The organism is Microbacterium sp. APC 3901 (assembly GCF_030407765.1).
GTDB lineage: Bacteria > Actinomycetota > Actinomycetes > Actinomycetales > Microbacteriaceae > Microbacterium.
On record NZ_JASDCU010000006.1, the window covers coordinates 57,672 to 173,014 of the forward strand.

The following is a 115,343-nucleotide window of genomic DNA, read 5'->3' on the forward strand; positions in this document are numbered from 1 at the left end:
TGACCCCGTTCACCGCTGACGGCACGATCGACCACGTCCTGCTCTCGGCGCACGTCTCCACCGGCGTCGATGCCGGCGCCGGCGGTGTCTTCCCGGCCTGCGGCACCGGAGAGTTCCATGCACTGTCGGCGAGCGAGGCCGCCGCCGTGACCCGCACCGCCGTCGCGGCGGTCGCCGGTCGAGTGCCGGTGATCGCCGGAGCCGGCGGCCCGCTGGGCCACGCGGTCGAGGTGGCGAAGGCGGCGGCGGATGCCGGAGCCGACGGTCTGCTCGTGCTGCCCCCGTACCTCGTCGGCGGCACGCAGGCGGGACTCGCGGCGTACGTCGAGCAGATCGCCGAGGCCGCGGGTCTGCCGGTGATCGTCTACCACCGCGGCAGCGCGCAGTACTCGGTCGAGACCGTCCGTCGTCTCGTCGCGAATCCGCGGATCGTCGGATTCAAAGACGGCACCGGCGACATCGGCGCGATGCAGTTGATCGTGCGAGCGGTCGCCGAGGAGGGTCGCGAGGACTTCGCCTTCTTCAACGGTCTGCTGACCGCCGAGCTCACGCAGGGCGCCTACCGCGGCATCGGCGTCCCCCTCTACTCGTCGGCGGCGTTCGCGATGGCTCCGGACATCGCCGACGCCTACTACCGCGCCTACGTCGGCGGCGATGAGGCTCGACGTCTGGCACTGCTCGACGGCTTCTACCGCCCTCTCGTCGAACTGCGCGACGAGACCCCTGGTTTCGGCGTCTCCCTCATCAAGGCAGGGCTGCGCCTCTCCGGTCTCGCCGTCGGATCCGTCCGCGCCCCGCTCGTCGACCCGACGCCCGCCCAGGAGGCGCGCCTCGCCGGCATCCTCGCGGCAGGACGCGCACTGCTGTGACCATCATCCGGAGTCTGACGACGCGTCTGCAGCGAGTGCCGCTGACGCGTCCGTGGGCTGTCGACGTGACCTCCGTCGGCGTGATCGCGACCCATGTCGTGCGCTCCGACGGAGCCGAGGGATGGGGCTTCTCGTGGAGCCCGCAGATCGGCGCACCCGCGGTGCATTCCCTTCTCGAGCACGACATCGCCCTCGCAGCCGTGGGCCGCTCCGCCGTTCCAGGCGAGGCCTGGCAGGGCTTGTGGGAGCACCTGCACGAAGCGGGCGGCGGCGGCATCACGACGATCGCGCTGGCAGGACTCGACCTCGCCCTGTGGGATGCCGAGGCGCGTGCGGCGGCCACCTCGGTGTCGCGCCTGATCGGCCGCCGCCGCGAGCACGTGCGCGCCTACGGATCGGGCGTGAATCTGCACTACCCGCTCGACGAGCTGCTCGCCCAGGTGCAACGCTGGATCGACGCGGGGTTCGACGCCGTCAAGATCAAGGTGGGCAAGTCCGATCTCGCGGAGGACGTCGAGCGCGTGTCCGCTGTGCGCGAGCTGCTCGGGCCCGGACGCGGTCTGATGATCGACGCCAACCAGCGCTGGGATCTCGATCGCGCGACGACGTCGATCGACGCACTCACGCGCTTCGACCTCGCCTGGATAGAAGAGCCGCTGCGGGCCGACGACCTCGCCGGCCACGCCGAGCTCGCCCGGCGCATCGATGTGCCGATCGCGGTCGGCGAGAACCTGCACACTGCGCATCGGTTCGAAGACTTCCTCCGGGCAGGTGCCGCTCAGATCGTACAGCCCAACGTCGTGCGCGTCGGCGGCATCACCCCGTTCCTCCGCATCGCCGAGCTCGCGGCCGCCTATGACGCGCCCCTGCATCCTCACCTGCTGCCCGAGCTCTCCGGGCAGCTCGCCCTGACGCTGCCCGGTGCTGCGGCCGAACCCCTGGTCGAGGACGTGGAGGATGCCGGGTTCGGCGCGCTCGGCGCTCTGGCCGATCCCTCGCCCGTGGCCGTCTCCGACAGCTTCCTCACCGAGAACGAGCACCAGGGTCTCGGCATCCGCTTCTCCCCCGTTCTCGGGGCCGCCTCCTCCCTCCCCGCTGGAAAGGATCACTCGTGACCACCTCCCCCGAAGATCTCGACGCGATCGTCCGCGCCGCCGCCGCTGCGGCCCCGGTTTGGCGTCGCTCCTCCTCCTCAGACCGTGCGGGCTGGCTGCGCGCCGCGGCCGATGTGCTCGACTCCCACGTCGGCGAACTCGTCGCGATCGCCGACGAGGAGACGAGGCTGGGCGCGGCCCGTCTCACGGGCGAGGTCGCCCGCACCAGCGGCCAGCTGCGGCTCTTCGCGACGGTCGTCGAGGAGGGCTCGTACCTCGAACTCACGATCGACGATGCCGATGCGACGGCCGCTCCCCCTCGCCCCGAGCTGCGACGCATGCTCACCGCTCTCGGCCCCGTCGCCGTCTTCTCCGCCTCGAACTTCCCGTTCGCGTTCTCGGTCGCCGGCGGCGACACGGCGTCGGCGCTGGCCGCCGGCAATCCCGTCGTCGTGAAGGCGCATTCGGGGCACCCTCGTCTGTCGATCCGCACGGCCGAGCTGGTCGCCGCGGCGCTCGAGGAGGCGGGTGCCCCCGCAGGATCCCTCGCGCTCGTCACGGGCAGAGAGGCGGGCAACGCGCTCGTGCAGCATCCGCTGATCCGTGCCGCCGGATTCACCGGGTCGGTGTCGGGTGGGCGCGCGCTGTTCGATCTCGCCTCGGGCCGCCCCGACCCGATTCCGTTCTACGGCGAACTCGGCAGCATCAACCCGGTCGTGATCACCGCAGCCGCTGCCGCCGCTCGCACCGAGTCGCTCGCCCAGGGGCTGGTCGGGTCCTTCACCCTCGGGGTCGGCCAGTTCTGCACCAAGCCGGGCGTCGTCTTCGTGCCCGGAGGCACGGGCTTCGAGGATGCCGTGGCAGCCGCCGTTCCCTCGGCATCGGGCGGGCCGCTGCTCACCGATCGCATCACCGAGGCCTTCCCGTCGGGTCTCGCCCACCTCGAGAACGACCCGTCCGTCTCGGTCATCGCTGAGGGCATCGAGGTCGACGGCGTGCGACCGGTCGCGCTGCTCACGGATGCCCGCGCGGTCGCCCGACGGCCCGACGTCCTCCTCGAGGAGTGCTTCGGACCCGTGACGCTCATCGTCAGGTACGACTCGGAGTCCGATCTGCACGCGGCGCTCGAGACCGTGCCCGGCAGCCTCACCGCGACCCTGCATGCCGAGCCCGGCGAGGATCCGATCGAGACGCTGGAGCTGCTGCAGGAACGCGCCGGGCGAGTGCTGTTCGGCGGGTGGCCGACGGGCGTCGCTGTGACGTGGTCGCAGCAGCACGGCGGCCCGTGGCCGGCGACGACCTCGCTGCACACCTCGGTCGGCGCATCCGCGATCCGTCGCTTCCTGCGCCCGTTGACGTTTCAGGATGCCCCGGAGGCCCTGCTGCCGGAGGTCCTCCGCGATGCGGCGCTCGCGGGCCTGCCCCACCGGCGCAACGGCGGGCTCGTGCTTCCGGCCTGAGAGCCTGCAGCACGCGGCACGATCGATCGCCGCAGACGAAGCGCCCTCCCCGTCGCACGACGGAGAGGGCGCTTTCGGCGTTCAGACGGCCTGCGATCAGGCCTGCGTCAGCACTCCCGCGTTCGCGCCCTCGAGCAGCTGCTCGACCTGCTCGTGCGTGACGTCGACCCCGGGGAAGCCGATCAGCCGACCGATCGGGAATGACGCCATCATCTTCTGCATCGCCTCGTCGTTCGGCATCATCGAGGCGGCCGACGAGTCGGCCCCGCTCAGCTCTCCCAGGAATCCGCCGAGGGCACCCATGACGATCGGGCCCGCCACGGGGTGGGCGAGGACATCGCCGATCGAGGAGTTCATGGTGAGAGGCAGCGAGACGACGTCTCCCTCGACCTGAACCGTCGCGGAAGAGCGGACGTCGCGGCTCGATGCCGCGACATCGACCGTGTACTCGCCGCTCTCGACGATCCAGCGGTCGACGCGCACGTCCCAGTAGGCGAGGTCCTCACGGCGGACGACGAGCTCGACGGTGCGGATCTCGCCAGCAGCGAGAGCAACCGAGGCGAAGGCCTTGAGCTCACGAGGTGCGCGCTGCACGACGGAGACGACCGGGGCCGCGTAGACCTGCACGATCTCGCGGCCGTCGCGGGCTCCGGTGTTGGTCACATCGACCCGCACGACGATGTCGCCGTTCGCGCGCGCCTCGACCGCGGCCTCGCCGTACGCGAACGTCGTGTACGAGAGACCGTGCCCGAAGGGGAAGGTGACGTCGAGACCCTTCGCGTCGTACCAGCGGTACCCGACCAGCACGCCCTCGCCGTAGCGGACGTGACCGAACTCGCCGGGGAAGCTGCCGAACGACGGGTTGTCCTCCAGCCGCACCGGCACCGTCTCGGTGAGCTTTCCCGACGGGTTCACCACGCCGTAGAGCACGTCGGCGACCGCGCCGCCGCCGGCCTGCCCGAGCAGCCAGGTCTCGACGACAGCGGGCACTCGGTCGGCGAACGGCAGCGCGACGACGCCGCCGTTCGAGAGCACGACCACGGTGGCGGGGTTGGCCGCGATCACGGCGTCGAGCACCGCCAGCTGCGCAGCGGGCAGATCGATGTGCTCACGGTCGAAGCCCTCGGACTCCTCTGCGGCGGGGAGGCCGAGGAACACGACGGCGACATCCGCTGCGGATGCGGCCTCGACGGCCTCGGCGCGCAGGTCGTCGGCCGAGCGGCCGGATGTCGCGATCTCTCCCCCCTCGACCGCGAAGCCTGCGGCGTAGGTGACGTTGTCTCCGCCGACCGCACGCAGCTCGTCCAGCGCCTTGTCGACGCGGGTGGGGTTGATGAGCGAGGATCCGGCTCCCTGGAAGCGCGGCTCGGTTGCGAAGGCTCCGATCACGGCGATCCGCTGCTCCGCGGCGAGCGGCAGCAGGTCGCCGTCGTTCTTCAGCAGCACGATCGAGCGTCCGGCAGCCTCTCTCGCGAGCGCATGGTGCGCGTCGACATCGAGGGGCCCTGCGACGGCCGGGCGCTGCTGCGCCTTGTGCACGAGGTCGATCGCCCGGTCAGCCGCGGTGTCGAGCACGCTCTCGTCGAGCTCTCCTGCGCGCACAGCGGCAACGAGTTGAGCATCGGTCCGCCCTCCTGACGACGGCATCTCCAGGTCGAGACCGGCGGCGACGCCGGCCACGCGGTCGTTCACTGCACCCCAGTCCGAGACGACCAGGCCGCCGAAGCCCCAGTCATCGCGCAGCACCTGCGTGAGCAGCCACGGGTCTTCCGAGGCGTAGACCCCGTTGATGCGGTTGTACGAGCACATGACGGTCCACGGCTCGGCATCCTTGACCACGCGCTCGAAGCCACGCAGGTAGATCTCGTGCAGCGGACGCGGGTCGACGTCGGAGCTCGCTCGCATGCGATCGAACTCCTGGTTGTTGGCGGCGAAGTGCTTGAGCGAGGTGCCGACGCCCTGCGACTGCACGCCACGCACCGAGGCCGCGCCGAGCACCCCCGAGACGATCGGGTCTTCGGAGAAGTACTCGAAGTTGCGTCCGCACAGCGGGGATCTCTTGATGTTGATGCCGGGCCCCAGCACGATGGCGACGTCTTCGATGGCAGCCTCGACGCCGATCGCCGCGCCGACCCGCTCGATGATCTCGGGGTCGAATGATGAGCCGATGCCGACAGCGGGTGGGAAGCAGGTCGCCGGCACGCTGCTCGACAGGCCGAGGTGATCGGTGCCGCCCGCCTGCTTGCGCAGCCCGTGCGGACCATCGGTCATCATGATCGACGGCAGACCCACACGATCGATGGGCTTCGTCGTCCAGAAGTCAGCACCGCTGGTGAGCGATGCCTTCTCCTCGAGGGTGAGATCGGATGCCGATGTATCGGTCATGGTGTTCCTTTCGCGGCGACGGCGGTGTCTTGCGAAAACTATATGACAGTAGGTATTGGATCTCAAACGTTGTTCAGGATTACTCTCGAGGAATGGCACGACGAGGTTCATACGCGAAGGGCGTCGCCAGACGCGAGGAGATCCTCGAGAGCGCTCTCGACGTGATCGGCCGACAGGGCTACCAGAACGCGTCGCTCAAGCAGATCGCCGAAAGAGTCGGCGTCACCCCCGCCGCGCTCCTGCACTACTTCGGCAGCAAGGAGGAGCTCTTCACCGAGGTGCTGCGCAAGCGCGACGAACACGACGGCATGATGCCGCAGGCGCCGAATCCGACTGACGGCAAGTCGGCGTTCCTCGATGTCATCCGCCACAACACCGAGGTCCCCGGCGTCGTCGAGTTGTTCTCGCGCCTCTCGGTCGACGCCGTCGACCCGGCACATCCGGCTCATCAGTACTTCCTCGAACGCAGTGAACGACTTCGCGAGAGCATCACCCACTCCTTCGCCCAGGACGCAGCCGATCGAGCGACGCTCGATGCGGACACCATGGCGAGGGTGATCCAGGCGGTCGCCGACGGGCTGCAGCTGCAGTGGATGATCGACCGCTCCGTCGACATGCCGGGCATCATCGGCGCCCTCATGGACGTGCTCTACCCGACGACGGATCACCCGGAGACGCCTTCGCGCTGAATGCGAAGAACCGCCCTCATCCTGACTGACAGGAGGGGCGGTCCTTCGGGATCGGTCGTGCCGTCGGCACGAGACCGTCAGCGCACGTTGCCGTTCGAGCAGGTCTGCTGCGCGGCCGAGTTCCCCTTGATCGTGTCCGGCAGCGCCACCACGTTCTCGGGGGTCGCCGCGGGGTCCGGTGTCGCAGCCTCCCCGCCCGCTTCCGCGGGTGCCTGCGTGGCGGGATCCGTCACGACGACGCCGTCGTTCTCGGTGTTCTGATGCGTGACCTGCAGCTGGGCGTTCTCGTTGATCGCGGTCCACATGGCCTCGGCGGACTCCTTGTCCGGCACGACGCGGTTGGGGTCGGCCGGGTCGGCGAACGTCGGGTACTGCAGGAAGACGATGTCCTCGAACGGCACGGACTTCACGGCGAGCGCGATCTGGACGATCTTCATCGGGTCGGCGAGGGAGGTGCTCGCCTCGACGTTGTCGAGACCGGTTGTCGCGAGCTTCAGCATCATCGGGACGTTGCCGAGGGTCTCGCCGCTGATCAGCGTGCGGGCGAGACTCGACATGTACTGCTGCTGGTTGCCGATCCGTCCGAGGTCGCTGCCGTCGCCGACACCGTGTCTGGTGCGCAGGAACTGCAGAGCCGTGATGCCCTCGATCACGTGGTTCCCCGCCGCGAGGTCGAGGCCCGTGTAGCGGTCCTTGATCGGAGAGGCGAGGCACACCTCGACGCCACCGATCGCGTTCGTGATCTCGATCACGCCGCCGAAGGTGACGGACGCCGCGAACTGGATCTCCTGACCGGTGAGGTCCGAGACGGTCTTCGCGACGCAGTTGAGTCCGCCGTCGGTGTACGCGGTGTTGATCTGCTGCTTGCTCATCGCGGAGTGCACGTCGCCCTCGGCGTCCTCGCACTCGGGAATCGGGACCATCATGTCGCGGGGCAGGCTGACGACGGTGATCCGGCGAGGCTCCTCCGACACATGCAGGAGGAGGTTGACGTCGTTGAGCGTGCCTTCGGAGTCCGCGCCGGTGCAGCGTTCTCCGAAGTACTGCGCATACGCCTCTTCGCACGTGTCGACGCCGGTGAGGAGCATGTTGAAACCGCCCTCGTACTCGCTGATGTCGGGTGGCAGCTGCTCAGTGCTGTCCAGCTCGACCGCGTTGGCCGAGACCGTGCTCGAGAGGTCGTAGACGATGTACGAGGCGACACCGAAGCCGCTCACCAGGACGACGGCGAGGCCGATCGCGATGAACGTCAGAAGCTGGCTGACGGGGCCCGGCGAGTGGAGCTGCCCGTGTCGTGCGATGGTACGACGGCGTCGGGTGTGAGGACTCACTCGGGGCCTTTCGGTTCAGCGTGCGGTGCGGGGGACACCGTTCCCTGGAATGCGGAGGGTGTGGGATTCGAACCCACGAGACATCTCTGCCCACTGGTTTTCAAGACCAGCTCCATCGGCCACTCGGACAACCCTCCCGACAGACGAATCTGCCGACAAGCCGTGAGTCTAGCCGAGTTCTATTCTCTCGCGCTGACCTGGGCGGCTGCTGGAAGCGTGTCGAGGGCCATCGCCAGACCGCCGTCCTCGACGTCGCCGGTCACTTCGCCCGCGGCATCCTTGACCTCTGAGGGTGCCTGCCCCATGGCTACGGCGCGGCCGTCGAGCCCCAGCGCCCACCCGAACATGCCGATGTCGTTGCGCCCGTCTCCGGCCACGAAGACCTGACCGCGCTCGAAGCCCAGCTCGGTGCGCACGCGTTCCAGCGCGGTGCCCTTGTCGACACCCTGCGGCGCGATGTCGAGCCACGCGGTCCAGCCGATCGCATAGGAGACCTCGTTGAGCCCTGCATCGGCGACGAGGCGGTGGAAGTCCTCCTCGTCGTGCCCCGGCGACACGACGACGACACGAGAGACCGGCTCGGCGACCAGCTCATCGAAGCCGACCTGCCGTCCGCCGTCGAGCGTCCAGTCGTCCAGATGCTCGGTGTAGAGACGCAGTCCCGAGCCGAGCTCGACCATGTAGCGGGCCTCGGGAAGGCGCTCACGCAGGAGAGCGAGCACGGGAGACGGATCGAACGTCTCGATGTGCCACCGCTCCCACTCGTCGCCCACCCGACGCATGGTCACAGCCCCGTTGGAGCACACCACGAACTGCGGAGTCAGCTCGAGCTGCTCGACCCAGCGACGCGTGGCCATCCAGCTGCGTCCGGTCGCGATCGTCACCTCATGACCGGCATCCCGCAGCCGTGCGACGGCCTCGGGCACGCCGGGGCTCATCGTCTCGTCCTGCAGGATGATCGTGCCGTCGACGTCGAGTCCGACGAGCCAGGGAGCCGTCACGCGGTCGGCTCCAGAACCTCGAGCCCGCCGAGATACGGTCGCAGCACCTCGGGCACGCGCACAGAACCGTCGGCCTGCTGATGCGTCTCGAGCAGCGCGACGATCCATCGGGTCGTGGCGAGTGTGCCGTTGAGCGTCGCCACGGGCTGCGTCTTCGCCGTCTGGCCCTCGTGAGCCTCTGGCCGGTGTCGGATGTCGAGGCGGCGCGCCTGATACGTCGTGCAGTTCGAGGTGGAGGTGAGCTCGCGGAAGGCACCCTGCGTCGGCACCCACGCCTCGATGTCGTACTTGCGCGCTGCGCTCGATCCGAGATCACCCGCGGCGACGTCGATCACGCGATAGGCGAGGCCGAGGGAGGTCAGCATCTCCTCCTGCAGCGCGACGAGGCGCAGGTGCTCCGCCTCGGCATCCTCCGGTTTCGTGTAGACGAACATCTCGAGCTTGTTGAACTGGTGCACCCGGATGATGCCGCGGGTGTCCTTGCCATGAGAGCCCGCCTCGCGGCGATAGCAGGTCGACCAGCCGGCGTACCGCAGCGCGCCCTCCCCCAGGTCGAGGATCTCGTCCTTGTGGTATCCGGCGAGCGCGACCTCGCTGGTGCCCACGAGGTACAGATCGTCGTCCTTGTCGAGGTGGTAGACCTCGTCTGCGTGCTCGCCGAGGAATCCGGTGCCCTGCATGATCTCCGGCCGCACCAGCGTGGGCGTGATCAGCGGGATGAAATCGTTCTGCAGCGCCTTGTCGAGCGCCAGGTTCATGAGCGCGATCTCGAGTCGCGCCCCGATGCCGCGGAGGAAGTAGAAGCGAGCACCGGAGACCTTCGCGCCTCGCTCCATGTCGATCGCGCCGAGGATCTCGCCGAGTTCGAGGTGGTCGCGAGGTTCGAAGTCGAACGTGGGCACCTCGCCGACTCGGCGCAGCTCGACGAAGTCGGCCTCGCCACCGGCGGGGACGCCGTCGACGACGACGTTCTCGATGCGTCCGAGAGCAGCAGCCAGGGTCTCGGCGGATTCGTTCGCCGCCTGCTGCGCCTGCTTGACGCGCTCGGCGAGGTCCTTGACCTGCGCGACGAGCGCCGCCTTCTCCTCCTTGGGGGCCTTCGCGACCTGCTTCCCGAACGCGTTCTGCTCGGCCCTCAGCTCTTCGAACGCGGCGAGCGCCGCCCGGCGCGATCGGTCTGCCTCGAGTGCGATGTCGACGGTGCCCTGGTCGTTGCCACGGGCGGCCTGAGAACGGCGGACGATCTCCGGATTGTCGCGGAGGAGTGCGAGGTCGATCATCCACCAAGTCTATGGTGCGTCCCGGGCGCGTCAGCCGCGGTCAAGCGCCGCCGACGCCCGCGTTAGAGTAGCGCCATGACCACGAGCGCCCCCGCCCGGCGACAGGCGGCGCTCGTGTACAACCCGATCAAGGTCGACGAGAAGCATCTGCGGGCCAGGGTCCGAGCTCTGTCTCGCGAGGCCGGGTGGGAGCATCCGGCCTTCTATCCGACCACGATCGAAGACCCCGGTCAGGGTGCGACGACCCAGGCCCTCGCCCGGGCTGTGGACGTCGTGCTCGTCGCCGGTGGAGACGGCACGGTGCGCGCGGTCTCCGAAGCCATCGCGAACACCGGGGTGCCACTCGCGATCCTGCCGAGCGGCACCGGAAATCTGCTGGCGCGCAACCTGGGGCTCCCGCTCGCCGACCCCGACGAGATGATCCGCGCGGCGCTCGGCGACTTCCGTCACGCGATCGACATCGGCTGGGCACGGCTGACGAGAGAGAACGGCGAGCACGAGGAGCACGCGTACGTCGTTCTCGCGGGCGTCGGTCTGGATGCCGACATGATCGCGAACACCCGCGCTGACCTGAAGAGATCGGTCGGGTGGATCGCCTACGTCGACGGAGCCGCCAGGTCGCTCGTGGGCGCCGAACCGTTCCGCTCCGTGTTCCAGATCGACGACGGACGCCTGCACTCGACCAAAGTGCACAGCATCCTGTTCGCGAACTGCGGCACTCTGCCGGCGGGCATCTCCCTGATCCCCGACGCGTCGATCACGGACGGCGTCCTCGATGTCGCCGTGATCCAGCCCACCGGCATGTGGGGCTGGCTCGGTGTCTGGCGCAAGATCTGGTGGGACAACTCGGTGCTGCGCCGCTCGCGCGCCGGCCGCCGGGTGCTCGAACGACGGGGCCGGGATGCATCCGTGCACTACTTCCGTGGAGTCGCCGCCGAGGCCGCCGTGACGTCGCCCACCTCGATCGAGCTCGACGGCGATGAGTTCGGGACCGCCGTGCGCGTCACCTGCCGCGTGGACCCCGGAGCGCTCCTGCTGGCCCTTCCTGCCGACCACCCGGTCGCATCGCTCTGATCCCACCGGTCGGGCCTGCGCGGCCCGTCGCGTCAGCCGCGCACGTCGACCGTGCCGTCGAGACCTCCGCCGACGAGCGTGAGCGTGAAGGCGTCGTCATCGACGGCGTCTTCACCGAACTCGAGGATCGTCGCACGCGGCGCCATGTCCATGGTGCACACCTGATCGTCGTCCGTCGCGAAGGACGCCGTGCCGGAGGCACCCGACCCTTCGAGGTCCTCGACCACAGGGGCGCAGCTCGACGACCCCCAGGTGAGCAGCACCAGCGAGCCGTCGTCGAACCAGCCGGCGCTCGGGGCGTACTCGGTCGATGAGCCGGGGGTGCCGGTGAACGACGGGTCGCCGTCGAGGTCGACGTCGTCGACGAGATCGCCGTAGGTCACCTGCAGCGTGATCTCCTTCGTCGGATCGACCCCCTCCGGCAGCGCACCGACGCTCGCTCGGGACGCCAGGTCGGCCGTGCAGGCCTTCTCACCGTCTCCCTCGGATTCCGGCTCGACGAGTGTCACCGACACGGTCTGCCCCTCAGCCGTCACCGTGTCGACCTGCGGAACACAGGTGGAGGATCCCCAGGTCACGACCGCGAACATGCGGCCGTCGTCGAGCAGCGTGCCTTCGACGTCATCCGAGTCGTCGGTGCTCTGACCGGGCCCACTCGAAGGGTTCGAGGTCGACTCCGGTGCGGTGGCGCCAGGGCCGGTCGTGCACCCGGCGATCAGCAGCACGGCGGCGAGGGACGAGAGTGCTGCGACGACACGCGATGGCGATTCCATGCACACAGGGTACCGGCCACGATCTCTCGAAGACACCCCGTCGTGCCGCTCTATTGCAGCGCAGAGGTGAGGCGCGCGAGGTTGTCGAGCACCGTCGATCGCAGGGGCTGCTGCATCCACTCCTCGAGCGTCAGTTCTCTGCTGAGCGAGCGGTAGACGTCTTCGACCTCGCGCATCTCGGCGACGAACTCCTCGCCCCGCACCAGCATCGACACCTCGAGGTTCAGACCGAACGAGCGCATATCCATGTTGCTCGACCCGATCACGGCGACCTGGTCGTCTATCGTGAGGCTCTTGGTGTGCAGGATGTACGGCCGACGGTACATCCAGATCCGCACTCCGGCCCTGAGCAGCGCCTCGTAATAGCTGCGCTGCGCGTGATAGACCATCGCCTGGTCGCCCTCTTCCGAGACGAACAGCTCCACGGCGACGCCGCGGTCGACCGCGGCGGTGACGGCGAGCAGCAGCGCTTCGTCCGGGACGAAGTACGGGCTGACGATCATGATCTTCTCTTTGGCCGCATAGAGCAGTCCGAGGAAGAGACGCAGGTTGTTCTCGACCTCGAAACCGGGCCCTGACGGCACGACCTGGCAGTCGAGGTCTCCCGACCCCGTCTGGGCGTGCGAGATGTCGATCTCCTGCAGCACCTCGTCGGTCTCGCTGTACCAGTCGCTGAGGAAGATCGCGTTCACGCTGAGGACGACGGGTCCGTCGATGCGGACCATGAGGTCGACCCAGTGCAGCCCGCGCTTGATGTTCTTGGGAAGGTTGTAGGTCGAGTCCGTGACGTTCTGCGACCCGAGGAACGCCACCTTGCCGTCGACGACGACGAGCTTGCGGTGGTTGCGCAGATCGGGCCGCTGCATGCGTCCCTTCAGGGGCTGCACCGGGAGCATCAGATGCCAGTTCGCTCCCATGTCGTTGAGCCGCTTGATGGTCTGCCGATACTTCGGCTTCCATCTGTTCGCCCAGTGGTCGAGCAGCACGCGCACGTGCACGCCGCGCGCCGCGACCTCTTCCATCGCGCGGAAGAAGTTGTCCGTCGAGGCATCCGCCTGGAGGATGTAGAACTCGACGTGGACGTAGTCCTCGGCCTTGCGGATCTCGTCGGCCATGGCGTCGAGTGAATCCTGATAATCCGCGATCAGGTGCGCGCCGTTGTCTCCCGAGATCGGCAGGGCTCCCAGCCTGTGGTTCATCTCGACGAGCGGAGGGAACCAGCTCGGCGCATCCGGTCGCAGGGTGCCGAAATGCAGGTGTTCGCTCGTCTCGGCGATGTACTCGTTGATCTGATCCTGCTTGCGCCGCCGAGCGCGGGGCAGTCGCGGGTTTCCGATGAGGAGGAACAGGAAGACCCCGATGAACGGGATGAAGAAGACCGCGAGCAGCCACGCCATCGCCGCGGTCGGTCGTCGGTTGCGCGGGATCACGATGATCGCCGTGATGCGGATCGTCAGGTCGAGGGCGATCAGGAACGCCGCGGTCCACCAGGCCCAGATCTCGGGCGTCATCCCTCGTCCTCTCGGCCGGTCGGCACTGCGACGCCGGTCGCGTCAGTGGGCACCGACGAAGGTGCGCTGGCTACACAGTATCCGATGGTGCCGACGTTGCTCAGGAGCGCGGCGGCAGACCGCGGGCGGCCCGCTCCTCAGCCTCGATCCGTGCGTGCACCTTGCGTTCGGTGCGATCGAATCGCAGGATCCCGCGGAGAACGAAGAAGAACACGACGCTCACCCCGATGGTCGGAATGATCGACCATGCGGCTGCGAGCCAGAAGTTCTCCATGACTCCATGGTACGCGACCCACTACTCCTCCACACTCGAGGGCCCCCACCGGATCGACCATCGACGCTGTGGAATCGAACCGCGACCACGGCCGCGCGATGAGACTCGCCCGATGACAACACTGCTCCGTGCTTCCGGCTCCGCTGAGTTCCTCAGCATCGTCCCCTCCCTCGCAGGCTTCACCCCGACCGAGAGCCTCGTCCTGCTTCCGTTCCGCGGCACACGCACCTACGGTGCGATGAGACTCGACCTCCCCCGTGACGACGTCGAACTCGGAGACTACGCGGATGCCGCGGTCGGCCTGGTCGCGCGGGTCGAGCGAACGGATGCGGTGGCGCTCGTCGTCTACACGGATGACGCGGTGCAGCAGACGCGAGACGGGCTGGTCCTGCCTTTCGCCGTCGAGGTCGACGAGATCCTCGGGCGGGCTGAGGACGCCGGTCTGCGCATCGTCGACGCGCTCTGCGTGACCTCGGACGGCTGGTCGAGCTACCTCGACGGCGATCCGCAGCTCCGCGTTCTCGATCGCGCGGCCCCCGAGGTTCCGGGCGTCGGCGACGTGTCGGGCGATCAGCTCTCCGGTGCCGCTCTGCCGGCGGCGGGTTTCGCAGACAAGGAGAGGGTGGGCCGAGCGCTGCGCGACGTGACCGACCTCCTCGCGCGGGGCGGCAGGCCTGGGCCGACGGGCGCCGAGAACCCCCAGGCGGTCGCTGCTCTCGTGCTCCTCGAAGACATCCCGGCGTTCTTCGAAGCCGTACTCGCGTCTCCCGAAGAGCTGCCGCCCTTCGCCACCGCTGCGCTCCTCTGGTGCCTCGAGCGACCGCTCTTCAGAGATGTGGCGCTGACGCAGTGGGCCTCGGACCTCCGTGGTGGCGAGCGCACTCTCGAGGCGCAGCTCACCTTCGCCGATACAGGGTCGACCGTGCCCGACGATCTCGGTGAGGTGTTCCTCGGGCGGGGGCCCACGCCGGATCCGGAGCGGCTCGGGGTCGCCCTCTCACTCGTGCGCACCGCTGCAGCGCTCGCGCCTCGGGCGACGAGACCCGCACCGCTCACTGCTGCGGCGTGGCTCTCGTGGGCGCTCGGTCGCTCGAGTCACGCCGCACAGTACCTCGATCTCGTGCGCGCGATCGATGCCGAGTACGGGCTCGCCGCCCTGCTCGAGACGATGATCAACGCGGCGATGCTGCCGGAGTGGGCGTTCAGACGCGGCGAGACACCCGCTACTTGACGAGCGGGAACAGGATGGTCTCGCGAATGCCGAGCCCCGTGATCGCCATCAGCAGGCGATCGATCCCCATGCCCATCCCGCCGGACGGCGGCATGCCGTGCTCGAGTGCGCGCAGGAACTCCTCGTCGACCGGCATCGCCTCGACGTCGCCTCGAGCGGCGAGCTTCGCCTGTTCGACGAACCGCTCGCGCTGGATGACGGGGTCGACCAGCTCGGAGTATCCGGTCGCCAGTTCGAAGCCGCGGATGTACAGATCCCACTTCTCGACCACGCCCTCGATCGAGCGGTGCTCGCGCACGAGGGGCGAGGTGTCTACGGGGAAGTCCATCACGAAGGTGGGGCGCACGAGGTCGCCCTTCACGAAGTGCTCCCACAGTTCTTCGACGAGCTTGCCGTGCGTCGCCTGAGCCGGCAGGTCGACGCCGTTCGCCTCGGCGAAGGCGATCAGGTCCTCGACCGAATTGCTCGGGGTGATCGTGCGACCCGAGGCCGCCGACAGCGACTCGTACATCGAGATGCGATCCCATTCGCCGCCGAGGTCGTACTCGGTGCCGTCGGCCCAGGTCACGGTGGTCGACCCCGCGACGGCGATCGCCGCCTGCTGCACGAGCTCCTGCGTCAGAGCGGCCATCTGGTTGTAGTCGCCGTAGGCCTGGTAGGCCTCGAGCATCGCGAACTCCGGGCTGTGCGTCGAGTCGGCACCCTCATTGCGGAAGTTGCGGTTGATCTCGTACACCCGCTCGATGCCGCCGACGACCGCGCGCTTGAGATACAACTCGGGTGCGATGCGCAGGTAGAGCTCGGTGTCGAAGGCGTTGGAGTGCGTCACGAACGGGCGAGCGGATGCTCCGCCGTGCTGCACCTGCAGCATGGGCGTCTCGACCTCGAGGTAGTCGTGGCTGCCGAACGTCGCTCGGAGGCTCGCGTTGACCGCGGCACGGGCGCGCACGGTGGTGCGGGCCTGCTCACGGACGATCAGATCGAGGTAGCGGCTGCGCACACGCCCCTCCTCGCTGAGCTCGGAGTAGGCGTTCGGCAGCGGCAGGATCGCCTTGGACGCGATCGCCCACGCGTCGGCCATGATCGACAGCTCGCCTCGGCGACTCGAGATCACCTCGCCGTGCACGAACACGTGATCGCCGAGGTCGACGTATTCCTTCCAGTCTGCGAGCGACTCCTCGCCGACGTTCGCGAGCGAGATCATCGCCTGGATGCGCGAGCCATCGCCGGCCTGCAGCGTCGCGAAGCAGAGCTTCCCGGTGTTGCGACTGAAGACCACGCGACCCGCGACACCGACGACGACGCCCGTCTCGGCGCCGGCTTCGAGCTCGCCGTACTCGGCGCGCAGCGCGGGGATCTGGTGAGTCACGGGCACGCTGACCGGGAAGGCTCCCCCACCGGCATCCGCTCGGTTCGCGACCAGACGCTCGCGCTTGGCCAGGCGCACCGCCTTCTGCTCGTGCACGTCTTCTTCGGTGGCGGCGGTGGTCGTGTCGGGCGCGGCAGACGCGTCAGTCATTCGGGGCTCCTTGAAAAGTCGTGTCCAGTTTACCGAGGTCGCGTCCCTCCTCCCGCGGCCGAGTCTGGGTAGCCTCGAAGCATGGCAGCCACCAGACTCGCCCGCTCTCTCGTCACTATCAGCCTCGCCGCCGCCGCGCTGCTCGCATCAGCGGCTCCGGCCACGGCAGCAGCAAGACCGGCCGCAGCCCCTGCGTCCGGAGCGACGGTGGTCCGGACGGATGTCGACGACTTCAGCTACGCGTCGTGGGACGCGCGCTACGAGGTGGGGCTCGACGACGACGGTCGCGCCCGCATGCGCGTCACGGAGACCGTCACGGCGCGATTCCCCGATGTCGACCAGAACAAGGGGATCGTCCGCGGGCTGCCGACCAGCTACGAGAATGCCTGGCTCGATACGCGGGTGCTGTCCGTGACCGACGAGACCGGGGCCGATGTGCCTTACGAGACCGACGACGAGGATGGTCTGCTGCTGATCCTCACCGGCGACGACGACTACGTGCGCGGACTCACGACCTACGTCATCGAGTACGAGATGCGCGACGTGATCCTCGCGGCCGACTCCGGCGTCGACGAGTTCTATTGGGATCTGCTCCCGCTCGACAGCACGCAGCGCATCGACGGCTTCACCGCCGAGGTGGCGTTCGACGAGACGATGGCGAATCGCATGACCGGCGACGCGCGCTGCTATGCCGGCTACGAGGGGTCGACGGACGAGTGCGAGCTGATCGCCTCCGCCGACGGCTCGCAGCTCGACATCGAGGCGAACGAGCTGTCGCCCGGTGAGGGCATCACGATCGCGGTCGGATTCGAATCGGGCACGGCCGTGCAGCCCTCGGCCCGACAGCCCGACCCGGTGACCGACACCGTGCCCGCGATCGCGGCGCTCGGCGGGCTCGGACTCTCGATCGCCGGGTGGTTCGCCGTCTCGAGTTTCAAGAAGAGACGGCGCACGGCCAGCGGCATCATCGTCGCCCAGTACGAGGTTCCGGACTCCCTGCCGCCGCTGTTGGCCGCCGTGATCGTGCCGGGAGCAAAAGACCCGATCCCCGCGGAGATCATCCACCTGGCTGTGCGGGGCACGCTCCGCATCGAAGAGGGAACCGACGCCGAACAACCACGGTTGCGACGCCTTCCCGGCGGCCGGATCCCCGACCCGCTCGATGGCGAGGCCCTCGACGCGCTGTTCGCGGGCGCCGACTCCGACGGTGTCGCTGAGCTCCCCAGCGCGAGCGAGGACTTCGCTGCCCGCATGAAGACCCTGTCGCAGCGCGGCACCGAGGTGGCGGTCTCGCGCGGGCTCACCACGAAGGCGCGCAGCAGGGGTGCGATGATCCTGCAGTGGTGCGCGATCGCGATCGTGCTGGCCGGCTTCGCGCTGGGCTTGTGGGGGATCATCGCAGGGAGGGTGACAGCGCTCCCCGCGTTCGTGGCGATCGCCTTCGGCGCGTTCCTCGTGCTGCTGTCCTCCTTCTACAGCTTCTCGAAGCACACGGTCCTCTCGGCCGAGGGCGCTCAGCAGTACGAGCACCTCATGGGCGTGCGGGAGTTCATCCGCGTCGCCGAAGCCGACCGGCTGCAGATGCTGCAGTCGTACTCCGGTGCCGAGCGGCGGCAGGACGGCAGCGCGAACGTGATCGTCGTCTATGAGCGCCTGCTCCCCTACGCGATGCTGTTCGGCATGGAGAACGAATGGGGAGCCCTGCTCGAGGGCGTGTACGCCTCCGAGAACCGCGGGGCGACGTGGATCGGCGACCCGAGCTCGCCGTTCGTCCATGGTCAGCTCGTGGCGTTCGCCGCCTCCTCGCACGCGTCCGCGACGTACTCGGCGCCGAGCGCGAGCAGCTCGTCGAGTGCCGGAGGATCGTTCGGCGGCGGCTTCTCGGGCGGCGGCGGGGGCGGCGGCTTCTCCGGCGGCCGCTGACCTCAGAGGAGCGGCTGGGGACCGGATGCGTCTCGGAGCGCCCGCTCGACCGTCGACTGCACCAGGGCCGAGAGATATCCGCCCGGATTCTCGACGCCGAGCGCGCCGAGGCGCGAGGTGGACTGGGCGATGAGCGAGCGCGAGAATTCGGTGACCGTCTGGATCGCGTCGGCATAGGCCTCACGATCCGCCTCGGAGATCACCACCGGCTCGCACCCCATCTCGACGGCGAGAGCCTGCGCGATGGGCAGCACCGCCGCAGGAGCGGTGACCGCCGCATAGCTCGCCTGCAGCTGGCGCAGATCGACAGAGGTGCCCGTGAAGGTGATCGCCGGATGCACCGCGAGCGGGATGGCGCCGCTCGCAGCCGCCGGGAGCAACACCCCGATGCCGTGACCGGGGTCGGTGTGCAGCACGAGCTGGCCGAGCTGCCAGCCTCCGACCTCGGCGATGCCCGTGATCAGAGCGGGGAGCTGGTCGTGCGGCACGGCGACCACGACGAGCTCGCTGCGACGCACCACTTCGAGCGCATCGAGGATCGGCACATCAGGCAGCACTGCCGACGCCCGGTCGTCGTCCGAGCCGCTCGTGATCCCCGTGATCGCGTGTCCCGCTCCGGCGAGGGCAGCACCGATGACCGGCCCCACCCGCCCGGCACCGATGATGCCGACCCCGAGTCGCCCGTCACGGCGCGAAGGATCACTCACGGTTCGGAGCCGGCGGCGCGGGAGGCGGCGGAGACACCGGAGGCGCGGGCGGCGCGGGAGGCGGCGGAGACACCGGAGGCGCGGGAGGCGGCACTGGCGGAGCTGCCGGCGGCGCAGCCGGAGAATCGAGCGGGGGTGCCGGCGCCGCGAGAGGCGGCGCAGGCGGAAGCACGGAAGCTCCGAGCTCGGTCGCTGCGGATTCCGCCCCGGCACCCGGGTACCCGGGCACCTGCGCACCCTCGGCATCCGTCACGTACTCGCCCCATCTGTGGGTGTGATCGCGCGCTGCGGCGGCGACCGCTGCCGAGCTCACGCCGTCGAGAAGATACAGAGCGTCATCGCGCTCGAGACCCGAGAGATACCCCGTGATGAGGCCCTGCACGGAATGGACCTGCGCACCCGACACACGCTGCGCGCGGTCGATGGGTCCCTGCGAGAGCGACACGCCCTGCAGGCGTGCGAGGGGGAAGACGGCCAGCTTGCGCCAGACGACTCCTCGTCTGAGCAGCAGTCCGAACTCGGTGAGCGCGAAGCCGTGGCGCTTCCACGACACAGGCCTGCGCCACCATGCGCGTCGCGGCATCGTCCGATACGGATCGCCTTCGATCGGACCGAGGATGCCGTGCTCCCAGACGAGCGGGATGTCGGCGACCGGAGCATCAGGCAGGATCAGCGCGAGCACGCGTTCGACATCGGCGCGCTTGCCCACCGGCAGGACGACGTTGAACTGCTGCGCCGAACCCGATGACTGCTGTGCGGCGCTCTTGCCGCTCATGCGGTTGATCCTGATGGTCCACCAGCCGAACGGACGCCACAGCAGAGACTGCGTGACCTCGACGGCGAAGATGCGCCCAGGGGGCAGCGTCTCGGTCACGGTCGTCAGCAGACCGTAGGTGATACGCACTCCGTCAGGCGTCGGAGCGATCGAGTAGCGCAGCGACTTCGAGATCTGCGCCCAGGTGATACCGACGACCGCGATGACCATGGGGATCCCGATGCCCAGGGTGATGCCGAGGCCCAGGAACCCGCCGATCGGATCGCCGTCGATCAGCGAGCCGATCGCGATGCCGCCGACCGCCACACCGAAGATGATGCCGAAGAAGACGAACCACAGCACGCTCGAGATGAGCTGCGATCCGACCAGGCGGCCCGTGGGGATCTTGACCACGCTCTCCGGCTCGACATCTGCCAGGTCGACACCGCTGATCAGATCGTTGACCCCGGCGTTCACCGACCCGACGAGCTGCGCGCGCGCCGAACCCGGCCCGCCGGCGACAGAACCCGCGGCGTCCGGCGGTCGTACCCCGGCCGCTGACTCCGCCGCGGTCAGTCTCGCCGCGCGGGCACCCGAGGCGAGGCGCAGGATGTCGGTCCGCACCGCCTCTGCGCGCGGTGTCGCGAGGTACTCGAGCTCGACGTTGGAGTCGGTGCCCGCGCCGACGACCTCGAGCTTCGCGAGGCCGATGATGCGCGCGGGGAACGGACGAGTGAGATTGACGCCCTGCACCCGATCGAGAGGCGCGCGCCGATGCGAGCGGAAGATGATGCCCTTGCGCACCTCGACGTGATCGCCGGTGATCCGGAACTGCTGGAAACGCCACACGAACCAGAAGATGAGCACGAGTACGGCGACGAGCGCCAGCACGCCGAGCAGCACGATGATGAGCAGGTTGTTCTCGAAGACCCAGTCGACGGGATCGCCACCCGAGTAGTCGTCGTAGTTCACCTCTTCGGGCGTGAAGAACTCGACGAACCAGGCGATTAGGCGATCGCGCAGGTTGGCGATCGCGATGCCCGCGATGATGATGAGCGCCAGCCCGCCCTTGAAGAGCGGGGTGAGCGGATGCATCCGGTGCCACTCGCCGTCGGCGAGGGTCGCGGCCCGCGCCGGGGATTCGGCCGCCGCCGGGGGCGACGGGAAAGACTGCTCGCTCACAGGCCCGTCCGGCGGGTCTCGGCGACGGCGATGAGGGTGTCACGCAGCGCCTCGGCGGAGCCCTGTGCGAGTCCGGGTATCTGCACGCCCGTGGTCGCGGCAGCGGTGACCATCTTGAGCTGGGAGACGCCGAAGGCACGGTCGAGGGGCCCCTGGGTGATGTCGACGAGTTGCATGCGACCGTACGGCACGGCGATCATGCGCTGCCAGAGGATGCCCTTGCGGAAGACGATGTCGTCGTCGCGCAGCATGTACCCGATGGCCTTGGCCTGTCGGGGAAGGATCACCAGGGTGATGAGTGTGATGAGCACGATGACGCCCGCCGGGATCCACACCCAGGTCTGGTCGAGGACCAGCGCCAGCACCAGGGCCGCGGCCAGCACGACCGCGACGAAGATCAGATTCTGCAGGATCTGCGAGACCACGTAGCGCGGCGAGATCTGGTGCCAGGTGCCGTCGAGCTCCAGCCTCGCCTCGTTGCGCACGGTGCGCAGCTGCGAATACGTGCCCTCGTCGAGGGCCGCGAGGTCGCTGACCTCCGCCGAACTAAGCGGTGCCGGGGTCCCCGGCTCGATCTCTGGGTTCTGAGTCATCAGGATCCTTCGGCAGGGTGCAGAACTGTTCGGCGATGAGCGCGACGACGGCGAGCACGATCGCGCTTCCGATCAGAGCCACCATCGCCACAGTCGACCCTACCGGGGGATCGATGGGCCTGGAGAGAAGGAACGCCAGAAGGCCCGCGCCGAACCCGGCCATGATCGCCCCGACCAGGCTGGACGCCCGGGCGAGTGTGACGGCACGGGTCGCGCGGAACGGATCGATGCGGATGCCGTTGCGAACGCTCGCACGCACGGGCCAGGCGACCGCCAGCGAAGCCGCGGCGATGAGCAGAAGCAGCACGGGGAGCAGAAGCGACGGCGTGAACGTCGTGCGGCCCATCACGGTCAGCACGTGGTCGAGGACGAAGCCCCCGGCCGCGGCGAGCACCGCGAGGACCGCGAGAAGTCCGAGCGAGGTGCGCTTCATGAGCGCTCCCGGCGGCGCAGGTCGGCGACGAGCTCGTCGACACGGCCCCTACCCGGCAGCACGGCGTCACCGTCGAGCTCGAGCCAGGGTTCGAGCACGAACAGCCGCTCGAAGGCGCGGGGATGCGGCAGCTGCAGGCCGTCGCCGGTGCCGCCGTCGGCTGATTCCTCGCCGTAGGCGATCAGGTCGAGGTCGAGGGTCCGATCGCCCCAGCGCTCATGGCGCTCGCGTCCGTGTTCGTCCTCGATCGCATGCAGCATGCCGAGCAGGATCGACGGGGCGAGGCGGGTGGTGATCAGCGCGACCGCGTTCACGTATCCGGGGGCCGCCGGATCCGGCCCGTCGAGCCGCAGCGCCACCGTCTCGAACAGCGAAGACAGACGCACGTCGCTGACCAGCGGCAGTCGCGAGATGCGCTCGGCTGCGGCGCGGATCGTGTCTTCGCGCTCACCGAGGTTCGCGCCGAAGGCGATGACGGCCACGGCTTCCTCGCGCCCGGGTCGGGGGCCGGGAAGGCTCGGCGGGTTCGCCAGGTTGCGACTCATCGCGATGCCTCGTCCCCGGATCGCTGCCGAGCCCGGTGCACGGTGACGGAGACGTCCGAGAACGTGAGCGAGATCGGGGCGTGCGGCTTGTGCACCGTGACCGAGACGGCGTGCACCCGAGTGTCGGCGAGCGCGACATCGGCGATGCGCTCTGCGAGCGTCTCGATGAGATTCACCGGCTCGCCCGCGACGACCTCTGCGACCTTCTCGGCGAGCTCTCCGTAGTGCACGGTGTCGGCGACGTCGTCGGATGCCGCAGCCTCGCGCAACGGCATCATGAGGCGGAGATCGATCGTGAACTCCTGACCGTTCTCACGCTCATGGTCGTAGACGCCGTGCCGGCCGAACACGGTCAGCCCCGTCAGGACGATCTCGTCGAGGACATCCATGGTCTCATCCCTCCCAGGCGTGAACGATGGCCAGGGCATCGCGTGTGGCGCCGACATCGTGCACCCGCACGGCCCACACCCCCGCCCGCGCGGCCAGCGCGCTCGTGACCGCGGTCGCGAGATCGCGCCGCGCTTCCGAGACCTCCTCCGGGTTCGCTCCGAGTGCCTCCGCGAGGAACCTCTTGCGTGACGTGCCGATGAGCACGCGCGGCCCGAGAGCGACGATCTCGTCGAGTCCGCGCAGGACGCCCCAGTTCTGGTCGCCCCGCTTCGAGAACCCGATGCCCGGATCGACGATCAGCCGCGACGGCGCGATGCCCGATGCCGCGGCTTCGCCCATCCGCTCGTGCAACTCCCCCGCCACCTCGCGAGAGGTACGACGGTAGACGGCGTTCGCGTACATGTCGTCCGGGGCGTCGCGCCAGTGACCGATCGCGTAGTCGGCGCCGGACTCGGCGACCGCCGCGCGCATCTCGGGGTCGGCCAGACCGCCGGACACGTCGTTGACGATCCGCGCCCCCGCGCGCACGGCGGCTGCGGCGGTCGACGCATTGAGTGTGTCGATGCTCACCGGTGCGTTCTCGGCGACCAGCCGCTCGATCACCGGGAGCACGCGCCGCTGCTCCTCCTCGGCCCCCACGCGCTCGGCCCCTGGTCTGGTCGACTCGCCCCCGATGTCGAGCACGGTGGCTCCCTCGGCGCGCAGCCGCAGCCCGTGCGCGACGGCTCGATCCACGTCGAGATAGCGACCGCCGTCGCTGAACGAGTCGGGCGTGACGTTCACGATGCCCCAGATGCCCGTCATGCGTGCGCCACCCCAGAGCCTGACGACCCGATCAGCGCGATGAGCTCGGCCCGGGCGATCGGCTCGGTGTACTCTCCACGGGCGGCGATCGTGAGCGTCGAGGCCTCCGGCTGTCGTCCACCGCGCATGGTCACGCAGCCGTGGCTCGCATCGAGCACCACGAGCACTCCACGGGTGTCGAGGTGCTCGGCGATCGTGTCCGCGATCTGCTCACCGAGGCGCTCCTGCACCTGGGGGCGACCGGCGAGGATCTCGACCACGCGCACGAGCGCTCCGAGCCCGACCACCTGCTCGCCCGGCAGGTAGGCGATGTGCGCGCGCCCCGCGAACGGCAGCAGATGGTGCTCGCACACCGACCGGAAGCGGATGTCCCTCAACAGCACGGCACCCGACGGAAGCGTGTCGGGGGCAGGGCCTCGTGAGACGCTGATCGTGTGCGCGAGAGGAGCAGCAGCATCCTCGCCGACACCCGCGAAGAACTCCGCGTAGAGATCGCCCATGCGCGCCGGCGTCTGCTTCAGACCCGGGCGATCAGGGTCTTCTCCGATCGCCTCGAGCAGTTCCCTGGTGAGCCGCTCGACACGCGCGCGGTCGACAGACACCGGTCAGGCCGTCGCAGGTCGAGCCTGGCCGGCTCCCGCCGATCCGGGCTGGGTGCGCGGAGCCGATGCGGGAGCTTCGACCGATGCCACCAGCGAGACGTCCTTCTTCGGCACCTCGATCGGGGGACGCTCCGACACGGGGCGGTCCTCGCTCGACAGCCACAGCGGGCGCTCGGGGAGCTTCTTCACCTCGGTGAAGATCTCGGCGATCTGGTTGTGATCGAGGGTCTCCTCCTCGAGCAGCGACAGGGCGAGGCGATCGAGGATGTCACGGTTGGTGCTGATGACCTCGTAGGCCTCGTTGTGAGCCTGCTCGATGAGCGCCCGCACCTCGGCATCCACGCGCTCGGCGACCCTCTCGGAGTACTCGCGGCCACGGCCCATGTCGCGACCGGCGAAGGGCTCGCCGCCCTCGCTGCCGAGCTTGACCGGACCGACCTGTGTGGTCATGCCGTACTCGAGCACCATCTTGCGGGCGATCGAGGTCGCCTTCTCGATGTCGTTCGAGGCGCCGGTGGTCGGGTCGTGGAACACGATCTCCTCAGCGACGCGTCCGCCCATGGCGTAGGTCAGCTGATCCTGCAGCTCATTGCGGGTGATGGAGTACTTGTCGTCGAGCGGCAGCACCATCGTGTAGCCGAGAGCCTTGCCTCGGGGCAGGATCGTGATCTTCGTGACGGGGTCGGTGTAGTTCATCGCCGCCGCAGCGAGAGCGTGACCGCCCTCGTGGTACGCGGTGATGAGCTTCTCCTTGTCCTTCATCACACGGGTGCGACGCTGAGGACCGGCGATGACACGGTCGATGGCCTCGTCGAGCGCACGGTTGTCGACCAGCTGCGCGTTCGACCGAGCGGTCAGCAGCGCGGCCTCGTTGAGGACGTTCGCGAGATCCGCTCCGGTGAAGCCGGGGGTCTTGCGGGCGACGACCTCGAGGTCGACGCTCTTGGCCAACGGCTTGCCCTTGCTGTGCACCTCGAGGATCTTCTGGCGCCCGCGCAGGTCGGGGGCGTCGACGCCGATCTGGCGGTCGAAGCGGCCGGGGCGCAGGAGTGCCGGGTCGAGGATGTCGGGACGGTTGGTCGCCGCGATCACGATGACGTTCGCGTTGGGGTCGAAGCCGTCCATCTCGACGAGCATCTGGTTGAGCGTCTGCTCGCGCTCGTCGTTTCCGCCGCCCATACCGGCGCCGCGGTGGCGACCGACGGCGTCGATCTCATCGATGAAGATGATCGCTGGCGCGTTCTCCTTGGCCTGGTTGAACAGGTCGCGGACGCGCGATGCGCCGACGCCGACGAACATCTCGACGAAGTCAGAACCCGAGATCGAGTAGAACGGGGCTCCCGCCTCGCCGGCGACGGCGCGGGCGAGAAGCGTCTTTCCGGTTCCTGGAGGGCCGTACAGCAGCACGCCCTTCGGGATGCGGGCGCCGATGGCCTGGAACTTGGCCGGGTCCTGCAGGAACTCCTTGATCTCGTGGAGCTCCTCGATCGCCTCATCGGCGCCGGCGACATCGGCGAAGGTGACCGTCGGGGTCTCCTTGTTGACGAGCTTCGCCTTGGACTTGCCGAACTGCATGACCTTGCTGCCGCCACCCTGCATCGACGAGAGCAGCCACCAGAACAGCAGACCGAGAAGCACGAGGGGAAGAAGAAGAGAGAGGATGCCGTCGAACCAGGTCGCACGAGGCACGGCGTCGTTGAAGCCGTCCTTCAGATCGGCGCCGTTGATCGCCGTGACGACCTCTTCGGCGCGTGCGTCGACATAGTAGAACTGCACGTTCTCAGAGCCCTCGAACGCCTTCGACAGGGTCATGTCGACGCGCTGGTCTCCGTCGGTGTTCACGACCTCGGTGACCGTCTTGCCCGAGAGCAGCTCCAGACCCTCCTGGGTCGTGATCTGCTTGGGCGCGCCGAGGTTCGAGATCAGCAGGAAGCCGCCGAACAGCAGCAGACCGATCAGAGCGACGTAGATCAGCGGATTCCGAGTGAGCTTCTTGACATCCATGGTCGGATCAGCGTATCGCGCGCGCCCTAGGTGGCCGCTGTGCGTTCACCCACGGCGTACCGTTCGACGGGATCAGGGACCCGGATGACGGTCGTGGGGACCGAGGCGACGGTCGGTCAGCTGTAGACGTGCGGAGCGAGCACCGCGACATCGCGCAGGTTGCGGTAGCGCTCGTCGTAGTCGAGGCCGTAGCCGACGACGAAGTCGGTCGGGATGTCGAAGCCGACGTACTTGCAGTCGATGACGACCTTCGCGGCCTCCGGCTTGCGCAGAAGTGCGAGCACCTCGATCGATTCCGCACCGCGCGACTCGAAGTTCTCGAGCAGCCAGCTGAGGGTGAGGCCCGAGTCGATGATGTCCTCGACGATCAGCACGTGCTTGCCGTTCAGATCGGTGTCGAGGTCCTTGCGGATCTGCACGACACCGCTCGACTTGGTGCTCGCGCCGTAGCTCGAGACCGCCATCCAGTCCATCGGGGCGTGGAAGGGCAGAGCGCGCGCGAAGTCGGCCATGACCATGACCGCGCCTTTGAGCACGCCGACGAGGATGATCTCCTTGCCCTCGTAGTCGGCCGCGACCCGGGTCGCGAGTTCATCGAGCTTGGCGATGATCTCCTCCTCTGTGACGAGGATCTGAGCAAGGTCGTCCTGGATCTCCGCGGCGCGCATGGATCGATTTTAGGCGACGCGCACCGATGCTCCCGCCCAGGATCCGCAGATCGGCGACCAGAATTCTGGATGCACGTCCGGCATCGGCACTACTCTGGCGCTGGAACGGGCGTGCGCCCGTAGACGGAAGGATTCACCCATGGCACTCGACGACATCCTCACGCAGGTCCCGATCGACGACATCGCCGCGAAGCTCGGAGTCTCCCCCGATGTCGCCAAGGAGGCTGTCGAGCAGGGCGGCGCCGTGCTGCTCGGCGGCCTCGCGAAGAACGCGTCCACCAGCGAGGGCTCTGCGGCGATCGAGAACGCACTCAAGCGCCACGAGGGCAAGACCGGGGCCGCGAAGAAGGTCGACGACATCGATCAGGCCGATGGCGGCAAGATCGTCTCGCACATCCTCGGCGACGACGAGCAGAAGGTCACCCAGACGCTCACCGAGTCGAAGGAGACAGCCGGCATCGACTTCGGCAAGCTCCTCCCGATCCTCGCTCCCATCGTGATGGGTCTGATCGCCAACGCCACGAAAGACAAGTCCGCCAAGCCCGGTGCTGCAGAGGCGCAGTCGGGCGGCGGCGGTATCGGCGACGTGATCGGCGGCATCCTCGGGGGCGGCGGCTCCTCGGGCGGCGGCGGCATCGGCGACGTCATCGGAGGACTGCTCGGGGGTGGGAAGTCGTCGGGCGGCGGCGGCCTCGGCGATCTGCTCGGTGGGCTCCTCGGCGGCAAGAAGTAGGACGCGCGTCTCGCCTCGATCAGCGTGCGGTGAACACGATGCGTCCGCCCGCCCTGGTCGCCGAGCACGCGGGCAGGTCGATGGGTCCCTGACCCGACCAGTCGGTGGCGAGCCGCGCGACCTCGAGAGTCTGCAGCCGCGTCAGGCTCACCCCGAACTCGCTGTCGACCACGAGTCGGATGATCCGGTTGCGCAGTGCCGCCGGGTTGGCGGCGAGCGCGGCGACGCTCACCGATATCCCCGCCTCGGCATGCTCGACGATGTCCTCGATCGTCTCGTGGATCATCTCGTCGAACGCCTCGGCGTCCTCCCGAAGCTGCTCGGCCGTGCGTGCCAGCGCCTCGGCGATGCCCGGGCCGAGCTCGGCTTCGAGCACGGGAAGCACGCGGTCGCGCACACGCACCCTGGCGAATCGCTGCTCTGCGTTGTGCGGGTCGTCCCACACGTCGAGGCCGGATGCCGCGCAGAACGCTCGCGTGCTCTCTCGCCGCACCGCGAGCAGCGGCCTCACCCAGCGCAGTCCGTCATCGTCTTCGCGCACCGGAGCCATCCCCTGCAGGCTCGCCGCCCCGGATCCGCGGGCGAGGCCGAGCAGCACCGTCTCGGCCTGGTCGTCGAGCGTGTGTCCGAGCAGCACGGCTGAGGCGCCGGCATCGGCTGCGGCATCCTTCAGCACCCGGTACCGCGCGGCGCGGGCCGCGGCCTCCGGGCCGCCCTCCTCGCCCACCTCGACCCGGACGATGAGAGCGTCGAGCCCGAGAGCCGCCGCCGTCTTCGCCGCACGCGCGGCGACAGCATCCGATCCGCTCTGAAGACCGTGGTCGACCGTGAGCGCGCCCACTCGGACTCCGAGCTTGGGGGCTTCGAACGCGGTCGCAGCGGCGAGCGCGAGTGAGTCCGCTCCCCCGGAGAGAGCGACGACGACCGTCGATCCCTCGGGCAGATCGGCGAGCGCGGTGCGCACGGCGAGGCGGATCTCGGCGATGGCGGGTGAGAGCGACGGCACAGACCAACGGTAGATCACGAGTCGGGATCGTCGCGCATGGGTCGCGCGTGAACGGGTGATGGCCCTAACCTGGCGCCGTGGCAGATCGATTGGGCGGGCAGCAGTACAGCACCGAGCGGTTCACGACCTTCGTCGACGCGGTCGTCGCGATCGCGATGACTCTTCTCATCCTGCCGTTGCTCGAATCGGTGTCGGACGCAGGTGCCGGCGACCTGAGCACGGCTGAATTCCTCGAGGAGCACCACGGACAGCTCCTGAGCTTCGCCTTGAGCTTCGTGCTGATCGCATCGTTCTGGCTCGAGCATCATCGGCTGTACAACGGGGTGAAGGGCATGACGGGCGGGCTGTTGTGGATCAACATCGCCTGGATGGTCACGATCGTGTGGCTCCCTGTGCCCACCGCCATGCTCGGCCAGATGGATGAGGACCCCCTGCAGACGGCGGTCTACATCGGGACGTTGATCCTCACCCAGGTGACGACGCTCGCCGCGAAGGTCTACCTCCGAAGGCATCCTGCTCTCACCGATCTCCCCTCCGATGTGCTGCGGCGTGGTGTCCTCGGAGACGTCGCGGCGATCGTGCTGTTCCTGATCGCTCTGCCGATTGCGGCGTGGGTGCATCCGATCGGCTATGCGGCGCTGCTGCTCGTCATCCTGTCCGGCCCTCTCGAACGTCTGCTGAATCACGCCACCGCCCGAGGCCGGCGAGGGCATGGCGGAGATCGTGCGCGCGACGGCTCAGATCGCTGAAAGGTAGGCTGGTCGGCGGCATCCAACCGAACTTTTCCTGAGGAGCACACGCATGGGCGCACACGACGCCGTCATCGAGATCCCGCGCGGCAGCCGCGTGAAGTACGAGGTCGACCACGAGACCGGACGAGTGCACCTCGACCGCGTGCTCTACACGACCTTCGGGTACCCCGCCGACTACGGCTACTTCGACAACACCCTCGGCGAGGACGGCGACCCGCTCGACGTGCTCGTGCTGCTCGACCACGCCATCTACCCGGGCGTCGTCGTCGAGGTTCGCCCCGTCGCCGTGCTCAAGATGAGCGACGAGGCCGGCGGAGACGACAAGCTCGTCGCCGTGCTGTCGAAGGACCCCCGTTGGGCGCACATCCAGGACATCGGCGATGTCGCCGAGTTCACCAAGAAGGAGATCGAGCACTTCTTCGAGCACTACAAGGACCTCGAGCCCAACAAGTGGGTCAAGGTCGACGCGTGGGGCGACGCCGCAGAGGCGCAGCGCATTCTCGACGAGGCGATCGTCCGCTTCGGCGAGCAGGGTCACTGACTCCTCGTTTCACAGACGAAGACCCCCGGATCCGCACAGCGGCCGGGGGTCTTCGTCGTCGCCGACGCGGATCTCAGACCGAGACGCCGCGATCCGCGAGGAAGGTGATGGGGTTGGTGTACGCGCCGTTGATGTACACCTCGAAGTGCAGGTGGCAGCCGACGGATGCTCCGGTGTTGCCCGCGTAGGCGATGACCTGACCGGAGTTCACCCACGAACCGCTGCGGACCGCGAACCCGCCGTCCCTGATGTGCGCATATCCGGACGCGACTCCGCCGCCGTGCTGGATGCGGATGTAGTTGCCGTAGTTGCCCCGGGGGCCGGCGTAGTCGACGGTGCCCGACTGCGCCGCGTAGATCGCCGCACCGCAGCCGTTCGCGAGGTCGACGCCGTAGTGGTAGCCCGAGCAGGCCGCGCAGGGCTTGGGTCGAGAGCCGAATCCGGCGCTCCGGTAGCCGCCGTGCGGTCGCACCCAGCCACCCGATCCGGGTGATCCGCCGACACCTCCACCGCCGCCTCCGCCGCCGCCACCGCCGTTGCCTGCGGCAGCAGCAGCTGCCTCGGCCGCTTCGCGGCGCTTGCGCTCCTCCTCCGCGACGCGCACGCCCTCCTGGTACCCGGCAACGGTGGTCGCCGTCGCATCCTTGAGTGCTGCGAGCTGTGCCTGCATCGTCGCGAGATTGGCCGACTGCTCGTCGAGCGCTGCCTGGGCGGCATCGGCTGCGGCCTGGGCCTCGATCATCTTCTGCTCGGCGATCTGCTGCAGGCGGTCGCGCTCGGTGCGGGCGACGACGGCCTGATCGGTGAGCGCCTGGGCCGAGTTGCGCGCGGCGACGGCGTTGTCGTGCACCGTCTGGTTGTACTGGTAGACCTTGTCCATCGTCCCGAGACGGGACAGCAGCTGGTCGGCGTTGTCGGCCGACCCGGCGAAGAAGAGCTCGAGGGCGGTGTCATCGCCGCCGTTGCGGTACAGCTGTGCGGCGAGCTGGGCGGCCTTCTTCGTCGCATCGTCTGCGAGGAGGGCCTGCTCATCGGCCTTCGACTGCAGCTCGTCCGCGACGGCGATGGCGTCGAAGTACGCCAGCTGGGCAGCGTTGTACTCCTCGCCGGCGAGGACGGCCTTGGCCTGCGCGTCTGCCACTCGCTGCTTGAGCGACTGGATGAGCCCCTCGATGCGGGTGACCTCCGCAGCCTTGGAGGACTCGTTGTTCATGGCGTTCTGCACGTCGTCCCAGCTGGGATACGTCGCCGCATATGCCGCGTTCACACCGTTGGAGACGCCGAAGGCGCTGAGGGCGACGACGCTGAGGGCACCGAGAGTGAGGGCTCCGCGACGGGTGACCGAGCGGTCCTTCCAGAACGCACGGCTCTCCGCGGGCGTCGGCGCGCAGCCGCAGTCGTCGGATGCGGCCGCAGCAGCAGCCGACATCGAGTCCTTGTCGTTCACGCGGCCCCTTCCGCCGGATTCACAAATGCCACACTAACAACTTCTTTCACATCCGCACCAGGCGGCGGACAGCGCGAGAGGACACAGTGATACGACTCCATCGTCCTCCCGAACACGCCCGGGGTACAGCAGGCTCGCCCTCGATTCGCGTTTTGCTCAGATCTTCCCTTATGCTTGAGCGTCGGCAAGGAAGTCCTCCGGGACAGACTTCGGCCCCATCGTTTAGCGGCCTAGGACGCCGCCCTTTCACGGCGGTAGCACGGGTTCGAATCCCGTTGGGGTCACTCCTTCCGGTACAATTGAAAACAAGTATGGCCCTGTAGCGCAGTTGGTTAGCGTGCCGCCCTGTCACGGCGGAGGTCGCGGGTTCAAGTCCCGTCAGGGTCGCTCTAAGCGACGGGCCTTTCTCTTCGAGAAAGGCCTTTCGTCTAGATGCGGCAGGTCTTGCCAGTCGCATGGCTCTGTAGCTCAGTTGGTAGAGCGCACGACTGAAAATCGTGAGGTCACGGGATCGACGCCCGTCGGAGCCACAAGGACCGTCGTTACAACGGTCCCAGAAACCCTCGCCTAGCTTCTACATGGCGGGGGTTTTGCTTTGCGCCGACACGGGCGTGCCCTGCCCCGGAGAGGGTCTAACAGTCGGACACCCCGCAAAAACCCCGCACTTTCAAAACAGGCCCTTGAGCTGCTCCTCGAGGATTCGCGCCGGCTTGGGGTCGTTGCGCAGCGTGTGGAGATAGGTCTCCATCGTCAAGCTGGGGTTCTCATGACCGAGGTAGTCAGCAACCTCGTTAACGGCTCATCCCAATCGGGGGTGTAGGAGTTGGGGTCTGAAGCCGCCGGTCTCGAGCAGGCTTCGGGCGATGTAGTTGGTCAGGTTGCGGAACCCGAGTGCGGAGCCGCGCAGGTGTTCGAGCCGTCCGTTGAGTGCCTCGGTCGGCCCGTTGCTGGTGCCGGGTCGTTCGAAGTAGGCGAGCACGTCGGTGGCTCGCTTCTTCAGGGTCCGGCCCAGGGTGGCGAGCTCGGTGAGCACCTTGGGGACGCCGGCGCTGAGGTCGGTGATCAGCTTCTCCATGAGCTCGCGGCCACGTTGCCGGTCCTCGTGGCGATAGGCGGCGATCATCCGCTGGTAGACACCCAGGTCGCCTCGACCTCGACGTGAGCGTCATCAACGAACAGCGCGCGTAGCCTGTCGCTCTGCTTGTCGGTGAGCAGGTCCGAGCCGGTGTGCAGCGTGCGCCGCGACTTGTAGAGCGGATCGTCCCTGAACCCACGGTGCCCGTGGATCGCGAGTTGGACCCGGCGCCGGCACCTGTCGAGGGCGTCACCGGCCAGGCGCACGACGTGGAAGGGATCCATCACCCTGACCGCGTCCGGGATCTCCTCCGCAGCGGCGGTCTTGAACCCGGTGAAGCCGTCCATCGCGACCACCTCGACCGCGTCACGGAAGGCGTCGTCGCGGTCGGCGAGCCAGGTCTTGCACGCCGCCTTCGACCGGCCCTCGACCATGTCCAGCAGCCTTGCTGGGCCGGCGCCATCGCGGACCGGGGTGAGGTCGATGATCACGGTGACGTACTTGTCGCCACGCCTGGTGTGGCGCCAGACGTGCTCATCGACGCCAATCACCTTCACGCCCTCGAACCGCGTGGGGTCGTTGATCAGCAGCCGCTTGCCTTCGGCCAGGACCGCGTTGTTGGCGGTGTCCCACGCGACCCCGAGTCCCTCGGCGACACGGGCGACGGTGAGGTGTGCGACCACGATCCCTTCCAGCGCCCACCGCAGCCCGGTGCGCGAGAGCTTCGCGCGTGGCTCCGCCGCGGCGCTGGTGTCTTGGCGCCACACGTGTCCGCAGTCTGCACAGCGGTAGCGGCGCACTACAACTTCCAGCACGGTCGGTCGCCAGCCCAGCGGCTCGTGGGCCAACCGCCGGATCACGGTGTCACGAGCGGCGCCTTCGCTGCCGCACCGTCGGCACCACTGATCTGGTTCCACCACGCGGCACGCGAGGACCGCACGATCCGGTTCAAGTCGTTGCCCGATCACGCTCAGACCGAGGCCGTCGAGTCGAGCGAAGGCGGTCAGGTCAGGGCGGCCGAAGCCGGGCGGCGGGGTAGCGTCGGGCACGTCGAGGTCTTTCCGATGGATGGCGTAGGAACCTCCATCGTCGGGAGACCTCGACGTCTATCTGCGGACCGACTCGGCAGGGCGCGATCGTCTCGTGCGTTGGCGGACTACGGGAGCTTGGACGCGAGGACGTCGGCCGCCAGGATCTCGGGTGCTGCGCCGAGGAGGTGCTGGTTGGCCATCAGGGCTGCGACGATGGCGCCGTTGGCGTGGGCGTCGCGAGCGGCTTCGTCGGGGAATGCATCGAAGATCCAGAAGGTGTCGGCGTGGGTCCTGACCGCGAACCAGACAATCGTTCCTACTTCTTCGTTGGCGAGTGCGACAGCGCCGGCGAGCAGATCGGCGACCGCGTCGTGCTGTCCATCGGCCGCGACGATCTTGGCGACGAAGGCATACGGAAGTGATGCGGGTGTGGACATGAGGGACTCTCCTTGACGTCGGGGTTCTTCGTGGGACGAGTTCAGCGTATGACGAGCGAGGGCCGGTGGGGAGTGGCGTATACGGCAGTATTGCTATTGTTTACGTCATGCGTATCGGACTGATCGCGATCGACGGCTGCTTCGGTTCGGCTATCGCGTCGATCATCGACATCGTGCGGGTGGCCGACGGAGCCCGCGGCGATGTCGACCCGCGGATCGACCCGATCGAACTCGCCATCCTCGGACCGAAACGGCGAGTGACCACAACGGCATCGATGACCCTGTCGGTGGACCACCCGCTGCCGGAGTCCGGAGAGTTCGACGTGGTCGTCGTCCCTGCGCTTGGAACCCTCACGGCCGCCGCGACCCACGACGCCCTCCAGAGTCGAGATGCTCGTTCGGTCATCGCCTCACTCGGGCGCCTCGACGACGCGACCACCCGGATCGCCGCGGCGTGCACCGGCGTGTTCGCCGTCGCCGAGACAGGACGGATGCATCATCGGCGGGCGACGACCAGCTGGTTCCTGGGGCCGGAGTTCCGGAAGCGCTATCCGACCGTCGCCCTCGATCTCGACACCATGGTCGTGGTCGACGGGAACCTCGTCACCGCCGGCGCCGCCTTCGCCCACATCGACCTCGCGCTCTCACTCGTGCGATCGATCAGCCCCGACCTGGCCCAACATGTCGCCAAGCTCCTCATCATCGACGAGCGCCCGTCGCAGGCGGCTTTCGTCGCCTACGAACATCTCCGGCACGAGGACCCGATCGTCGTCGAGTTCGAACGCTTCGTGCGCGCCCGCCTGGACGAACCGTTCAACGTCGCCTTCGTCGCGCAGTCGCTCGGCACCAGCCGGCGCACCCTCGAACGACGAGTCCGTGCGGCGCTCAACCTCACTCCGCTCGGCTTCGTCCAACGGCTTCGCACCGAACGAGCTCGACACCTCTCAGCAACCACGGACCTCACCTCCGCCGAGATCGCGCTACGGGTCGGCTACGCAAACGCCGAGACTCTGCGCTCCCTCCTGCGCAGGGAGCGACGCCGTTCCTGACCTATCGCCATGCCTGTAGCTTGTGTCCTAGCGCTCGGTTGGAACCACCTCTCAGCACGTCGCGTCGACGCTCCTGCGTCGCCCCTGGACTACCCACTCGACACGCCCGCAGCACAGCCCATGTGACGTGCCCCGGCTTCCCGGACGCTCATGGAATGGCTGGGGGTCACGGAAAGACAATTCCGCGACCCGGAACAGTTCGCTCTCCTGCCGATGGACTTTTACTACCCCGGACCCGGTCGGAACGGATCGGGTGATGCGCCTCCGCGACAAGGCGTCGCCGCCCGGTGGCACCCACCTTTTTTCGCGTTGATGCCGAGTATCCGATTGACCCTTCTCATCGGTAGATATGCCCAGCAGGCATATCTACCGATCGCCACCACACAGACTCTGACCGATACCGTGCGGAACTACGAGCAGTTCCTTCCCGAACGGTTCCCGCTGGTGCATCCCTCGCCGCTGAACTTTCGCTGGCATGCCAGGAACCCGTGGTTTGCGACGGATGTCGTGGAGGACCTTCGTCTGCACGTCGAGAGGGCACTGCGGTAAGTTCCTGTAGCAATCGCCGCGCCGCTGCAGCTTGGCCGCCCTGTCCCCCTTTTGGTGGACATGGATGGTAACGTTTGGTTAGTAGCTGGGGCTACTTGCGGAGCGTCTGGGGCGCTACGCCACACGCAACGAGGCGATGTCACGCATCTGTGACGAGCCCTCTCGGAACCTCGGTTCTGGGGAACTCATCGTTTCGAGAAGGCTGCCCCTCGGCTAGAGAGTCTTTAACGCACAATACGCAAGGCGGGCCCGCGTAGTATCGTTCCCACTCGAGTGGGGGTCATCCTGTGGGTGTTTCCAGGACTCCCTCGAGGAACGTGATGCCTCCGGAGCTGTTGGCTGACTCCATCAGCGCGTGGATCCATTGCAGGTTGAGTTGCGGGGGTTCGAGCTCATCGAAGGTGAATTGCAGTGGGATCGACGGGTGTAGCCAGATGGTGCTGCGCCCTTCAGGGTCCCCTTCCGGATGACGCCAGGACAGGGTGAAAGACTCGTTGCGGCGGAGCTTGGTGGCGACGATCACTTTGAGGTGTGCGAGGGCACGTTCCTCGATGTGGATCGGCGCTTCCGACCCGCCGTAGTGCAGTGTGCCCATGGTGGACGACATCCATTCTCGGAATGACAACTCGGTCACATCGGCGAGAGGCTCGCTATGCCTACGGTTGCCCTTCCAGGTTAGTGGGCGGGTACCAGACCCGCTGCCCGTCCACCGACGCGAACGACGTGAGTGTGTGGGGTTTGGTGGAGGTGGCGCTCATGATGTCCTTCACAGAAATGTGGCGAACGAGCAGCGCATCCGCGATGAGAGACCGGTGGCAGCGCCACGGGACCGCTTCCGCGCACATGATCGCCACAGTCTTCTCTTTTGCTCGATCGATCAGACGGTCTATTCCACGCGCGAAGGGCTCGGTTTGCATGTAGTCGGCGTAGCTTCGGAAGCTTTTGTTGCGCCAGGCGCCGTTGATGCTCTCCACATTCACTGGGGTGTGGCGGAGACCGCCGAGTTCTTCCATCCGCGCATAGTGCAGGCCTGCGTCCGTCAGGCTTTCCTCAAGCGCCTGCGCGCCGAATTGCGGGTTATGTCGCGAGCCGGGAACCGTCCGCACATCGATGAGTTGTTGCACGCCGTTGTTTTCGAGCAGCGCTATGAACTCCTCGATCGGGTGTGTGGAGTGACCGATGGTGAACACTGTCGAGGGTTGCATCCTGCTCCTGAACGGTTGCGAGCGGTCGGTTGCGACCGGGGAACTCCTCGCACCCAGGGGGTCCCCCGGTCAGCCGATCAGCGGCTCGCTCCCTTGCGCGGCTTGAGGAAGACGTCGGGTTCGCGCTTTTCGCGCTTGGCCGCTCGCTTTTCCTTGATCGACAGCTGAGCGACCTTTTTCGCTCCACGTGTGGTTGGTGACTTACCGGGCATCAGAACTCGCTTCCCCTATTTGGCTGGCGGATGAACCTCTGACCATAGCCGTCTTCCAAGGGAAGTCAACTTTGCAATCCGCCGCGCAGTCGCGGTGTAGGAAAAGGCCTTTCCTTTCAGATGAAGTCGTTTGCGGATGCTTGGGCAATGGTGTGTGCACGAATGTCGTGCATGGTGTGCACTGCTGCCGGATTCACTCCTGGAGGGCGCCCTGCGAGCTCTTGGATACGTTCGCAGATGAGGTGGGGGTCGACGTCTCGGTTCACCAGGAGTGCGGTGACGTCGGTGTCGATGCCGCGTGCTCGTTGGATGCGTCGATGGATGGACATGGCCCATCGGTGAACCTTCGAGGTCGTCCACGCGTCGGTGCAGTGGGGGTGATCGATGACGACGATGACGTGAGACAGCGAGGCGGGGACTGTCGACATGTTGCGCTTGTGGCGGCGAAGGAGGGCTGCCAGTCCGGCTCTGGTATGTGCGCTGGTGCCGTCGATCCCGATGACGCTCACGCTCGGTGGCAAGGACGCAGAACTTTTGGCTTCTGCGGTGGCGCTGAGGCATTGCAGGGGGTCGCCGGTCACCTCGACGACGTGCCGCGAACTGCGGTGGTGTGTCATTCGCATGGCATCTCCGCATCGAAGGACGATGCGCGCGAGGCGGTGGTGCGGGTTTCACGTTCGCGGAGACGATGGAGCGTTTCTTGCAGCGCGGCAATGCGCGCTGTCGCGGCTTCGCCGATGAGTACGGCGGGGCTGTGTTCGGTGGTCATGGGGCTTCCTTGGGTACGGCAAGAGAGCGCATCCCAGAGGACGCGGCGCACGTGGCTACGAGGCGTTACGCGCGCTGCGGTGGAGCCCGTCGAACACGCAAGAACCGCGAACCGTCACTGGGGGAAGAATCCGCAGCAACCCGGGAGCGGGCAGCCGGCTGTGCAACGAGAGCGTTGCGTGAAGCAAGAAGGGCTGCCATGCCCTCACCCTAGCTAGCCGGGGGGTTAACGCAACCGGCTCGCCTACCGAGGTGGGTAACTTGCGTTTTCTGTAGGTGAGGCTATGGTGAGGGCCATGACCACCGGTGTTGACCCCATTCGCTCGGAGCGCCTCGCAGACGCCTCCGTCGTGACGAGTGTGGTCGACATCGCAGGTGCGCGGCACGAGGTCCTTCCGCCCCGGTTCACCGGCGGCGACCTGCTCTTCCGGTCCCCATCCCGCGCTGCATCCCCGTAGACCCGTCGTCGGGCCACCCGGTCACCCAGCGCGTCGCGGAAGCGGCGCTTTTTTTGTACCCAAAGGAGCAGTCATGGCAAATTTCCCCCTCTCTGACGTAACGGTCGAGACCCCCCACACCCTCGATATGAGGACGCAGCTCGAGCAGCGCCTCCAGGAGCGTCAGAGTCTTCTGGCGGAACTGGAGCCTCGCGCGATTCCGACCATCGACCCTGTCGCGTACCAGACAGCAGCGGCGCACCGCGTCACGATCCAACAGATCAGTGCGGCTCTGGAGCGGCTGGACGCGGGCACGTACGGTCAGTGCGTGCGATGCGGGCGACAGATCGCGCCAGCACGCCTCGAAGTGGTCCCCCATGCATCCGCCTGCATTGAGTGTCAGAATCATGCCGAAGCCGCGTAGCTGTAAACCGATCGAGATCCCGTCGTGTCCGCCTGACCCGAGAGGAATCCGGGTGATCATCGTTCGTCGAGGATCCTGGCACTCGGGCCCACCGTCGGAACAGGGTGATGCCCGGTTCCATACCCAGAAGCCCCCTGGCGTGGCGCAATCCCCAGGGTGGGATGACGACCTCAGCCGGGCAATCGCTGCCTGAACTGTCGCCTGCAGGTGGGTGCCGATCACACCGCGCACTTGTCCACAGCAACCAGATGGGGAATCAGATGTCAATCAAACGACGGTGGAGTGCGTCCGCGATCGGCGGGATTGTCGCGGCCGCAATGATGCTCTCCGGGTGTGCGGGGATACCCGCCGACGTGCGAACTCCGATGGCCGACAACGAGATGGACGCGCTCGTCGCGCACCTCGAGCTCTCCGGACGCGACGAGGCGTACACACTGGTTACGAGCGACCTTCCCCTCCCCCGCGTTGCGGAGCCGGCGGACATCGCCGCTGCCGTGCGGTTCCTCGGCTCCGCAGAGTCTGGGTACATCACCGGTGCGGTGCTCGTTGTAGATGGGGGAGCCCACATCGTCGATCTTCCAACCCTCGCGTTCGACAGACTGAGGGGGTGACGGGTGTGAGTCACGGTAGTCAGGTCTCGGCACCGTCGGGTGAGCGCCGCGGTCCCGCGCCCAGTCCACTCCCGAGCCTCGCCCGGCATCACACCGCTCCGCCACGCACGCCCTCCCGCCTCGATGCCGAAAGGTCCGCGAGCGCGTTCTCCAGCTCAATACGCGCGGAGGCAGAGAGCAGACGCGACAGTGCGTGACGTAGACTCTGCCCCTTCGTCCAGCGCACGTTGGTCTTCACCGTTGTCGCGTTTTCGGGAGAATGGTGCTCCAGCCCCGCACTATCTCCCTATACGCTTCCTCATCTTCCATTAGCGTTGCGAGCGCACTGTCCACAGACACCGGCTGCAGTGGCGCGCTCTTGCCTTCTGCGGATAGTGTCCACTCGTATGCGCCCGGGCCCACGCGGAAGGGCTCACGTTCCTTCAGATCCACGACAGCGTCAGCGTTCGGGGCGATGACTGCCTGCACATGAATGACACCATCGGCGTGGAACCATTCCACGCTCGCACGACCGTATGGCATGTCGTGCTCTGCTCGAGCATGGTCGAGAGCACCCAGCGGCCGCGGCGAAACACGAATCGTCCGATATCCCGGTTCGGCGGTTGCGAGGCCGGCTACGTGCGGTCATACGCCGCGCACGGGCGGAGCGGGCCGGTGTACACCGCACCGACCTGGTCGACGGTGTCGACAGACCAGTCACCTACCTGTACTCGTGCGTTGGGACGAGCCTTGCCGTCGACCTCCGATTCGAGGGCGAAAGCGCATACCGACTACTGCCGCGAGGGCACGGGAAGCGTCGCGCAGAATGTGTAAGGCCGATATTCACCCCTGACGCGATCACTCGTCAGCCCCAGCGACCCGTGGCGCCCCGCTGACGATGCTACTCAGGCACGTAGGACCCCGCATACCGACAAAAGGGCGCTCGACGCTTGGATGACTCCATCGTGGGCCGATGCGAAGAGTTAAAACGTTTGAATTGAGCCCTGTGCACTCTCGTCTGGCACCGCTGGCAGACGCGGTTCGCTCGAAAACAGTGGGGAGTCCCCATCGCGATCCCTCGCCGTGGTCGATTGCGCACAGTACGCGCCGAGAGGGCCACGCACTTCGGCGCGGCGGTGCGCAGCCACTTTGGGCTTAGCCTGAAGATCTCTCGCGACACATATGCCGCCATCAACAAGCGATCTTCTCCCAGTTTCGCGATCAAGACCGCGTGTCGGGTTAATCCCCCGCGCTAGCACTGAAAACGCGCTCCGATCTGCTCAGCCTCTTCTTACTTCCCTGTCTGGCCGTCTACCGACGATAAGACCACTTATCGCAGCTATCCGGCGCAGCCCAGCTCCCATCGCCGCATCAAGAACCGCCACGACCAGACAGAACCGGCGCTCTTGCGCGCTCAACCCGAAACAGCCATCACTCGGCTCTACGGTCTGGGTCAGGAAAGAAGCGCACCCATCTGCTTCGCGATCACGGTCGTCGCGAACTTCGGGTTGAGGCGCGACAGGCGATCCATGGCTGCGGCATCCGAACCGATGGTCGCGCGGAAGCGGTCCTTGCGGATCGCGTCGACGATCACTCGGCCGGCCTCTTGCGGTGTCGTCGTCTTGTACGCGCTGTTCTCGGCTGACGCATCACCCCCGAGATCGACGCCCGAGTTCGCAGCGATGCCGGTGCTGATCGCTCCAGGGAAGATCACCGTGACGTGCACATTCGTGTCGAGAAGCTCGGCGTAGAGCGCCTCGGTGAGAAGCTTCACCGCCGCCTTGGACGCGCCGTAGACCGCCTGACCGGGCACCGGTGCATACGATCCCATGCTCGCGACGTTGAGCAGCGACGCCTCCGGCCGGGCGAGAAGGTGGGGCAGGAAGGCCTTGCACACGTTCATCACGCCCCAGAAGTTGACGTTCATCACCTTCTCGATCTCGGAGAACGGCAGGTCGTTGACCTTGACGAACTTCTGGATCACACCGGCGATGTTCGCGACGCCGTCGACCTGTCCGTGAGCCGCGATCACAGCGTCGGGAAGCGCGTCGATCGCATCCCGGTCGGTGATGTTCACCGCGTGCTGAGTGAATCGCGTGCCGACAGCCGCGAGTGCTGCGGTCGCTTCGAGTCCTGCGGCGTTCAGGTCGACTCCGGCGACCGATGCCCCACCGGCCAGCAGTCGGAGTGTCACTTCTCGTCCGATGCCGTTCCCAGCTCCCGTGACGACGAAGACCTTGCCAGAAATGTCCATGCTTTTCCTTCTGTGAATGGGCTCCGGGCGCGATCAGCGCGACTCGGAGGAGACGTCCGCGAGGATGCGGTCGAGAGTGCGGGTGATCGAGATCGTCGTCGCCGCGTCGTGCCAGGGGTGCTCGCGCAGACCGGATTCGATCGCGACAGTCACAGCCTCGAGCATCGGGCCGTAGCCGTTGCCGACCCGCAGATGCCGCACCTGCTCCGGCTCGTGGAAGATACGCTCCGCCGACCCTGCATGAACTCGAGCATCGCTGCCCGCCCAGAACATGGGATCGAGGGTGACCCAGCCTCGTTCGCCGCTGATCGCCGCGGAGAGATCGAGGAACTCGATTCCAGACCAGGCGAGCTGGGCGAATGCTCCGTCAGCGTGCTCGAGCGTGGCATGCCCCGCGAGGTCCACCTCCTCGGAGACGACGCCTCGGGCGTCGAGAGCGCGCGGCTCGCCGAGGAACCAGTGCGCGAGGGTGACCGGATAGATGCCCCTGTCGCGCAGGATGCTTCCGCCGTCCTCCGGCCGTTCTTTGCCCGGTCGCGGGAAGAACGGGGTGCCGAAGCTCGCCCGCACGTGTCGGATCGCACCGAGCTCTCCCGCGGCGATCCGGTCGAAGACCTCGACGTGCAGCGGATTGAACCGCATCCACATCGCCTCCATGAGAAATCGGTCCGCCTGTGCGGCGCGCTCGAAGAGCAATTCGGCGTCGGCGGCCGAGGTCGCGATCGGCTTCTCGACCAGCACATGCTTACCCGCGTCGAGGGCCTCGAGCGTGATCGCAGTATGCGTGACGGCAGGGGTGGCGATGTAGACGACGTCGACGTCGTCACGAGCGAACAGCGCAGACCGCTCGTCGGTCGACGACGGGATGCCGTGCCGCGTCGCGAAGTCCGACGCGCGCTCTGCGGTTCGCCCCCAGACGGCTGAGATCTCACCGCCGAGGGCGAGCAGATCGGAGACGAGGCGATCGGAGATGTCGCCGGTGCCGACGATGCCCCACCTAAGCATCGGCGGCCGTCCGCTCGCGGATCGGTGCCACCGTGAGGGTCGCGAGGGCGACGAGCACGAGTGCGGCTCCCCAGACGAGCTGATAGCCGCCGGTGGCCGAGACGACGATCGCGGCTAGCGCCGGCGCCAGTGCCTGACCGAGGTTCATGGCGACGATGGCGAGGCCGAGATCCCGCCCTGCGCGTGCGGGATCAGGGAGCACGTCGATGAACATCGCGTTGTCGACCGGCAGGTAGATGCCGAAGGCGAGACCCGTGATGATCACCTGGGCGAAGAGCGCCGGCAGCGTCGGCGAGATCAGGGGGATCGCCATCGACACGGCCATGAGAAGCGACGCGACGATGATGAACGGCTTGCGACGGCCGACACGGTCGGAGAGCCGCCCCGAGATCGCCACCGCGATGAGCGTGAAGGGGATGCCCGCGAGTCCGAGGATCGGGACCATGGCCGATGCCTCGGCGGCGCTGAGCGCCGGCGAGATGTAGCTCTGCAGCATGTAGAGGTTGAGTACCGTCGACGTGCTGTAGCCGAAGAAGAACAGCACGCGCGAGATCCACAGCCACCGGTAGTTGCGGGCCTTGAGAGCGCTCGCGTAGCCGAGCAGGAAAGGCTTCCAGGCGAAGGGCTCACGCTCGACGTCGACCGACGACGCGTCACGGTTGCGGGTGACGAAGAGCACAGTCGCGATCGCCACGAGCAGGCCGAGGATCAGATAGAAGTCCAGTCCGACGAGTCCGAACAGCGCACCTGCACCGATGCCGCCGAGGATGCCGCCGATGATCGCGCCCATGCTGGTCCACGACGTCACGCGGCCGCGCCGATCGCGCGGCACCCGGTCGGCGACCGTGGCCTGCAGCGGGTTGCCTGCGACGTTCAGCGCGAGCTCGGCGGCAGACCACAGCACGACGAGCACGACGAGCGAGGGCGCGTAGCGGACGGCGACCAGCAGTACAGCGCCGATCAGTCCCGCGTAGAGGATCCAGGGAGCCCGGCGTCCCAGTCGGGAGCGTGTGCGGTCGGAGAGCACTCCGATCACCGGCTGGAGGATCATCACGATGATGGCGCTGGTCGTCGTGACCAGCGCGAGCCCGTTCGCTCGCGCTGCTTCGAAGTCCGAGAGCAGCGCGAGCTGACGCGTCTGGTCTGCCGTCGGAGTGACGTCTCCGGCAGCGACGGCCCTGCCGAGCTCGGTGAGAGCCTGCAGGTCGACTCCGGCGTCTGCGCCGCTGAAGAAGGATCCGAACTCGAGCATCTGGATCTGGTTCGGCATGAGGATGCCGTTGGTAGCCGCCCAGACTGCCGAGACGGCCAGGGAGAGCAGGAGGTACCAGCGGATGTATCGAGAGAGCGGCTTCTTCGCGTCGTAGTGCACGCCGATGTTGGAAGTCCACCGGGATTCCTCACCGGTGGGATGCGTGATCTGCTCGCTCATGATCGCGGCTTCCCCAGCTGTGCTTTCGTCATCGAAGCCTCCAGACCGTCTCACTGTTGAGACAGTTACATCAAATCAGAGATCCGCGAATTCGGCAACCGATTGCCAACCGAATGTGAAGGCTTGCGCCGATCGCCAGCCGGCGCTCAGCTGCGAGGAGCGGAGCCCGTGCTCCCTCGCACGATGAGGGTCGTCGCGAGAGGATCGTCGCTGACCTGTTCGGTCGCATCGCCCAGAGCTTCGAGGACCTTGCCGACGGCACGCTCCCCTGCGAGCTGCAGCTGGGCGCGCACGGTGGTCAGTGCGGGGACGATGAGCTCGCTGCCGAAGATGTCGTCGAACCCGGCGATGCTCAGCTCGTCGGGCACGAGGATGCCGGCGGCGGACGCAGCCTGGATCAGGCCGATCGCCATCAGGTCGTTGAAGGCGATGACAGCACTCGCTCGTGACGCCTGCACCCGGCGGAGCGCCTCGCGACCGCCGTCGATCGTCGGCGTGTGCGGGCCGATCTCGACGACTGCCAGGCCGAGGCGCTCGGCGGCGTCGAGCATCGCCTCCCAGCGTCGGCGGCTGATCCATGACGTCTCGGGGCCGGAGAGGTACGCGATCGAGCGGTGACCGAGATCGGCGAGATGCGCGACGAGATCTGAGACGCCCTGCTCCACCTCGGGGAGGACACCGACCACACCATCGACCTGACGATTGATGAGGATGACGGGTTTGCGCTCCGCCAGCCGCAGGATCCGCTCATCCGCGAGACGGGTCGTCGCCAGAATCAACCCGTCGACGCTCGGCAGCAGCCTCGAGACCGCTTCGGCTTCCGCTTCACCGGACTCCTGAGACTCGGCGATCACCAGCGTGTATCCGGCTGCGGCTGCCGTGTGCTCCGCGCCGCGGACGATGCCGAAGATCACGGGGTTGGTGATGTCCGCGACCATCAGCCCGATGGTGTGGCTTCGCCCGGTCGGCAGCGCGCGCGCCATCGGGTTGAACTGGAAGTCCAGGCGGTCGGCGGCGAGACGGATCCTCTCCTCCGTCTTCTTGCTGATGCGTCCGGGCTTGCTGAGCGCACGCGACACCGTCGACGGGTTCACACCCGCGAGCTCTGCGATGTCGTAGATGGTCGCGGCGCCGCCGCGTCGCCTGATGCGCTCCGCGAGTTCGCCGGGCAGATCGTCGTCCATGGTTCCTCCCAGCTCCCAGCGTGTCATGGTCGGAGCGTTTCGACCCATTCGACGGCGGCGCGGGCGATTTCCGCGGGCGGGCGACCCACATCGACGACGACGGCGACCTCGTCGGCGTCGAGCGCTTCGAGGGTGTCGAGCTGCGAGCGAAGGAGAGAAGGGGGCATGAAGTGGTCGGTCCGGCCTGCCGCGCGCTCGGCGAGCAGCGCATCACTGCCGTGCAGATGCACGAAGACGACGCCCGGGACCCTCTCGCGGATCCGATCCCGATAGACGCGCCGAAGCGCCGAGCACGCGATCACTGACCCCGATGCCGACCGCGCGGCGAGTTCATCGCTCACGCGGTCGAGCCACGGCATCCGGTCATCGTCCGTCAGCGGGGTGCCCGCGCTCATCTTCGCCCGGTTGGATGCAGGATGCAGGTCGTCCGCGTCGAGGAACTCGACGCCCAGATCCGCCGCGAGCAGGCGCCCCACTGTCGATTTGCCTGCGGCCGAGACCCCCATCACCACGACCGGGGGCGATGCGTGTGCGCTCACCAGTCGTGGACGGTGCCGTCGAGCAGCCGGTTGTAGGGCAGGTACGCCTGCTCATACGGGTATTTGCCCGCCTCGTCGACGTCGAGGTCGACACCGAGACCGGGCTTGTCGCCGGGGTGCAGGTAACCGTCGGTCCAGGTGAACGACTGCTGGAAGACCTGGTCGGTGCGCGACCCGTGCTGCATGTACTCCTGGATGCCGAAGTTGTGGATCGCGAGGCCCAGGTGCATCGCCGCCGCCATGCCCACCGGCGAGATGTCGGTCGGGCCGTGCATGCCCGACCTGATCTGGTACATCGCGGCATAGTCGAGCGTCTTCTTCAGGGCGCTGATGCCACCCATGTGGGTGACGGCCCCGCGGACGTAGTCGATCAGCTGATCGCGGATGATGTCCTTGAAATCCCACACCGTGTTGAAGATCTCGCCGATCGCCAGCGGCGTCGTGGTGTGCTGACGCACGAGGCGCAGCGCCTCCTGGTTCTCGGCCGGAGTGCAGTCCTCGAGCCAGAACAGGTCATAGGGCTCCAGGTCCTTGCCCAGGCGTGCGGCCTGGATCGGCGTCATGCGGTGGTGCCCGTCATGCAGCAGCGGGATGTCGGGGCCGAACTCGTTGCGCACGGCTTCGAAGACGCCCGGGAGGTGATTCAGGTAGGCGCGCGTATCCCAGTCCTCCTCCACGGGCTTCGCTCCGCGTCGCGCCGGCTCGTGGTCGTACCGAGCCTCTCCTCCCCCGGTATCCGCCGACTGCGAGGCGATCCCGTAGATCGCCTTGAGGGTGGGGACTCCGGTCTGCACGCGGATGGCCCGGTACCCCTGCTCCTGGTGAGCACGGATGGAGTCGAAGAGCTCGGGAAGCTCCTTGCCCGACGCGTGCCCGTAGGCCATCAGGCCCTTCCGGCTGGCTCCGCCGAGCAGCTGGTACACGGGAAGACCGGCGACCTTGCCCTTGATGTCCCACAGCGCCATGTCGACGGCTGCGATCGCCGCCATCGTCACGGGTCCGCGCCGCCAGTAGGCGCTGCGGTACAGGAACTGCCAGGTGTCCTCGATGCGCGACTCGTCGGCGCCGATCAGCAACGGCACGACATGCTCGGTCAGATAGGCGACGACCGCGAGCTCGCGACCGTTCAAGGTCGCGTCGCCGAGCCCTGTCACGCCGTCAGCGGTCGTGATCTTGAGCGTGACGAAGTTGCGGTCGGGACTCGTGACGATGACGTCTGCCCTGTCGATGGTCATGTGTATCTCCTGGTCGTGAAGGCGGTCGGTCAGGCGTCTGCGCCGGTGTCCGTGTCTGTGCCGGGCTTGCGTCCGTCGAGTCCGCGCCACCGCTGGCGCAGAGCGAACGCGGCGGACTTCGGCCGGCGCTCGCGGGTGAAGATGCCCTTCTTGTTGCCGCCGACGCGGTGCAGTCCGTTGGTGGTGGCGAAGTCCGCGAAGTTCCAGATCTGCTCACCGACGAACTGCGGGAAGCGATCGAAGACGCGGTGGTACATCGCGAGCAGGTCGGTCTGGTACTCCTCGGTCCACACCTGGTCCCACACCGAGTGCAGGCCCGGCATCGTGTCGGCGCCGTACTCGAGCATCATGATCGGCTTGCCCGTGCGGTCGATCCAGCCCTGGATGTCGCCCTGCAGATACAGCTCGGCCGTGGCGAGGTCGCCCGCGTTGATGTACCAGCCGTAGTAGCGGTTGAGGCTCACGACGTCGAACAGGTCGATGATCTGGTCGTTCTTGAAGGTCGCGAACATGACCATCGAGTAGGTGATCGGGCGCGTCGGGTCGAGCTCGCGCACCAGGTTCACCAGTGGCTCGAAGTACTCGCGCGCGCCGTCCTCGTTCGAGGCGGGCTCGTTGGCGATGCACCACAGCACGACGGACGGATGGTTCTTGTCGCGTCCGATCAGCTCACGCAGGTGCTGCGCGTGCGCCGCGTGCGTCTCCGCCCCGGCATACTGCTCCGAGAAAGTGGGGAACGGCGGGGTACCGCTCAAGCCGCCGACGACACCCATGTTGAGTCCCACAGCCGCGGTCTCGTCGATCACCAGGATGCCGTGGCGGTCCGCGAAGTCCAGCACGTCCTCGGCGTACGGGTAGTGCGAGGTGCGGAACGAGTTCGCGCCCGTCCACTCCATCAGCTGGAAGTCGTGCACCATGTACGCGTCGTCGTGACCCTTGCCACGCACGAACGTGTCTTCGTGCTTGCCGAACCCGGTGAAGTAGAACGGTTCGCCGTTCACGAGGAACTCCTCGCCGCGCACCGCGACCGTTCGCACACCGACGGCCAACGAGTACGTGTCGAGCACAGTCTCGCCGTCGACGGCCTCGACCGTCAGCTCGTAGAGGTAGGCGGCACCCGGCTTCCAGAGCACCACGTCTGCGATCTCGAGACGTCCCTCCGGGCCGGATGCCGTGGCCACGACGCTGCCCGCGGCATCGGCCAGACTGACACGCACGGCGGCATCGCCGACGGTCTCGACGCGGTAGTCGACGAGACCGGTCGAGCCTTCGAAGGTCGTCACGACCGTGACGTCGTCGACGTGCACCTGCGGCAGCGAGTACAGCGATACCGATCGGGCGAGGCCCGCGTAGTTGTAGAAGTCGTGGAAGTAGGTCTGGGTCTTGGCACCGGTCATGCCGACCTCGATCTTGCCCGGCGGGATGGTGGTGTTGCTGAGGTCGGGGCTGACCGCGACCGTGAGCCGGAACGCGGTGCCCGGCTTCACGACATCGGTGAGGTCGATGTCGAACGGCGTGTAGCCGCCGACGTGACCTCCGACGAGCTGGTCGTCGACGTAGACCTTCGCCGAGTGCGTTGCCGCGTCGAAGCGCAGCAGGATTCGCTCCCCCGCCCAGCCGCGCGGCACCTGCACCGACCGCTGGTAGTAGACCCAGCCGACGTGGTCGCGGATCGCCGGATCGGTGAAGAGATCGTTGTAGCTCGCCGGAACGGCAGCTTCGAGAGGCGTGTCGAGAGCGGCGAGCCAGGGCTCCTCCGGCAGGCGGGAGTCGATCCCGAACTTCCACACTCCGTCGAGCTTGACGAGGTCACGGGTCGCGGTGGCGATGGGCTTGAGCATCAAGGGCCTTTCGTGCGCTTCTTTGCGTTCTTGGTTTCAGTACAGCAGAGTTCGGAAGAAATGGCAACCGATTGCCAGTCAGATGGTCTCCCCGGCGTCCGCAAGCAGCGTGCTGCCGGTCATCACCACCGACAGGTCACTGGCGCAGAACAGCACCACCCGCGCGATGTCGTCGGGCGTGCCCTGACGACCGATCAGACTCTGCGACATCGCCGAAGGCATGGTCGAGGGGTCGATGCCGGCCGCTGCCATCTGCTCCATCGCCGCAGCTGCCATCGCCATGTTCCCCTCGGTCGGCACGTAGCTGGGAGCGACACCGAGAACGCGGACGCCCTGGGGCGCCAGCTCCAGAGCGAGCTGCTTCGTGAGCCCCCGCACCGCGTGCTTCGACGACACATAGGCCGACAGACCGGGCGCAGTCCCGCGGAAGCCGGCGGTCGAGACGATGTTGACGATCACGCCGCCCTGCGGCATCCGACGGGCTGCCTCGCGCGCGCCGTTGCGCACACCTCGGGTGTTGACCGCGAAGACCTGCTCCCAGGTCTCGTCGCTCATCTCGAGCAGGGACTGGCTGGGGAAGATTCCGGCGTTGTTCACCCAGATGTCCGGGGCACCGACCTCAGCCGCCGCGGCGTCGGTCGCCTCAGCCACCGACGCGGAGTCGGTCACGTCCATGCGCACCCCCACCGTCGGCACCGAGAAGCGCTCGCCGATCTCGCCGGCCGCCACGCGAGAGCGCCCCTCGTCGAGATCGGCGATCGCGATGCTCGCACCGGCTTCGGCGAGTCGATCGGCGATGGCACGACCGAGGCCCTGAGCGCCTCCGGTGACGAGCGCGGTGCGTCCCGTCAGATCGATCAGCGAGCCGAGGGGGGTCGACGAGACATCGGGGAAGGGAAAGGACATCATTGCTCCGTTTCGAATGGGCGATGCTCAGCGGACGCTGCGCACCGAGAGGGTGATGACGAGACCGCCGGCGAAGGCGAGAACGGCAGCGAGGAGATACAGCGCGGTGAAGTTCTCGGCACCGACACCGGCGCCGGCGCCGATCGCCAGCACCGCCCCGCCGAGCACCGGCGCGAAGACGCCGGGTATCTTCTGCGCGAACAGGGCGATGGCCATGTAACGGCCAGCCTCCGTCTCGCGATCGGGAAGAACGTCGAGCAGCAGCGCCTGGGCGACCGCCGAGAAGGTGGCGATACCGAGGGAGTTCAGCAGGGTGCCCACCATGAGCGTCGGCAGGTCGTGGGCGAACGCCGAGACGCTGCATCCCGCCGCGAAGAGAGCGGCTCCCGCGAGGATGAACGGCTTGCGCCTGCCCACCCGATCGCTCAGCCATCCGCCCCCGAGTGATCCGAGGGTGGCCGTGACGATGCTCGATGCCGAGACGATCGCAAGCACTCCGGCGACATCAGGCACGCGCAGCTCGAGCCTCTGGGCGACGAAGAACACGGTGAAGCTGGTGGTGAGGGTCAACCCCGAGAAGAAGATGAAGCGCCCGAGCCAGTTCCACGCGAAGTCCGGGGCTCTACGCGGATCGAAGCCGTAACTCCGCAGCAGTCCGCCGATGGTCAGCCGCCGCTCGATCACCATCCCCCTGCTGTCGGGGTCGTGCACGACTGCGAGGAACGCGACGACCAACACGACACCGATCGCCGCAGGGAGCGCGAACACGAGGAGCACCTGGTCGCGGAAGAATCCGACGAGGATGATTCCGACGACGGGCGCAACCTGCATCGTGACCCCCGTGAGCCCGGAGACACGGCCGCGTTGATGGGGCGGCAGGCGATCGGCCTGCCAGTTGCCGAGCGACGCAGCCGCCGTTCCCCAGCCGACAGTCGAGAGCGTCCATCCGATCGTGAGCACCGTGAGGTTCGGGGCGAGGGCCATGACCGGCACAGAGGCCGCGCCGATCAGCAGACCGATCACGGTGAACGGACGCCGCCGCCCCCAGCGGCTGCGCAGGCGATCGCTGAGGATGCCGGTGAGCGGCGCGAGCACGAGTGTGGCCGCCGAGCCGACGGCGAGGACGATGCCGAGCGCTTCGGTGCGCCCGGGCGCCAGCTGGTCGAGCCGCACGGCCAGCGAGTAGGCCATCGGCACGATCATCGCCATGCCCGCACCGAAGGTCGCTGCGACGAGCAGAGCGATCGACCACCCCGAGACGGATGCCTGCCCGGCCCCCGCGCGATCGTCGGGCGCGGGAACCAGGGAGGGCGGCTGCGGGAGCGCGAGGTTGCCCTCGGGAACGCGCCCCGAAGCCTCCGCAGGGCCTTCGCCCTGGGGATCGTCGACGTCGACGGTCATCTGCTCGGCCTCTGTGTGCGGCTTCTGTCAGGCCAGACCGTTGCGCTGGGCGACCTCGCCCAGCCAGCCGAGGCTCGGCTTGGGCGTGCGCACGAACGTCTCACGATCCACGGCGATCAGGCCGAAGGTCGGAGCCCAGTGGCCCCACTCGAAGTTGTCGAGCAGGGTCCAGTGCAGGTACCCGCGCACGTCGATGCCCTCGTCGATCGTGTCGGCGAGGCCGCGCAGCGCCTCATCCGTGTACCGGATCCGCTGGGTGTCGTCGGCCGTGGCGATGCCGTTCTCGGTCACGATCACGGTGACGCCCTCGGAGACCTCCCACGCGTGACGCACCGCCATGGCGAGAGAGTCGGGGCGGAACGCGGTTCCCACGAGCGTGTTGTCGGGGTGCGGCGGGTGCGGAACCAGACCGTCCGCATCGACCTCCTGCGAGGAGTACGCCTGCACACCGACGAAGTCGTCGCCGCGGGACCCCTCCCAGTAGACGTCTTCCTTGCCGTAGCGGATCTGCTTCAGCTTCTCCTCGCCGCCGGGGGCCGCAGTGAGCGCGCCTGCCGCGATGGTCCAGCCGACTTTGGCGTTCGTCCTGGCGCGCACGATCTCGCGGGCGGCGTGGTGGATCTCGACGAACGCGCGGCCGATCTCGGGGTCTGCGTCCTGCAGGAACGAGCCGTGCTGCTTCTTCTCGTCCTTCTTCTCCGCGGGTGCGTCGCTCTCGACCGCATCCGCCTCGACCGTGGGGCTCGTCCACTGTCCGCCCTGAGCGGCCATGCGACGCATCGCGGTCATGATGGCCGCCTGCATGTTCGGCTCATTCATGGTGGCCACCCACTCGACACCGTCGAGGATCGTGGTGGCCTGGGTCACGAAGCTGAGGAAGCGGTCCTTCGCCTTCGGCGACGTCCACCCGCCGTCGTTCGCGAACCAGCGCGGAGTGGTGAAGTGCTGCAGGGTGACGAACGGCGTGACACCGCGCGAGAGGCAGTGGTCGATCACGCGGCGATAATGCGCGAGCGAGGCGCGCGAGAACTGACCCTCGATCGGCTCGATGCGCGACCACTCCAGGCTGAAGCGGTAGGTGTCGAGACCGGCGTCGGCGAGCAGGTCGATGTCCTCGCGGAAGCGGTGGTAGCTGTCGACGGCATCGCCGGAGGGCTCCATGCCGGGCATGGTCAGCTCGCGCTCCCACCAGTCGCTGTTGACGTTGTTGCCTTCGATCTGGTGTCCGGCGGTGGCGGCGCCCCAGAGGAAGCCGGTGGGGAAGTTCGTCATTGAGGGATCCTCTCGATCGGAGCAATCGTGACAACCGATTGCCAGCTAACGGTAACATAAAATAGTAAGTCCTCACTATTTTTATCGCCGGAGGTATGGATGGCCCAGTACGCCAAGACCGCAGCCGTCCGCCGCGGCATCCTGGATGCCTGCCTCACGATCTTCGGCGAGTCCGGGTTCCACGGGGCCTCGATGGCCGAGATCGCCCGTCGGGCGGGCATCAGCCACACCGGGCTCCTGCATCACTTCCCCCGCAAGGAGGACCTGCTCATGGCCGTTCTCACGCTGCAGGACGAGCGCAGCGCCGACTACCTCGCACGCAACGAGGTCTTGAGCGCCGGAGCCGATCCGCTCGACGTGCTCCGCGGCATGGCCACGACGTTGATCGAACGGGACCAGCGGGTCGGTCTGGTCGAGCTGAGCGCCGTGCTCACCGGCGAGGCCACGGCGCCCGCTCATCCGGCCCACGACTACTTCGAGACGCGCTACCGCAACATCCGCTCGTTCATGACCCGCCTGTTCACCCGACTCGGCGATGAAGGCCGCCTGTCGACGGACCTGCCCCCGGCACACCTCGCAGCGATCACGATCGGCGCGATGGACGGGCTGCACACGCAGTGGCTCTTCGACCGTTCGGCGATCGACGTCGATGCGTGCGTCACGTCGCTGATGTCGACCTTCGTGCCTGAGCTGAAGCCCGACGCGCAGGACTGATCACTCCGCAGCAGCACTCGACTCGTACTCGAACCTGCTGACGACGACCTGCTCTCCGAGCGCCTCGACACCGATGACCCGTCCTGTGAAACCACCGGCGACCTCGGTCGACAGATACCGACCGTCGAGGGTGGCGAGCTCGACGAAGCCCTCGGCCGAAGAGAGACCGGCGCGCAGCAGGTCGGGACCGCGCCGCGCGCCGCGCTCGGCTTCGAACTCCGTGGCTCGGATCTCGAGCACCGCATCCGCCGGAGCCTCTGCCCGCGCGACCACGTCGCTCAGCGGCCCGATGACGATGCGTGCGCGCACCCCTGCGCCGAGGCGCTCGATCAGCAGCTGGTGCGCGTCATCCATGCGCACCGAGAGCGCGACGTCGCCCGTCGCATGCAGGCGCACCGACCAGAACTCGTCTTCGGCGCGCACCGCGAGCAGCCGCTCGGCAGTCGCGGCGAGCGCATCTCTCCCCCGCTCGAGCACCAGCCCGTCGGTGCTCGTGCGGGCGAATGACGACGGCGCGGTTCCCGGCGAGATCCACCGCGGATGCAGTTGCTCGCCTCTGAAGTCCTCGACGAACGAGGTCTTCGCGAGCGGGATGTCGTACCGCTCTTCGTCGATGACGGGCCAGCCGTCGACCCAGTCCACCCCCGCGAGGAACGTCTCGCGCCCGTTGGTGTGCCAGCGAGGGAAGGTTCCCCGCGGCCGTGTCGCGAGGAACACGAGGGCCCAAGAGCCGTCGGCGAGCTCGACGAGATCGGAGTGCCCTGTCGACTGCACGGCCGCGCTCGTGCTGCGATGGGTGAGGATCGGATTCGTCGGCGCCGACTCGAAGGGTCCGCTGATGCTCGAGGATCGCGCGATCGTCACCATGTGACCGGGCCCGGTACCGCCCTCGGCGACGAGCAGGTACCACCACTCCCCGCGGCGGATCAGGTGAGGCCCTTCGGCGTGCGCACCGCCGGTTCCCGCCCACAGCGACCGCGGCTCCGACAGCACGTCACCGGTCAGCGGATCGATGACGGCCTGCGAAATGCCGCCGCGCATCACGTCGCTCCAGGCCACGAAGCAGGTGCCGTCGTCATCCCAGGCGATGTCGGGGTCGATGCCGATGAGACCGGCGACGTGGACGGGTTCGCTCCACGGTCCGGAGGGGTCGTCGGCATGAGTCAGGATATGACCGCGGCCGACCTCGTGGATGTTCGTCGTGATCATCCAGAACCGGCCGTCGTGATGCCTCAGCGTCGGGGCGTAGATCCCGCCGCTCGCGCCCGCGAGTCCGGTGCGCACGTCGAGGTGCTCGGGGCGATCGAGGATGTTGCCGATCTGCGTCCACGAGACCAGGTCACGGGAGTGGAACAGCGGCACGCCCGGCGAGTACTCGAAGCTCGAGTTCGCGAGGTAGTAGTCGTCGCCGACCCGGCAGATCGAGGGGTCCGGGTGATAGCCGGGGATGATCGGATTCTGAGTCATGAACCCTGCTCGGTGGCGCGAGCGAGCACGCTCACATCCGCTGCGGGAAGGTAGGCGTGCGGAGTCTCGATCTCTCGACGCGCACCGCCCACGGCGACCGTCGCCGTCAACGGAAGGTCTTCCGATGAGGAGCCGACACGGACTCCGTACTCGCCGGGGTCGACGACGAATCGACCGTCCTCGCAGGTGTATCCGAGCTGGCGCACGTCGATGCGGAACCGTACGCGAGCCGCCTCTCCCGGTGCGAGCTCCACGCGGGCGAAGGCAGACAGCTGCCGTTCCGGCCGTGTGATCGTGAACGCCGGCGGAGACACGTAGACCTGCACGACGTCAGTCCCGGCGCGGTCACCGACATTGCGGACGGTGAGCTCGACGCGAAGGACATCAGCGCCGTCGCCGTCAACACCCCCGTCGCCGTCAGCATCCACCTCGGCACTGAGGTCACAGCGCTCGAACGCGGTGTACGAAAGGCCGTGGCCGAAGGGGTAGAGCGGACTGTTCTCGAGGTCGACGTACTCGGTGAACTGATCGGCGGCCAGGCGTCGCTGCCCACTTCCGGGCTTCTGAGCGTGGTAGAGCGGAACCTGCCCTACGTGGCGCGGGATCGTGAACGGCAGTCGACCCGACGGCTCGGCGCTGCCTGAGATCACCGCCGCCAGCGAACGACCACCTTCGGGACCGGGGATGTAGCCGGTGACGATCGCATCGACCAGCGGCTCGATCGCGGCGAGCGCGTAGGGCTTGCCCATGTACACGACCGCGATGACCGGCTTGCCGAGCTTCGCGACCTCGCGTACGAGCTCCACCTGGCGAGCGGGAAGCTCGATCGTCGCCGAGTCCGATCCCTCTCCCTCGGTCGCTCGACCGGCGAAGGCGACGGAGCGCCCTCCGATCGCGAGCACCACCACGTCGGCGGCACTCGCCAGCGCGAGAGCGGCGGGGATGTCGTGTGATTCCGCATCGAGCACGCCGGTTCCCGGTGCCGTCGTGATCTCGGTGCGAGGCAGCGCCTCGGCCAGTGCCTGCGACAGGCTCAGCGCGTCGTACGACTCACGAGCCATGCGCTCAGGATCCAGCCGCGAGATCGCCTCCATCCTGGCGCGCATCCGCTCCTGCGCCGCGGGATCCGGATCCGAGAGCGCCTGCTCCATACCCGCCATCCGTGATCGCCCGGAGAGGATCGCGCGGAGAGTCTCGAGGAAGGGCGGATACGAGTAGTTACCAAACCCCGACATGACCGAGTCGGCATGCGGACCGAGCACGGCGATCGATCCTCCGTCGTCGGTGAGCGGGAGCACCCCGTCGTTCTTCAGCAGGGTGATGGACTCGTCGGTGATCATGCGCGACAGATCACGGCCCGACGACGCCAGGGAATCGACCACGATGGGATCGTCGTCCACGAACGGATTCTCGAACAGGCCGAGCGCGAACTTGTGGGTCAGCGTGCGGTGGACCGCCAGGTCCAGGTCGGCGCTCGGAACGGCCCCACTCTCGATGCCGGCGATCAGCTCTTCGCCGTACGCATAGGGCGCCGGCAGCTCCACGTCGAGTCCGGCGCGCAGAGCCGCGGCGCCTACCGATGCCGTATCACCGGCACGCTGGCGCTGAACGACGTAGAAGAGGCTGCGGTAGTCCGACACGACGGTCCCCTCGAATCCGAGCCGCCCGCGCAGAAGGTCGGTCAGCACCTCACGCGAGGTCGCGACGGGCTGTCCGTCGATCTCGGAGTAGCTGTTCATCACGCTCTGCAGTCCGGCCAGCCGGATGGCTGCTTCGAACGGCGCCGCGTGCACGTCGAAGAGCTCCCGCGGACCGAGGTGCGTCGCCGCCATGTTCTGACCGCTCTCGGTGGCCGAGTATCCGACGAAGTGCTTGGCGGTCGCGATGACTCCGTCGAGGAGGTCGTCGCCCTGCAGTCCGCGCACGTACGAGACGCCGAAGGCCGAGGCGAGAAGCACGTCTTCACCGTAGGTCTCGTGCACTCTCCCCCACCGTGCATCGCGAGCCACGTCCAGAACAGGCGAGAGCGCCTGGTGGATGCCCGCGGCTCGCATCTGACGCCGGATCAGGTCGGCCATGAGCTCGACACGGTCGGGATCCCAGGTCGCGGCGAGACCGATCGCGGTCGGGAAGGCAGAGAACCCCTCGGCGACCACGCCGTTCAGCGCCTCGTTGTGGACGATGGCGGGGATGGCGAGACGCGTGCTTTCTCGCAGGTAACGCTGCACGCTGTTCGCCAGACCGGCGATCCCGCTGGGTGATCCGGCCGCAGTACCCACGCCGCAGAGATGGCCGATGCCCTGACCCAGGTGCTCCACGAAGCGCTCCTGACTGACGTCGTCGGGCGCGCCCAAGGCGTGGGGAAGAATGCCGGTCAGTTGCGCGACCTTCTCGGCGACGGTCATTCGGGAGAGCAGTTCTCCTGCACGCTCGGCCGGGGAGAGATTGGGGTCGGTGTAGGTCACAGGAGTCGCTTTCGAGAGAGGGAGGTCTTGAGGGATGAGAGGGGTCTATCGGCTCGGAACTGTCTCCAGCGTCCAGTCCCAGCTGTAGGTGGCCCCTGCCAGTCGATGGGCGGGGCGGGTGTCGGGGCCGAGCAGAGTCGTCCCCACCCCTCGATGCGCGATGTCGAGGTGGCCGATCGCTCCGTCGCGCGCGGGCAGCTCCCACCAGTGGTCGGCAGCTTCGAGCTCGGCGACGGTATGCCTCCCGACCGAGAAGTGCATCGGAGCAGAGGTCGTCATCCGCACGGACCCTGCAGCGCCCTCGATCTCGATATGGCTGATGCCTCCGCGCGTACCGCTCTCGGATGGGCGCAGGTACGGGACAGCGAAGTCGTCGATGGACGATTCCCATCTGCCGAGGTTCGCCGAATGCCGACGATCGGGATAGTTCTCCCACGGCCCGAGGCCCACCCACGATGCGTGTGAGAAACCGGGGACGAGCTCGAACTCGACTCCCACTCGCAGTCCGTCGCTCGTACCCTGGGGCAGGGTCACCTCTTCCGAGATGACCAGCTCGCCCGCGTCGGAGACGCCGACCAGGCGGCGATGGAAGACGTCGTCACCCCACGCGGTGCGGTATCGGGTCGTGACGGCGGTGCGACCGCCTGCCTCCTGGATCTCGGTCTCGGCGATGTCGAGACGGAAGAAGCCCGAGCGGGCGAAGCGGTTGTCCAGCGCGAACGACTCGTCGTTGTCGGTCAACGCACGCCACAGGCACAGGCGCGGCGGTCGCGCGAGGAGAGGCGCGACCACATCTCCGGCGACATCGACCTCTGCGGGACCTGCCACTGCCGGCATCGACGGCATCCGCCGCGGCAGCTCGGCCTGCGTGACGACGATCTCGGTGCCGACTGGCGCCCAGGCGGTATCCGCGGCCAGGCGAGCGATGAGGGTGATCGCCAAGGCGTCGGGTCGACTCGCGGCGCGCGTGACGGCGGTGGGCAGCGTGACCCATGCTTCGGTGCTCGCCGGGATTTCGGGCAGAGTGAGCGCGGTCTCGATAATGGGCCCGGTCTCTGTCTCGACCCGCACCGTGAGGGAGAACGCAGACAGGTCGGCGAAACTCTGCCGGTTGCGGATGCGCAATCGACCGGCATCCGCCGCCACGACCCGCAGCGGTGCGAACAGCCCTCGCATCTCGTACAGGGCCGGCTTGGGACGCAGGTCGGAGAACACGAGTCCGTTGAGGAGGACGACGCCGTCGTTCGGCTGATCTCCGAAGTCGCCGCCGTACCGGAAGCGGCCGTCACCGTCGCGATCGAGCGCGTGGTCGGTGAACTCCCAGATGAACCCGCCCTGCAGGCCGGGCAAGCTCTCGAAGAGGCGCCAGTACTCGGCCAACCCGCCGGTGCTGTTGCCCTGCGAATAGGCGTACTCACAGGTGATCAACGGGCGATCCGCCCGGTCGTCACGGGCGTACGCCTCGAGCGCGGTGAACGACGGGTACATCGGGCAGACGATGTCGGTCGCCCCGCGTCCGCCGTGCCAGTCCTCTGCGATCGCGCCCTCGTACTGCACCGGTCTTGTCGGATCTGCGGCACGAACCCAGGCGGCAGCGGCGTCGTGCGCGGCGCCGTAGCCGGTCTCGTTGCCGAGCGACCAGATGATGACGCTCGGGTGCACGCGATCCCGCAGCACCAGGCGCTTCACGCGCTCGACGATCTCACCGAGGTAGCGGGGATCGTCGGCGATCGTCGAGGCGAACGCATGGCCCTCGACATCGGCCTCGGCGACGATGTACAGGCCGAACTCGTCACACAGATCGAGGAGACGAGGATCATTCGGATAGTGCGCGGTACGGACCGCGTTGATGCTGAACGACTTCATCAGCGACAACTCGGCGCGCAGCCGCGCCTCCGTCATCACTCGGCCGGTGCGCGGATCGACGTCGTGCCTGTTCACACCCTGGACGAGGATGCGTCGACCGTTGACGAGCAGGTCCCGACCGACGACCTCGACGCGGCGGAACCCGACTCGCAGGGTCGTCGCGTCGACCGTCTGCCCGTCGGCATCCCGCAGTTCGACGGTGAGGTCGTACAGCGCCGGTGTCTCGGCCGACCAGGGATCGACCTCGAGACCGTCGAGTGACAGCACTGAGGTACCCGCCGGAGAGACAGGTCCGGGCGCACCTGCCATCCCTCCCGGAATCGCCCGCAGCTCGGGCGGAACCGGCGCGCTCGCGGCGCGGATCGAGAGGAGGTCCATGAAGTCCTCCGGCATCCTGGCCGGCGGGCGCACCGAGCGGTCGCCACGCCCGCGCGGGAGCGAAGGCTGACGGAAGCGTCCGGACACGGCGATGTCGTGAGCCGAGCCGAGCACCGTGAACGTCACGGAATGGCCGGTGTCGACGAGTCCCGCCAACGAGTCCGCGACGGCCACGACCCGCAGCGAGCCCTCGGTCGACGCCGGATCGAAGTCGGCGGTGACCTGCACATCGGTCAGCCGAACGTCCGGCACCTCGATGATCCCGACAGACCGCGAGAGACCGTGCTGCCACCACTGGTCCTGATCCTCGAGAAAGGTCGCCGAGGACCATGCCGCCACGTGCAGCTCGATCGTGTTCTGCCCCTCGATCACGACATCGGTGATGTCGAACTCGGCGGCGAGGTGAGAGTCGCTGCTGGTGCCGACCAGCTGCCCGTTCACGTGCGCGCGGAGGTGACCCTCCGCCGCACCCACGTGAAGGATCCGCCGCTTCCGCGATGCGGCAGGTAGCTGCACCGTGCGGCGGTAGACGCCCATCGGGTTGTGCGCTGGCACGCAGGGCGGAACCTCGTCGAACGGCATGGGAACGTTGAGGTAATGCGGGCGCCCGTGCCGAGCATCCATGGTCCAGAGCGAGGGGACGTCCACACGAGACCAGTCGTCGCGCTCGTCGTCGTCGCGTCCGTCGGCGCGCAGCTGGAAGTCCCACGCCCCATCAAGGTCGAAGGTCAGCGGACGCCGGATGCTCGACATCGGCAGCCTTCCGACATGGGTCAGGCCGGAACGATCCATCATCGAGGGGTTCCTCTTCTCGGTCACGCGGACGAAGCGGCGGTCAGCCGCTCGCGCTCGGCTCGACGCTGCTGCTGCTTGCGGGGGTCTGCCACCGGAGCCGCGAGCAGCAGCTTCTGCGTGTACGGGTGCGTCGGCGTCGAGGTGATGCTCGGAGCGTCGCCCGTCTCGACCAGGTCCCCCCGGTAGAGCACGGCCACCCGATGACTGATGTGCCGGATCACCGAGAGGTCGTGCGAGATGAAGAGGTACGCCACACCCGTCTCACGCTGGATGTCGACGAACAGATCCATGACACGTGCCTGCGTCGAGAGGTCGAGCGCCGACACCGGTTCGTCGCACACGATCAGTGTCGGGCGGGGAGCCAGTGCACGGGCGATGGCCACGCGCTGGCGTTGCCCGCCCGAGAACTCGCGCGGCATGCGATCGACCGAGTCGCCGGGCAGGCCCACCTGGTCGAGAAGAGTGCGCACTCTGCTCCGCGCGTCCTTGGCCGTAGCCCCCTGCACGATCAAAGGCTCGGCCAGGATGTCGCCGATCGTCAGGGACGGGTTCAGTGAGGTGTACGGATCCTGGAACACCACCTGAATATCGCGGGCGAGCGATCGACGCGCGCGGCCCTGGATGCCGCCGATCTCCTGCCCACCGAAACGGATGCTCCCGCCCGAGGGCTTGACGAGCCCCAGCACGGCGCGACCGATGGTCGTCTTGCCTGAGCCGGACTCCCCCACGAGCCCTACAGTCTCTCCCTCGGCGACATCGAGAGAGACGCCATGCAGGACTTCGACGGGTTTGGCGCGCAGACCGCGCCCGGGAAAGGCGACGCGAAGGTCGTCGATCTCGAGAAGACTCATTCTTCCACTCCTCTTCGTGCGGCGACCGGGGGGTCGGTGCGAACGGTCTCCTCGTCGAGGATCGCCCCGAGAAGCATCTTCGTGTAGGGATCCTGCGGCGTATCGAAGATCGCGTCCACGTGACCTCGCTCGACGATCCGTCCGTTCTGCATCACGGCGATCGAATCGCAGATGTCGGCGACGACGCCGAAGTTGTGCGTCACGAGGAGCACGGCCATGTCGAGCTCGCTCTGGAGGTCGCGGATCAGATCGAGGATCTCGGCCTGCACGGTGACGTCGAGGGCGGTCGTCGGCTCATCGGCGATGAGCAGCCGTGGCCGGCTGGCCACCGCTCCGGCGATGAGCACGCGCTGCGCCATGCCACCGGAGATCTGGTGCGGATACGAATCGAAGGTGCGGATCGGATCAGCGATCCCGCAGCGTTCGAGCAGTGCGAGCACCCTCTCCTTCGCCTCCTTCTTGGAAACGTCGAGCGCCGCACGAACGCCCTGGACCAACTGGTCCCCGACGCGGAAAGAAGGGTCGAGGTTCGACATCGGCTCCTGCGGGATGTACGCGATCGACTTGCCGCGCAGTGGACGCATCTGAGCGTCGGTGAGCCCCACGAGCTCGACTCCGTCGAAAAGGATCGATCCTCCGACGATGACCGCTTCGTTGGGAAGCACGCCGAGCGTGGCGAAAGCGGTCTGCGACTTCCCGGATCCCGACTCGCCGACGAGCCCCACGACCTGGCCCTTCGCGATGTCGAGAGACACGCCCTTGACCACCTCGTGGAGTCCACCTCGGGTGTCCGGATACGCGATCACGAGGTCGCGGATCTCGAGCAGGTGCGTGACGGCGCCCTCTGCTGCCCGGCGCTGCGCCGATTCGACCCGCTGCCCGGCGTCGACCTTCGTCGGCTTGGGCTTGGACCCCTCGAGCGTGTCTCGCAGGGCGTTGCCGAGCAGCACGAGCGAGGCCGTGATGACACCGAGCAGAATGCTGGGCCAGAGGAACTGCGTAGGCGCGATGTAAAGGTTGCGGAATCCCGACGAGATCATCGCTCCGAAGCTGGGGACCTCGAGAGACCCGACGCCCAAGAACGCGAGGCCCGCCTGCACGGCGATGGCCGACCCCACAAGGAACGCGGTGGCGATGATGATTGGCCCGCGCACGACGAACAGGATGTGACGCCCGAGGATGCGCAGGTTGCCGAGTCCTGCCACGCGTGCCGCGTCGACGTACAGCTCGTTCTTCACGCCCAGCACGAGGTTGCGCACGATGCGGTAGATGCCGGGCGAGAGGAGGACACCGAAGATCAGCATCGTCGCACGGTAGTCGCCGCCAGTGACGGGCATCAGGATGATCAGGAGCAGTAGACCCGGGAAGGTCATGATGAGGCTGAAGATCCACTCGGTGGTCGCCTGCGTCACCCTGCCGAAGTACCCTCCGACGAGGCCCGCGATGACGCCCACGACCAATGCGACGCCGGCTCCGATGAGCCCCGAGATCGCTGCGGTCTGCGTCGAGAACAGCAGCCGACTGAAGATGTCACGGCCGGACTCGTCCGCTCCGAGGATGTAGCCAGGCGTGCCGACCGGCGCGTTTACCATCTGCAGGTTCGCGTCGTTCGCCCCGTGGGGGGCGATGAACGAGGCGAAGGCGCCGAGGCCGAAGACGATGATCAACAGCGAGATCGTGATCATCGCCTGCGGGTCGGTCACTAGCTTCTTCCACACCGGTGTGCGCGCCGACCGAGCCCCGGCCCTCACGGCCTGCAGCAGCTCGGTGGTAGGACGGCTCACGGCTCCGGTCGTCGCCTCGGCGGCCTCGGACGTGCTGGTCGTGACCGAGAGTGACGGGTCGGGCCCGATGGTCGGGTCGTTGGGAAGCGTCATCGCACCCTCGCTTTCGGGTTGAGCCAGCCGTTGGCCAGATCGGTGAGGAGGTTGACCACGACGACCAGCAGCACGCCGAAGGCGGCGATGCCGAGGATCACCGGGATGTCGCCCTGGAGCGACGCATTGAACGCGAAGCTGCCGTAGCCGGGCAAAGCGAACACGTTCTCGATGATCAGTGCGGCACCGAACATCTGGATGAACTCGAGCGACATGACCGTGAGCGCCGGGCTCGCGGCATTGCGCAGGGCGTGCTGCAACACGATCTGTCGAGGCGGGATGCCGCGGGTGCGCAGGGTACGCACGTAATCACGACGGAGTTCGTCGATCATTCGCCCGCGCACCTGTGCCGCCATGTTGGCGATGCCGCCGATCATCAGCACGATGACGGGGATCGTGATGCTGCGCACCCACGCTGCCGGATCTTCTGAGAACGGAGTGAAGCCGGTCGCGGGCAGCCACTTGAGTTGGACCGCGCAGATCACGACCAGGCCGATCGCGAGCAGCAGTCCCGGCACGAGGTAGCCGACGAGCGAGACGCCCTGCGCGATGCGGTCGGCGACTCCGCCACGCGAGGCTGCCCACACACCGAGAGCGGTGGCGATGACCGCGGTGAGGATGAGTGCCGGAACGATGATCGAGAGAGTGACCCCGAGCCGCTGGACGACCGAGTCGGCCACCGGAAGAGAGGTGTACACCGAGACGCCCAGGTCGCCCTGGAGCAGATGCACGAGCCAGTCGAAGTACTGCACGAGGACGGGCCGGTCCCAGCCCTTGGCCTGCATGATCCCGGTCACCGTCTCGGGGGTCGCCGACGGGCCGAGAATCGTCCTCGCGACGTCCTCGAACGACGAGGCGAGGAGAAGGAAGGTGATGAGGGTGACGAGCAGAGCGAGCACGATGCCCGTGCCCAGCCGCTTCGCGATGTAGAAGATCATGGTGTCCCTAGTCGGGGATGGGGCGGTCTCCCGCCCCATCCCATGAAATCAACCTTCGAAGGAGAACATCTGCACCGTGGCGGGGTTAGCCCTGGTGCCGCTCAACGTGATGCCGTCTGTGGTCGCCCAGGTCGTGTTGAGGAACACGATCGGCGCCTCGTACGCCTGGTCGACCACGTACTCGTTCAGCTCGCGGTACGTGGGAAGCACGGCTTCCTGATCGACCGTCGAGTCGATCTCGTCGAAGAAGCCGGCCAACGTCGGGTTCGTGTAGTTCATCGGGTTGCCGAAGCCGTTGGGGTTGAAGTGATAGAACGCATCCGCCGGGTCCGAGTTCCAGCCGGTGATCTGGAAAGTGAGTCCAAACTCCCCCGACTGCAGCGCCGACTGCGCCTGTTGCGGCGGCACAGCGACCCATTCGAGCTTCAAGCCGATGTCCTCGAAAGCCTGCGAGAGCGTCGGCTCGACAGACGTGGTGAGGAAGGTGCTCGGGATCTTGAACGACTCTCCTGCGAACCCGGCCTCCTCGACCAGCTCGCGCCCACGCTCGGGGTCGTACTCGTAGGTCTCGTTGATAGCCTCATCCCAGACGGCGCCGTTGGGGCTGAACGACTGCTGCGTGGTCTGGCCGATGCCCGAGAAGATGCTCTTCAGAATGCTCTCGCGATCGATCGCGTAGTTGATCGCCTGCCGAACCCGCTGGTCACCCAGCGCGGGGAAGGCCTCTCCACCGCGGTCGAGGATGTCGATGAAAGCGATGGACTGCGCCGTGATCTCGCTGATCTCGAACGACGAGGGGTCAAGCTGGCTCTTGAGTTGCGTCTGGACGGTCGCAGCGTTGATCTCCCCCGCCTGTAGAGCGTTGAACGATGCGGTGGGGTCCTGCAGCACGCGCACCGTGAACGTCGGGAACGGATACGCGTCGGCGTTCCAGTAGTCCTCGCGCTTTTTCAGCAGGTATGACGTTCCCGGCACAGAACCTGCGACGTCAAGTGTGTACGGTCCGGATCCGACCGGATTAGTCGCGCTCTCCGCCGAGTCGAGCGAGGCCGGGTCGCCGATGGCACCCGCCGCCAGGCTGAGGTTGTAGAGGAACTGCGGGTCGAACGCCGAGAACGAGACCTTGACCGTAAGGTCGTCGACCGCTGTGACATCCTCGACCAGCGCGAACTTGGGCTGGACGATCCCCGCGGTCTGCTTCGTGCGCAGCATTGTCGCAGCAACAGCCTCGGCGTCGACCGGATCGCCGGTACTGAAGGTCATGCCGGGCTCGAGTTCGAGCGTGAGCTCGGTGCCGTCTTCGTTGTACTCCCAGCTGGTGGCGGCGTTGGGGGCCACGTCACCCGTTTCGATGTCGCGCTTGAGCAGAGTGTCGTAGATCGACGACCACACGAACATCTGCTGGCCGTCGACCAGCTGCGCGGTGTCGAGCGAGTTGGGGGCCGAGACCGCGGCGATCGACAGCGGCGGCGCGTCAGCGGCAGCGGGCGCGGTCTCCTCGGCCCCAGAACCCCCGCCGCTGCACGCGGTGAGGAAGAGCGCAGCTGAAGCCAGCGCTGCGATGGCGATCACCCGGGGGCGTCTGCGGGGGAAGTTCGACATATGTTTCAGACTCCTTTGAATGAAAACGACCGAGAGGCAACCGGTTGACGAGTAGCCACGGAACCTCTTGTTGGATAAGTAAAACAGGATCTGGGCAAAATGACAACCGATTGCCAACTTGTTACCGAAGCGTGAGATCACCGATCGATCGACGGCTCGCGAGCACCGCTTCGACGAATGCTGCGTCGACACCGAGCACGGGGCTGAGATCGACTATCGCGCATTCGACGGAGGAGCGGTCGGTTCCCGGTCCGTCGACCGCCAGCCATGCGGCGACGACCTTCGCACACGCGTCGGCGGATCGTCCCGCGCTGCGCTCACGCTCAGCCACCGGCGCGATGCGCACGCGCATCTTGGTATCGGCATCGAGACCGATCTGCGCGAGGAGATGGCGGATGCGAGGGTTTCGGAACCGCTCGAGAAGCGCCGCGCGGTACTCGGGCAGCTCGAGTTCCGGCGGAAGATGTCGGCAGGCTTCGTCCCAATACGCCTCGACAGACCGCAGGCAGTCCGCGTCTGCGATGGCCTCGGAGACGGTGCGATGTCCGCGAAGCCGACCGAGCGAGGCGAGAAGGGTGTGAGCGCCGTTCAGCAGCCAGAGCTTGCGCGCCTCCCACGGTTCGAGCTCGTCGGCGAAGCGCGCTCCGGCCGTCTCCCACTGCGGCCTGCCCCCGGGGAACTCCCCGGCGATGACCCAGTCCGAGAACGGCTCTGCGACGACCGGTGCACGATCTCCGTAGCGCTCCGCGAGCTCGGCCGCCTCCTCGTCCGAGAGCCGAGGGGTGATCCGATCCACCGAACTCGACACGAACGAGACGTGCGCATCGATCCAGTCGACGAGTCCCGGCACCTCGATCGCGACCGCGTGGACCGCCTGGCGCAGAACGCCGCCGTTCTCGGGCAGGTTGTCGCACGACACCAGCGCGAGCGCCCCGGAGTCCGCGCGTCGGCGCGCCTCGAGGCCGAGCACCAGACGACCGATCGCGGTGAGCGGACGGAGGCCGTCGAGGTCGGCGTCCGCCGAGCCGGCGAGAAGGGTTCGATCGAGAGACGTCCGCTCATCTGCGTACGCGGCCTCGGTGATCGTCAGGCTGACGATGGCTGTCTCGAGAGCGGCGAGATCGTTCACGAACGACGGGATGTCAGTTCCCGGATGCGCCCGGACGATGCTGCCGACGCGTTCGGCCTCATCCCCGGCAGGCGAGCGCACCACGAGCGTGTACAGACCGTCCTGCGCCGAGAGGTCGTCTGCGAGTCCGGCGCTTCGCCCGGTGTACGCCGCGATCCCCCACTGCTCGGCATCCGATGCATGGGCCGTGTACCAGGCCAGATGGGAACGGTGGAAAGCGCCGAGCCCCATGTGCACGATCCGCACGGGCGGTGCCGGGGACGTACGCACCCCGAGTGTCCCCCCGCTCACAGCTTGAACACCCGCTTCGGCTGCGGACCGACGATGTCGTCGATGATCGCGGACGCCGACTCCTCGCTCACCCGGCCTTCGACCACAAGGCGGGCCAGGAATGCGGCATCCGCACGGCGCGCGGTGTCGTGCCGGGCCGGGATCGACAGGAAGGCGCGAGTGTCGTCGATGAAACCCGACCCCCGTGAGAATCCTGCGGTCTCGGTCACTGCCGACCGGAATCGGGCCATGGCGTCGGGTGCGTCGAGGAACCACCACGGAGCCCCGATGTAGACGCTCGGATAGAAGCCCGCGAGCGGCGCGACCTCCCGCGAGTAGACGGTCTCGTCGACCGCGAAAAGCACGAGGTGCAGGTCGCGCTCGAGCCCGAACCGCTCGAGCAGCGGTCGCAGACCGCCGACGAAGTCGGTGCGCCGGGGAATGTCGTGGCCCGTGTCGGGCCCGAACCTGCCGGAGGTCGCCGTGTTGTGGTTGCGGACGACCCCGGCGTGAACCGTCATGACCAGCCCGTCGTCGACACTCATCCGGGCCATCTGCAGCAGCATGTGCGCGCGGAACGCGTGGCGATCGGCGGCATCCGCATCCCCGGCCATCACTCGGGCGAACAGCGCCTGCCCCTCGGCGGCATCCAGATCGAGAGTGTCGGGCACCTCGACACCGTGGTCGGCCGAGACCGCGCCGTGTTCGATGAAGTACCGCCTGCGCTGTTCGAGCGCTGCGAGGTAGCCGGCGAAGGTGCCCGTCTGCCCCGTGGTCTCGAGCAGGCGTCGGACGTTCTCGGCGAAGCCCACGGCGTCCGGGTCGAGGTAGCGGTCGGGCCGGAACGTGGGCACGACCCTGCCGACCGAACCCTCAGCGGCGAGCGCCGCGTGCCCTGCAAGGTCGTCGAGCGGATCGTCGGTCGTCGCGAGCACCTCGATGCCGAAGCTGTCGAAGAGGGCGCGTGGGCGCATGCCCGGCTCGAGGAGCTTGGCGGCGATGTGATCGTACGCATCGTCCGCGGTGGCGGCGGTGAGCGGCATCCGCAGATCGAGCACGTTCTCGAGCGACTCGGTCAGCCAGTACCCCGACGCCGTGCCTGCGAACAGCGGCCAGCGCTCGGCGAACAGCCGCCACACCTCTCGCGGGTCCGCCGACGGTCCTCCGACGCCGAGCTCATCGAGTCCCACGCCCGAGGCATGCAGCAGCCGGGTGACGTAATGGTCGTGCGTGATCAGCAGCGATGCCGGGTCGGCGAAAGGGCGATCGTCGACGAGCCACTCCACCGGCACGTGGCCGTGCGGCGAGACGATGGGCGCAGTTGAGACGCTCTCGTACAGGGATCGTGCGACGGAGCGCGTCGCCGGGTCGGCGGGAAGCAGGCGGTCGCGGTCGCGGCGTTGCGGCTGGAGCATTCCTCTATCAGACCGGTTCCCATCAATTTTGTCAATCGGTTGCCAAAAGCGTTGCTGTCCCGCCGACATACCCCGACGAGACGGCTGGCGTACGATCGGGGAACCGGATGCCGGTCGCAGCGAGGGGAACCGCACACCATGTCGATGGACGATCCGACCACACCCGACGAGGCGCCTGGCAGCGGAGGCACCTCTGCCCGCCGAGCGACCATCTACGACATCGCGCAGCGGGTCGGCCTCAATCCCTCGACGGTCTCCCGCGCTCTGAACAAGCCGGGTCGCACGAACGCGGCAACCGAGGAGAGGATCCGCGCGGCGGCCGCAGAGCTCGGCTACCGCGTCAACCCGATGGCGAGAGCTCTTCCCACCGGCCGGTCGGGCACCTTCGCGATCGTGCTCCCTGACATCACGAACCCGGTGCACTTCGAACTGATCCGGGGCGCTGAGCAGGTCGCCCGCGCCGGCGGCTTCACGCTGATCATCTCGGAGACGGAGGGATCGGCGGAGATCGAACGGGAGACCATCGAGGCTCTGCAGTCGTCCGTCGACGGTCTGCTCGTCGTCGCCTCGCGCCTCGACGATGCAGCCCTCGCAGACCTGGCTCGCGTGAAGCCGATCGTGGCGGCCAACCACTCGGCGCCGTCGCTGCCGAGCGTGATCCCCGACCTGGCGATGGGACTGACCGCTGCCATGGATCACCTCCGCGATCTCGGACATCGATCCGTGGCCTACCTCGGTCTGAGCGGCCTGCAGATCAATCGCTCCCGTTGGGAGCTCACGCTCGACCTGGCGATGTCGCGCGACATCTCCCTGGTGGAGATCGCCGTGGAGGCCCCGACCGTAGAGGCAGGGGCGGATGCGCTGCGACGCGTGCGCGCCAGCGGCGTGACCGCCGTTCTGGCCTACAACGACCTGGTCGCTCACGGTCTGCTCCGAGCGGCCCGCGGTGCCGGCCTCACTCTGCCCGATGCGTTCAGCGTGATCGGGTTCGACGACATCTTCAGCGCCGAACTCGCCGTGCCGTCGCTGACGACACTCCGCTCTCCGCTGCGGGAGATCGGCACGAATGCCATGGAGACACTCATCGACCCCGAGCGGAATCGCGTCCCGTCGAAGGTCGTCCTCCCTCTCGATCTCGTCGTGCGCGAGTCAACCGCACGACTCGTCGAGCGACCTCAGTAGGGACGAAGCGCCCCACCCATCAGCGACGGATGGGACGCTCGCGGCCCCTCACCCACCGTTCGACTGGCGGATGCCCTCTCCGTAGGCCTCGAAGGTGTGCACGAATCCCCCGCCGGGACCACTGACCACGAGGTATCCGTCCGTCGTCCCCGGCGCAATCGCGATGTTCGTCGCCGACTCGAGTCCCTCGCCCGGCACGCGGATCGTGCCGATCTGCTCGCCGGTCTTCGCGAACACAACGATCTCGGCCTTCTCGTGGAACATCTGATAGATGTTCCCCTCGGCGTCGACCGCGGTCGAGTCGATGCGTCCGATCCCGCCGTCGACGTGGATCGCGGGATACGCCGAGACGACCCGGGTGCACGTCTCGTCGAGGGCGAAGTAGTCGATCCGGTTCGCGTTGTACTGCGCGACCCAGAGCCCGGCATCCTCCTCGTCGAAGACGATGCCGTTCGGGGAGGGAAGGTCGCCCGCGAGGGTCGACGCCTGCCCGTCGGTGCCGACCCTCACCACACGCCCCGGGGTCTCCCATCCGGGGCCGTCCATGCCGCGGGTGTCGGTCACGAACATCGTGCCGTCGGGATGGAACGCGATGTCGTCGGGCAGCATCGCGATGCCGTCGACGTCGCCCGAGAAGTGCACCTGCGGGTCTTCTCCGTCAGCCGTGATGCTCATGACACCACCGCCGAGGAAGTCGGTGAGGTACAGGCGACCGTCACTCGGGTGGAACTGCGCCGAGGTGAACGCGCTCGTCTCATCGGTGAAGACCTGATCGACCGTGCGCTCGTCGACGTCGACGCGCAGGATCTTCGCCTCCCCGGCGGGCGCCATCACGTCGACCATGAACAGCGACCCGTCGTCGTGAAAAGTCGGCCCCTCGAGCAGCGTCCCTCCGGTGAGCTCATGCGGCTCCGTCACCTGGAGCAGCTCCTCCGAGCGCTGTTCCGCAGCGGGCCCGTCCGATGGAGCGTCGGTCTGCGCCGCATCCGGATTGGCGGGCGCACACCCCACCAACAGGGCCACCACCCCGACCGCGCCTGCCGCAGTCGCCAGCGCCGCCCTCACGCCGAGACTCCGATCTCTGCCGACTCACGCACGCGTTCGTCCGCATCGTCGACCACGAGCAGCTCCGCCATGTCTCCCTCTCGCCACTCGCGCAGGAGTCTGTGGAAGGCCACCGGCCCCGGAGAGTACGTGAGTCCGCCGATCGTGCGCGATCCCTCACCGTTGTAGTAGCCCGGCGTGCACTGGGCCTGGAAGTCCGAGACATCCCGCGACGTCTCGACGACCGTGCGGCACCAGGCATCCTCCGCCTCAGCGGTCGGTTCGATGCGGCGGGCGCCGACCCGCTCGGCCCGCTCGATCACCGCGGTGATGTGCGCCGCCTGCTCCTGCAGGATGTGCACGAAGTTCACCGAGTTCGCGTTCTGCATCGGGCCGAGCTGGAACAGGTTCGGGAACCCGTGGGTGGTGAATCCGTGCAGCGTGCGCGGGCCCATCCCCCAGGCCTCGAGAAGGGCTCGACCTCCCCGCCCGGACACGGGCAGGGTTCCCGACACCACGCCCGACACTCCGACATCGAACCCGGTGGCGAAGATGATGCAGTCCACCTCGTACTCCGCCTCACCCACCACGATCGACGTCTCGGTGAGCGCGGTGATGCCGTGCGTGTCGGCCGTGTCGACGAGGGTCACGTTCGGGCGGTTGAACGCCTGCAGGTAGAGATCGCTGAACCCCGGCCGCTTGCACATGTATCGGTACCAGGGCTTGAGGGCGTCTGCGGTGGCCGAGTCGTCGACGATCTCATCGACCCGGGCGCGCAGGCCATCCATCTTCGCCGCGTCATCGAGCTCTTCCTGCAGCACGCGGTCCTGCTCCGATACAGAGCCGTCGACACTGCCGGAGAGGATGCTCCGCTGTAGCCGGTGCGTCGAGGTCCACCCGTCCTGCACGAGCGATTCGACGGGCTCGCCGGCCAGCACCTCGAGGAAGTTGTCCATCCGCTCGCGCTGCCAGCCAGGAGAGAGCGTCGCCGCCCATGCGGGATCCGTCGGACGGTTGTCGCGCACGTCGACCGTCGAGGGCGTGCGCTGGAAGACCAGCAGCTCACTCGCGTGCTCGGCGAGGTGCGGGATCACCTGCAGCCCGGTCGCACCGGTGCCGACGACCGCGACGCGCTTGTCGGCGAGCTTCGTCAGGTCCCCCTCGGCGGATCCGCCGGTGTACGCGTAGTCCCACCGGCTGGTGTGGAAGGTGTGCCCGGTGAAGCGCTCGATGCCGGGGATGCCGGGGAGCTTCGGCTGCGTCAAGGTGCCGGAGGAGGTGATCACGTACCGCGCGCGGAACACGTCGCCGCGGTCGGTCTCGACGACCCACTCCGCCGCCGCTTCGTCCCACGTGAGCCCGGTCGCCCGGGTGTGCCCGACGAAATCGCGGTAGAGGTCGTAGTGCTCCGCGATGCGCACGGCGTGCTGACGGATCTCCTCGCCCGGCGCATAGCGCCTGCTCGGGACATATCCGGTCTCTTCGAGGAGCGGCATGTAGACGTACGATTCGATGTCGCAGTGGATGCCGGGGTATCGGTTCCAGTACCAGGTTCCACCGACGTCACCCGCCTCGTCCATGAGGCGAACGGAGTCGATGCCGGCGTCTCGCAGCCCCGCACCGGTGAGCAGCCCACCGAAGCCCGCGCCGATCACGAGCGCTTCGACGCGGTCACGCAGCGGCTCCCGGTCGACCCGAGGCGTGTACGGGTCCTTGGCGTAGTAGCCGTACTCGCCGAGAGTCGACCGGTACTGGGTCGCCCCGTCGGGGCGGATGCGCCGATCGCGCTCCTGCGCGTACTTCTCCCGCAGTGCCCGCAGCCGCGCAACCTGCTCCTGGGTGGCCTGTGCCTGGTCGGTCATGGTTCCGTCCTCCTGTCGCCGGGGCTCGGGCGCAGGTCGACGCGAACTGGGGACGGCGTGAACCTGAACCCGACACGACCCCGGATCGGTTCCTTCCCAGAAGGTTAGCTTGAAGCTAACTAAATATCCCTGGGAATCGCCCCGGAGCGCGTTACGGTACTGAGGTGAGCGATGACCGGAGACGTGCGGAGGCACTGGAGAACATCGATGCCCTCACGCTGGCGGTCTCGGTGCGCTCGCTCCCCCGCATGATCGGCTCCCTGCTGAGCACGCAGCTGACGATCCAGCAGCTCAAGGTGCTCACGTCCATCGTCGTGTCCGACCACAGCACGATCAGTGGCCTCGCATCGTCGTTCGAGGTGTCTCTCGCCACGATGTCGAAGCTCGTCGAGCGGCTCGTCGACCAGGGGCTCGTCGAGCGACTCACGGATGCCGTCGACCAGCGCGTGCGGCGCCTGGTGCCAACATCTCTCGGGCGAGACGTCATCGGGAAGATCATGGCGGCCCGACCGGAGATGGGAGCGGACATCCTCGACGGACTGACGATCGACGAACTGGAATCGCTCGCCGTCGGCCTGCGCGCGATCAATCGACAGCTGCAGGCCGCGGCGACACACGACGACTGATCAGCGCCCTCAGCGAGCCGCGGCGAGACCGCCCGAGCCCGTGAACGCACCGGACTCGGCGACCCGCGTCGTCCCGTCGGGGAAGACCACGGTCGCGCGGCTCCCTGCCGGGATGTCGGCCTCGACCACCAGCGCGTCCCCGTCGATCCGCCACTCCACACGGATCCGCCCCTGCGGGGAGTCGAGGTGCCCCTTCGCCCAGCTGACCCCTCCACCGGGAAGCGGAGCGATCGTGAACGACTCCCAGGCGATCGACGCCGGATCCTGTCGGAGCCCGAGGGTATGGGTATGCAGGAAGCGGATGACCGCGCCCTTGCTGTAGTGGTTCAGTGACTCATGGGCGACACCTTCGCCGTCGATGCCTTCCCAGTCCTCCCAGACCGTCGTCGCACCCCTGTCGATCATGTACATCCATGAGGGTGCGCTCCGCTGGAAGAGCAGGTCATAGGCGACATCCGCATGCCCGCTGTCGGCGAGCACCGGCAGCAGGTCTCCCGTCGAGAGGAATCCGGTGCCGAGATGGGTGCCGGCGTCGCGGATGAGTTCGACGAGGCGCTGCGCGGCGGCCGCACGAAGCGACTCGGGCATGAGACCGAACGAGAGTGCCCGCACATATGCGGCCTGAGTGTCCTGCACCGTACGCCCGTCGTCCGTGACGAACTCGGAGCGCCACGCATCGAGCACGCGCTCGGCGATCGCGGCATACTTCGCCGATTCCTCCGTTCGGCCGAGCACGGCCGCGGCATCCGCGAGGATCCGAGTCGAGCGATACAGGTAGGCGGTGCCCACCTCTCCCTTGTCGGCCATGAACCAGGCCATCGGGTTCGTCTTGATCGGGTCGAGTCGAGACCCGTCCTCCGCCTTGGCGACGGGCTCGGTCCACTCCCCCCAGTGAAACGTGCCGTCCCACAGATACTCCTCGTGCGGCAGCGGCTCAGCCGAACGCTCGACGCGAGAATGATGCCGATTCGCGCGCGCGGCCCCGAGCTCCCACTCCACCCACCGCACCATCGCGTCCCAGTTCTCTTCGAGAACGCGAACGTCGCCGTACGCGGAGTACATCTCCCAGGGGACGAAGGTGATCGCATCACCCCACCCGGAGGAACCCGTCATCATGGCGAACTGGTCGTCGAGCTTGTGTTTGATGCGACGGCCGTCGGGCGAGAAGTTCGCGATACGACCGTCGTCGAGCTGATCGTCACGCACCGACTGCAGCCACTTGCGAGTGAACCCGAGCACGTCGTACAGGCGCGCTGCGGTCGGCGCGAACACCTGATAGTCGCCCGTCCACGCCAGACGCTCACGGGTCGGGCAGTCGGTCGGCACATCCACCGCATTGCCGCGGAAGCTCCAGTCGGCGATGTCGTGCAGCCGGTTGAGGTCGGGATCACTCGACTCGAACGATGCGGTGCGACGCAGATCCGTCTGCACGACCTGCATCTGCGCGGACGCCGGGTCGAACGAAGCGCCGTGGCGCGTGATCCTGGCGAACTGGAAACCGTGAACCGTATGACGCGGCTCGAAGATCTCTCCGCCTCCCGCGGAGACCACTTCGTCGTGCTGCACGAAGACGACGTCGGGCTCCCCCGGTTTGGTGGAATCGAGATGAGAAGTGTCGAGATCGCCATCCGGCCCCACGTACTCGCCGTAGTCGACGACGGTGCGGATGCCCGCAGAACCCAGATCCGCCAGCCGCAGCCAGCCGGAGGCGTTCTGACCGAAGTCGAGCACCCAGGTGTCGTCCGCGAGGCGGTTCGCGTTCACCGCGTCGCGCGTCTCGACCACCCGGATGGGCGGAGCCGGCGACCAGGAGATCGGCGGACCTTCGACCGCGCCGACGATCACGGCTTCCGCAGACCCGGCATCCGCACGGAAGTCGGTCGTCTGCCCGTCCATCAGGTCGGCGCGAATCACTCTGGACCGAGCGCTGGTCCAGTCTCCGTCGGTGCGGATCACCGGTCGCGAGCCGTCGGAGAGCTCGAGGTGCAGTTCAGCTCGCGCTGCGAGAGTGGTGCCCCACCCGGCCGGCAGACGGAACGCCCCGACCTGCCCGCGGTACCAGCCGTCGGAGAGCTCGACCTCGAGCGCGTTCGCGCCATCGCTCAGCATGCGTGTCACGTCGGCAGCCTGGGCGTAGAGGGTGCGGTCGTAGGACGTCGACCCCGGCGACAGCTCGGCCGTGCCGACCCGCTCGCCGTTGATGCGAGCGTCGTAGACGCCGAGTGCAGTCGAGTACAGCCGCGCCGAGACGATGCCACTGGCGTCGAACGTGTGAGCGAGCGTGTGTGCACCCCGCGCGCCGTATCCGGGGTCGTCGAGCTCGACCGGGCTGATCCACTCGGCGGTCCAGTCCGCGTCGAGCAGTCCGCACTCGAAGGATGCCCAGTCCGACCATTCCGAGAGCGTGTCGCCGCCCACAGCGCGCACCCGCCATCGCGCCCGCTGACCGCTGGACAAGGGGCGCCACGGCCACGCGATGAAGAGGTGTGCGCCGGACTCGAGGGACACCGGGGCCTGACGTTCGCCGTCGACGACCGCCTCGAGCTCGAACCCGGTCTCCGCGCCCGCCCCGATCGGAACGGTGAACGACAGCCGGGGCGTTGCCTCCGAGACGGTGAACTCGTCGCCCCCGCTGTCGATTCGCAGGTCGTACGGCGCAGTGGGCACGGATGCCGGGTTCGATGCGAGCGTCATCTCAACGCACTCCCTTGACCTTGAACATGATGATCAGACCGCCGATGAGGGCGAACACCGCACCGATGAGGTACAGCAGCGTGTAGTTCTTCTCCGCTCCCACGGCGCCGATCGTGATGATCAGCGGAGCGATCAGCGGGGCGATCGCACTGGGGATCTTCTGGGCAAAAGCGACGACGGCCATGTAGCGGCCGGACTCCGCCCGATCGGGGATGATCGCGTAGACGATGGCCTGGTCGACGGTGGCGAACACCGCGATCGCGAGCTGCATGAGCACGGCGCCGATGATCAGCTGCGGCAGCGACCATGCGAAGGCCTCGGCGAGCGCGCCGCCGATGAAGATGAACGCCGCGATCAGCACGAAGAGGCGACGTCGCTTGAGCTTGTCCGAGAGGAAGCCTCCGAGCAGCGCACCGCCGGCCGCGGCGACGACTCCGAGCATGCCGACGGTGGCGACGACGCCCGCGACCTCGCGCACCGGCAAGTCGAGACGCTGGGCATAGAAGAACGTGCCGAAGGTCGTGTTGAAGTACAGGCCGATGAAGAACACCATGCGGCCGACCCAGTTCCAGGCGAAGTCCGGATACTTGCGAGCGTTGAAGCCGTAGCCCGCGATGACCTTCTTGAGCGTGACGCTCGAGTCGACGACCAGGTCCTTCGAGCTGCCCTCCTTCTTGAAGGTCGGGAGCAGGACGAGCAGGACCACGCCGATCACGGCGGGAACGAAGAACACCAGGAAGGTGCTGTACGACACGGCGTAGGCGATTCCGATGCCGAGCACCGGCGCGACCTGCGTCATCAGACCGGTCAAGGCCGAGACCTTGCCGCGCTGCTCCTCGGGCAGCTTGTCGGCCTGCAGAGTCTGGATCGCCGCGCCGGCGGTCGACCAGCCGGTCATGGCGACGACCCAGCCGGCACCGACGAGCAGCAGGTTGGGGGCGAAGCCGATGATGACCGCGCCGACGATGCCGAGCGCAGCACCGAGGAACAGGAACGGCGTGCGTCGACCGAAGCGCGACCGGGTGCGGTCGCTCCAGATGCCGATCATGGGGCTGAGCACGAGGAAGATGAGCTGCGCGGTGCCGGTGACGTAACCGAGCACCTCTTCATGCCCGGGAGCGAGCTCGGTGATGCGCAGCGCGAGGCCGTACGCGAGCGGCACCATCATCGCGATGGATGCACCGAAGTTGGCCAGCATCAGCCAGAAGATGTATCCGCCACTGACCTTGGCGGTCGGCTCGGAGCCGACGGGGGTTCCCTCCAGCGGAGTGCCGTCAGGGGTGTTCCCGCCTACCGGCTGTGCCGCAGCGATCGAGTCGATCGTGTCGCTGCGGTCGAATTCACTCTTGGTCACCTGGACTCCTTCATCGTTCAGTGATCCGCGGCGCCCTCCACTGGGCGTCCCTCGCGAGATGCGGTCGAAATCCGTTTTGGCAACCGATTGTCGATCTTGAGCGATAGTAACCACTTTGGTAACAGAAGGCAAAAGTGAGAGGGTGGGGACATGACGTCGCCGCTGACAGCCGAGCCCTCCCCGCGCCGACGAGGACCGAGTGCTTCCACCCCGGCGAGACGCGCCGAGATCGTCGAGGCCGCGCTCGCGAGCTTCGCCGAACACGGCTACGAACGGGCGTCACTGCGTGACATCGCCAGTCGCGCCGGCCTCACCCACGCGGCACTGCTGCGCCATTTCTCCGGCAAGGAGGAGCTGCTGCCCGCAGCCCTCGCCCAGCGCGAAGAGCACGAGGAAGACCTGGCCGCTCAAATCATGACGGCGCACGTGCCCGGCGAGCAGATCCTGAGCGCCGTGCTCGCCGACGAATTCGCGCACCCCGACTTCCAGCGCAACTGGATGGCGCTCACCGTAGCGGCTACGAATCCCGAGCACCCGGCCCACGAGTTCTTTCTCGGACGACGCGAGCGCATGCGGTCTCGCTTCACCGACGGCCCCCTCCCCACCAAGGAGGACGAGCTGCTGACAGCGGACGAGAAGATCACCCTCGTCCTCGCTATGGTCGACGGTCTCCGTATTCAGTCGCTACTCGACCCGTCACGAGATGCCCTCGGGCTGCTGGCGACCTTCATGAAGCTCATCGCCGCACAGCCGCCGGCCGCGTCGTCGGCGGGCGGCGCGTGAGCGAGCGCCCACTCAAGGCGATCCAGCAGATCCAACTCGGCACCGTGCTGTCGACCGAGCGGCAGGCACGCGAGACGCTGGCGATGCTCGAACGTGCCGGCTTCGAGGGCATCGAGCTGAACGGCTTCATGACCCGCCAGACACCTCTGTTCGTTCGGGCGCTCACGAGAGCATCCGGGATGCCGGTCGGCCGCGGCGGACGGCTCGATTGGCCCGAGCTCATTCGCAGCACGTCGCTGAAGGTCGTCGGCCTCCACGAAGACCTCGGCACTGTCGAGCGCGAGCCGGATGCCGTGATCTCACGCGCGTCGAGCCTCGACACATCTCACGTCGTCATCACCGGGATGCATCGGTTCGATTACACCGACGAGGCACAGGTGCGAGATCTCGCCCTGCGCCTCAACGCCGCGGGGCGAGTACTCGCCGCGGGCGGCGTCTCCCTGCTCTACCACAATCACAATGTCGAGTTCCGTCGCCTGCCATCGGACCGCACGGCATTCTCCGTCCTCATCGCCGAGGCCGATCCGGCCGCCGTCAACTTCGAATTCGACTGCTATTGGCCGACTGCGGCAGGGGTAGACGCCCTTGCACTCATGCGCGAACTCGGCGAGCGGGTCGTGCTGTGCCACATCACCGACCGCGGCACCCGCCGGCGAGGATCATCGCTGACCCCGATCGACAAGGCGGATGCCGTCGAGCTCGGCCTCGGGAACATGGACATCCCCGCGTTCATCGAGCAGGCGAAACGTGCGGGAACACGGGCTGTGATCCTCGAGACGCACCGCAATTGGATCGAAGGGTCGCCGATCAGGAGCTTCGAGACGAGCGCGAAGGTGCTCAATCGCCATCTCGGACAGCATTCGCCCCGTTGACCGGCAGCGTCACCGGTTCCGCCGAGGCAGAATCAGCGGTCGCCGGGGATGACTGAGTGATGCTCGCCGAACCAGGGAGATCTGCACCACAAATGCACCACGACCCACCCCTAGACACGGAAAAACCCCCGATTTCTCGGGGGTTTCCATGGCGGTGACGGTGGGATTTGAACCCATTGCCTTCGACGCTAATCGAAAACTGACTACGCCCACGGCGCTCGGCGGCCCCCGCATGTAATCGTTACGCGGTCCGGCGGAGGGCACGCTCCTGAACGTATCGCTCGCGAACTTCGAGACTCCGACGGGATGGCTCGGTTCGGACTGAGTACCGCTGCGATAGACGCTCGGCGTTGCGCTGAACCTGAGCGTCAACGCGATTGCGAGCGGCTTCGTCGGTCCGATTCCCACTCATCATGACCTCCTTGCTCGATGTACCCACACCGTAGCGCTAACTTGAGACATTTCCATGACGGGCTTGCTGAGAGTTCATGGACGTCGGACCCTTGATCACCGTAATCACCAGCGCCATAGTTCTAGCCATGGCCAGCACAGCAGCTCTCTGGGGACCGCCGATGGCGCCCGCGGAGGCGTTGTTAACGCTCAACAACCCGAGCTGAACCGACTTTGCCTTGACCGGCACGGTGTAGAACGTGTCGTATTTTTTCTTCTTCCAGTCGACCCCGTAGACCTCGTCCGGAGCGTTGCACACTTCCGGTTCCTCGTCAGCGCGATCGAGTAGCGTCCAGATGGTGTTCTGCGGGTCTTCTCGCTCCACGAAGGGGCGATCTGGCCTGTCGTAGCGACCATGCTCCGTTCCGTGCACGGCGCTGTCCAAAATACGTTGTCCGCCGCCTTCTCGTCGCATCGTGTAATAGGTAGCTCTACTACCATCGCCCACCGCGCTCGCGGCCTGGCGAGCGACTGTGCGTCGAAGCGCCTTCGCTTGCTCATCGCGGGCACGCCCCGTGAGGAAGGCCACCTCGATTGCTTCGCTAAGCACGACGTTCAGGTCGTCAATAGCCTTCTCTGCAGACCGCTCGCTCTCTAGAAACTTCAGAGTCGAAACCTTCTGGTCGTACCGATCGGCAAACTTGTCGCCAAGGATCGCGACAGCAGCCGCAACACCAGCGAGCACACGCACCCAGTGCCAGCCCGGATCTGCCCAGATGAGCGGACCAAAAACCGCAACAACGGCACCCACGAAAGTAGTGAGTGTGAAAACCTGGAAGCGCTTCAGCTTCGAAAGCAGCGGACCGACTGCGTGGAGGAAAGCCCCCATCGGCTCACCGCTCTGTGAGTTACTCGGCGACATGAGGCAATCGTGGCAGACATCCGACACTACTCCGAACATCGCACCGCCAGAGCTCTCGGAAGGAACGCGCTGACTAGGTTGCGCGCCTCGGGACCGCACCGTCTCTCTGCCTACTGAGCACCACGAAGCGCACTCCACTGCTTTCATTCGATGCGATTCTGACTAGCCAACAACCCGCATCTATTCCGCGAATTCCCGGATATCGGCAAGTAGCCGCGAGCAACTGAAAACACATCTGACCACGTTGTTTGGTAGCCATCGGCACCCCGCGGTAAACCCTGGCAACTGCTCACTGAAAATCGTGAGGTCACGGGATCGACGCCCGTCGGAGCCACAAGGACCGTCGTTACAACGGTCCCAGAAACCCTCGCCTAGCTTCTACATGGCGGGGGTTTTGCTTTGCCCGGAGCGCCCCTGCGACACGGCTCACTCTCGCGCCAGGCACGCACAAGCCGCGCGGAGTCACCACGACTCGAGCCGGCTCGCCCAGCGCACTTGATACGGTCGATGACATGTTCGTCTTCGGAATCAGTGCCGCCGTCGCCGGGATCGTGATCTTCCACATCGCCCTCGGGATGACTCTGTGCGCGAACGCGACGACGCGAGTGCCCTTGGGCCGCGGTGCCCAGATCACCCCGGGCAGGTCGATCGCGCTGCGGGCCGTCGGCGCCGGTCTCATCGTGCTCGGTGGTGCGCTCGTGAGCACCGCGGGGTGGCACTGGACGATCATGGTGGTTCTGGCCGGTCCCGTCGCGGCGCTCGTCGCACTGACCCTTCACAACCGGCACGTCAGCCGCGGGTCCTCGTCGACCTGAGGGCGGCGACTTCGTCGATGCAGCTCACGAGTGCGGCTGCAGCAGAATAGACACGCACGTCACCGCTCGCCGTCGATATCCCACCCGACGTATGCGAAGTAATATATCGATATGGGACCTGATCTGCCCGTTGTGCCCGGGGCCCAGCGGAACCTGGGAGCCGAAGAGCTCTTCCGTCGTCTGGCGACGTCGATCGCCGACGGAACCTATGCGCCCGGCGCGAAACTGAGCGACAAGGCGATCGCCGACGACCTCGGCGTCACCCGCACTCCGGTCCGAGAGGCCGTGCAGCGACTCGCGCGAGCGGGGCTGATGGAAGTCCATGCGAATCGCTATTCGATGGTCACCGACATCACCGACGAGCGCTCGCGCATCACCCGCGAATTCGCCGCGTCCCAGGGCGGGGAGATCATCCGCGAGGCCGCGCTCGCACTCTCCGAAGCAGACCTCGCCATCGCGTGCGAGCTGATCGGCGACGCCATCGAGTCGGTCGAATCCGGCGAACGATGGATCGAGGCCCATGTCGAGTTGTTCGAATTCCTGACCGACCGTGCGCTGAACGATCTCTATCGACTGATGCTGAGCGACTTCTGGTACCTCGTGTTCCGCGATCTGTACCTCGGCGCGCCGCGAGTGAACACGAGGGATTCCCTCGAGGAGCTCGAGTCCGCGATGCGCGCCCGCAGCGCGAACGCCGGCGTCAAGGCCGTGCAGAGGATGCTCCGACTGAAGTAGCGGATCGACTCCGAGAAGTTGGTTCCGGTCCCCCGCGCCCGAACGGGGGGACCGGAGCAGTCGATGAGAAGGTCCGCATGCGCACCCACCCCCATGTGGGCGCTCAAGACCGAGAGACTCGAGGGCACCGTCTGGTTCGACCGACGGTCGAGCGGCAGAATGCGGCTCGTCGTGTTGCCAGCGTATTGGCGAGGCGTGTCCTGACGCTGATCGGGGCCCGACCATTGACGTGGAGGCTCTCGAACTGCTAAGCCGACATCCCGCACGCGATCGACCGGTGACGACCACCGGCTCCGGGCTGGATACGCTCGAACCATGCTCGAGACGTTCACCGGATTCGCGGTCGTGGGGGTGGCGATCGCCCTCGGGTACCTGCTCGGGCGGATCGATCTGCTCGGCCCGCACGCCCGGCATGTGCTCGGCCGCCTGATCTTCTTCGTGCTGTCGCCATTCCTGCTCTTCACCGTGCTCTCCCATGCCGATGCGAAGATGCTCTTCTCCTCGCTGCTCCCCGTCTCGGCGATAGCGGCCGTCACGATCATCGCGATCTACACGCTGGTGGCGCGACTCTGGTGGAGGCGTCCCGTCGGAGAGACGCTGATCGGCGCCCTGTCGGCGGGGCAGGTCAACTCGAACAACATCGGCATCCCGCTGTCTCTCTACCTGCTCGGCAGCGCCGCCTACCCCGCGCCGGTGGTGCTCCTGCAGCTGCTGATCTTCACGCCGGTCTCGCTGACGATCCTCGACGCCGTCACGAGCGACCGCGTCTCGCTGCGCAACACCTTCGTTCGCACGGCGACCAACCCGATCATCATCGCCTCGCTCCTCGGAACCCTCGTCTCGGTGCTGGGCATCACAGTTCCGCCCATCGTCATGGAGCCCGCGCAGCTGATCGCCGATGCTGCCGTGCCGGTGCTGCTGATCAGCTACGGCATCTCACTGCACGGCCAGCGCGTCCTCGGAGCCTCAGGACACCGCCGGGACATCATCGTCGCCACATCGCTCAAGCTCATCGCGATGCCGCTGATCGCCTGGGTCGTGGCGGAATTCGTCTTCGGGCTGTCGTCGGCCGAGGTGCTGATCGTCGTCATCCTCGCGGCGCTTCCGACCGCCCAGAACGTCTTCAACTACTCGCAGCGCTACGACATCGGCGAGACCATCTCGCGTGACACCGTGTTCCTGACCACGCTCGGCTGCCTGCCTGTGCTGATCCTCATCATGTTCCTGCTGGGTTGAATGTTCCCGCGGGGCTGAGCACCGCGGCATCCCGCTCCTCCCCGTAGGTTGGATCCGTGGACAACCCGCTCATCTACATCGCAGTGATCGGCGCGATCCTCGTGCTGGCGATCTTCCTCCCCCGCTGGGTGCGCCGCTCGACGGATGCGGCCGGCGGGAGAGCAGGGCAGCGATACGCGACGACCCGCCTCACGGGGATCCTCGACGAACTGGGCACGACGCTGGTGCTGCACACGTCAGAGACGACCGCGCGCGAGATCGTCGACGGCGTCGTGCTGCAGCAGCCACGCAAGTTCACCCGGTTCGAGGGCGGCGGCTACGGCATCCGCTTCGTCGAGCCGGATGACGCTCTCGTGCGACTCGTCGACCATGAGGACGGAGTTCGGATGGAGGTCGAGAGCATCCGCGAGTATCTGGGCGTGCCGAACACCTCGGAGTTCTGGGCAGACCTGCGCTCGGGCGTCTCCACGGCTGCCGCCGACAGGGGCATCGCGGTCTCCCCCGGACGGCCCGTCCACCACCGGCGCGACGAGGCGACCGGCACCTGGACACAGGGATAGATCGACAGCCCGTCGCGTACCGGAACATCGGGTGCATCTCACAGGCGCCGCAACTAGGCTGAGGTATTGCTGATGACGCACCGGCCTCACCACTGTCGGCCCCGCGACGGCACCATTTCTCATCACAGCCCTCAGTCCCTCTGTGACCTGCGCCGGAAAGGCCGACCAATGAGCGAATCCCCCGACAACGACCGGACTCCCGACTTCTTCGACAAGCTGATCGAAGAGACACCGCGCGAGAACCCTCGCGAGCAGTCCGGCTTCACCGCCTCCTTCCGCGGATACGACAAGGCCGAGGTCGATTCGGCTCTGAGCGCGCTGCGCAATCAACTCCAGCAGGCGAAGGCCGAGCTCGCCGCCACCGAGGCGCGCCACGAAGACACCGTCGAGGCGCTCCGCGAAGAAGAGCGCATCGCCCGCGAAGAACTCGAGGCCGAGCTTCTCGCCACCAAGGCGAAGGCCGCGGAGACCGAGCAGCAGGTGGCCACCCTGACCAACGAGCTCGTCGACACCCCGCGTGCCGACGGCCAGGAGGCACCGTCGCGTGAGCAGTTCGAGGCGATCCTCCGAGTCGCGGAAGAGCAGGCGAACGTGCTCATCCAGAATGCGGCGGTGCAGGCAGACCGCCTGATGGCCGCAGCTCGCGAAGAGGTCACCACGCAGCGTGCCGAGGCGGATGCCGATGTCACCCGCATCATCGCGCACGCTCAGCACGACGCCGACCAGGTGCGACTGAAGATCGACACCGAGTACACCGCGCACCAGGCGACGCTCGAGCGTGAGGCCGCGCACGCCGCCGAGCGGGTGCACCAGGCCACGCAGGAGGCCACCGCGATCCGCACAGAGGCCGAGAAGGGCGCCGCTGCTCTGCGCTCCCTCGTCACCCGCGAGACGACTCAGCTGCGCGCCGAGGCGGAGCGCGAGGTTCGCGAGATGAACGCCCGCGTCCTCGAGTTCGAGGAGACGCTGACCCGACGCCAGGACGACGCCCAGCAGGAGTTCCTCGTGCTGCACAACCAGGCCGTAGCCCACGCCGAGCGCATCACCAACGACGCCAACGAGCAGGTCGCCGCATCGCTCGATCACGCACAGCGCATCTCCGCGAAGGCCGACGACTACGAGCGGCTGATGCGCTCGCAGGCGCAGACCATCGAAGCGGATGCTCAGGTGCGTGCCCGCGACACACTCGACCGTGCACGTGTGAAGTCGCAGAAGATCGTCGACTCGGTGACGGGTCACACTTCTGCGGTGCTGCGGGACGCCGAGGACCAGGCGCGGCAGCTGCGCTGGCAGCAGCAGCAGCTCGCCAGCTTCATGGCCGAGGTGCGTGAGCTGATCCGCCCGGAAGGCATCTTCAGCGATCAGCAGGCAGGCGACTCCGTCGCCACGGTGGCGGACGCTGACGCTGACGTCGACCCGCTCGATGCCGAGATCGTCGAGGACGACCAGGACGAGACCGCAGAGCCCGTCGAGGAGTTCCGCGGCGACGAAGCCCTCGACGACGAGATCCTCGACGATGACGCCGAAACCATCGACGGCAAGATCACGATCGAGGTCGTCGAGACCGACGAGAAGGCCTCGCGCTGACCTCCATCGCCTGACGAACAGGGGCGTGAGCGGACACTCCGCTCACGCCCCTGTTCTGTCCGGTACGGGCATCCACCGATCGGGGGATGCCCGAGTCCGCCGTTTCACGGCTACCGCGCGAGCTCGACTACGGGCACGCTGGGAACATGACAGACAGCGTGATCGAGGTACGGGACCTCCGCAAGGACTACGGCGGGTCCGCTGCCGTGGACGGCATCACCTTCGACATCCGCAGGGGTGAGACGTTCGCTCTGCTCGGCCCGAACGGCGCGGGAAAGTCGACGACCATCGAGATCCTCGAGGGATATCGACACCGCACGTCCGGCGAGGTGCGTGTGCTCGGTGTAGACCCGCAGCGTGGCGGCCTCGACTGGAAGGCGCGCCTGGGCATCGTGCTGCAGTCGACCGGCGAAGCGGGCAACTTCACCGTGCGTGAGCTGCTCACCGAGTTCGCCGGGTACTACCCGCACCCCCGCGACATCGATGAGGTCATCGCGGCGGTGGGCCTCGAGCAGAAGCAGCGCTCCCGCGCGGGAAAGCTGTCCGGCGGCCAGCAGCGCCGCCTCGACGTCGCCCTGGGGATCATCGGTCGACCCGAGATGCTGTTCCTCGACGAACCCACCACGGGGTTCGACCCCGAGGCGCGACGCCAGTTCTGGGAACTCATCCGCTCGCTGAAAGCGGAGGGAACGAGCATCCTGCTGACCACGCACTACCTCGACGAGGCGGCTCAGCTCGGCGACCGCGCCGCGGTCATCGCAGCGGGGCGGATCGCCGCGATCGGACCGATCGACGAGATCGGCGGCCCGGACGCACGCACGCCGGTCGTGCGCTGGCGGGATGCGAAGGGCACCCGTCATGAACAGCGAACGTCGAACCCCGGAGCATTCGTCTCGGAGCTGCAGAGGACGGTCGGCGAACCGGACGCCCTGGAGGTCGTGCGCCCGACCCTCGAGGACATCTACCTCGGCCTGATCCGGGAGCACGACGCCGCATCCGCCACCGACCCCACGACAGACGCCAGCCGCACCGACCTGAAGGAGCCGGCATGAGCACCACGACCGCGCCGACGCGCTTCGGTCTCCCCCGCACCATCCGGCTCGGCGTGCGTCGCATCGGCTTCGAGCTGCGACAGTACTTCCGTGCGGGCGATCAGGTCTTCTTCACCTTCCTGTTCCCCACCGTGATGTATCTGATCTTCGCGACCATCTTCACCGGCGACGTCGGCGAGGGCGCCGACAAGGTCAGCATGGCGACCTACTACCTCCCCGGGCTCATCGCGGGTGGCATCTTCCTCTCGGGGGTGCAGGGCCTGTCGATCGAGATCGCCGTGGAGAAGAGCGACGGCACGCTGAAACGCCTCGGCAGCACCCCGATCTCGCCTGCCACCTACTTCATCGGCAAGATCGGCGAGGTCTTCGTCACAGCGATCCTGCAGATGGCGCTGCTCCTCACCGTCGCGGTCGTGCTGTACAAGGTGCAGCTGCCCTCTGATGCCGAGTCGTGGGGCCTCTTCGCCTGGGTGTTCGTGCTCGGCCTGCTCTCGTGCACGCTGCTCGGCATCGCCCTGTCGGCGCTCCCCCGTTCGGGCAAGACCGCCTCGGCGGTTGTGATCCCGGTTGTCCTGCTGCTGCAGTTCATCTCCGGTGTCTACATCGCCTTCTCGGCGCTGCCCGAGTGGCTGCAGAACGTCGCCGGCGTCTTCCCGCTCAAGTGGATCGCGCAGGGGATGCGCGCGGCGATCCTGCCCGACTCGTTCAAGGCCGCAGAACCGGGCGGCGAGTGGGCCCTCGGTCTCGTCGCGATCATGCTGGCGATCTGGCTCCTCGCAGGCTTCATCCTCAGCCGCGCGACCTTCCGGTGGATCCGACAGAGCGGATGACACCGGCACCCCTGACGCCCGGGCACCCGGTTCGACTCCTGCACGGCACCGGGCCACGCCACGGGGCGTGCGGAACAGTGGAAGAGTGGTGCGCATGAGTCGCGTGATCCGTCGAGAGCGCCTGGGGTGGGACATCGCCGCGACCGCGCTGCTGCTCGCGGTGGCCGGCCTCTCCCTCTCCATCCCGCAGAGCTTCGCCGGAGCACAGGCCGTGCTCATCGCCATCACCGTCGGGGTCTTCCTCATCTACGCATTCGGTGCGCGCGCCTACGTGGGGATCCACGAGGGCGTCGAGGATCCTGCGCCCGCTGTCTCGGCGTTGCTGCAGATCGGGATGATCTCGCTTCTCACGGTGGGTGTCGCGATCGAGCCGAACATGCTGCTGCTGCAGACCCTGGTGCTGCCGCTCATCTGGATGACATCGCGATCGACCCTGCAGGCCGTTCTGGTCACGCTGGGCAACGGCGTCGTGCTCGGCCTCGCCTACGGCTACTGGGGCGACTTCACCGCCGACGCCCTCAGCACGGGCTTCATCTCATCCGGGTTGTCGACGGCGTTCAGCCTCGCTCTCGGCCTCTGGATCACGCGCATCGCCGAGTGGGGAGTCGAACGCCAGCGTCTGCTCGCGGATCTGACCGCCGCTCAGGCGGGTCTCGAGACGGCGAGCCGAGAAGCCGGTGCGATCGAGGAGCGCGCTCGTCTCGCTCGCGATGTCCACGACACGATCGCCCAGAGCCTGACGAGCATCGTCATGCTCGCAGAGCGCGCGCGCCGTGACGGCTCGCCAGCGGCCATCGAGCTGATCGAGAGCGCGGCAAGAGAGGCGCTCGTCGAAGCCAGAGCTCTCGTGGCTGTGACCTCGCCTGCACCGTCCGCCGAGTCCCTCGGAGACGCGCTCCGTCGCCTCGGGGACCGGTTCGCAAGAGAGACCGGCATGCGCGTCGACGTGTCTGCATCGGATGCCGTGCTGGCGCGAGACGTGCAGGTCGTCCTGCTGCGCTGCGCGCAGGAGGGGCCTTGCGAACGTGCGCAAGCACTCCGGTGCCGCATCCGCTGAAGTCACTCTCGCGATCTCCGACGCGGCGGAGCTCCGCGTCCGCGATGACGGTCGTGGGCTCGGCGGCGTCTCGATCGACGATGACCGGGGTTTCGGCCTTGCCGGGATGCGGGAGCGCGTGGCCCTCGTCGGCGGCAGCCTGACCGTCGCAGACGGAGACGGAGACGGAGCCGGAGCCGGGGCCGGGGCCGGCACGGACCTGACCGTGCGCATCCCGCTGCGCGCCGACGCGAACGTCGAGGCCGAGAGGGAGACGACGCCATGATCCGAGTCGTCGTCGTCGATGACCATCCCATCGTGCGGTCCGGCATCGTGGGACTCCTCGCGCTCGATACCGGTCTCGAAGTCGTCGGGCAGGCGGCGAACGGCGCCGAGGCGGTCGACCTCGCCACCCGCCTGCGCCCCGATGTGGTGCTGATGGATCTCCGGATGCCCGGCACCTCCGGCATCGAGGCGACGTCGCGCATCGCGACCGAGTTGCCCGGAGTGCACGTGCTGGTGCTGACGACGTACGAGACCGACGACGACATCCTCGGCGCGATCGAGGCCGGAGCGAGCGGCTACCTCCTCAAGGCCGCACCGCAGGAGGAGATCGTCGCAGGAATCCGTGCCGTGGCCGAAGGCCACACGGTCCTCGCCCCGACGATCGCCGCCACGCTCGTCACTCGGATGCGCGGCGACCGATCTGTGAGACCTCAGTTGAGTCCGCGGGAGCTCGAGGTCCTCCGACTCGTCGCGGCCGGTCGCAGCAATCCGGAGATCGCTCGAGAGCTGTTCATCGGCGAGGCCACGGTGAAGACGCACCTGATCCACGTGTTCGAGAAGCTCGAGGTCTCCGACCGCACGCGAGCCGTGACGCTGGCACTCGAACTCGGTCTGATCTAGACGACGACGCACGACGCGAACGGCCCCCATCCCGAGGGATGGGGGCCGTTCGAATCGACGTCGTGGGCGGTCTACGCGCGGACGAACTGCGCGGCTGCGGGGCAGTCGAACGGATCGGCACCGGCCGCGAGGCCGACACGGTTGAGGTACTCGATGACGATCGCGTACGAGCGCAGGAGGCTCGTCTCGGTGTACGGCACGTCGTTCGAGATGCAGTAGTCGCGGACGATCTCGCGAGCCTTGGCGAGGTTCGGGCGCGGCATGTTCGGGAACAGGTGGTGCTCGACCTGGTAGTTGAGACCGCCCATGAGCCAGGTGGCCCACCATCCGCCGCGGATGTTGCGCGAGGTGCGCACCTGCTTCGAGAAGAAGTCGAGGCGAGCGTTCGGGTCGATGATCGGCATGCCCTTGTGGTTCGGAGCGAACGACGCCCCCATGTAGACGCCGAAGACGGCGAGCTGCACGCCCATGAAGGCGAACGCCATGCCGAGCGGCAGCATCAGGAAGACAGGGACCAGGACGATCGCGAAGCGGAGCGCGATCAGGCCCAGCTCGATCCAGCGGCCCTTGGCCTTCTTGCTCGTCACGAGGTGCTTGACGCCGAGGTAGTGGAGGTTGAGTCCCTCGAGCGTCAGGAGCGGGAAGAACAGCCAGCCCTGCTTGCGCGTGATCAGGCGGACGATGCCACGCGACTGCGCCGCATCCGTTTCGAGGAACGAGATCGTGTCGACCTCGATGTCGGGATCCTTGCCGACCTGGTTCGGGTTTCCGTGGTGCTTGGTGTGCTTGGAATCCCACCACGAGTAGCTGATGCCGACGACGCCGGCAGCCAGGATGCGAGCGAGGCGGAAGTTCGCCGGGCCCGAGGTGAGGATCTGGCGGTGCGCCGCCTCATGGGCGAGGAACGCCACCTGTGTGAGGACGAGGCCGAGGCCGGCGGCGATCAGCAGCTGGAACCAGCTGTCGCCGAGCAGGATGAAGCCGGTGATGAGGCCTCCGAGGGCGACGGCGAGGCCGGCGGCGACGAAGATGTAGAACCATCCGGCGCGCTGCAGAAGGCCGGTCTCCCTGACCACCTGCGACACCTGCTTGTAGGCGTGCGTCATCGGGGGGATCTCTGCGTTCCCGGCATACGTCTGGCGTACCGGTCCGAGCGTGGCTGCGGTCTTTTCGACCTGCGAAATGGAGATGTTGCTCTCCTGTCGATTGGAGCCCTTGAGCTGTGGTAAGCCCAAGGCAGATCGCCCAACGCTTAACTCAACCTAACCCCCCGCGCATGCGCCGTGGGGAATACGTCGGCACCCCTTGACGATTCACAGGTGCTGTGAATGAAACGGTCAGGCGCTGGCTCTGCGCGGGCGCCTTCTCAACGCGCGCGGAAGGGTGAACGAGAACGTGCGCGCGCGGTGCTTCGGTGCGCTCGCGGCCTCGAGAGCCTCGCGCGCGTCGGCGAGGGACTCGAACGCCCCGAGCTCGGTCCCGCGCTGATCCCGGGCGAGATGCGTCGCGCCGTCGAACTCGATGAATCCGGCGAACTCGCCGGATCGGGTCGCGACATGCACGTCTGCGTCGGCCTGTTTCCAGGTCAGCGGATCGGAAGGAGGAAAGGTAGTCATGCTCATGGTCATACTCATTGCTGTGTGACGGGCGCGCGATATCGCGACCCGCAAGATGTGAGATCGAGGGAGGATGCCGCGCGCATCGATGCACGTGGTCCGGAATGGCCCTGATCAGTGGCTCCGTGGACGGCCTAGATAGGGCCAGAACACACGGTGCATCATTACTCTAGCAGGTCGGCATCACCGATGGCGATTCAGCTGTCGGCCGGGACCCACACACGTCGCGGGTGGCCTGAGGATCCCGCCACGATCCACGCACCCGCGGGCTCGGGCTCGGGCCGCACGTCATCGACAACATCTGCCGTCGCCTCGTCGGCCGTCGGACCGTCTGCCCTCGGATCGATCGATCTCCGCTCGCTCCTCTCAGAGACCTCCCCCGCCGCCCACGCGTCGCGGATGATCCGCCGCGGATCGTATTGCCGAGGATCCAATGCGGTCCACTCCTCACGGATGCTCGCCACCCCGGCCTCCTGCTCCGCTCGCCGCGCCGCATGGCCCGCAAGCAGCGTGGCCCGGCGGACGAGCGCCCCGAGACGGCCCGCGTACTCCGGCAGCCGTCGAGGACCGATGATCACCGCCGCGATCAGCGCGACCAGGAACAGCTTCTCGATGGTGAGACCGAACATGGTCATCCCTCCGTCGCCTCGGCGACCATCGCGGCGGCCCTGCGGTCGGCCCTCCTGTCGTGGAGCGCGGCGATGAGCAGCGCCATCAGGAACAGCAGGGTCATGGGAACGGCTATCAGGAACATCGACAGCACGTCGGCCGCCGGAGTCACGATCGCGCTGAACAGCACGATCGCGACGATGACGATTCGCCAGCTCCTCGCGATCGCCCGGGCCGAGACCACGCCCAGCAGATTCAGCATCACGAGGAACACGGGAAGAACGAAGGCGATGCCCGTGGCGAGCACGATCTTGAGGATGAAGTCGACGTAGTACGACGCCTGCAGCAGGGTGCTGTCTTCGGTCGAGGCGAAGCTCGCGAGCAGCTCGACCATATGGGGGAAGAGCAGGAGACCTGCCAGGCAACCGCCGACGAACAGGGGGACGGATGCCGCGAGGAACCCGAACGTGTACTTCTTCTCCCTCGCGTTGAGACCGGGGGCCAGGAAGGCGAGCAGCTCGTACATCCACACCGGACTCGACAGAGCGACACCCGCGAAGAGCGCGATCTTGAGCTTGAGGTCGAAGGCCCCGGTGATGCTGTCGTAGTTCAGGCTCGCGTCCCGCGATTCGGCGAGCGCCGTGATGGGGGCCCGAACGACCTCGAGCATCTGGTCGGACAGGAGATACCCGGCGGCCACCCCGACCAGGAGCGCCGCCACCGCACGGAACGAGCGCGTGCGCGCCTCCCGCAGGTGAGACGACAGCGGCATCCCGGTCGGGGCGGGCGATCTGCTCGCCCCGACGGCGTCAGCGGCGAGCGCGGACACCGTCTACTCCGCGGCCCGCAGAGCAGGCCTGATGACGTCGGCGGAGTCGCGAGCGCCCGCAGGCTCCCCGTCTCTCGGTGCCGGCTCGACCCGGACCTCGCCCGGGGCGTCTGCGACCTCCGACTTGAGGATGCGCATGGACTGACCGACGCTCTTTGCGAGGGCCGGGAGCTTCGCGGCGCCGAAGATCAGGACCACGATCGCGAGGATGATCAGGGCGTGCCACCCTGTGAGGTTCTGCAGCATGTCTTCCTTCTTCCTGTGTCAGGTGTGTGATTCGCGTTCAGTCGGACGGCGGCTCGCCGCCGCCTCCGGGGCCGCCCTCGCCGCCCGACGGGGCGGATCCTGCGCTCGGCGTCGTGGTCGTGTCGACGCCGACCACGAGCGTCGCGGAGTATCCGCTGCCGACGTCACCGGCGACCGTGGCCAGCTGCAGCGCGCCGGAGTCGTCGCCGAAGACGTTGTCTCCGGCGAGGCTCGTCTGTGAGAGGTTCTGCGCGGACCCCGGGTAACGGGAGTCGGCGTATACGACGGTGCAGACGTCCTCCGGCAGCGCCAGCTGGGACGTGGCGATGGCGTTGGCCGAGTCGGTGATCGAGTCGACGTCCGGATAGACCTCGAAGTGGATGTGCGGCCAGCGGCCCGAATAGCAGCCGGGGAAGATCGACGTGAACGAGACCCTGCCTTCGGCATCCGCGACCTGCACCCCGCGGAGGTAGGTGACGTCCTCGAGGCCGGAGGAGTACATCGAGTACTCGCCCTCAGCCGTGCAGTGCCATGCGTAGACCGCGACTCCCTCGAACGGGACGCTGCCGTTCGCGAGGTCGATGACCTGAAGCTCGAAGGTGAGCGGTATGCCGTCGGCGGTCGCCGATCCGTCGATCGAGGTCGTGATGTCCTGACGCACGATGCCCGAATCCTCGAGGACATCCGGCCCGTTCGATCCGTCGCCGGGGTAGGGCCCTGCGGTCTCATCGGGGATCTCCCCCGCCGCGGTCGTGGTCGTCGACCCAGACGAGCCTCCGGTGTCGGTCGTCGATGTCGAGTCGCCCGAGCTCGACGTGCTGCTCTCCGACGGCACGCACGCGGCGAGGACCATCGCGCCCACGCCGAGACCGGCGAGCCCGAGGACGCCGCGGCGGGTCACCAGGGTGCGGATGTCGAACGCGGCGCCCTGATCGACGACCTCCTCGTCGACCCGGTCGAGCAGTCGCCCCTCGTAGGTCGGGCCCTCAGGGGTCTGTACGGGTTCGGGGATGCGGCTCATGATCGTGCTCCTCTCGGCGTGGATGGGTGTCGATGTACCCATGGTCACGGAGGATGCGATCAGTGAACTATGCCTCGCCTATGCGATGTCTATGACTCCCGACGCACAGGCGGATGCAGGACGAGCACGACGACGATCACGACCAGGACGGCGGCGGTGATCACCACCGGGATCGGCAGGATCGAGTCGAGCAGCACCACGGCCGCACCGAGCGGAATGACCGTGTTCACCACCCTGTCGGCGTGCTCGCGGATCGCGATCCACCAGATGCCGAGCAGGAAGATCGCGATCGGGATGGCCACCGTGAGCGACGCGACGGCCTGGGGGAGATGGCTCTCGCCGGTCGGGACGTCGAGCTCGACCTCGATTCCGGCCGAGAACGCGGCGGCCGCAGCGAAGACGAGATAGTGCGAGTACCCGTAGCGGAGCGTGCGGCCGAGCGTCGTGATCGCCCGGTGATGCGGCGGCCAGAAGTAGATCCACCACAGAGAGGCGGTCACCACCAGCGTCAGCACCGAGATCGCGATGAGCGGAACGAAGGAGTCGAGCTCATTCTTCGCCTCGATGATCGCGTTGGCGGAGGCGAGGAGGCTCTCGCCGAGCACGATGAGCGTGAAGAGACCGTAGCGTTCGGTGATGTGATGCGGATGCCATGGCGTCTGCCCACGGCGCTCGGCGAACACCGGCACGCTGACCTCGACGAGGGCGAAGACCACGAAGGCCACGAGCTGGAGCGGCCCTGAAGGGACGAGCAGGAACAGCACCCACAGCATCTGCACGGCGGCGATGCCGAAGGCGTAGCGACGAGTCGCGGCCTTGAGCTCCCCCGCCCCACGTGACGCGCGCAGCCATTGCCCGATCATCGCGAGGCGCATCACGATGTAGCCGATCACCGGAAGGGTGAAATCTCCGTGCTCGAACGCCGCGGGTATCCCGGCCGCCAGCACGAGCACGCCCCCCATCTGCACGATCGTCGTGACGCGGTAGAGCCAGTCGTCGGTGTCGAATGATGTGGCGAACCACGTGAAGTTCATCCACGCCCACCACACCGCGAAGAACACCAGCAGGTAAGAGGTGATGCCGTGGACGAAGTCGCCGTGGCTCAACGCGTGGTGCAGTTGGGCCGAGGCGATGCTCACCGCGACGACGAACACGAGATCGAAGAACAGCTCGAGTGTGCTGGCAGTGCGATGGGGTTGCGCCGGATCTCTCGGCAGCATGCGGCTGAGACGGAATCGGGGGGGCGGGGTGGCGGTCACGCGGTCACGATATCGACGTCGCTCGCCATCCGAGCACGCGTACTGGAATAAAGGTTGATCCACTCGCGTGAATTACCTTCCGCTGAACGTTCGGTTCCGCTAGAGTGAACGAAGTCTGCAGTGCCTGCTGCCAGCAACACCGTGTGGGACGGTGACCGCTAATCGTGATTTGGGATCACGGATGCAGCAGGACCCGAGGGGTCGGGACGCAGACGATGCCATGGACGTGGGGTCCGTGGTCTGGGGAATATCTGGGGATAACTATGGCGCACTGGGGAATTCTGCGTACATTCAGGGCTCAAGGGGCTTCGGCATGACTTCCGTCGAGGATGCCCTGAGCATCACTCGCACGGGGTCGGTCTTCACGCCGGTCGCTGCTCCGCGAGCCGCCCAGTCGGTCACGCGCACGGTGGTCACACCTCGCGTGTCCGCAACGCTGGAGCGACGCCGTCAGTGGGAACGGCGTTATCGGATGCGACTGCAGATCACGGATGCTGGGGTCATCCTGTTCTCGGTCGGAATCACAGCAGCGGTCCAGGTGATGACCGGTGTCGCAGGGGAAGAGGCCCTGCGCAACGGCATTCTGCTGGCCTCGCTCTGGTATCTGATGCTCGGCGCGCTGCACACCCGTGACGCAGCGCTGTTCCGCGCCAGCGCCACCGAGTACCGCGGCGTGGCACACGCCAGCGGGCTGGCGTTCGGGATCATCGCCATGCTCAGCGTCGTGCTCGGCTGGCAGACGATGCAGCTCGTGCTGCTCGTCGGCCTGCCGCTCGGGCTCCTCACCCTGCTCGGCACGCGATGGGCGTGGCGGCACTGGCTGACGACGCAGCGTGCGCGGGGGCGTTTCGCCTCGCGCACGCTCGTCGTCGGCAACCGCGACGACGTCGAGTACGTCATCCGCACCCTGCACCCGATCGGCGCCTCCGGGTACCAGGTCGTCGGTGCGACGCTGCTCGACGGCAATGCACGCGATGTCGAAGCCCGCGGCGAGCAGTTCCCGGTGCTCGGCAACGTCAACTCCGTCTCGACGGTGGCTGCCGAACTGGGCGCTGACACGATCATCGTGGCGAGCCGGCCGGACGGCGAGCCCGACTTCGTGAAGCACTTGAGCTGGCAGCTCGAAGGCACCGCAGCAGAGCTCGTGCTCTCCAGCCGCCTCACCGATGTCGCCGGCCCGCGCATCTCCTTCGCACCGGTCGAGGGCCTTCCTCTCATCCAGGTGCAGATCCCCTCGTACGAGGGAGGCCAGCACGTCCTGAAGCGCGCTCTCGACATCGTCGTCGCCTCCGTCGCGCTCATCCCGATCGCGCTCATCACGCCGCTGCTCGCGCTGCTCGTGAAACTGGACTCTCCCGGCCCCCTGTTCTTCTCGCAGGAACGCGTCGGTCGAGACGGCCGCACCTTCAAGATCATGAAGTTCCGTTCGATGAAGACCGATGCCGAGCAGCAGCTCGCGACGCTCAAGGAGCAGAACCAGGGAGCCGGCCTGCTGTTCAAGATGAAAGACGACCCGCGTGTCACGCGAGTCGGCCGGATCCTGCGCAAGCTGTCCCTCGACGAGCTGCCGCAGTTCTGGAACGTCCTCGTCGGCGACATGAGCGTCGTGGGTCCGCGTCCCCCGCTGCCCACCGAGGTCACCGCATACGACGGCACCGTGTTCCGGCGTCTCTACATCAAGCCCGGGATCACCGGCCTGTGGCAGGTCTCCGGACGCAGCGATCTCTCGTGGGACGAGAGCGTTCGGCTCGACCTGCGATACGTCGAGAACTGGTCGGTCATGAACGACCTGCAGATCATGTGGCGCACCGCCAAGGTCATGGTCCGGCCCAGCGGAGCATACTGAGTACATGATCAAGGGGAATGCCCTCACCATTGCGATGGTGGGGACACGGGGGGTGCCCGCGGCCTACGGCGGATTCGAGACGGCTGTAGAAGAGGTCGGTCGACGACTCGCAGATCGGGGTCACGACGTCGTCGTCTACACGCGGGGCTCGAAGAGCCGCGAGAAGAAGTACTTGGGGATGCGGGTGGTGCACCTCCCCGCGATCCCCGTGAAGCAGGTCGAGACGCTGAGCCACACCGGATTCTCGGCACTCCACCTGATCTTCCGACGGCGTCCGCACGCGGCCTTCGTGTTCAACGCCGCGAACTCGCCGTTCGTGCCGCTGCTCCGCCTGCGACGTGTGCCCACCGCCCTGCACATGGACGGGCTCGAGTGGCGGCGATCCAAATGGGGTCCACGCGGCAAGGCCTACTACCGGTGGGCAGAGCAGTTCGGCGTGCGCACGAGTGACGCGCTGATCGCGGACGCGCCCGGCATCGCCGACTACTACACGCATCAGTTCGACGTGCCCACCGAGATGATCCGCTACGGTGCTCCGATCCTCGATGCCGTCGCCGACACCCGCCTCGACGAACTCGACCTCAGTCCCGGCGGCTACCACTTGATCGTCGCCCGTTTCGAACCCGAGAACCACGTGCTCGAGATCGTGGAGGGCTTCCGTCGGAGCTCCGCGAACCTGCCGCTCGTCGTCGTCGGCTCCGCCCCGTACAGCAACGAGTACACCGAGCGGATCCAGCGGGCCGCCCAGGGCGACGAACGCATTCGCCTCGTCGGTGGCGTCTACGACCAGGAGCTCCTCGACGCACTGTACTTCCACGCGCTCACCTACGATCACGGTCACTCGGTCGGAGGCACGAACCCGTCGCTGCTGCGGGCGATGGGCGCCGGCACGGCGACGATCGCATTCGATGTGCCGTTCAACCGCGAGGTGCTCGAGGGCAACGGATGGTTCTTCACGACACCGGACGAGGCCGCAGCGGCGTTCGAGCGCGCCGAGGCCGACCACGCCGGGGCGCGCGAAAGCGGGCGCCGCGCTCAGGAGCGGGCGCAGGCGGTGTTCCGCTGGGATGAGGTGGCAGACGCCTACGAAGATCTCGCTCGACGGCTCTCATCGGGCCAGAGCGTGCACAGGATCGCTCGCCGTGCGCGCCGACGGGCGGAGGACTGGTGACCGGCTCCTCCTCCCGGACCATCCTCGTCGCGCACCCGGGTGCCGAGATGTTCGGCTCCGACCGCATGCTGCTCGAGAGCGTGATCGGCTTCGTCGAGAGCGGTGCGCGCGTCGTCGTGGCGCTGCCGGGGCGTGGAATGCTCGACATCGAACTCCGCAGAGCCGGCGCAGAAGTCGTCATCATCCCGATGCTCGTCCTGAGAAAGGTCCTGCTCACACCCCGTGGCCTGCCGACGCTCTTCCGCGATATGTTCCGCGGTCTCGGCGCATCCTGGCGGCTGATCAGTCGGGTGCGCCCTGATGTCGTCTATGTGTCGACCATCATCGTCCCGCAGTGGCCGCTCGTGGCCCGCGTCCGCGGAATCCGAGCTGTGAGCCACGTGCACGAGGCCGAGGCTTCGGGCAACCGCCTGGTGAACACGCTGCTCTATCTGCCTCACCTCGCAGCCCGTCGCACGCTGGTGAACAGCCGCTTCAGCCTCGACACCATAGAGAACGCGCTCTCGCCGCTCGCGCGCAGAAGCGTCGTGGTCTACAACGGAGTGGCCTCTCCCGAGCGCCCCGCCGCGCCACGACGCAGCATCGACGGACCGTTCCGGGTGCTGTTCATCGGCCGCCTCTCCCCCCGCAAGGGGCCTGATGTCGTCATCGACGCTGCGGCCGAACTGGCACGGTCGGGGCACGATGTCCGAGTCACCCTCCTCGGTGCGGTCTTCGCCGGCTACGAGTGGTTCGAGGAGGATCTCCGACGCCGAGCCGCCGAGTCGGGCATCGAGGTCGTCTTCGCCGGCTTCCACCAGAGCATCTGGCCGTTCCTCGAGGATGCCGATGTGCTGACCGTTCCGTCGCGCGTGGACGAGCCCTTCGGAAACACTGCGGTCGAGGGCATCCTCGCGTGTCGCCCGGTGGTCGCGAGCGACAGCAGCGGTCTGCGCGAGGCCGCCGGTGGCTATCCCACGTCGACGCTCGTGCCGGCTGACGATCCGCAGGCGCTGGCCGCCTCACTCGGCCGGATCATCGAAGACTGGACGACGGTGCGGGACGGAGTCGACGGATCGCGTCGCATCGCCCTTGAGCGTCACGCCCCCGAGCAGTATCGGGCGAGGGTCACCGAACTCGTGCTCGTCTCGTCGTGACTCCCCCGCGTTCGCCCGCGGTCACGGTGCTGTCGTGAGCGCCCTGACAGCCGCACCGAGACGAGACGACGCCGCTTCGATCGTTCGCAGCACTCGTTCGTGGCGCGCGCGACTCGTATGCGCGTCGGGGATGTCGAAGCCCGCGTCCGGCTCTGTGCGGCGCCAGCGCGACGGCCTCGGAGGCTCGACCAGCCCGCGCTGCGCGTTCATCAGCGCGGCGAGCGTCGCGAGATCGAAGTCCGTCGCCGCCACTCGCGTCGAGCGCGCGTGCTCCGCGAGCGCGGCTGCCTCGAGCAGAGTGAAGGAGCGCGTCCGCGCCGCAGGGTTCAGCAGCGCGACAGCTCCTCGCTCGGCAGCCGTCGCGGTGAGGATGAGCTCGGCTGAATCGATGTGCTCGGGCGTCAGTCGCGACGATCGGTATCGCTCTGCGAATTCCGACCACCCCGGCCGCTCGGCCAACCTCGAACGCATCGTGTGGCAGACGGCGACGCCGCCGCGGGCGCTGGCTCCGGCGGAGGCGAACACCGAGTCATCCGGTGCACCGAACGCCGCGAGCTCCCGCGCCATGAGGAACGAGATCACCGGCGATCGGCATACGTTCGCCGCGCAGACGGCGAGCACCGATTCGGGCCGCATTCATTCTCCTCACATGCCGGTGGCTCTAGGCTATACAGCGCACCTGCGTGCCTGCTCTGTGCGAATGGATCCTGTGGGGGGCGAATCGTCACGGATGGCAGGCAGCTGGACTCGGTACGGGGGAACAACATGGATCTGAAGGACTACCTCACGGCTCTGCGGGACCGGTGGTATCTGCTGGTCGCTGCGACCGTGATCGGCGGGGTCGCGGGATTCGCGTATGCGACGATCCAGCCCGACCAGTACGAGGCGACCACGAGCGCCTACGTCTCGTCGCAGCGCGGAGACACCGTGAGCGAGCTCGTCCAGGGGTCGCAGTACACCCAGAGCCTCATGCAGTCGTACGCCAACCTCGCGACGACGCCCGCCGTGCTCGAGCCGGTCATCGAAGACCTGCGACTCGACAAGACGGTCGAGGGCCTCGCCGAATCCATCACGGCTGAGGTCGAGCTGAACACCGTGATCGTCAGTCTGACCGTCGTCAGCACAGACCCCGAGCAGGCCCAGGAGACCGCGGCCGCCGTCATGGAGTCGCTCGCGACGGTCACCAGCGACCTCTCCCCGAAGGACGCGGCTGGCAGGCCGTCGATCGTCCTGACGACCGTGGCGCCTCCGAGCGTCCCGAAGTTCCCCTTCGCACCCAACACCCGCTTGATCGCGATCACGGGCGCGGCGCTCGGGCTCGTGCTCGCGGTGATCTACGCCGTTCTCAAGCAGCTTCTGGACACCCGCATCCGCTCTGAAGAGGACGCGGAACGGTCCGCCGGCATCCCGTTCCTCGGCCGCATCCCCCGACCCGGTGGCAAGCGCCGCTCGCAGCGGTCGTCGATCAGCGGTCAGTGGGATTCGTCCGCATCGACGCGCGAGGCGTATCGACGTCTCGCCGCCAGCCTCGACTTCGCAGACATCGATGGAGACCTCCGCATGGTCGTGGTGTCGTCGGCATTCGCCGGCGAGGGCAAGACGACAACCGCGGTGAACCTCACGCTCGCGCTCGCAGAGCGTCGCCCCAGAGTGCTTCTGATCGACGCCGATCTACGCCGCCCGCGTATCGCCGAGGCGTGCGGACTCGACGGATCGGTGGGACTCACGACCGCTCTCACGCACCAGGCTTCTCTCGCGGATTCCATCCAGAACTGGGGCACGAGGAACATCGATGTGCTCGCCAGCGGTCTGCGTCCGCCCAACCCGACCGAGATCGTGAGTTCGACGGCGATGCAGGATCTTCTCCGCGAGGTGCGCGAGCACTACGATTTCGTGGTCGTCGATTCGGCACCGGTGCTTCCCGTGAGTGACACGCTCACGCTGGCGCGAGCGTCGGGCGCGAGCCTGCTGGTCGGCCGCTACAAGGTCACCCGTCGTCAGTCTCTCCGCAGGGCCGTCGACACGCTGACCGGCGCCGGAGCCCGTGTGATCGGCTTCGTGCTGAACGCGGTTCCCCCGGAGCACTCCTCGTCGAGCTATTACGAGGATGCCGATCAGACCGATCGCACTGACGAGAAGGCGTCGCCCGAGACCCGTGCGTCCGAGAAGCAGGCCGCAGCGAAGAAGAAGTCCGAGAAGGCCGTCACGGCGAAGACCGCGAAGTGATGCGCCTCAGGTGAGCGACGCGAGGGTATAGGAGAAGTCCCCACCGTGTTCACGATGGTGGTGGTCAGCCGCGATCAGGGCGACAGCATCCATCGCGATCGCCGGTGTGAGGATCACCGGATCCACACCCGCGGCCGCGAGCAGGTCGGACCATTCCTTCGCGAGGGTGCCGCTGATCAGCGCGGCACGCATCGCATCGTCTCGCACAGCCAGCGAGAGCGCATCGAAGAAGAACGGGGCAGGACGCGCGTCCTCGAAATCGATCGGGCCCCACTCCTCAGGACCCTGACCCAGGACGTTCTCCGGGGTGAGATCGCCATGCGAGAGGACCCATGGCACCTCTCCCGCGGTCTCAGCGGATCGTGCGACGTCGTCCCACCGGGACTGACCTGACAGCCGGTCGAGCGCTGCGCGGGCGTCGACCACGAGCGGCTTGCGCACGGTGTCTGCCGCGAGTCGAGTGGTCGATACGGCGAGAACGTCTCGGAGCAGCGCCACGCGGTCTGCAGGCTCCCAGAATCTCGCAGGACGCCCGGGAACCCGTGCCTCCCTCAGGAGCCTGCCATCGTCGTCGAGATGCCACTCCACGGCGCGGTAGACCTTCTCGAGAGCTGCGCGACGTTCGCGGTAGTCCGCGGGAAGAGGGGTACGCCGCAGGTGCGTCACGATCGAATCAGCACGGTCGAAACCCACCAGCCCGCCGTCCTTGGTCATCAGGACGCGAACCGGCAGCTGCGCAGCCGGCGTCTCTGTCGTCGGTCCTTCGATGCGGACGCGCCTCGGAACGGCCAGGAGGCGTCTGACGTCGAGCAGTGCCCTCTTCACACCTCGACCCCGTTCGACGTGCGCGACGATGGCCCGCCAGGCACGGCCGTCATCGGGAAGAACCGCCGACCTGGTGTCCAGAATCCTCCAGAGCCCGGGAGCCACGTCGTCGCTGCGGTCTCTGAGGGCCGCAGCCAACGCGGCCTTCGCCGCACGCTCCCGCGCGAGGCCGCCGCTCATCGCGACCGCCTGCCGAGTGAGCGGCGGATGAAAGAGACCACGGTGAGCAGATCTTCACGTGTGCGAGGCGACACGAGCGTGAGGAGCAGCAGATACACGACGCTCGCACCGATCGCGACGAGAACCGTCGCGATCGAGGTCCAGCCGAGCGCGCTGATGCCGAGAGCGAGCAGCCCGCAGGGCACCGAGACGGTCAGGAGGATGCGGAGGATGTTCGTGATGAGGGGCCTCGCGGGGACGCCGGTCACTCGGGAAGCCCAGAAGAGCGATGCGATCCAGTGCAACGCGTACGCCACGGTGCTCCCGACGGCGACTCCGAACGCACCCCACGGGAGCCCGGCCAGGATGATCACGATCATGATCGGACGCACGACCAGGAACATGCGCAACTGCGCCCCCGTGTTCGCGGTCGCGAGGAACATCCAGTAGGACACCTGCGCCGTGGCCCGCAGCACTCCGCCGATCGCCAGGACGGCGAAGATCGGAGCCATCGGAGCCCACTGCGGGCCGAAGAGCACATCGACGATCGCCGGTGCCATCCCCGCAGCGAGCGCGAAGAGCGTCGCGGTCGCGTATCCGCCGACGATCTGTGCTTTCAGGAGGTAGCCCGCGAACCGCTCCTTCTCCTCGTGGATCCTCGAGAGCACGGGAAGCGCGACGCGCGTCATCGGCGCATTGATCTGGTTGAGCGGAGCCATCAGCAGTTGGTAGGCGCGATCGTAGTAGCCGAGGGGTCCTGCGCCCCACACGACGCCGATCGCGATGTTGTCGACGTTCTTGGTCCCGTAGGAGATCAGCTGCGTCAGGAAGAGCGCTGCACCGAATCTCATGAACCGGCGGATCGACGTGCGTCGCTGCGGAAGCCCGGGAAGCCATCGGGCGATGACCACCGACAGCACCAGCAGCACCAGAGACGAGGACAGCTGCTGCACGACGAGCGCCCAGTACCCGAATCCCTGCAGTGCGAGGAGGATGCCGACGGCGAACCCGATCGTGGGCGCGACGGCCTCTGTGATCGACAGCCCGAGGAACCGCATGCGGCGGGTCAGGTCGGCCCGATACTGGGTCACCATGCCGCTCAGCACGAAGCCGATCGACATCACGACCACGATCGCCGGCACCTCGTCGTTCGAGTACAGCAGACCGACCAGCGGTGCAGCCAGTGCGACGATGACAGCGCACCCGGCGCCGAGGCCGGTGTTCACCCAGAACAGGTTCGTGCGCTCGCCGATCGAGACATGCTTCGCCTGGATCGCGGCGCTCGACAGACCGAAGTCCCGGAAGAGCTCCGAGATGCCGATCACCGCGGCGACCATCGCGATCAGGCCGAAGTCGTCGGGCGTCAGCAGACGTGCGAGAACGAAGATCGAGACGAACTGGAGAACCGTCCGATACAGCTGCCCGGCGAGTGTGACACTCGCTCCTCGTGCGGCCGCATCCCCCAAAGACGCGCGCTGAGAGCCCACTCCCGATACCCCCAGTATTCCGCCCCGATGAGCCCGTAGACTCGTTGGGGGTAATACTACAGCCGCAGGCGGACGAGGGGGGTCACGCATGATGACGGTCGCGCCTCAGACCACGCGTCTGCAGAGGACGTTCTTCACCGACGCCGAAGCCGCGCTCGCCCTGCTGACACTCTTCCTCATCGGTGCTCGGATCTTCGTCGGATCGGGAGTCAGCGTCGGTCTCGTCCTCGCCTTCGTACTGCTCCCTCTGTGGGTGCCTCGGCTGGTGGCGAGCAGGGCAGGCCTCTGGCTGGCGATCACCGCCGCCGTATCCGCCGTGTCGGGTGTGTGGCTGACGGCTGTCGCCGCCCAGGACCACGACACCTCGCAGAGCACGCTCATCGCCACGACTCTGCTGTTCCTCAGCGTCCCCATGGTCGCCGGGATCGTGGTCTGGGCCCAGCGTTTCGTGCCGTTGTGGACCATCGGCGTCACGTACGGACTGGGTATGGTCGCCGCGGCGGTGATGCGTCCTTCGATATTCGCCGAGAACCCCTGGAAGTTCGCGATCGGTCTGCCCATCGCCGTCATCGTTCTGTCTCTCACCCTCCGCTCCCGGAGACGTCTGTCCGACATGCTCGCCCTCGGCGCGCTGGCGCTGGTCTCCGTGGCGATGGACTCGCGCGCGTTCTTCGGAGTCTTCACCATCGTGCTGCTGCTGCTCGCGTGGCAGGCGATGCCTCGGATCTCGAACAAGCGGATGTCGGCCGCGAAGGTGCTCGTCTGGGCGGCGGCGATCGGTGTCACCGTCTACCTCATCGGGACGAGTCTCCTCGTCGAGGGCTACCTCGGCGAGGACGCCCAGGCGCGTTCGGTCGAGCAGCAGACTCGAGCGGGCTCCATCCTCGTGGGCGGGCGTCCCGAGCTGGCGGCGACCGCAGCCCTGTTCCTCAGTCGACCCCTCGGATTCGGCGCGGGAACGATCGCGTCCCCCGCTGACATCCTCGTCGCCAAGTCCGGGATGCAGGTCATCAACTACGACCCCAACAACGGCTATGTCGAGAACTTCATGTTCGGACCCACGAAGTTCGAACTGCACTCCGTGACGGGAGATCTCTGGGCGTACTTCGGCTGGCCCGTTCTGATCTTCCTCGTGATCGCCATCGTCGTCATGATCCGCAGAGTCGCCGTGGAGCTCGCGCGCGGCACCGCCACCGCCCTGCTGCTGTTCTCGGTCATCATCACCGCATGGAACCTGTTCTTCAACCCGATCTACAGTTCAGCGCCCTTCTTCGGCCTCGCCCTCGGGCTCGCCCTGGCCGGGCCCCATCTTCGCTTCGAGGAGTCACCGTGGCGCGAGAAGAGTCGCAGTCGATGAGCACCGCACGCCTCCGGGTGATGATGTCGACGCCTGCCATCCGCGCGACGACGAACCCCTACATCGTGCAGCTCGTCGACGCCGTGGGGCGCGAGGTCGATGTGCAGCTCTTCTCGTGGCGCACCGCGATCTTCGGCCGCTACGACGTGCTCCACGTGCACTGGCCCGAGATCTTCACCTCGGCGACGAGCAGTCCGAAGCGCTGGATGCGACGTGTGCTGACGCTCGCTCTGCAGAGTCGCCTCGCCGTGACGAAGACCGCTCTCGTCAGGACCGCACACAACGAACGGCCGCACGAGTCCACCTCGAGGGTGGACAGCGCGATCCTGCGACGATGGAATCGTCTCACCACGCTCTGGATCATTCTCAACGAACGCACGCGCACCGAGACCGCGGCCGAGCGGGTCCTGATACCTCACGGACACTACCGAGACCACTTCGCGCCTTTCCCGCGTCAGGATGCCACAGACGATCTCGTGAGCGTGGTCGGACACATCCGCCCCTACAAGGGCATGGAGGAGCTGGTCACCGCCGTCGCCGACGACTCGACCGAGGGAGCCTTCCGCCTGCACGTGGCAGGGAAGCCCGCAGACGCCGCTCTGGGCGAGGTCCTCGTCGGGAATGCGTCCGACTCGGACCGCATCACCCTCGAGCTCGATTTCGTCGACGACGGGCGGATCGTCGAGATCATCTCCTCGTCATCGCTCGTCGCGCTTCCCTACCGCCAGCTGCACAACTCCGGAGTAGCACTGCTCGCTCTGTCGCTCGACCGGCCGGTGCTCGTACCCGACAACGCGGTCACGCGTGACCTGCAGCAGGAGGTGGGCGCGTCCTGGGTGCATCTCCTCGACGCCGACGCCGAGCTCACTCACGCCATCCGCGACGCGCTGAACCAGGGCATCCCCGAAGGATCACCGGATCTGAGCGCTCGAGAGTGGCCCGTGACGGCTCGTCAGCACGCGACCGCTTACGCCCGCGCAGCAGAGATCCGCGGGAGTCGGTGACGACGCCCCGCGGATCTCGGTGCTGTGATTCGGTGGTGCCGGGTCAGGGGACCGGAACGACCTTGATGGTGCCGAACGACACCGTGTACGGAACGTTGGTCGTTCCCGAACCCAGGTAGGTCGCGACGCCGACATGGCCCGGAGCCTGCAGTGCTGCTGTCGTATCCGTCGTGCTCACCTGCCAGGCGGCGGGTTCGGTCGTGCCGGTCTTCCACACCTTCGCGCGGATCGTGGTCGGATTCGTTCCGAACGCCTGCACCCGCACCCGCAGCTCTTCGCCGGCCGCGACCGTGAGCCCGGCGATGTTCGCCGCGGTCAGCGTCGTCGCCGTGCGCTGCACCTGCAACTGCACCGACCCGTTCGCCGCGACCACGGCCCGAGCCCGATAGTCCTCACCACCCACCCGACGAGCGATGAACGAGGTGAAGACACTGCCGCCGACGGGCAGCTGGCTCACGGTCATCGTCGAGGTGAGGTCCGCCGCGGCCGTGGAGACGGTCGTGAGGTACGCAGCGCGCGTCGACCCTGCTCCGACGGCGATCTTCGCCGCAGCACCGTCGACCGAGTACGCCGACACGGAGGTGGTCGAGTACGACCACGCACCACCGGTCGCGGCAGAGCCCCAGCCGTTCGCCCCGGTGCGGTCGAACTCGTCGAGCACGAGCGGCTGCGTCGGGTCCGGAGGCTGCGGTGCCGTGACGGTGACGCTGTTGGTGACGGTGTGAACACCGCCCCGGTCGTCGGTGACCTTCAGCGCGACCGTGTAGGTTCCGGCCGCCGCGTAGGTGTGCGCCGCCGTCGCACCGGTGCCGACCTCGCCGTCGCCGAAGTCCCACTCCCACGAGGTGACCGAGCCGTCGGAGTCCGTGGACCCCGACCCGTCCACACTCAGAGCGAGAGCATCCGCCGACGAGGTGAACGACGCCACCGGGTTCACGTTCGGGGCCGGCACGACCGTGCCTGGCGTCTTGGCGACCAGGTTGTCGAACCGCACCAGGTACGGCACGTTCGACACACCCGAACCCGCGTAGGCCGCGAGACCCACCTGGCCAGCAGCCTGCAGGGCCGCCGTCGCATCCGTTGTGCTGACCTGCCAGCCAGCCGGCTCCGCGGTGCCTGCCTTCCACGCCTTCGCACGGATCGTCGTCGGGTTCGTCCCCGACGCCTCGACACGCAGGGTCAACGTCGTCCCGGGCGTCACCGTCAGTCCGGTCAGGTTCTGCGTCGCCAGCGTCGTGCCGCTGCGCAGCACCTGCAGACTCACCGACCCGTTGGCCGCGACAGTGACCCGTGCACGATAATCGGCCGCGCCGATCCGGCGAGCCAGCGCCTGCGACTGCACGCTTCCACCCACCGGCACCGTCGCGAACGTCATATCGACCGTGACCTCGGTCGAGGCCGACGACACACCGGGCAGATACGCCGTGCGCAGCGAGCCGCCCGACGTCAACCTGAACACTCCGGTCCCGTCCACCGCGAAGTACGATGCCGAGTTGGCCAGCGACCATGCGCCGCCCAGGTCGGAGGTGCCCAGACCGCTCGCGGCCGTCCGCTCGAACGAATCGGTCGCGAGCACGCTCGGTCCGGCCGGCGCCTCCACCGTCACGTCGTGCGACACGGTGCCGGTCGCACCATCGTCGTCCGTGACGACCAGCGTCACCGTATAGGTACCGGCCTCCGCATACGTGTGAGACGCCGTCGCACCGGAGCCAGCGGCAGTGTCGTCACCCCAGTTCCAGTCGTGCGAGACGATCGTGCCGTCGGCATCCGCGGATCCGCTGCCGTCCACCGACACGCCCAGACCGTTCGCGGTCGAGGTGAATGCCGCGGTGGGCGCCACATTCGCCGGGATCGGCGGAACCACGACGGATTCCGTCTTCGTCGTCGTCGCGCCGTCGTTGTCCGTCAGCGTCAGCGTCACCGTGTAGGTGCCCGCCTCCGCATAGGTGTGGTTGGCCGTCGCGCCGGAACCGTGTGCAGTGTCGTCGCCCCAGTTCCAGTCGTACGATGCGATCGTCCCGTCGGGGTCGACCGACGTCGCCGCATCGACCGCGACCTTGAGCGGTGTCACCGACGAGGTGAACGCCGCCGTCGGAGGCACGTTCGCGACCGTGACGACAGAAGCGGTCTTCTGGGCGGTGCCGGCTCGATCGTCGGTCACCGTCAGCGTCACCTCGTACGTGCCGGCCTCCGCATACGTGTGTGTGGCTGTCGCTCCGACACCGTGTGCGCTGTCGTCGCCCCAGTTCCAGTCGTACGAGGCGATCGTGCCGTCCTCGTCGGTGGATGCCGAGCCGTCGACGTCGACCTTCAGCTTGGACACCTGCGACGTGAAGTCCGCAGACGGCAGCTTGTTCGCCGGAGCTCCCTCGCTGCCCAGGCTGTAGTGGTCGGCGACGGCCGCAGGCGAGAGCACCGACGAGTACACAGCCACCTCGTCGATCGTCCCGGCGAACTCATTGCCACCAGGCCCCCATGTCACGTCGCCGCCGACGTGCCAGTAGCCGCTGTAGCTCTGGGCTGACGTGTTCGGGTTCTGTCCGACGAGTGCGCCGTCGACATAGAGCCGCATGCCCGCGGGACCCTGTGTCGCCACGACGTGGTGCCACTGGCCGTTGTTGTACGAGTCGTCCGAGGTGACCGTCACGGTCTGTCCGGTGTACGCGCCGAACACCAGGCGTCCGGCGTCCGTCATGTAGACGTGGCGGTCGTAGCTCGAGGAGTTGCCGGTAGCGCTGTTGCCGAAGCCGATGATCTTGCCACCGGAGCTCGTGGTCGTCTTGAACCATGCCTCGGTCGAGTACACCACCGGGTTGACGAAGGACTTCTGGCTGATCAGCTGCCCACCCTCGAAGGTGGTCGAGCCGCTGGTCACACCATCGAGAGCACCCGCGGCCACCTTCGTGTGAGCACCGAAGTACGAACCGCGCTGCGACGACCCTGAGGCGTCGGCCGCGACCGTTCCGGAGGTCTCGTCGAGACGCCAGTACAGAGTCGGCTCAGCCGCGTACACGGCTGCGCCGTATCCGTCGCTGGGCGGTGTGGCACCCTCGAGCGTGCGCCCTGAAGCCACATAGTGCGCCTGCACCTGTGTGCGAGACAGTGCCCCGCCGTAGATCGCGACCTCATCGATGGTGCCGTTGAAGAACTGCGAACCCGACCAGGTCGAGTCGCCGCCGATGCGCCAGTAGCCCGTGTAGGACTGCGCCGATGTCGTGTCGGAGCGCTGCGCGACCTTCACGCCGTCGATGTAGAGCTCCATGCCCTTGGTCGAGTCGAGCGAGGCGACGACGTGGTGCCACGTTCCGTCGTTGTACGCGGAAGACGAGCTGACGACACGTTCCGCGTTCGGGTAGACACCGAAGTTCACTCGGCCGCTCGGGTCCATGTAGACGTGACGGTCGTAGGACGAAGAGGTTCCCGTGGGGCTGTTGCCGAATCCGACGATCTTGCCGCCCTGGTTCGTGGTGGTCTTGAACCACGCTTCGATGGCGAACTTCTGCGGCCCCTCGACCGCGGTCTGCGTCGTCGCGAAGCCCGAGTTCGTACCGTTGAAGCTCGACGCGGGAACGGATGCCGGCGTCAGGGCGCCGTCGACGCTCCTGGTCACACCGTCGCGGACAGCGAGGTCGCTGGGACCGGCCCAGTCGATCGACGAGGCGCCCGAGTCGTTGAGCGGCCAGTAGTTGGTCGGGGCATCATCGAGCACGGTCGTCGAGTAGGCCGGCATGGCCCCCACTCCGTTGACCGTCGCGGTGATGATGTTGCTCCAGGCCACGTTGCCATGGGCGTCCTCAGCTCGGACGCGATAGGTGTGCGTGCTGCCCTGAACCAGACCCTTGTCGATGAACGAGAGTCCGGGGAGGCCCCAGTCAGCCGACTTCGACCGTGCCGTGGTGGTGTATATCGGCGACGCGTTGGCGCCGTCTCTGATCAGCTTGTACTCGAGGAACTCGTTGTCACGATCCCAGTTCAGAGGCCAGCTGATGCGCATGGTCCCCTCGGCGATGGAGTTCGCAGACGGCACCCAGGTGCTGCTGCTCAAGCGTGGGCCGTCGTCGTTCGGAGCCTTCTCGGTCGTCGCGAAGCGGACGAGTCCCTGCTGGAGCTGGTTGTTCACCCGGGTGAACTCGCCGGCCATGACCACGTAGTCCGTGTTGCCCGTGACGTTCCACGGCCCCTGGTTCGCACCGCTCACCGAGCCCGTGTTGAACGTCGGGTACCAGTGCAGCAGCCGCGGGGCCGGGTTTCCGCCCCAGTCGTAGTAGCCGTATCCGAGGCCGTACGGGGTGGTGCGCTCGACCGAGTTCGAGAACGCGACTCCGCGGTAGAAGGTCCACGGCTCGCTCTGCGGGAAGCCGTCGACCAGGCTGCCGCAGTAGTGGGAGTGTCCGGCGCCGTAGACGACGTCCGGAGTCGCGTACGCGCTGTAGGTGTCGCCGTGGCAGTCTTCGACCCAGGTCAGACCGCCGGTCGCCCAGTCGCTCTTGAAGATGCCCTCGAGGTTGCCGCCTGCGCCGAAGTGGTACCCGGTTCCGTACAGGTTGTCACCATCGGTCGAGAGCGACCAGATCGCGGCATCGGCGCCGCCGTTGCGGACGATTCCGTTGGCCGCGAAAGGCAGCAGCCCACCTGTCGTCGCATCGACCAGAGCCATGCCGTAGCCCGGGTTCGACGATCCGTTGACCGTGGTGAAGTGTCCGGCCAGCGCGACCTTGGTGCCGTCGCCCGAGACCACGACGTCGTTGCCGCGATTGTCGAGCTGCGGAGCCCACGGCAGCAGAGCGCCCGCCGAGCTCACGGCAGCCGCGCGAACGCGGTCGTTGCTGGCGACCCGGCCGAAGATGCCGGTGAAGTACACGGCGGAGTTGGTGGCGGTGATCCCGCGCACCGAGGCGTTCACGCTCGGCGCCCAGGATCCGACCAGCGTGCCCGCCGGGATGTTGAAGGCCGCCACGCGGTTGCGGGTGGAGCCGTTCACCGCGGTGAAGTCGCCGCCGATGTAGAGCCGCGTGCCGTCTGGGGATGCCGCGATCGACCGCACCTGACCGTTGACGTTGGGGGCGAACGACGTCATCGCACCTGTGCGGATGTCGTAGGCGATGACGTTGTTGCGGGCGACCTCGTTGACGCCGGCGGCCGCTCCCGCTGGCCGAGCCGTCGAGAACTGGCCGGCTGCGTAGACGGTGTTGCCGACGATGACCTGGTCCCAGACGATGCCGTTGACCTGAACGGTCGGCAGCGCGTCTGTCGTGACAGTCGACGGCACGTTCGGCTCGACGGGCGCGGTGTCGGCGCTGGCGGCCGCCGGTGCGAGCACCAGACCGCTGGCGATCAACGCGCCGATGGCGAGCGTCGTACCGAACCTCAGTCCGGATGCCTTTTTGTTCCCCAGAAAATTGCGCAGAACACCCATGTGCTCGCTCCCCAAATTATGCGCACCCCGAAAAGTGCTCCCCAGTACCCCAGATACTGCACCCGCCCGTCCTCGCGAACCCCTTCACGCAAGACGGCTGAGTGTGCAGCGATCGCTAGAATACCGGAATGTATGTACGCCGTCTATAGCGACCTCAGATCTTTCTGATAGTGGGCACAGCAAAGATCCGCGGGGCGTCGGTGACGCCCCGCGGATCCGGGTTCTGTGATTCGGTGGTGTCGGGTCAGAGGACCGGAACGGCCCTGATGCTGCCGAGCGACACGGTATAGGGCACGTTGGTCGTGCCCGACCCGAGGTACGCGGCGACGCCGACATGGCCAGGAGCCTGCAGTGCTGCTGTCGTATCCGTCGTGCTCACCTGCCAGGCGGCGGGTTCGGTCGTGCCGGTCTTCCACACCTTCGCGCGGATCGTCGTCGGATTCGTCCCGAACGCCTGCACCCGCACCTGCAGCTCTTCCCCGGCCGCGAGCGTGAGACCCGGGACGTTCACCGCGGTCAGCGTCGTCGCCGTACGCTGCACCTGCAACTGCACCGACCCGTTCGCCGCGACCACCACCCGAGCCCGATAGTCCTCACCACCCACCCGACGAGGCATGAACGACGTGAAGACACTGCCGCCGACGGGCAGCTGGCTCACGGTCATCGTCGAGGTGAGATCAGTGGACTCGGATGAGATCGCTGCAAGATAGGCAGCGCGGGTCGACCCTGCTCCGACGGCGATCTTCGCCGCAGCACCGTCGACCGAGTATGCCGACAGCGACGTGGTCGAGTACGACCACGCACCACCGGTCGCGGCAGAGCCCCAGCCGTTCGCGCCCGTCCGGTCGAACTCATCCACCACGAGCGGAAGAACGGGCTCCGGCTCGGGAGCGGTGACGGTGACGGTGTTCGTGATGGTGTGAGCGCCCGCACGGTCGTCGGTGACCTTCAGTGCGACCGTGTAGGTTCCGGCCGCCGCGTAGGTGTGCGCCGCCGTCGCACCGGTGCCGACCTCGCCGTCGCCGAAGTCCCACTCCCACGAGGTGACCGAGCCGTCGGAGTCCGTGGACCCCGACCCGTCCACACTCAGAGCGAGAGCGTTCGCCGACGAGGTGAACGACGCCACCGGGTTCACGTTGGGTGGCGGCACGACCGTGCCGGGGATCTTCGCGACCAGGTTGTCGAACCGCACCAGATACGGCACGTTCGACACACCCGAACCCGCATAAGCGGCCAGCCCCACCTGTCCGGGAGCCTGCAGCGCCGCCGTCGCATCCGTCGTGTTCAGCTGCCAATCCGTCGGCTCCGCCGTGCCTGCCTTCCACGCCTTCGCACGGATCGTCGTCGGGTTCGTCCCCGACGCCTCCACCCGCAGCGTCAGCGTGGTTCCCGGCGTGACCGTCACGCCCGAGAGGTTCTGCGTCGCCAGCGTCGTGCCGCTGCGCAGCACCTGCAGACTCACCGCACCACTGGCCGCGACCGTGACACGAGCGCGGTAGTCATCCGCGCCGATCCGGCGAGCCAGCGCCTGCGCCCACACGCTTCCACCCACCGGCACCGTCGCGAACGTCGCATCCACGGTCACCTCGGTCGACGCCGACGACACTCCCGGCAGATACGCCGTGCGCAAGGCGCCACCCGACGTCAACCGGAACACTCCGGTCCCGTCCGCCGCGTAGTTCGACGCGGAGTTGGCCAGCGACCATGCTCCTCCCGTCGTGGCGGTACCGAGTCCGCTCGCGAGGGTCCGGTCGAACACGTCGGACGCCAGGATTCCGTCGCCCACCGAGATCGCCACGGACTCCGTCTTGGTCGTCGTCGCGCCGTCACTGTCTGTCACGGTCAGCGTCACCGGGTATGTACCCGCCGCCGCGTATGTATGAGACGCCGTCGCACCCGTACCGTGCGCGCTGTCGTCGCCCCAGCTCCAGTCGTACGACGCGATCGTCCCGTCCGAGTCAGAGGACGTCGATCCGTCGACATCGATCTTCAGCGGTGACAGCGCCGAGGTGAAGGCCGCTGTCGGGGCGACGTTCGCGACGACGACGACGGACACGGTCTTCTCCGCCGCACCCGCCCTGTCATCCGTGACCGTCAGCGTCACCGAGTACGTCCCGGCCTCAGCGTAGGTGTGGGACGCAGTCGCTCCGGAACCGTGCGCGCTTCCATCGCCCCAGTTCCAGTCGTACGACACGATCGAGCCGTCGGGGTCCGCGGATGCGGACCCGTCGACGTCGACCTTCAGCTTCGACGCCTGCGAGGCGAAGCTGGCGGAAGGCAGCTTGTTGACCGTGACACCGTCGCGACCGAGGCTGTAGTGATCGGTCACCGTCGCCGCAGGCAGGACCGAGGGGTAGACCGCGACCTCGTCGATGGTGCCGAGGAAGGTATTGCCGCCCGGCCCCCACGAGACGTCGCCTCCCACGTGCCAGTAGCCCGTGTAGTTGCCCGACACCCTGTTGGTGTTCTCACCGACGAGTGCCCCGTCGACGTACAGCCGCATGCCGGAAGAGCCCTGCGTCGCCACGACGTGGTGCCACTGTCCGTTGTTGTAGGCGTCGCTCGAGGTCAGGCGCACCTGCCCCCCGTTGGTCGCCCCGAAGACGAGCTGCCCGGCGCTGGTCATGTAGACGTGGCGGTCGTAGCTCGACGAGTTGCCCGTCGCACTGTTTCCGAAGCCGATGATCTTCCCGCCCGACGTGGAGGTCGTCTTGAACCAGGCCTCCGTCGAATACACCACGGGGTTCACGAACGCCGTCCGACTGATCGCCTGGCCTCCGCTGAAGGTGACCGACGAGTCGGCGACACCCTGGAGCGCGCCCGCCTGCCCCTTGGTGTTCGCGCCGACATACGTGCCGCGCTGCCCCGCTCCCGAGGCGTCCTGGACCACGGTTCCCGTGGTTTCGGCGAGACGCCAGTACAGCGTCGGATCGGACTTCACGACCGTCGAACCGTACGCGTCGGCGGGAGGGCTCTGCACACCGACGGTGCGTCCGGCTGCTGTGAAGTGCCGCGACACCTGAGCAGCCGTGAGCGGAGCACCGTAGATGGCCACCTCATCGATGGTTCCCGAGAAGTACTGGGCGCCCGTCCACGTGGCGTCGCCTCCGACGCGCCAGAAGCCGCTGTAGAGCTGAGCCGAATACGAGTCGGTACGCTGACCGACCCGCAGTCCGTCGACGTAGAAGGTCATTCCGGCGATGGGATCCATCGTCGCGACCACGTGGTGCCACCCGCCGTCGTTGTAGGAGTTCGCGGACGTGAGAACACGGCGCTCGGCCGGGTAGATGCCGAAGTTCAGGCGACCGCTCGCGTCCATGTAGATGGCGCGATCGCTCGACGTCGATGTGCCGCTCGACCGGTTGCCGAACCCGAGGATTCGCCCGCCCGCCGTCGTCGTGGTCTTGAACCATGCTTCAGCAGAGAACGACTGCGGTCCTGTCACCGCCGTCTCGGTCGAGGCATAGCCCGAGGTGGTGCCGTTGAATCGAGAGGCGGGGATCGTCGAGGTCGCGAGCGCACCGTCGACCCCGCGCGTCACACCGGAGCGGACCGCGAGATTGTTCGATCCCGCCCAGTCGGACGACGATGAACCCGCGTCGTTGAGCGGCCAATAGTGCACCGGCCGGTCAGCGAGAACCGCCTGCGAGTATGACGACGCCCCGAGGGTCCCGGACGTGCCGGCCGTCGCCGTGACGATCGTGCTCCAGGCCACGTTGCCCTTGGCATCCTCCGCCCGCACACGGTAGGTGTGAGTGCTCCCAGGGTCCACGCCGGAGTCGACGAAGGCCATGCCGGGAAGACCCCAGTCGGCGGGCTTCGAACGCGCGTTGGTCGTGTGGATCGGAGAGCCGTTGACCCCGTCGCGGATCACCTTGTACTCGAGGTACTCGTTGTCGCGGTCCCAGTTCAGCGGCCAGGTCACGCGCACGGCTCCGGAGGCGACCGCGGTGGCTGTCGGCACCCAGGTGCTGCCGCTCAGCCTCGGCCCATCGGTGTTCGGAGCCTTCTCCGTCGTCGCGAAGCGCACGAGCCCCTGTTGGATCTGGTTGTTCACGCGGGTGAACTCGCCGGCCATCACGACGTAGTCGGAGTTGCCGGTGACGCTCCAGGCAGCCTGAGACGCTCCACTCACCGTTCCGGTGTCGAAAGTCGGGTACCAGTGGAGCATGCGCGGAGCGGGGTTGCCCGCCCAGTTCGCGTAGCCGAGTGCGAGGCCGTTGGGAGTCGTCCGCGCGACGGCGTTCTCGAAGGCGATCCCCCGATAGTGGGTCCACGGGTCACTCTGCGGGAAGCCACCGACGACGCTCTCGCAGTAGTGCGCGTGCCCCGCGCCGTACACGGTGTCGGGCGTGGCGTACGCACTGTAGGTGTCGCCGTGGCAGTCCTCGACCCAGGTCACACCTCCGGTCGCCCAGTCGCTCTTGAAGATGCCCTCGAGGTTGCCACCCCCGCCGAACGT

Annotated in this window: 96 protein-coding genes, 4 tRNA genes and 2 pseudogenes (2 of these 102 cut by a window edge); 38 read left to right on the forward strand and 64 right to left on the reverse strand. The window is 67.4% G+C overall.

Features of this window, described 5'->3' with window-relative positions; all coding sequences use genetic code 11:
• The 3 genes in view from QMA07_RS07060 to QMA07_RS07070 are tightly spaced (each overlapping or abutting the next) and all read left to right on the forward strand, a layout consistent with a single transcriptional unit that may run on beyond the window.
• A protein-coding gene (locus QMA07_RS07060) for a 5-dehydro-4-deoxyglucarate dehydratase (protein ID WP_290160859.1) crosses the window boundary here: on the forward strand, positions 1-869 show its 3' portion. It extends 31 nt beyond the left edge of the window; the window shows 869 of its 900 coding nt (coding positions 32-900); its start codon lies off the left edge, out of view; its stop codon occupies positions 867-869.
• Positions 866-1,984, forward strand: coding sequence for a mandelate racemase/muconate lactonizing enzyme family protein (locus tag QMA07_RS07065; RefSeq protein WP_290160860.1), 1,119 nt, complete (start codon positions 866-868; stop codon positions 1,982-1,984). Before QMA07_RS07060 ends, QMA07_RS07065 begins: the two co-directional genes overlap by 4 nt.
• Positions 1,981-3,423, forward strand: coding sequence for an aldehyde dehydrogenase (NADP(+)) (locus QMA07_RS07070; protein ID WP_290160861.1), 1,443 nt, complete (start codon positions 1,981-1,983; stop codon positions 3,421-3,423). Before QMA07_RS07065 ends, QMA07_RS07070 begins: the two co-directional genes overlap by 4 nt.
• A 96-nt stretch (positions 3,424-3,519) precedes the next feature.
• On the opposite strand, the gene QMA07_RS07075 is transcribed toward QMA07_RS07070, so the two are convergent.
• A complete protein-coding gene (locus tag QMA07_RS07075; RefSeq protein ID WP_290160862.1) occupies positions 3,520-5,808 on the reverse strand; it encodes a glycoside hydrolase family 3 C-terminal domain-containing protein in 2,289 nt (762 codons plus the stop codon).
• A gap of 92 nt (positions 5,809-5,900) precedes the next feature.
• On the opposite strand from QMA07_RS07075, the gene QMA07_RS07080 reads away from it, so the two are divergent.
• Positions 5,901-6,497 carry a TetR/AcrR family transcriptional regulator gene (locus tag QMA07_RS07080; protein WP_290160863.1) on the forward strand — a complete coding sequence of 199 codons (597 nt, stop codon included), beginning with the start codon at positions 5,901-5,903 and terminating at the stop codon, positions 6,495-6,497.
• A 77-nt stretch (positions 6,498-6,574) separates the two neighbouring features.
• Here QMA07_RS07080 and QMA07_RS07085 read toward each other — a convergent pair whose 3' ends face one another.
• The 4 genes from QMA07_RS07085 to serS all read right to left on the reverse strand — a co-directional run bounded on the left by QMA07_RS07085 (position 6,575) and on the right by serS (position 10,109).
• A complete protein-coding gene (locus QMA07_RS07085) occupies positions 6,575-7,828 on the reverse strand; it encodes an LCP family protein (RefSeq protein WP_290160864.1) in 1,254 nt (417 codons plus the stop codon).
• A gap of 52 nt (positions 7,829-7,880) precedes the next feature.
• Positions 7,881-7,965: transfer RNA gene (locus tag QMA07_RS07090), tRNA-Ser, on the reverse strand.
• A 42-nt stretch (positions 7,966-8,007) separates the two neighbouring features.
• Positions 8,008-8,829: an HAD family hydrolase gene (locus QMA07_RS07095; protein WP_290160865.1), complete on the reverse strand. Its 822-nt coding sequence runs from the start codon at positions 8,827-8,829 to the stop codon at positions 8,008-8,010.
• Complete coding sequence (gene serS / locus QMA07_RS07100; protein ID WP_290160866.1) at positions 8,826-10,109, reverse strand: serine--tRNA ligase; 1,284 nt, start codon at positions 10,107-10,109, stop codon at positions 8,826-8,828. Before serS ends, QMA07_RS07095 begins: the two co-directional genes overlap by 4 nt.
• 75 nt (positions 10,110-10,184) lie before the next feature.
• Between serS and QMA07_RS07105 the strand changes: the two genes are divergently transcribed.
• The gene (locus tag QMA07_RS07105) at positions 10,185-11,183 is read left to right on the forward strand and encodes a diacylglycerol kinase family protein (RefSeq protein WP_290160867.1); all 999 of its coding nucleotides are present in this window, start codon (positions 10,185-10,187) and stop codon (positions 11,181-11,183) included.
• Positions 11,184-11,215: 32 nt separating this feature from the next.
• Here the strand turns inward: QMA07_RS07105 and QMA07_RS07110 are convergent, their stop codons facing one another.
• From QMA07_RS07110 to QMA07_RS07120, 3 genes are all read right to left on the reverse strand, one after another.
• A complete protein-coding gene (locus tag QMA07_RS07110; RefSeq protein ID WP_290160868.1) occupies positions 11,216-11,956 on the reverse strand; it encodes a hypothetical protein in 741 nt (246 codons plus the stop codon).
• A 50-nt stretch (positions 11,957-12,006) separates the two neighbouring features.
• Complete coding sequence (cls, locus tag QMA07_RS07115; protein ID WP_290160869.1) at positions 12,007-13,467, reverse strand: cardiolipin synthase; 1,461 nt, start codon at positions 13,465-13,467, stop codon at positions 12,007-12,009.
• 100 nt (positions 13,468-13,567) lie between these two features.
• Positions 13,568-13,741: a hypothetical protein gene (locus QMA07_RS07120; protein WP_164481682.1), complete on the reverse strand. Its 174-nt coding sequence runs from the start codon at positions 13,739-13,741 to the stop codon at positions 13,568-13,570.
• Positions 13,742-13,853: 112 nt separating this feature from the next.
• Between QMA07_RS07120 and QMA07_RS07125 the strand changes: the two genes are divergently transcribed.
• Positions 13,854-14,972: a DUF4192 family protein gene (locus tag QMA07_RS07125; protein ID WP_290160870.1), complete on the forward strand. Its 1,119-nt coding sequence runs from the start codon at positions 13,854-13,856 to the stop codon at positions 14,970-14,972.
• On the opposite strand, the gene lysS is transcribed toward QMA07_RS07125, so the two are convergent.
• Positions 14,965-16,491 carry a lysine--tRNA ligase gene (gene lysS / locus QMA07_RS07130; RefSeq protein ID WP_290160871.1) on the reverse strand — a complete coding sequence of 509 codons (1,527 nt, stop codon included), beginning with the start codon at positions 16,489-16,491 and terminating at the stop codon, positions 14,965-14,967. The two genes, QMA07_RS07125 and lysS, sit on opposite strands and share 8 nt — an antisense overlap.
• A gap of 81 nt (positions 16,492-16,572) precedes the next feature.
• Between lysS and QMA07_RS07135 the strand changes: the two genes are divergently transcribed.
• Entirely contained in the window at positions 16,573-18,414 is a 1,842-nt protein-coding gene (locus QMA07_RS07135) for a DUF2207 domain-containing protein (protein ID WP_290160872.1), read from the forward strand.
• A 2-nt stretch (positions 18,415-18,416) separates the two neighbouring features.
• Here the strand turns inward: QMA07_RS07135 and QMA07_RS07140 are convergent, their stop codons facing one another.
• From QMA07_RS07140 to hpt, 10 genes are all read right to left on the reverse strand, one after another.
• On the reverse strand, positions 18,417-19,121 hold the full coding sequence (locus QMA07_RS07140) for a DUF2520 domain-containing protein (protein ID WP_290160873.1): 705 nt from the start codon (positions 19,119-19,121) through the stop codon (positions 18,417-18,419).
• A complete protein-coding gene (locus tag QMA07_RS07145; RefSeq protein ID WP_290160874.1) occupies positions 19,114-21,057 on the reverse strand; it encodes a PH domain-containing protein in 1,944 nt (647 codons plus the stop codon). The genes QMA07_RS07140 and QMA07_RS07145 overlap by 8 nt, the downstream gene beginning before the upstream one ends.
• Positions 21,054-21,650 (reverse strand): PH domain-containing protein, encoded by a 597-nt coding sequence (locus QMA07_RS07150; RefSeq protein WP_290160875.1) that lies wholly within the window; start codon positions 21,648-21,650, stop codon positions 21,054-21,056. Before QMA07_RS07150 ends, QMA07_RS07145 begins: the two co-directional genes overlap by 4 nt.
• The gene (locus QMA07_RS07155) at positions 21,604-22,083 is read right to left on the reverse strand and encodes a DUF3180 domain-containing protein (protein ID WP_290160876.1); all 480 of its coding nucleotides are present in this window, start codon (positions 22,081-22,083) and stop codon (positions 21,604-21,606) included. The genes QMA07_RS07150 and QMA07_RS07155 overlap by 47 nt, the downstream gene beginning before the upstream one ends.
• Positions 22,080-22,628, reverse strand: a complete 549-nt coding sequence (folK, locus tag QMA07_RS07160) for a 2-amino-4-hydroxy-6-hydroxymethyldihydropteridine diphosphokinase (RefSeq protein ID WP_290160877.1) — start codon at positions 22,626-22,628, stop codon at positions 22,080-22,082. Before folK ends, QMA07_RS07155 begins: the two co-directional genes overlap by 4 nt.
• Entirely contained in the window at positions 22,625-23,017 is a 393-nt protein-coding gene (gene folB, locus QMA07_RS07165) for a dihydroneopterin aldolase (protein ID WP_290160878.1), read from the reverse strand. Before folB ends, folK begins: the two co-directional genes overlap by 4 nt.
• A 4-nt stretch (positions 23,018-23,021) precedes the next feature.
• On the reverse strand, positions 23,022-23,822 hold the full coding sequence (folP, locus tag QMA07_RS07170; protein ID WP_290160879.1) for a dihydropteroate synthase: 801 nt from the start codon (positions 23,820-23,822) through the stop codon (positions 23,022-23,024).
• Positions 23,819-24,424: a GTP cyclohydrolase I gene (folE, locus tag QMA07_RS07175; RefSeq protein WP_290160880.1), complete on the reverse strand. Its 606-nt coding sequence runs from the start codon at positions 24,422-24,424 to the stop codon at positions 23,819-23,821. The genes folP and folE overlap by 4 nt, the downstream gene beginning before the upstream one ends.
• A gap of 3 nt (positions 24,425-24,427) precedes the next feature.
• Complete coding sequence (ftsH, locus tag QMA07_RS07180; protein WP_290160881.1) at positions 24,428-26,428, reverse strand: ATP-dependent zinc metalloprotease FtsH; 2,001 nt, start codon at positions 26,426-26,428, stop codon at positions 24,428-24,430.
• Positions 26,429-26,544: 116 nt separating this feature from the next.
• Positions 26,545-27,096, reverse strand: a complete 552-nt coding sequence (hpt, locus tag QMA07_RS07185) for a hypoxanthine phosphoribosyltransferase (protein WP_042536974.1) — start codon at positions 27,094-27,096, stop codon at positions 26,545-26,547.
• 139 nt (positions 27,097-27,235) lie between these two features.
• On the opposite strand from hpt, the gene QMA07_RS07190 reads away from it, so the two are divergent.
• Complete coding sequence (locus QMA07_RS07190; RefSeq protein WP_290160882.1) at positions 27,236-27,829, forward strand: DUF937 domain-containing protein; 594 nt, start codon at positions 27,236-27,238, stop codon at positions 27,827-27,829.
• Positions 27,830-27,848: 19 nt separating this feature from the next.
• Here the strand turns inward: QMA07_RS07190 and tilS are convergent, their stop codons facing one another.
• Positions 27,849-28,835, reverse strand: coding sequence for a tRNA lysidine(34) synthetase TilS (tilS, locus tag QMA07_RS07195; RefSeq protein WP_290160883.1), 987 nt, complete (start codon positions 28,833-28,835; stop codon positions 27,849-27,851).
• A 77-nt stretch (positions 28,836-28,912) separates the two neighbouring features.
• Between tilS and QMA07_RS07200 the strand changes: the two genes are divergently transcribed.
• On the forward strand, positions 28,913-29,584 hold the full coding sequence (locus QMA07_RS07200) for a TMEM175 family protein (protein WP_290160884.1): 672 nt from the start codon (positions 28,913-28,915) through the stop codon (positions 29,582-29,584).
• Positions 29,585-29,636: 52 nt separating this feature from the next.
• Positions 29,637-30,128, forward strand: coding sequence for an inorganic diphosphatase (locus QMA07_RS07205; RefSeq protein ID WP_042536967.1), 492 nt, complete (start codon positions 29,637-29,639; stop codon positions 30,126-30,128).
• A 73-nt stretch (positions 30,129-30,201) separates the two neighbouring features.
• Here the strand turns inward: QMA07_RS07205 and QMA07_RS07210 are convergent, their stop codons facing one another.
• Positions 30,202-31,575, reverse strand: a complete 1,374-nt coding sequence (locus QMA07_RS07210) for a M23 family metallopeptidase (RefSeq protein ID WP_290160885.1) — start codon at positions 31,573-31,575, stop codon at positions 30,202-30,204.
• A gap of 211 nt (positions 31,576-31,786) precedes the next feature.
• Here QMA07_RS07210 and QMA07_RS07215 point away from each other — a divergent pair.
• The 3 genes from QMA07_RS07215 (at position 31,787) to QMA07_RS07225 (ending at position 32,105) form a co-directional block, all read left to right on the forward strand.
• Positions 31,787-31,859 (forward strand) — tRNA-Glu (locus QMA07_RS07215).
• A 29-nt stretch (positions 31,860-31,888) separates the two neighbouring features.
• Positions 31,889-31,962: transfer RNA gene (locus QMA07_RS07220), tRNA-Asp, on the forward strand.
• Between the two features lie 70 nt (positions 31,963-32,032).
• Positions 32,033-32,105: transfer RNA gene (locus QMA07_RS07225), tRNA-Phe, on the forward strand.
• Positions 32,106-32,374: 269 nt separating this feature from the next.
• Here QMA07_RS07225 and QMA07_RS07230 read toward each other — a convergent pair.
• Both QMA07_RS07230 and QMA07_RS07235 read right to left on the reverse strand, forming a co-directional pair.
• Positions 32,375-33,699 (reverse strand): annotated as a pseudogene (locus QMA07_RS07230) (ISL3-like element ISPfr2 family transposase).
• A 107-nt stretch (positions 33,700-33,806) separates the two neighbouring features.
• Positions 33,807-34,118 (reverse strand): antibiotic biosynthesis monooxygenase, encoded by a 312-nt coding sequence (locus tag QMA07_RS07235; protein WP_033107114.1) that lies wholly within the window; start codon positions 34,116-34,118, stop codon positions 33,807-33,809.
• A 107-nt stretch (positions 34,119-34,225) separates the two neighbouring features.
• Here QMA07_RS07235 and QMA07_RS07240 point away from each other — a divergent pair, with 107 nt between their 5' ends.
• Together QMA07_RS07240 and QMA07_RS07245 are read left to right on the forward strand one after the other, a co-directional pair.
• On the forward strand, positions 34,226-35,167 hold the full coding sequence (locus QMA07_RS07240) for a helix-turn-helix domain-containing protein (RefSeq protein ID WP_087136509.1): 942 nt from the start codon (positions 34,226-34,228) through the stop codon (positions 35,165-35,167).
• 213 nt (positions 35,168-35,380) lie between these two features.
• Positions 35,381-35,716 carry a uracil-DNA glycosylase family protein gene (locus tag QMA07_RS07245; RefSeq protein WP_356762511.1) on the forward strand — a complete coding sequence of 112 codons (336 nt, stop codon included), beginning with the start codon at positions 35,381-35,383 and terminating at the stop codon, positions 35,714-35,716.
• A 280-nt stretch (positions 35,717-35,996) separates the two neighbouring features.
• Here the strand turns inward: QMA07_RS07245 and QMA07_RS07250 are convergent, their stop codons facing one another.
• The 4 genes from QMA07_RS07250 to QMA07_RS07265 all read right to left on the reverse strand — a co-directional run bounded on the left by QMA07_RS07250 (position 35,997) and on the right by QMA07_RS07265 (position 37,902).
• Positions 35,997-36,311 (reverse strand): hypothetical protein, encoded by a 315-nt coding sequence (locus QMA07_RS07250; protein ID WP_259976185.1) that lies wholly within the window; start codon positions 36,309-36,311, stop codon positions 35,997-35,999.
• A 61-nt stretch (positions 36,312-36,372) separates the two neighbouring features.
• Complete coding sequence (locus QMA07_RS07255; RefSeq protein ID WP_290160886.1) at positions 36,373-36,906, reverse strand: DUF488 domain-containing protein; 534 nt, start codon at positions 36,904-36,906, stop codon at positions 36,373-36,375.
• A gap of 343 nt (positions 36,907-37,249) precedes the next feature.
• A complete protein-coding gene (locus QMA07_RS07260) occupies positions 37,250-37,642 on the reverse strand; it encodes a hypothetical protein (protein ID WP_290160887.1) in 393 nt (130 codons plus the stop codon).
• Between the two features lie 104 nt (positions 37,643-37,746).
• Complete coding sequence (locus tag QMA07_RS07265; protein WP_153244300.1) at positions 37,747-37,902, reverse strand: hypothetical protein; 156 nt, start codon at positions 37,900-37,902, stop codon at positions 37,747-37,749.
• Positions 37,903-38,432: 530 nt separating this feature from the next.
• On the opposite strand from QMA07_RS07265, the gene QMA07_RS07270 reads away from it, so the two are divergent.
• Together QMA07_RS07270 and QMA07_RS07275 are read left to right on the forward strand one after the other, a co-directional pair.
• Entirely contained in the window at positions 38,433-38,762 is a 330-nt protein-coding gene (locus QMA07_RS07270) for a TraR/DksA family transcriptional regulator (protein WP_219846244.1), read from the forward strand.
• Between the two features lie 248 nt (positions 38,763-39,010).
• A complete protein-coding gene (locus QMA07_RS07275) occupies positions 39,011-39,373 on the forward strand; it encodes an SDR family oxidoreductase (protein ID WP_290160888.1) in 363 nt (120 codons plus the stop codon).
• A 234-nt stretch (positions 39,374-39,607) separates the two neighbouring features.
• On the opposite strand, the pseudogene QMA07_RS16950 reads toward QMA07_RS07275, so the two are convergent.
• The 11 genes and pseudogenes from QMA07_RS16950 to QMA07_RS07325 all read right to left on the reverse strand — a co-directional run.
• A pseudogene (locus tag QMA07_RS16950) lies at positions 39,608-39,973 on the reverse strand (alpha-L-rhamnosidase C-terminal domain-containing protein); the annotation flags it as partial.
• Positions 39,974-40,805: 832 nt separating this feature from the next.
• Positions 40,806-41,606 carry an SDR family NAD(P)-dependent oxidoreductase gene (locus tag QMA07_RS07280; protein WP_290160889.1) on the reverse strand — a complete coding sequence of 267 codons (801 nt, stop codon included), beginning with the start codon at positions 41,604-41,606 and terminating at the stop codon, positions 40,806-40,808.
• Between the two features lie 33 nt (positions 41,607-41,639).
• Entirely contained in the window at positions 41,640-42,611 is a 972-nt protein-coding gene (locus QMA07_RS07285) for a Gfo/Idh/MocA family oxidoreductase (protein WP_290160890.1), read from the reverse strand.
• Positions 42,604-44,043 (reverse strand): MFS transporter, encoded by a 1,440-nt coding sequence (locus QMA07_RS07290; RefSeq protein WP_290160891.1) that lies wholly within the window; start codon positions 44,041-44,043, stop codon positions 42,604-42,606. Before QMA07_RS07290 ends, QMA07_RS07285 begins: the two co-directional genes overlap by 8 nt.
• A gap of 146 nt (positions 44,044-44,189) precedes the next feature.
• Entirely contained in the window at positions 44,190-45,254 is a 1,065-nt protein-coding gene (locus tag QMA07_RS07295; protein WP_290160892.1) for a LacI family DNA-binding transcriptional regulator, read from the reverse strand.
• A complete protein-coding gene (locus QMA07_RS07300) occupies positions 45,251-45,766 on the reverse strand; it encodes a gluconokinase (protein ID WP_290160893.1) in 516 nt (171 codons plus the stop codon). Before QMA07_RS07300 ends, QMA07_RS07295 begins: the two co-directional genes overlap by 4 nt.
• A complete protein-coding gene (gene manD / locus QMA07_RS07305) occupies positions 45,763-47,001 on the reverse strand; it encodes a D-mannonate dehydratase ManD (RefSeq protein WP_290160894.1) in 1,239 nt (412 codons plus the stop codon). The genes QMA07_RS07300 and manD overlap by 4 nt, the downstream gene beginning before the upstream one ends.
• Positions 47,002-47,030: 29 nt before the next feature.
• Positions 47,031-48,842: a beta-glucuronidase gene (uidA, locus tag QMA07_RS07310; protein WP_290160895.1), complete on the reverse strand. Its 1,812-nt coding sequence runs from the start codon at positions 48,840-48,842 to the stop codon at positions 47,031-47,033.
• A 78-nt stretch (positions 48,843-48,920) separates the two neighbouring features.
• Positions 48,921-49,751 (reverse strand): SDR family oxidoreductase, encoded by an 831-nt coding sequence (locus QMA07_RS07315; RefSeq protein ID WP_290160896.1) that lies wholly within the window; start codon positions 49,749-49,751, stop codon positions 48,921-48,923.
• 24 nt (positions 49,752-49,775) lie between these two features.
• A complete protein-coding gene (locus QMA07_RS07320; RefSeq protein WP_290160897.1) occupies positions 49,776-51,149 on the reverse strand; it encodes an MFS transporter in 1,374 nt (457 codons plus the stop codon).
• A 27-nt stretch (positions 51,150-51,176) separates the two neighbouring features.
• Complete coding sequence (locus QMA07_RS07325; protein ID WP_290160898.1) at positions 51,177-52,421, reverse strand: family 1 glycosylhydrolase; 1,245 nt, start codon at positions 52,419-52,421, stop codon at positions 51,177-51,179.
• Positions 52,422-52,520: 99 nt separating this feature from the next.
• Here QMA07_RS07325 and QMA07_RS07330 point away from each other — a divergent pair, with 99 nt between their 5' ends.
• Positions 52,521-53,135: a TetR/AcrR family transcriptional regulator gene (locus QMA07_RS07330; RefSeq protein ID WP_290160899.1), complete on the forward strand. Its 615-nt coding sequence runs from the start codon at positions 52,521-52,523 to the stop codon at positions 53,133-53,135.
• Here the strand turns inward: QMA07_RS07330 and QMA07_RS07335 are convergent, their stop codons facing one another.
• The 9 genes from QMA07_RS07335 to uxaC all read right to left on the reverse strand — a co-directional run bounded on the left by QMA07_RS07335 (position 53,136) and on the right by uxaC (position 68,188).
• Positions 53,136-54,602, reverse strand: a complete 1,467-nt coding sequence (locus tag QMA07_RS07335; RefSeq protein WP_290160900.1) for a glycoside hydrolase family 43 protein — start codon at positions 54,600-54,602, stop codon at positions 53,136-53,138.
• Entirely contained in the window at positions 54,599-57,067 is a 2,469-nt protein-coding gene (locus tag QMA07_RS07340; protein ID WP_290160901.1) for a glycoside hydrolase family 3 N-terminal domain-containing protein, read from the reverse strand. Before QMA07_RS07340 ends, QMA07_RS07335 begins: the two co-directional genes overlap by 4 nt.
• 45 nt (positions 57,068-57,112) lie before the next feature.
• On the reverse strand, positions 57,113-60,106 hold the full coding sequence (locus tag QMA07_RS07345) for a glycoside hydrolase family 2 TIM barrel-domain containing protein (protein ID WP_290160902.1): 2,994 nt from the start codon (positions 60,104-60,106) through the stop codon (positions 57,113-57,115).
• A gap of 20 nt (positions 60,107-60,126) precedes the next feature.
• Positions 60,127-60,957: an ATP-binding cassette domain-containing protein gene (locus QMA07_RS07350; RefSeq protein ID WP_290160903.1), complete on the reverse strand. Its 831-nt coding sequence runs from the start codon at positions 60,955-60,957 to the stop codon at positions 60,127-60,129.
• The gene (locus QMA07_RS07355) at positions 60,954-62,834 is read right to left on the reverse strand and encodes a dipeptide/oligopeptide/nickel ABC transporter permease/ATP-binding protein (protein WP_290160904.1); all 1,881 of its coding nucleotides are present in this window, start codon (positions 62,832-62,834) and stop codon (positions 60,954-60,956) included. Before QMA07_RS07355 ends, QMA07_RS07350 begins: the two co-directional genes overlap by 4 nt.
• Positions 62,831-63,772: an ABC transporter permease gene (locus QMA07_RS07360; RefSeq protein WP_290160905.1), complete on the reverse strand. Its 942-nt coding sequence runs from the start codon at positions 63,770-63,772 to the stop codon at positions 62,831-62,833. The genes QMA07_RS07355 and QMA07_RS07360 overlap by 4 nt, the downstream gene beginning before the upstream one ends.
• A 48-nt stretch (positions 63,773-63,820) precedes the next feature.
• Positions 63,821-65,374: an ABC transporter substrate-binding protein gene (locus QMA07_RS07365; protein WP_290160906.1), complete on the reverse strand. Its 1,554-nt coding sequence runs from the start codon at positions 65,372-65,374 to the stop codon at positions 63,821-63,823.
• A 121-nt stretch (positions 65,375-65,495) separates the two neighbouring features.
• Positions 65,496-66,734: a mannitol dehydrogenase family protein gene (locus QMA07_RS07370; RefSeq protein ID WP_290160907.1), complete on the reverse strand. Its 1,239-nt coding sequence runs from the start codon at positions 66,732-66,734 to the stop codon at positions 65,496-65,498.
• Positions 66,735-66,790: 56 nt separating this feature from the next.
• On the reverse strand, positions 66,791-68,188 hold the full coding sequence (gene uxaC / locus QMA07_RS07375) for a glucuronate isomerase (RefSeq protein ID WP_290160908.1): 1,398 nt from the start codon (positions 68,186-68,188) through the stop codon (positions 66,791-66,793).
• A 144-nt stretch (positions 68,189-68,332) separates the two neighbouring features.
• Between uxaC and QMA07_RS07380 the strand changes: the two genes are divergently transcribed.
• Positions 68,333-69,370, forward strand: a complete 1,038-nt coding sequence (locus QMA07_RS07380) for a LacI family DNA-binding transcriptional regulator (RefSeq protein WP_290160909.1) — start codon at positions 68,333-68,335, stop codon at positions 69,368-69,370.
• A gap of 48 nt (positions 69,371-69,418) precedes the next feature.
• Here QMA07_RS07380 and QMA07_RS07385 read toward each other — a convergent pair whose 3' ends face one another.
• Together QMA07_RS07385 and QMA07_RS07390 are read right to left on the reverse strand one after the other, a co-directional pair.
• Positions 69,419-70,435 carry an SMP-30/gluconolactonase/LRE family protein gene (locus QMA07_RS07385; protein WP_290160910.1) on the reverse strand — a complete coding sequence of 339 codons (1,017 nt, stop codon included), beginning with the start codon at positions 70,433-70,435 and terminating at the stop codon, positions 69,419-69,421.
• Positions 70,432-72,276, reverse strand: a complete 1,845-nt coding sequence (locus tag QMA07_RS07390; RefSeq protein WP_290160911.1) for an NAD(P)/FAD-dependent oxidoreductase — start codon at positions 72,274-72,276, stop codon at positions 70,432-70,434. The genes QMA07_RS07385 and QMA07_RS07390 overlap by 4 nt, the downstream gene beginning before the upstream one ends.
• A gap of 164 nt (positions 72,277-72,440) precedes the next feature.
• On the opposite strand from QMA07_RS07390, the gene QMA07_RS07395 reads away from it, so the two are divergent.
• Entirely contained in the window at positions 72,441-72,902 is a 462-nt protein-coding gene (locus QMA07_RS07395; protein WP_290160912.1) for a MarR family transcriptional regulator, read from the forward strand.
• Between the two features lie 9 nt (positions 72,903-72,911).
• Here QMA07_RS07395 and QMA07_RS07400 read toward each other — a convergent pair whose 3' ends face one another.
• Complete coding sequence (locus QMA07_RS07400) at positions 72,912-75,596, reverse strand: family 78 glycoside hydrolase catalytic domain (protein WP_290160913.1); 2,685 nt, start codon at positions 75,594-75,596, stop codon at positions 72,912-72,914.
• A 1-nt stretch (position 75,597) separates the two neighbouring features.
• Positions 75,598-76,950 carry an MFS transporter gene (locus QMA07_RS07405; RefSeq protein ID WP_290160914.1) on the reverse strand — a complete coding sequence of 451 codons (1,353 nt, stop codon included), beginning with the start codon at positions 76,948-76,950 and terminating at the stop codon, positions 75,598-75,600.
• A gap of 150 nt (positions 76,951-77,100) precedes the next feature.
• Between QMA07_RS07405 and QMA07_RS07410 the strand changes: the two genes are divergently transcribed.
• Together QMA07_RS07410 and QMA07_RS07415 are read left to right on the forward strand one after the other, a co-directional pair.
• Complete coding sequence (locus QMA07_RS07410; RefSeq protein ID WP_290160915.1) at positions 77,101-77,733, forward strand: TetR/AcrR family transcriptional regulator; 633 nt, start codon at positions 77,101-77,103, stop codon at positions 77,731-77,733.
• Positions 77,730-78,605 (forward strand): TIM barrel protein, encoded by an 876-nt coding sequence (locus QMA07_RS07415; protein ID WP_290160916.1) that lies wholly within the window; start codon positions 77,730-77,732, stop codon positions 78,603-78,605. The genes QMA07_RS07410 and QMA07_RS07415 overlap by 4 nt, the downstream gene beginning before the upstream one ends.
• Positions 78,606-79,053: 448 nt before the next feature.
• Here QMA07_RS07415 and QMA07_RS07420 read toward each other — a convergent pair whose 3' ends face one another.
• Positions 79,054-79,917, reverse strand: coding sequence for a hypothetical protein (locus tag QMA07_RS07420; protein ID WP_290160917.1), 864 nt, complete (start codon positions 79,915-79,917; stop codon positions 79,054-79,056).
• 512 nt (positions 79,918-80,429) lie between these two features.
• On the opposite strand from QMA07_RS07420, the gene QMA07_RS07425 reads away from it, so the two are divergent.
• The 10 genes from QMA07_RS07425 (at position 80,430) to QMA07_RS07470 (ending at position 88,674) form a co-directional block, all read left to right on the forward strand.
• The gene (locus tag QMA07_RS07425; RefSeq protein WP_290160918.1) at positions 80,430-80,732 is read left to right on the forward strand and encodes a hypothetical protein; all 303 of its coding nucleotides are present in this window, start codon (positions 80,430-80,432) and stop codon (positions 80,730-80,732) included.
• A gap of 111 nt (positions 80,733-80,843) precedes the next feature.
• Positions 80,844-81,467: a GntR family transcriptional regulator gene (locus QMA07_RS07430; RefSeq protein WP_290160919.1), complete on the forward strand. Its 624-nt coding sequence runs from the start codon at positions 80,844-80,846 to the stop codon at positions 81,465-81,467.
• Positions 81,468-81,782: 315 nt separating this feature from the next.
• A complete protein-coding gene (locus QMA07_RS07435) occupies positions 81,783-82,703 on the forward strand; it encodes an AEC family transporter (RefSeq protein WP_290160920.1) in 921 nt (306 codons plus the stop codon).
• A gap of 56 nt (positions 82,704-82,759) precedes the next feature.
• Positions 82,760-83,263, forward strand: a complete 504-nt coding sequence (locus tag QMA07_RS07440; protein ID WP_290160921.1) for a hypothetical protein — start codon at positions 82,760-82,762, stop codon at positions 83,261-83,263.
• A gap of 168 nt (positions 83,264-83,431) precedes the next feature.
• A complete protein-coding gene (locus QMA07_RS07445) occupies positions 83,432-84,850 on the forward strand; it encodes a cell division initiation protein (protein ID WP_290160922.1) in 1,419 nt (472 codons plus the stop codon).
• Between the two features lie 146 nt (positions 84,851-84,996).
• Complete coding sequence (locus QMA07_RS07450; protein WP_290160923.1) at positions 84,997-85,902, forward strand: ABC transporter ATP-binding protein; 906 nt, start codon at positions 84,997-84,999, stop codon at positions 85,900-85,902.
• Positions 85,899-86,732: an ABC transporter permease gene (locus QMA07_RS07455; protein ID WP_290160924.1), complete on the forward strand. Its 834-nt coding sequence runs from the start codon at positions 85,899-85,901 to the stop codon at positions 86,730-86,732. Before QMA07_RS07450 ends, QMA07_RS07455 begins: the two co-directional genes overlap by 4 nt.
• A 94-nt stretch (positions 86,733-86,826) precedes the next feature.
• Complete coding sequence (locus QMA07_RS07460) at positions 86,827-87,789, forward strand: histidine kinase (protein WP_290160925.1); 963 nt, start codon at positions 86,827-86,829, stop codon at positions 87,787-87,789.
• Positions 87,758-88,054 carry an ATP-binding protein gene (locus QMA07_RS07465; protein ID WP_290160926.1) on the forward strand — a complete coding sequence of 99 codons (297 nt, stop codon included), beginning with the start codon at positions 87,758-87,760 and terminating at the stop codon, positions 88,052-88,054. The genes QMA07_RS07460 and QMA07_RS07465 overlap by 32 nt, the downstream gene beginning before the upstream one ends.
• On the forward strand, positions 88,051-88,674 hold the full coding sequence (locus QMA07_RS07470; RefSeq protein ID WP_290160927.1) for a response regulator transcription factor: 624 nt from the start codon (positions 88,051-88,053) through the stop codon (positions 88,672-88,674). The genes QMA07_RS07465 and QMA07_RS07470 overlap by 4 nt, the downstream gene beginning before the upstream one ends.
• A gap of 71 nt (positions 88,675-88,745) precedes the next feature.
• Here the strand turns inward: QMA07_RS07470 and QMA07_RS07475 are convergent, their stop codons facing one another.
• From QMA07_RS07475 to QMA07_RS07505, 7 genes are all read right to left on the reverse strand, one after another.
• Positions 88,746-89,864 (reverse strand): acyl-CoA desaturase, encoded by a 1,119-nt coding sequence (locus QMA07_RS07475; RefSeq protein ID WP_290160976.1) that lies wholly within the window; start codon positions 89,862-89,864, stop codon positions 88,746-88,748.
• A 147-nt stretch (positions 89,865-90,011) separates the two neighbouring features.
• The gene (locus QMA07_RS07480) at positions 90,012-90,290 is read right to left on the reverse strand and encodes a hypothetical protein (RefSeq protein ID WP_290160928.1); all 279 of its coding nucleotides are present in this window, start codon (positions 90,288-90,290) and stop codon (positions 90,012-90,014) included.
• A gap of 197 nt (positions 90,291-90,487) precedes the next feature.
• Positions 90,488-90,925 carry a Sec-independent protein translocase TatB gene (locus tag QMA07_RS07485; protein WP_290160929.1) on the reverse strand — a complete coding sequence of 146 codons (438 nt, stop codon included), beginning with the start codon at positions 90,923-90,925 and terminating at the stop codon, positions 90,488-90,490.
• Positions 90,922-91,728: a twin-arginine translocase subunit TatC gene (gene tatC / locus QMA07_RS07490; protein ID WP_356762495.1), complete on the reverse strand. Its 807-nt coding sequence runs from the start codon at positions 91,726-91,728 to the stop codon at positions 90,922-90,924. The genes QMA07_RS07485 and tatC overlap by 4 nt, the downstream gene beginning before the upstream one ends.
• Positions 91,729-91,731: 3 nt before the next feature.
• Complete coding sequence (locus QMA07_RS07495) at positions 91,732-91,974, reverse strand: twin-arginine translocase TatA/TatE family subunit (protein WP_290160930.1); 243 nt, start codon at positions 91,972-91,974, stop codon at positions 91,732-91,734.
• Between the two features lie 37 nt (positions 91,975-92,011).
• On the reverse strand, positions 92,012-92,995 hold the full coding sequence (locus tag QMA07_RS07500) for an intradiol ring-cleavage dioxygenase (protein ID WP_290160931.1): 984 nt from the start codon (positions 92,993-92,995) through the stop codon (positions 92,012-92,014).
• A gap of 89 nt (positions 92,996-93,084) precedes the next feature.
• Positions 93,085-94,215: a low temperature requirement protein A gene (locus tag QMA07_RS07505; RefSeq protein ID WP_290160978.1), complete on the reverse strand. Its 1,131-nt coding sequence runs from the start codon at positions 94,213-94,215 to the stop codon at positions 93,085-93,087.
• Positions 94,216-94,567: 352 nt separating this feature from the next.
• Here QMA07_RS07505 and QMA07_RS07510 point away from each other — a divergent pair, with 352 nt between their 5' ends.
• From QMA07_RS07510 to QMA07_RS07520, 3 genes are read left to right on the forward strand one after another with little or no spacing between them, the layout of a single operon-like run.
• A complete protein-coding gene (locus QMA07_RS07510) occupies positions 94,568-96,100 on the forward strand; it encodes a sugar transferase (RefSeq protein ID WP_290160932.1) in 1,533 nt (510 codons plus the stop codon).
• A gap of 4 nt (positions 96,101-96,104) precedes the next feature.
• The gene (locus QMA07_RS07515; RefSeq protein ID WP_290160933.1) at positions 96,105-97,271 is read left to right on the forward strand and encodes a DUF1972 domain-containing protein; all 1,167 of its coding nucleotides are present in this window, start codon (positions 96,105-96,107) and stop codon (positions 97,269-97,271) included.
• Entirely contained in the window at positions 97,268-98,407 is a 1,140-nt protein-coding gene (locus QMA07_RS07520; protein WP_290160934.1) for a glycosyltransferase, read from the forward strand. Before QMA07_RS07515 ends, QMA07_RS07520 begins: the two co-directional genes overlap by 4 nt.
• Positions 98,408-98,428: 21 nt before the next feature.
• Here the strand turns inward: QMA07_RS07520 and QMA07_RS07525 are convergent, their stop codons facing one another.
• Positions 98,429-99,043, reverse strand: a complete 615-nt coding sequence (locus tag QMA07_RS07525; RefSeq protein ID WP_290160935.1) for a protein tyrosine phosphatase — start codon at positions 99,041-99,043, stop codon at positions 98,429-98,431.
• Between the two features lie 129 nt (positions 99,044-99,172).
• On the opposite strand from QMA07_RS07525, the gene QMA07_RS07530 reads away from it, so the two are divergent.
• Positions 99,173-100,633, forward strand: coding sequence for a polysaccharide biosynthesis tyrosine autokinase (locus QMA07_RS07530; RefSeq protein WP_290160936.1), 1,461 nt, complete (start codon positions 99,173-99,175; stop codon positions 100,631-100,633).
• Between the two features lie 6 nt (positions 100,634-100,639).
• Here QMA07_RS07530 and QMA07_RS07535 read toward each other — a convergent pair whose 3' ends face one another.
• Positions 100,640-101,638 carry a phosphotransferase gene (locus tag QMA07_RS07535; protein WP_290160937.1) on the reverse strand — a complete coding sequence of 333 codons (999 nt, stop codon included), beginning with the start codon at positions 101,636-101,638 and terminating at the stop codon, positions 100,640-100,642.
• Positions 101,635-103,104: a lipopolysaccharide biosynthesis protein gene (locus QMA07_RS07540; protein WP_290160938.1), complete on the reverse strand. Its 1,470-nt coding sequence runs from the start codon at positions 103,102-103,104 to the stop codon at positions 101,635-101,637. Before QMA07_RS07540 ends, QMA07_RS07535 begins: the two co-directional genes overlap by 4 nt.
• An 88-nt stretch (positions 103,105-103,192) precedes the next feature.
• Between QMA07_RS07540 and QMA07_RS07545 the strand changes: the two genes are divergently transcribed.
• Together QMA07_RS07545 and QMA07_RS07550 are read left to right on the forward strand one after the other, a co-directional pair.
• Complete coding sequence (locus QMA07_RS07545) at positions 103,193-104,461, forward strand: hypothetical protein (RefSeq protein ID WP_290160939.1); 1,269 nt, start codon at positions 103,193-103,195, stop codon at positions 104,459-104,461.
• Positions 104,458-105,465: a glycosyl transferase gene (locus tag QMA07_RS07550; protein ID WP_290160940.1), complete on the forward strand. Its 1,008-nt coding sequence runs from the start codon at positions 104,458-104,460 to the stop codon at positions 105,463-105,465. Before QMA07_RS07545 ends, QMA07_RS07550 begins: the two co-directional genes overlap by 4 nt.
• A 43-nt stretch (positions 105,466-105,508) precedes the next feature.
• Here QMA07_RS07550 and QMA07_RS07555 read toward each other — a convergent pair whose 3' ends face one another.
• Both QMA07_RS07555 and QMA07_RS07560 read right to left on the reverse strand, forming a co-directional pair.
• A complete protein-coding gene (locus QMA07_RS07555; protein WP_290160941.1) occupies positions 105,509-110,881 on the reverse strand; it encodes a PKD domain-containing protein in 5,373 nt (1,790 codons plus the stop codon).
• Between the two features lie 244 nt (positions 110,882-111,125).
• Positions 111,126-115,343, reverse strand: partial view of a PKD domain-containing protein gene (locus QMA07_RS07560; RefSeq protein WP_290160942.1) — the 3' portion only. It continues 831 nt past the right edge of the window; only the last 4,218 of its 5,049 coding nucleotides appear in the window; its start codon lies beyond the right edge, outside the window — the gene reads right to left on this strand; it ends in the stop codon at positions 111,126-111,128.

Coding starts and splice junctions, on each gene's coding strand:
- QMA07_RS07075 (WP_290160862.1), bottom strand. CDS start 5,808: ATGACCGATACATCGGCATCCGATCTCACCCTCGAGGAGAAGGCATCG.
- QMA07_RS07080 (WP_290160863.1), top strand. CDS start 5,901: ATGGCACGACGAGGTTCATACGCGAAGGGCGTCGCCAGACGCGAGGAG.
- serS (WP_290160866.1), bottom strand. CDS start 10,109: ATGATCGACCTCGCACTCCTCCGCGACAATCCGGAGATCGTCCGCCGT.
- QMA07_RS07105 (WP_290160867.1), top strand. CDS start 10,185: ATGACCACGAGCGCCCCCGCCCGGCGACAGGCGGCGCTCGTGTACAAC.
- QMA07_RS07110 (WP_290160868.1), bottom strand. CDS start 11,956: ATGGAATCGCCATCGCGTGTCGTCGCAGCACTCTCGTCCCTCGCCGCC.
- cls (WP_290160869.1), bottom strand. CDS start 13,467: ATGACGCCCGAGATCTGGGCCTGGTGGACCGCGGCGTTCCTGATCGCC.
- QMA07_RS07120 (WP_164481682.1), bottom strand. CDS start 13,741: ATGGAGAACTTCTGGCTCGCAGCCGCATGGTCGATCATTCCGACCATC.
- QMA07_RS07125 (WP_290160870.1), top strand. CDS start 13,854: ATGACAACACTGCTCCGTGCTTCCGGCTCCGCTGAGTTCCTCAGCATC.
- lysS (WP_290160871.1), bottom strand. CDS start 16,491: ATGACTGACGCGTCTGCCGCGCCCGACACGACCACCGCCGCCACCGAA.
- QMA07_RS07135 (WP_290160872.1), top strand. CDS start 16,573: ATGGCAGCCACCAGACTCGCCCGCTCTCTCGTCACTATCAGCCTCGCC.
- QMA07_RS07150 (WP_290160875.1), bottom strand. CDS start 21,650: ATGACTCAGAACCCAGAGATCGAGCCGGGGACCCCGGCACCGCTTAGT.
- QMA07_RS07155 (WP_290160876.1), bottom strand. CDS start 22,083: ATGAAGCGCACCTCGCTCGGACTTCTCGCGGTCCTCGCGGTGCTCGCC.
- folK (WP_290160877.1), bottom strand. CDS start 22,628: ATGAGTCGCAACCTGGCGAACCCGCCGAGCCTTCCCGGCCCCCGACCC.
- folB (WP_290160878.1), bottom strand. CDS start 23,017: ATGGATGTCCTCGACGAGATCGTCCTGACGGGGCTGACCGTGTTCGGC.
- folP (WP_290160879.1), bottom strand. CDS start 23,822: ATGACGGGCATCTGGGGCATCGTGAACGTCACGCCCGACTCGTTCAGC.
- ftsH (WP_290160881.1), bottom strand. CDS start 26,428: ATGGATGTCAAGAAGCTCACTCGGAATCCGCTGATCTACGTCGCTCTG.
- hpt (WP_042536974.1), bottom strand. CDS start 27,096: ATGCGCGCCGCGGAGATCCAGGACGACCTTGCTCAGATCCTCGTCACA.
- QMA07_RS07190 (WP_290160882.1), top strand. CDS start 27,236: ATGGCACTCGACGACATCCTCACGCAGGTCCCGATCGACGACATCGCC.
- QMA07_RS07205 (WP_042536967.1), top strand. CDS start 29,637: ATGGGCGCACACGACGCCGTCATCGAGATCCCGCGCGGCAGCCGCGTG.
- QMA07_RS07235 (WP_033107114.1), bottom strand. CDS start 34,118: ATGTCCACACCCGCATCACTTCCGTATGCCTTCGTCGCCAAGATCGTC.
- QMA07_RS07240 (WP_087136509.1), top strand. CDS start 34,226: ATGCGTATCGGACTGATCGCGATCGACGGCTGCTTCGGTTCGGCTATC.
- QMA07_RS07245 (WP_356762511.1), top strand. CDS start 35,381: ATGGACTTTTACTACCCCGGACCCGGTCGGAACGGATCGGGTGATGCG.
- QMA07_RS07250 (WP_259976185.1), bottom strand. CDS start 36,311: ATGGGCACACTGCACTACGGCGGGTCGGAAGCGCCGATCCACATCGAG.
- QMA07_RS07265 (WP_153244300.1), bottom strand. CDS start 37,902: ATGACCACCGAACACAGCCCCGCCGTACTCATCGGCGAAGCCGCGACA.
- QMA07_RS07270 (WP_219846244.1), top strand. CDS start 38,433: ATGGCAAATTTCCCCCTCTCTGACGTAACGGTCGAGACCCCCCACACC.
- QMA07_RS07275 (WP_290160888.1), top strand. CDS start 39,011: ATGGGGAATCAGATGTCAATCAAACGACGGTGGAGTGCGTCCGCGATC.
- QMA07_RS07280 (WP_290160889.1), bottom strand. CDS start 41,606: ATGGACATTTCTGGCAAGGTCTTCGTCGTCACGGGAGCTGGGAACGGC.
- QMA07_RS07285 (WP_290160890.1), bottom strand. CDS start 42,611: ATGCTTAGGTGGGGCATCGTCGGCACCGGCGACATCTCCGATCGCCTC.
- QMA07_RS07290 (WP_290160891.1), bottom strand. CDS start 44,043: ATGAGCGAGCAGATCACGCATCCCACCGGTGAGGAATCCCGGTGGACT.
- QMA07_RS07295 (WP_290160892.1), bottom strand. CDS start 45,254: ATGACACGCTGGGAGCTGGGAGGAACCATGGACGACGATCTGCCCGGC.
- manD (WP_290160894.1), bottom strand. CDS start 47,001: ATGACCATCGACAGGGCAGACGTCATCGTCACGAGTCCCGACCGCAAC.
- uidA (WP_290160895.1), bottom strand. CDS start 48,842: ATGCTCAAGCCCATCGCCACCGCGACCCGTGACCTCGTCAAGCTCGAC.
- QMA07_RS07315 (WP_290160896.1), bottom strand. CDS start 49,751: ATGATGTCCTTTCCCTTCCCCGATGTCTCGTCGACCCCCCTCGGCTCG.
- QMA07_RS07320 (WP_290160897.1), bottom strand. CDS start 51,149: ATGACCGTCGACGTCGACGATCCCCAGGGCGAAGGCCCTGCGGAGGCT.
- QMA07_RS07325 (WP_290160898.1), bottom strand. CDS start 52,421: ATGACGAACTTCCCCACCGGCTTCCTCTGGGGCGCCGCCACCGCCGGA.
- QMA07_RS07330 (WP_290160899.1), top strand. CDS start 52,521: ATGGCCCAGTACGCCAAGACCGCAGCCGTCCGCCGCGGCATCCTGGAT.
- QMA07_RS07335 (WP_290160900.1), bottom strand. CDS start 54,602: ATGACTCAGAATCCGATCATCCCCGGCTATCACCCGGACCCCTCGATC.
- QMA07_RS07345 (WP_290160902.1), bottom strand. CDS start 60,106: ATGATGGATCGTTCCGGCCTGACCCATGTCGGAAGGCTGCCGATGTCG.
- QMA07_RS07350 (WP_290160903.1), bottom strand. CDS start 60,957: ATGAGTCTTCTCGAGATCGACGACCTTCGCGTCGCCTTTCCCGGGCGC.
- QMA07_RS07355 (WP_290160904.1), bottom strand. CDS start 62,834: ATGACGCTTCCCAACGACCCGACCATCGGGCCCGACCCGTCACTCTCG.
- QMA07_RS07360 (WP_290160905.1), bottom strand. CDS start 63,772: ATGATCTTCTACATCGCGAAGCGGCTGGGCACGGGCATCGTGCTCGCT.
- QMA07_RS07365 (WP_290160906.1), bottom strand. CDS start 65,374: ATGTCGAACTTCCCCCGCAGACGCCCCCGGGTGATCGCCATCGCAGCG.
- QMA07_RS07370 (WP_290160907.1), bottom strand. CDS start 66,734: ATGGGGCTCGGCGCTTTCCACCGTTCCCATCTGGCCTGGTACACGGCC.
- uxaC (WP_290160908.1), bottom strand. CDS start 68,188: ATGCTCCAGCCGCAACGCCGCGACCGCGACCGCCTGCTTCCCGCCGAC.
- QMA07_RS07380 (WP_290160909.1), top strand. CDS start 68,333: ATGGACGATCCGACCACACCCGACGAGGCGCCTGGCAGCGGAGGCACC.
- QMA07_RS07390 (WP_290160911.1), bottom strand. CDS start 72,276: ATGACCGACCAGGCACAGGCCACCCAGGAGCAGGTTGCGCGGCTGCGG.
- QMA07_RS07400 (WP_290160913.1), bottom strand. CDS start 75,596: ATGACGCTCGCATCGAACCCGGCATCCGTGCCCACTGCGCCGTACGAC.
- QMA07_RS07410 (WP_290160915.1), top strand. CDS start 77,101: ATGACGTCGCCGCTGACAGCCGAGCCCTCCCCGCGCCGACGAGGACCG.
- QMA07_RS07420 (WP_290160917.1), bottom strand. CDS start 79,917: ATGTCGCCGAGTAACTCACAGAGCGGTGAGCCGATGGGGGCTTTCCTC.
- QMA07_RS07425 (WP_290160918.1), top strand. CDS start 80,430: ATGTTCGTCTTCGGAATCAGTGCCGCCGTCGCCGGGATCGTGATCTTC.
- QMA07_RS07430 (WP_290160919.1), top strand. CDS start 80,844: ATGGGACCTGATCTGCCCGTTGTGCCCGGGGCCCAGCGGAACCTGGGA.
- QMA07_RS07435 (WP_290160920.1), top strand. CDS start 81,783: ATGCTCGAGACGTTCACCGGATTCGCGGTCGTGGGGGTGGCGATCGCC.
- QMA07_RS07445 (WP_290160922.1), top strand. CDS start 83,432: ATGAGCGAATCCCCCGACAACGACCGGACTCCCGACTTCTTCGACAAG.
- QMA07_RS07450 (WP_290160923.1), top strand. CDS start 84,997: ATGACAGACAGCGTGATCGAGGTACGGGACCTCCGCAAGGACTACGGC.
- QMA07_RS07455 (WP_290160924.1), top strand. CDS start 85,899: ATGAGCACCACGACCGCGCCGACGCGCTTCGGTCTCCCCCGCACCATC.
- QMA07_RS07460 (WP_290160925.1), top strand. CDS start 86,827: ATGAGTCGCGTGATCCGTCGAGAGCGCCTGGGGTGGGACATCGCCGCG.
- QMA07_RS07470 (WP_290160927.1), top strand. CDS start 88,051: ATGATCCGAGTCGTCGTCGTCGATGACCATCCCATCGTGCGGTCCGGC.
- QMA07_RS07480 (WP_290160928.1), bottom strand. CDS start 90,290: ATGACTACCTTTCCTCCTTCCGATCCGCTGACCTGGAAACAGGCCGAC.
- QMA07_RS07485 (WP_290160929.1), bottom strand. CDS start 90,925: ATGACCATGTTCGGTCTCACCATCGAGAAGCTGTTCCTGGTCGCGCTG.
- QMA07_RS07495 (WP_290160930.1), bottom strand. CDS start 91,974: ATGCTGCAGAACCTCACAGGGTGGCACGCCCTGATCATCCTCGCGATC.
- QMA07_RS07500 (WP_290160931.1), bottom strand. CDS start 92,995: ATGAGCCGCATCCCCGAACCCGTACAGACCCCTGAGGGCCCGACCTAC.
- QMA07_RS07505 (WP_290160978.1), bottom strand. CDS start 94,215: ATGCTGCCGAGAGATCCGGCGCAACCCCATCGCACTGCCAGCACACTC.
- QMA07_RS07510 (WP_290160932.1), top strand. CDS start 94,568: ATGACTTCCGTCGAGGATGCCCTGAGCATCACTCGCACGGGGTCGGTC.
- QMA07_RS07515 (WP_290160933.1), top strand. CDS start 96,105: ATGATCAAGGGGAATGCCCTCACCATTGCGATGGTGGGGACACGGGGG.
- QMA07_RS07525 (WP_290160935.1), bottom strand. CDS start 99,043: ATGCGGCCCGAATCGGTGCTCGCCGTCTGCGCGGCGAACGTATGCCGA.
- QMA07_RS07530 (WP_290160936.1), top strand. CDS start 99,173: ATGGATCTGAAGGACTACCTCACGGCTCTGCGGGACCGGTGGTATCTG.
- QMA07_RS07535 (WP_290160937.1), bottom strand. CDS start 101,638: ATGAGCGGCGGCCTCGCGCGGGAGCGTGCGGCGAAGGCCGCGTTGGCT.
- QMA07_RS07545 (WP_290160939.1), top strand. CDS start 103,193: ATGATGACGGTCGCGCCTCAGACCACGCGTCTGCAGAGGACGTTCTTC.
- QMA07_RS07550 (WP_290160940.1), top strand. CDS start 104,458: ATGAGCACCGCACGCCTCCGGGTGATGATGTCGACGCCTGCCATCCGC.
- QMA07_RS07555 (WP_290160941.1), bottom strand. CDS start 110,881: ATGGGTGTTCTGCGCAATTTTCTGGGGAACAAAAAGGCATCCGGACTG.